Here is a 115,343-nt window from a genome sequence, read left to right as displayed (position 1 = left end):
CGACAAAACGCACGCCGAACGCTGCGCAGCGATCGACGCGCTTTTACAGGAACAGCCGCATTTTCAGACGTTAATGGAAACCCTTATTGCCCCGCTGGAAGCCGACCGCGCCGCACGCCTTGCCGCGCGTCAGGCCGAAGTGAATACCAGCCGGGTCGACTTCTTTACGCTCGTTCGCGGAGACAACGCATGACGCTTCAACCTGCTTTTACCCTGGCCGTCCAGGATGCCCAACAGAGTTTCCGTCGCCTGCTGAAAGCCATGAGCGAGCCGGGCGTCATTGTCTCGCTGCACCAGCTCTCCCAGGGCTGGCTGCCGCTGAACCTCGCCTCGACCAGCGTGCTGCTGACCCTGGCGGACAACGACACCCCGGTATGGCTGTCAGGCGCATTGCTGAACGATATCGCCAGCCAGAACCTGCGCTTTCACACCAACGCGCCGCTGGTCGAGCAGCCCCAGCAGGCGGTCTTCGCCGTGGTCGACGAGCAAATCAGCCACGAAGAGCTTAACGCCCTGAGCGAAGGCAGCGCCGTCGCACCGGAAACCAGCGCCACGCTGATTTTGCAGGTCTCCAGCCTGAGCGGTGGCCGCATGCTGCGCCTGACGGGTGCAGGGATTGCCGACGAGCGGATGGTCGCCCCCCAGCTGCCGGAGTGCATCATTCATGAGCTGACCGAGCGCCCGCATCCGTTCCCGCTCGGTATCGACCTGATCCTGACCTGCGGCGAGCGCCTGCTGGCGATCCCGAGAACCACTCACGTGGAGGTGTGCTGATGTACGTTGCCGTCAAAGGGGGCGAGAAGGCGATCGCCGCCGCCCATGCCTTGCAGGCGCACAGACGCCGGGGAGATGACGCCCTTCCCGAGCTGAGCGTCGCCCAGATTGAACAGCAGTTAAACCTGGCCGTCGACCGCGTGATGACCGAAGGCGGCATCGCGGACCGCGAACTGGCGGCGCTGGCGCTGAAACAGGCCAGCGGCGATAACGTGGAAGCCATCTTCCTGCTGCGCGCTTACCGCACTACGCTTGCGAAGCTGGCGGTTAGCGAGCCGGTGAATACGGCGGAAATGCGATTAGAGCGCCGTATTTCTGCGGTGTACAAAGATATTCCTGGCGGCCAGCTGCTTGGTCCGACCTACGACTACACCCATCGCCTGCTGGACTTCACTCTGCTGGCGAACGGTGAAACACCGCAGCTCAGCGTGTCTGACGCTGAACAAGACGCCTCCCCGCACGTCTTTAGCCTGCTGGCAAACCAGGGGCTGGCGAAGGCGGAAGAGGACACCGGCAGCACACCGGATGACATCACCCGCACGCCGCCGGTCTATCCCTGTTCGCGCTCGTCCCGCCTGCAACAGCTGATGCGCGGTGACGAAGGGTATCTGCTGGCGCTGGCCTACTCCACGCAGCGCGGCTACGGGCGCAACCACCCGTTCGCGGCAGAGATCCGCAGCGGTTATATCGACATTGAAATCGTGCCGGAAGAGCTGGGTTTTGCGGTGAACATCGGCGAACTGCTGATGACCGAGTGCGAAATGGTCAACGGTTTTGTCGCGCCAGAGAATGAAGATCCGCACTTTACCCGCGGCTACGGGCTGGTGTATGGCCTGAGCGAGCGCAAGGCGATGGCGATGGCGCTGGTTGACCGTGCGCTCCAGGCGCCGGACTACGGCGAGCATATTGCAGGCCCGGCACAGGACGAAGAGTTCGTGCTGGCCCACGCGGATAACGTCGAGGCCGCTGGCTTCGTCTCGCACCTCAAGCTGCCGCATTACGTCGATTTCCAGGCCGAACTGGAACTGCTGAAACGCCTGCAACGGGAGCGCGAACATGGCTAACTTAAGCGGCTACAACTTTGCCTATCTGGACGAGCAAACCAAACGCATGATCCGCCGTGCCATCTTAAAAGCGGTGGCTATTCCGGGCTATCAGGTCCCGTTCGGCGGCCGTGAAATGCCGATGCCCTACGGCTGGGGCACGGGCGGTATTCAGATCACCGCCAGCGTGATCGGCGAGGCTGACGTGCTGAAGGTCATTGACCAGGGTGCAGACGACACCACCAACGCCGTGTCGATCCGCAACTTCTTTAAGCGCGTAACGGGCGTCAACACCACCGAAAAAACCGAAGACGCGACGTTGATCCAGACCCGTCACCGCATTCCGGAAACCCCGCTGGCCGAAGATCAGATTTTGATTTTTCAGGTGCCGATTCCGGAGCCGCTGCGCTTTATCGAGCCGCGGGAAACCGAAACCCGCACCATGCACGCCCTGGAAGAGTACGGGATCATGCAGGTCAAACTGTATGAGGACATCGCCCGCTTCGGCCATATCGCCACCACCTACGCCTACCCGGTGAAGGTGAACGGCCGCTACGTGATGGACCCGTCGCCGATCCCGAAATTCGATAACCCGAAGATGGACATGATGCCCGCCCTGCAACTTTTTGGCGCCGGACGGGAAAAACGCATCTACGCCGTACCGCCGTACACCCGTGTGGAGAGCCTGGATTTTGACGATCACCCGTTTACGGTGCAGGAGTGGGACGAGCCGTGCGCCATCTGCGGTTCGAAGCATAGCTATCTGGATGAAGTGGTGCTGGACGACACGGGCAAACGGATGTTTGTCTGCTCCGACACCGATTACTGCCGCCAACAGAGCGAGGCGAACAGCCAATGAAACAGCTGCTTTCGGTTAATAACCTGACTCACCTTTATGCGCCGGGCAAAGGCTTTAGCGACGTGTCGTTTGAGCTGTGGCCGGGCGAAGTGCTGGGCATTGTCGGCGAGTCCGGCTCCGGTAAAACCACCCTGCTGAAGTCCATCTCCGCGCGCCTGACGCCGCAGAATGGCGACATTCTGTATGAGGGCGTGTCGCTGTATGGCATGAGCGAAGCCGATCGCCGCCGCCTGCTGCGCACCGAGTGGGGCGTGGTGCACCAGCACCCGATGGATGGCCTGCGCCGCCAGGTGTCGGCGGGGGGCAACATCGGCGAACGGCTGATGGCCACCGGCGCGCGCCACTACGGCAACATCCGCGCCACGGCGCAGCACTGGCTGGAAGAGGTTGAAATTCCCGCCTCGCGCATCGACGACCTGCCGACCACCTTCTCCGGCGGCATGCAGCAGCGTTTACAGATTGCCCGCAATCTCGTCACCCATCCGAAGCTGGTGTTTATGGATGAACCGACCGGCGGGCTGGACGTCTCTGTGCAGGCTCGCCTGCTCGACCTGCTGCGCGGCCTGGTGGTGGAGCTAAACCTGGCGGTGGTGATTGTCACCCACGATTTAGGCGTCGCGCGCCTGCTGGCGGACCGCTTGCTGGTGATGAAGCAGGGTCAGGTGGTGGAAAGTGGGTTAACCGACCGCGTGCTCGACGATCCCCATCATCCGTATACCCAGCTGCTGGTGTCGTCCGTATTGCAGAACTGAGGGCGCGGTTGCCGGGTGGCGCTGCGCTTACCCGGCCTACGAACACCGCACCTTGTAGGCCGGGTAAGGCGAAGCCGCCACCCGGCAAAACGAACACCGCACCCGTAGGCCGGGTAAGGCGAAGCCGCCACCCGGCAAAACGAACACCGCACCCGTAGGCCGGGTAAGGCGAAGCCGCCACCCGGCAAAACGAACACCGCACCCGTAGGCCGGGTAAGGCGAAGCCGCCACCCGGCAAAACGAACACCGCACCCGTAGGCCGGGTAAGGCGAAGCCGCCACCCGGCAAAACGAACACCGCACCCGTAGGCCGGGTAAGGCGAAGCCGCCACCCGGCAAAACGAATCGCGAGGCCAAAATGATCCACGTACAAAACGTAAGTAAAACCTTTGTGCTCCACCAGCAAAACGGCGTCCGCCTGCCGGTACTGCAAAATGCCTCGTTAGAGGTCAGCAACGGCGAATGCGTGGTGCTGCATGGCCATTCCGGCAGTGGAAAATCCACCCTGCTGCGCTCCCTGTATGCCAACTACCTGCCGGACGAAGGCCATATTCATATTCGCCATAACAATGAATGGGTCGATCTGGTTCAGGCTCCCGCGCGCAAAGTGCTGGAAGTGCGCCGCTCGACGATCGGCTGGGTCAGCCAGTTCCTGCGAGTGATCCCGCGGATCTCCGCCCTGGACGTGGTCATGCAACCCCTGCTGGATCTCGGCGTGCCGCGCGAAACCTGCGCCGCTAAAGCCGCCAGCCTGCTGACGCGCCTCAACGTACCGGAGCGTCTGTGGCACCTCGCCCCGTCGACCTTTTCCGGCGGCGAGCAGCAGCGCGTCAACATCGCCCGCGGCTTTATCGTCGATTACCCGATTTTACTCCTGGATGAACCCACCGCCTCGCTCGACAGTAAGAACAGCGCAGCGGTGATGGAACTGATCGAACAGGCCAAAGCGCGCGGCGCGGCGATCGTCGGGATCTTCCACGACGACGCCGTACGCCAACGCGTGGCGGACAGACTGCACCCGATGGGGACAAACGTATGATTATTAATAATGTCAGGCTGGTGCTGGAAAATGAGGTCGTGAACGGCTCGGTTGAGGTGCGGGACGGTGTCATCCGCGCCTTTGCCGAAACCCGGAGCCGCACTCCTGAAGCGATGGACGGCGAAGGCGGCTGGCTGCTGCCGGGGCTGATTGAGCTGCATACCGATAATCTCGATAAATTCTTCACCCCGCGCCCAAAGGTGGACTGGCCTGCTCATTCAGCGATGAGCAGCCACGACGCGCTGATGGTCGCCAGCGGCATCACCACGGTGCTGGACGCGGTGGCGATTGGCGACGTGCGCGACGGCGGCGATCGCCTGGAGAATCTGGAGAAGATGATCAACGCCGTGGAGGAGACGCAAAAGCGCGGCCTCAACCGCGCCGAGCACCGCCTGCACCTGCGTTGCGAGTTGCCGCACCACACCACCCTGCCGCTGTTTGAGAAGCTGGTGGGCCGCGAGCCGGTCTCGCTGGTTTCCCTGATGGATCACTCGCCGGGGCAGCGCCAGTTCGCCAACATTGAAAAGTATCGCGAATACTATCAGGGCAAATATTCGCTCAACGACGCGGAGATGGCGCGCTACGAAGAAGAGCAGCTCCAGCTTGCGGCCCAGTGGTCGCAGCCGAATCGCCTCTCCATTGCCGCCATGTGCCGGGACCGGAATATTGCCCTGGCCAGCCATGACGACGCCACGCACGATCACGTGCGCGAATCCCACCAGCTTGGCAGCGTGATAGCTGAATTTCCCACCACGTTTGAAGCGGCAGAGGCATCGCGTAAGCACGGCATGAACGTCCTGATGGGCGCGCCAAATATCGTGCGCGGCGGATCGCACTCCGGCAACGTGGCGGCAAGCAGGCTCGCCTCGCTCGGCCTGCTGGATATCCTCTCCTCTGACTATTACCCCGCCAGCCTGCTGGACGCGGCCTTCCGCGTCGCGGACGACGAGAACAACAGCTTCACGCTGCCACAGGCGATTCGCCTGGTGACGAAAAACCCGGCCAGCGCGCTTAATCTTCACGATCGCGGTGAAATTGCCGAGGGGAAACGGGCCGATCTGGTGCTCGCCCACCGTAAGGGCGAGCACATTCATATCGACCACGTCTGGCGTCAGGGAAAAAGGGTATTCTGATGGGAAGACTCATCTGGTTAATGGGCCCGTCCGGCTCCGGGAAGGACAGCCTGCTGTCGGCGTTACGGCAGCGGGAACATTCACAGCTGCTGGTGGCGCACCGCTATATCACGCGCGATGCCAACGCCGGAAGCGAGAACCATATCGCCCTGAGCGAGCAGGAGTTTTTTACCCGCGCCGGACAAAACCTGCTGGCGCTGAGCTGGCATGCCAACGGTTACTACTATGGCGTCGGTATTGAGATTGACCTCTGGCTGCATGCGGGGTTCGACGTGCTGGTTAACGGCTCGCGGGCGCATCTCCCGCAGGCTCGCGCCCGGTACGAAGCGGCGCTGCTCCCGGTCTGTTTGCAGGTTTCCCCGGACGTTCTCCGTAGCCGGCTGCAAAAGCGGGGGCGCGAAAACGCGCGCGAGATCGACCAGCGGCTGGAACGGGCGGCGCGCTACACCCCGTCGGGTTGCCATCTCCTCAATAACGACGGAAGTTTGCTACAGTCAGTCGAGACCTTGCTATCGCTTATTCGCCAGAAGGAGAAACAGCATGCCTGACTGCCAGCTTCGCCCCGCCACCGCCGACGATGCGCCGATCGTTTACGCGCTGATCTGCGAACTTAAGCAGGCCGAGTTCGATCATCAGGCGTTTCACGCCGGGTATCTGGCCAACTTGCAGGATCACAATATGCGTTACCAGCTGGCCGAGCTGGACGGGCAGATCATCGGTATGATCGGCCTGCATATGCAGTTTCACCTGCATCACGCCCGCTGGATCGGCGAGATCCAGGAGCTGGTGGTGATGCCGCAGGCGCGCGGATTAAAAGTGGGCAGCCAGCTGCTGGCCTGGGCAGAGGACGTCGCGCGACAGGCAGGCGCCGAGCTGACCGAGCTTTCCACCAGCGTGAAGCGCGTGGACGCGCACCGTTTTTATGTTCGTGAAGGATATACGCAAAGCCATTTCCGCTTCACCAAACCGCTGTAGAGGTGCGTTATGAGTCTGACGATCACGCTGACAGGAACCGGAGGGGCTCAGCTGGTGCCGGTGTTTGGCTGCGACTGCGCGGCGTGCCGACGGGCGCGTTTACAGGAAAATTATCGCCGTCGCCCCTGTAGCGCGGCGGTGAAATTCAACGATTCGGTCACCTTGCTGGACGCGGGTATTCCACACCTGATGGACGACTGGCCCGCGGGGAGTTTCAGGCAGATTTTGCTTACCCATTATCATATGGATCACGTTCAGGGGCTTTTTCCTCTGCGCTGGGGCGTGGGAGCGACCATTCCGGTTTACGGTCCGCCGGACGACGCAGGCTGTGACGACCTGTTCAAGCATCCGGGCCTTCTCGATTTCAGCCACACGGTGGAGCCGTTTGTGATGTTTGAACTTCAGGGCTTGCGGGTCACGCCGCTGCCGCTCAACCATTCAAAACTCACGTTTGGCTATCTGCTGGAGTCCGCCCACAGCCGCGTGGCGTGGCTTTCTGATACCGCCGGGCTACCGGATAAAACGGTGACGTTTCTGCTAAACAATCAGCCGCAGGCGATGATTATCGACTGTAGCCATGAACCGCGCCCGGAGACGCCGCGCAACCATTGTGATTTGAATACGGTGATTGCGCTGAATGAGGTGATTGGCTGTCCGCAGGTGATCCTGACGCATATCAGCCATCAGTTTGACGTGTGGATGATGGATAACCCGCTGCCGTCCGGCATTGAAGCGGGGTATGACGGGATGGTGCTGGTGTTGGATTAAATTTTGCCGGGTGGCGGCTGAGCCTTACCCGGCCTACGCGTTGCAATACCAGGGTTACCACCGATCGTAATCATCCTCTAACCGGCGCTCATCCTCTTCTAACCGACGCCGATCGTCATCCAGCTGCCGCTGACGCTCGTCTAAACGCTGGCGTCGATCTTCTAACTGTCGACGACGATCGTCGTACTGGCGGCTGTCGGTTTGACGGCTGCGATCGTAACGATCGTCGTCGTCATCATTATGGCTGCTGCCGGGGTTATAGGCGTCGTTGATCGCCTGCTGAATATTGCCAATGGCATCATCAATCACATCGGCATGCGCCAGTTGGCTGGTTAAAGTCAGCAGACCCAATAACAGAGCGGTAGAGTAACGTTTCATAAGGCCAGACTCGCAGGTGAACTGGCCTTAAAGTAATGACTGGCTGTTAGCGGGAGTAGCGGAGGAATCTCAAATTCTGTTCCAAACGCCTCATCAGGCTTCAGGCATTTCCATTGAGCGAATCACAAAAAAGTCCTGCGAGATACCCGTTCCTTTTTCAACGGTTTGCAGGTCGTGTACAAACCACGCATACATTTCTGGCGGAACCGTATCTATGGGAATCGGCTGGGGCTTACCGAGGTATGCTGCATGGGAATAGTCAAGAAATCGCTTCGCACGCCACAGCGCAGGCCCGTACACGTTCGGAACGATTTCCCTGCGTTTGTCCATGGGGTCCTGTTCCATACTGTTTCGCATTCTTATGGCCGCATCCTTCAAGTCATCAAGCCAGCCCCAGTTTTGTTGTAATACTGACAGTTCATTTGCGTACTGCCCGGCGGTCTCTTTCGCCTCCTGCGTGATGCCTGCAAACCCTGCCGATGCGCCAGCAGAGGCCAGCGTGTCCCCGCGCTGTTTTTCATATTTCATACATTCCGTGCGGTACTGATAGTACTGACGGCCCAGCCAGTCGATATAGCTGTCCAGATGACGGTTCTGGCATGCGGTGCTTAATGAGGAAAAGGGCAATGCACTCCGGTATGCTTCTGCCCATTGAAGGACGGACCGGTTTTTAACGTTATCCTGGATGATGAAATATTCAGCAACTACGGGGTTGCTTTCATTCAGCGTCTGAAAATCAGGGAAAGGCACGCCCGCCATGGTCGCCTCACGGTACATTCTGTGCAACGCCACGCGACAGAGTTCCGCACTGGGCTTTTGTTCGTCCGGTGTCAGGCCCCCGCCGATATCCTCCGCGCACCCGGGATAGAGTTCTTCCATATGCGCCGGGTTATTGCCGGTGCGGTACAGGCAGCGCCAGACGCGGGTCTCGTGGGCGGCAACCAGGTGCAGGCTTTTCTTCACTACCTTTGGCAAGGGGGTGTCCTGATCGATGGACTTGTCCCCCAGCAACACGCTAATCCCTTTTATCGGCCCGCCAAACGCAGAGATAAAGTAATCCACGCCGTTGTTGTTGCTGGCCGACGTGCGTCGCGAGCAGTCAAACAGGCCGGTAAAGACGATATCGACGGGTATGCCCTGGTAGGTGTATTTATCCCCCTCTTTCTTACAGATATCTTTCAGCAGACTGTCCAGGAATTTACGTGCCAGGGTAGCGCCGAGGTCAAAACCGAAAAGGGAGACAGAAATGAGTTTAATGGGCACCGGGCTTTTTTTAACGGCTTCCTTATATCCCTCTTCAAACGATATTTTGGTCGATGCAATACGGGTATCAGCACCCGTTACCAGCATATCTGCTATCGCAGGGTTATCACGAAGCCAGGGGGTTGCTTCGATACTGACTTTTTTAACCGCTTTCTTTGCCGTATCGGAAGCCAGTTTTTTCCATTCTGTAGGGTTAAGAAGTTTCTTTCCCTGATTTTTGAATATCTCGTACCAGTTGTTGCCTTTTATGGAATCCCAGGCCGCTTCTTTAGCCATTTCACCGGGCTGTTCTTTTAAATTATCTTTTATACTGCCCAGACCGCTGTCCATGATAGTGTGAAGTTTTTCAACGAGAGTTTCATTAAAAGGAGTACCCAGGCCAGAAATATAAAATTTTGAGTGGTACTCTTTGTTTGTTTTTTGTGCATCATCAGGAAATGCACGAAATAAACGCGCAATATTGCTGAGACGATGCTCCGGTGCATCCTGTTCAATATTCCGATGGATCCCATCAAAAAAGAACCCCACATGCCATATCCGCGAGCAATTACCTAAACCTGCATCTTCTGCCTGCTGGGCCCGATTTGCTGCGGCAATAAGACTTTCAATATCCATATATTATCTTCCTTTATTTAATTCTGTAGTTTGGTCTTTAATATCGTGAGAGTCAGGATGATTGAATCCGGTACTCCACCATAACCGGACATTATTTTCAGGCAGGAAATAGACATGAAGATAGTTTTCGCCCCACTGGCGCTGCGGCATGGGAAATATTTTTTTGTGGACTTCTGTTCGCACACCCGCTTTATATTGCGCAAGTGTGTAATCGACAGTCCAGATAATTTCTGCTTTATCTCCACTGATGCTTCCACAGCAGGTGGCTCCGCCTCCGCCATAAGCATATGCATTCGCACCCGCCACGCCATTTACACTAAATCCTCTTATTGGCCTGTCAATTTCACTGTGAATTATCAGCGTTACCGGCCCCGATGGTGGTCCCCAGACCGCAGCCCACACCGACCAGCCAAGATATATCACTACCGGCAGTAACAGTGCACCCCAGAGCCATTTTCCCCAGCGGGCATAACCCCGGTTAACCGCACCGTCTATTCTTTTATACGCACTGAAAAAACCCATGGTTTATTTTCATCCCTGATGTTGAATGTTATTTTTTAAGACTTGCTCCAGCGAGATTTTTCCCTGAGCCACATCTTCTAATGCAGATTGTATCGATCCAGACTCCACGAACTTTTTACCAGCAGTAAGATAAAAAAGGGCATACAGTTTTTGTTCTGTGCCCGCTTTCATTTTCGCTTCGCAGGCTTTGCTCAGTGCTTTTTTGACCATATCGCGTTGTGCGCAAGGAGAAAAATGCTTGCTGGAGGGCAACTTTTGCCATGCGGTTAACACACTAGTCACAACCGGTTCATCCGCGATATATAGCCATTCTTCTTTATTCAATCGTATGGTGCTGTCTCTCGCATTTATTACCCGTGAAGGGGGAATATCTACTGGATGCCATCCATTTTCTCCAGATGTCCACCACTGTGAAACCCCTCTGAATAACATACTGTACCATTCCCGATCGTTACAGCTCGTCAGCAGATTCATGGCATCAAGGGTATAAAAACGCACTAAAGTCGCTGATCCATCAGGCGAAATAATTGTGCATGCCGCGGAAAGCTGAACGGCTAAAGCGCATCCTGAACGTGAAGAGGCAATAACAGCCACTAAACCTGGCATAGAATAAATATAACGCTGTAGCGCCTCCTTATTTTCTAAAGCAAATAACCAGGGGCCATAGTTTCTGAATTCTGCAACTTGCGGATGGAGATAAAGTGAATACAGAGATGACGCATGTTCGTTATAAAAAGCCTGAAAAGCGTCCGATGTTTGCGCACCACCTTCCAGCAACAGAAAGAGATGGGTGTGAGTTGATTCAGGTAGCATATGCATCATTTTTGTGACATCCATTGACTACGCTCCCTGCACGATAGTGTCGTTGGCTTTAATGGCATTGAGGAGACACTCAATACATATCTTGCCATTAAGTGGTGGATACTGACCAGGGAGAAGCGGTATGGATAGCGGCATTGTGGCTGGGGCTGCCGCCATTGTTCGTTTAACCTTCCGTATATACATCGCCGTCGTGCCGTACTCAATTCTCCCCGCCTCCAGCCGCAGGTAGCTCCCGCCACCAATCAGGGTGATGCGCTTCTTGCCCGCAAACGTGATGTCACTCGCGGACGACAGGGTGAGCTTTTTCTCCGCGAACAGCTGCATTTTCCCGTTCTGCGCCTGCATCTCCACCGGGCCTTCACTGGCCTTCAGGCTCAGTTGTCCGGTTCTGGCAAACAGCCCGAGCTTTTCCCCCGCCAGCGCCGTCATGTTGCCCATGACGCCGGTACTGATATCGCCCCCGGCGTTGATGGAGACGTTTTTTGTGGCCGTCATCTGCATGTGCTCTCCGCTGGTCACGGCAACGCCTTCCGGGGCAGAGAACAGCAGGGTTTCATTAAGGGGCTTCAGGCGCTGCTCAAACATCTGTATCTGGCTGTCCACGTCAGCTTTCAGCGCCTGCGCCTGCTCTGCCGCGATTTCCAGCTGTTGCAGTTGCTGATTAAGCCGGTCGATTTCCTTCAGCGCGGCATCCCTGTCCAGCGCATCACCCTGCGCTTTCATCTGAGCATCCGCAGCAACAAACAGTCCTTTCCCTGCCCGCAGGGTTCCCCACTCATCGGTGCTCAGTTCTGTGCCCTGACCGCGGGTCTTTCCCTGAGCATCCACCAGGTGGCCAGTGTTAAGCTGCGTTTTGCCGTACTCCGTGGCAAGTTTGATATGCTCCTCGCCGCGCTTATCCTCCATCCGCAGCTTGTTGTTCGCGGGTGTGCGCAGCACGTTGCGGGTGTGGTTGTCGCGGGTGACGGGGTCCGGGTGCTCTGAGTCGTGCAGGGCATGGGAGATATACGGCAGGTCAATATCACCGTTGCTGTACGCTATCGCCACTTCCGTGCCGTCGGTGAGCGGGGTGTGCCAGCCGTACGTCTCTCCGGCATACGGCTTCGCCATCCGCAGCCACAGGTAGCCGTAGCCCGGCTCTGTCCCTTCCCGGTCAAAGTCCAGCTTCACCCGGTAGCGGCCCTGCGGGTCCAGGTGAGCGTAGATATCGTTCTTCTCCCGGCTCTCAATGCGGGCCGGAAGCGTGCCGTGAATTTCCGGGCGCGGGATTTCCGCCGGGCGGAAACAGTAGCGCTCAGTGTAGGGCATGCCCCATACCGACACGTGCAGGCGGGAATCCCGCGCTCCCCGGAAGGTCACCAGCGTGAGGATGACCCCCTCTTTCAGGGCCGTAATGACATCGCCCTGCGGCTCCAGCACCTGACCGGGCGCGAGGAGTGAGGCGTTGCTGAACAGGTGAATGCGGGCTGATTTATTGAGTTCCCGCTCGTGATGAAGCCGGGCATAAAATGCGCCGGATTCGGTTTCCGGCTCCGGGTCGCTGTCGTCGCCCGCTTCCCGGTACGGCGCTTTGTAACGGTAGTGCTCACCCGTCGTCACCGCATCACTGCGTACGCTGACCGTCGCATCCATCGGCGTGGTGGCGGTCCGGTAGTTGTAATCCCGTGTGGCGACGGTACCGGTAGCGATGTTGTGCCAGGTCCGCACATCCCACACCGATTCTGCCGCGCCGTCGAAAAGTCCCGACGGCTCGCGGTACGGCAGGCGCACGTCAAACCGGTAGTTAAGCTGGCTGTCGGCAAAAATGTACGTATCCAGACCGCGCACATCAACCATCTCCGTACGCCAGTAAATCCCCACCTCTGACAGAATGCGCTGGATAAACTGCAAATCCGTCTCCTGCCACTGGGTGATAAGTTCACGCGCCGGATAGCTGCGCTCCAGACGAAACTCAAAGTCCGGCCCTTCCAGCCCGTGCTGACGCAGAACCTGCTCCACCACCTCCGGTACGGCCTGGTGCTGGAAAATGCGGCACTGGCGGGTGCGGCTGAGCAGCGCCAGACGGGAGCTCAGCTCCACCCGGTAATGCGACTGGTCGGCAGTGGTGGAAAGCCACTCCAGACGGGTGATGATGCCGTGCACTGCCTTCCCGCTGCGCATGCGCAGGGTAGCGTACTTCATCAGTACCTCTTCGGGGGCGAGATTATTCTGCGGGGTGGTGAAGTCGATGGTCCAGCGGAAGGGCTCGCTGAGCGCCTCGCGGCCCTTAAAACGCAGCACGTCGGGCGTGACGCGGGAGTCCGCAATGTCCAGGGTGTAACGGGTCTGTCCGTCGAAGAGCGCCAGCCAGTTATCCATAACAAAGACCTTGTTTAAAATGAGGTTAAGCGAGGATGGTTACATGGCGAAACAGCACTGTAAATAGCTGAAACAGGTGTTAAATTCTGAAAAGAATGGGCAATCTCAAATTACCATCACCTTGCGCAGCGCCTGCGCCAGCTGTGCGCGGGTGAACGGTTTTCGCAGTAACTGAACGTCCGGCAGCTGCGGGTTATGCGCCGGGCGCAAATCCTGTCCGCTGATCAGCAGCACCGGCAACTGCGGATAGTGGCTGCGTACATGGCCGATCACCTCCGCGCCGCTCAGGCCGCCCGGCAACATCAGGTCGCTGATAAACATGCCGATATCCGGCGATGCGTCCAGCATGTTCAGCGCCTGCTCGCCGTTTTCGGCTTCAAGCGTCAGGTAGCCAAGCTGGTGCAGTTGCTCGCACAGGGTCTGCCGCACGCCCGCCTCATCTTCCAGGACCAGCACAAGCAGCTCACTCTCTGCCGGGGCCGTGGTCGCCAGCGCGGCATCATCGGAGAACGCGGGCAGCGTCGAACGCGGCAGCTGGAGCCGCACGGTGGTTCCCTGCCCCGGCGCGCTTTCGATCTCAACGCGCCCCCCGGACTGACGCACAAAGCCGTACACCATCGACAGCCCTAACCCGCTGCCGCTGCCGGTCTGTTTGGTGGTGAAGAACGGTTCAAAGACCTGCGATTTCACCTCCTGCGACATCCCGCAGCCGTGGTCAATCACCTCCAGCGCGACCATATCCTGCCTGCGCCCGTCGCTGCGGGTCACACGCTGGTTCCAGGTGCGGATTTTGATCACACCATTTTGCCCCTCCATTGCATCACGGGCGTTCATCACCAGGTTGATAATGGCGTTTTCCAGCTGGCTGACGTCAATCCATGCGGGCCAGGCCGGGGTTTGCGCTTCAATATCCAGCGTCAGCGTGGCGGGAAGCGAGTGCCGCATCAGCTCGCTCAGGTTCTCCAGCAGCGGCTTCATCTCTACCGCATGGGGTTGCAGGGATTGCTTGCGCGAGAAGGCCAGCAGACGCTGGGTGAGCATGGCCCCGCGTTCCGCGGCTTTGAGCGCACGAGTGATGCGCGGCGCGTCCGGTGACGCTGAATCGGTCAGCTCCAGACTGCCGATAATCACCGCCAGCAGGTTATTAAAATCATGCGCCAGCCCGCCCGTCAGTTGCCCGACCGCCTTCATTTTCTGGCTGTGCAGCAGCGCCTCCTCCAGCCCCTGACGTTCGATGCGGTCGACCTCCATCTGCGAGGTCTTCTCCTTCAGTAGCCGCGTGGTGTGCTCCAGCGAAGCGGTATTGCGGGCAAAAACGTTAAACGCGCGTGCCAGTTCCCCCAGCTCATCACGCCGCTGTAGCGCGGGCACCGACACATCCTGCTCGCCGTGAGCGAGGCGCGACATTGCCCTTGAGATAGCCGTCAGGTTGGATCCCAGATTGCGGTAAATATACCAGCAGGCGCAGCCGGTGATGATCAGCGCCAGCACCGCGAAGACGCTGATAAACACGCTGATGGAGCGCAGCTCCTGGTGGCTTTGGGCGGTACGCAGCCGGGAGGCCTGCGCCACCTGTTCAACGTACTGATTAATGTCGCGGTTTAATATCGCCACCAGCGCCTTGATGTGGAACATGTACCAGCTGATGGACAGATCGCTCTCTTCCAGCTGCTTCGACAGTGGCGCGAGCTTGCGCAGCTCATCATTAAAATCCGGGAGCACCAGGTTGACCACCGGTTGCAGGGCGCTCGCGGGTAACATCGCGGTTACTGCATCCAGCTGCTGCACCGTGGCGCGCGGTGAAGGGGTATCAATGGCGGCAACGATCAGCCTGTCCATCTCTGCAAGCTGCCGGGCGTCTGGCACATTGCTCGCGTAACGGCGGTTGATATCCTGCAAATGACGCAGGTAGCTTTGGCTTTGATACAGCGCGCTGAGCAGCGCGTTACGCTCCAGATGCCGTTTTTGCCCGCGCTCCAGCATTCCCGTCACGCTCTGCTGTAACTCATTGCTCCTGCGAATAATACGCGCCACCAGCGCGGGCTCCTGCTGCGCCAGCGGCGCATCGGCAAGCTGCTCCAGCGAGTGGCGCAGCGCCATCTGCGTCTGTTTCAGCCGTTCAGCTTCGCCTTTGTACTCCAGCGCACCGACTACCTGCGACAGCCGCACCGCCGCCGTCGCCACATTCGCGGTATCACGCGCGAGGTTCATGCTGCCAGTCATATCATCCAGCGTTTGCTGCTGCACCTGCTCCTGGATCTGGCTGGCATGACGAAAGCCGAGCACCGCCACGCCGCTTACCATCAGCGTTACCGCCACCACCAGCAGGTTAAATATCAGCAGGCGACCGCGGGCGCTGGTGAAGAACGGGGGGCGTGAAGACATGGGTTTGGGCTCCTCTGCGGTTTGGTGCCCTCACCCTGGCCCTCTCCCACAGGGAGAGGGAAAAGGAAAATGTGATGGCGATTAGCTATTCATAACTATGACAAATATGAACAGCTTCTGACATTTTGCATTTACGCACCTGTGATGAAGTGCAGATATCGACATTCACAGGAGATCCGCCATGAGCAGAACCCCGGTTTTAGAGATGCGCAATATTGCCAAGACGTTTGGCAATTTCCACGCGCTCAAGGGTGTGGATTTGACGGTTTTCCCCGGTGAGATCCACGCGCTGATGGGGGAAAACGGCGCCGGAAAAAGCACGCTGATGAAGATCCTCGCAGGCGCCTATACCGCCAGCAGCGGCGACATCCTCATCGACGGTCAGCCGTTTCACATCAAAGGGCCGAAGGATGCGCTGGCCGCAGGCATTACCCTGATTTATCAGGAGATGCAGCTTGCTCCTAACCTGACCGTGGCGGAAAACATTTTTCTCGGCAGCGAGCTGTCGCGCGGCGGGCTGGTCCAGCGCAAAGAGATGGCTGCCCAGGCGCAGGCGGTCATTGACCGTCTGGGCGCGCAGTTCAGCGCCACCGACCTGGTCATGAAGCTGACCATCGCCGAGCAGCAGCAGGTGGAGATCGCCCGCGCGCTGCACCGCAACAGCCGTATTCTGGTGATGGATGAACCCACCGCCGCCCTCTCCTCGCGCGAAACCCACCGTCTGTTCGAACTGATTTTGCGCCTGCGCGATGAAGGGATGGCGATTATCTACATCAGCCACCGCATGGCGGAAGTGTATGAGCTTTCCGATCGCGTCAGCGTCCTGCGCGACGGGCAGTACGTCGGCAGCCTGACGCGCGACAAGCTGAATGCCTCTGAGTTGGTGCGCATGATGGTGGGCCGCCCGCTCAGCGATCTGTTTAACAAAGAGCGCGATATTCCGCTCGGCAGCCCGCGTCTGAACGTACACCACCTGACAGATGGCAAAAAAGTGCTGCCGTGCAGTTTGCAGGTTCGCTCCGGTGAAATCGTCGGGCTGGCGGGGCTGGTCGGGGCCGGTCGCTCCGAGCTGGCGCAGCTGATCTTCGGCGTGCGCAAAGCCACCGGCGGCATGATCGAGGTCGACGGCGAACCGGTGGTGATCCACTCCCCGCGCGCGGCCATTGAAAACGGCATCGGTTTTCTTACCGAGAACCGCAAGGAGCAGGGGCTGTTTCTGGAGCTGGCGGCGCAGGAGAACATCACCATGGCGACGCTGGAGCGCGACGCCACCTTCGGCTGGCTGAACCGCAAAAAAGCGCAGTCTATTTCCGATGACGCCATCGCCCTGCTCAATATCCGCGTGCCGCATTCTCAGGTGCGCGCGGGCGGGCTCTCCGGCGGCAACCAGCAAAAGCTGCTGATCTCCCGCTGGGTGGCGATAGGCCCGCGCATTCTGATTCTGGACGAGCCCACGCGTGGGGTGGACGTCGGCGCGAAAAGCGAGATCTACCGCATCATGAACCAGATGGCGCGCAAAGGCGTGGCGATTCTGATGATCTCCAGCGAGCTGCCGGAAGTGGTGGGCATGAGCGACCGGGTGTACGTGATGCGGGAAGGCAGCATCGCGGGTGAACTCCACGGACGCGACATCTCTCAGGAAAACATCATGACGCTGGCAACCGGCGTGAACGACACACATCATCAGGCGGTGTAATTATGACAACTCCAACCCATCCGCAGCAGGTGGCGAAATCCGCCTCCGCCAAAAAAATGCTGATGAGCGATCTGATGCAAACGATCGGCATTTTGCCAATTTTAATCCTGATTGTGGCGGTATTTGGCTTTATCGCCCCGAACTTTTTCACCGAGAGCAACCTGCTGAATATTACCCGGCAGGCGTCGATCAACATCGTGCTGGCGGCGGGGATGACCTTCATCATCCTGACCGGCGGGATTGACCTCTCTGTGGGCTCGATTCTGGGTACTACGGCGGTAGCGGCGATGGTGGTCTCGCTTATCCCGGAATTTGCGATGCTCTCCATTCCGGCGGCGCTGATGCTCGGTATGGTGCTGGGGCTGTTCAACGGCGCGCTGGTGGCCTTCGCCGGGCTGCCGCCGTTTATCGTCACGCTCGGCACCTATACGGCACTGCGCGGCGCGGCGTATCTGCTGGCGGACGGCACGACGGTCATTAACTCCAACATTAACTTCGAGTGGATCGGCAACAACTACCTCGGCCCGATTCCGTGGCTGGTGGTGATCGCCCTGGCGGTGATTGTGGTGTGCTGGTTTATTCTGCGTCGCACAACCCTCGGCGTTCACATCTATGCGGTCGGCGGCAATATGCAGGCGGCACGCTTAACCGGCATCAAGGTCTGGCTGGTGCTGCTGTTTGTCTACGGCACGAGCGGCCTGCTCTCGGGATTAGGCGGCGTGATGAGCGCCTCGCGCCTCTACAGCGCCAACGGCAACCTCGGCACGGGGTACGAGCTGGATGCGATTGCGGCGGTGATCCTCGGCGGAACCAGCTTCGTCGGCGGGATCGGCACGATCACCGGCACGCTGGTCGGCGCATTGATCATCGCCACCCTCAACAACGGCATGACGCTGATGGGCGTCTCCTACTTCTGGCAGCTGGTGATCAAAGGGGCGGTGATCATCATAGCGGTGCTGATCGACAAATACCGTACCCGACACCATCAAAGTGCATAACAACAATACCCTACGTGAGGAATACAGCATGAGATTGAAGCCCTTAGTGACCGCGCTCTGTGCTGGCGCGCTGCTGGCCGCAACCCCGTTTGCGCAGGCAAAAGATCTGAAGTCCATCGGCGTGACGGTGGGCGACCTGGCTAACCCGTTCTTCGTGCAGATCACCAAAGGTGCCGAGCTGGAAGCGCGCAAGCTGGCGGGAGATAACGTCAAGGTGACGCTGGTCTCCAGCGGGTACGATCTGGGCCAGCAGGTGTCGCAGATCGATAACTTCATTGCGGCGAAAGTGGACATGATCATCCTCAACGCCGCGGATTCCAAAGGGATCGGCCCGGCGGTAAAACGCGCCAAAGAGGCAGGGATCGTGGTCGTGGCGGTTGACGTGGCGGCGGAAGGGGCTGATGCGACCATCACCTCCGATAACACCCAGGCGGGGGAGATGGCCTGTAAGTACATAACCGACCGCCTGAAAGGTAAAGGCAACGTGGTGATCATCAACGGGCCGCCGGTTTCTGCGGTACAAAACCGCGTGGAGGGCTGCCAGACCGAGTTCAGGCGCCACCCGGATATCAAAGTGCTTTCGGATAATCAGAACGCCAAAGGCAGCCGCGAAGGCGGACTGGAGGTCATGACCTCCCTGCTGGCGGCCAATCCGAAGATCGACGGCGTATTCGCAATTAACGATCCGACGGCGATCGGTGCCGATCTGGCGGCGAAACAGGCTCAACGTAATGAGTTCTTTATCGTTGGCGTGGATGGCAGCCCGGACGGTGAAGAAGCTCTGAAGCGCGAAAACTCCCTGTTTGTGGCGACGCCGGCGCAGGATCCGCAGGTGATGGCGGCGAAGGCGGTGGAGATCGGCTATGACATTCTTCAGGGCAAACCTGCGCCGAAAGAGCCTGTGCTGATCCCGGTGACGATGATCGATAAAAAGAACGTCGGCACGTATAAGGGGTGGACGGTTAAGTAACCCCGGTGCGGCCTGATGCCCTCACCCTAACCCTCTCCCCCTCTCCCTTGAGGGAGAGGGCCGGGGTGAGGGGGTGGCATAAAACGCAAGGAGTCCCCATGAAACGCTCCGACATCAATGAAATCCTCGGCCACACGCGGCAGTTCTTCTCCATGCACGACGTGCATCTCCCGCCGTTTGCCAGCTTTCCGCCAACAAAATGGCAGCAGCTTGACCAGGCCGCCTGGCAGGAGGTGTTCGACCTCAGGCTCGGCTGGGACGTGACGGCGTTTGGCGGCAACCACTTTGCCGCACAGGGGCTGACGCTGTTCACCCTGCGCAACGGCTCCCCCAACGGCGTGCCTTATGAGAAGTGCTATGCCGAAAAAATCATGCACGTGCGCGACGGCCAGGTGACGCCGATGCATTTCCACTGGCGCAAGCGGGAGGACATCATCAACCGCGGCGGCGGGAATCTGATTATTGAGTTATGGAATGCGGGCGCGCATGAGGAGACCGAAAACACCGACGTGATCGTCACGATAGACGGCTGTCGGCAGACGCACGCGCCCGGCAGCCAGCTGCGCCTCACGCCAGGGGAGAGCATCTGCCTGACGCCCGGCCTGTACCACAGTTTCTGGGGTGAACGCGGCTTTGGCGACGTGCTGGTGGGCGAAGTGTCGTCGGTCAATGACGATGAACACGACAACCACTTTTTACAGCCCATCGATCGCTACAACACCATCGAAGAAGACGAACCGGCGGTGCTGGTGCTGTGCAACGAGTACAACCTGTTTCGGATATAAGGAGTGAATGATGCCATTGATTTCTCTTGCCGACGGTCTGGCACACGCCAGAGAACACCGCTACGCCCTGGGCGCGTTCAACGTTCTCGACTCCCATTTTCTGCGCGCGCTGTTTGCCGCCGCGAAGCAGGAACGCTCGCCGTTTATCATCAACATCGCCGAAGTGCATTTTAAGTACGTGTCTCTGGAGTCGCTTGTTGAAGCGGTGAAGTTCGAAGCCGCCCGTCACGATATTCCCGTGGTGCTGAACCTCGACCACGGGCTGCATTTTGAGGCCGTCGTGCGCGCCCTGCGCTTAGGGTTCAGCTCGGTGATGTTCGACGGCTCGACGCTGAGCTATGAGGAAAATATCCGCCAGACCCGGGAAGTGGTGAAGATGTGCCACGCGGTGGGCGTCTCGGTGGAGGCGGAGCTGGGCGCAGTCGGCGGAGATGAAGGCGGCGCACTGTATGGGCATGCGGATGAAGCGTTCTTTACCGACCCACAGCTGGCGCGCGAGTTTGTCGATTTAACCGGTATCGACGCGCTGGCGGTCGCCATTGGCAACGCGCACGGCAAATACAAGGGCGAGCCGAAGCTTGATTTCCCCCGTCTGGACGCCATTCGCCAGCAGACGGGCCTGCCGCTGGTGTTACACGGCGGCTCTGGCATCAGCGATGCCGACTTCCGCCGCGCCATCGAGCTGGGCATTCATAAAATCAACTTCTATACCGGCATGTCGCAGGCCGCGCTCGCCGCCGTTGAGCAGCGCATGGCAAACCGCCAGCCGCTGTACGATGAGTTTGCCGAACTGCTGCTGGGCATTGAAGAGGCCATTACCGATACGGTCGCGGAGCAGATGCGCATCTTCGGCAGCGCGGGGCAGGCATAATGGAACGCAAAGGGATTATCGCCGCAGGCAACATGCTGGTGGATCACGTTCATCAGATCGTGCAGTGGCCGGAGCGCGGCTGGCTGGCGGAAATCACCCACAGTGAACGCTCAACCGGCGGTGCGCCGCTCAACGTTCTGCTGACGCTGGCGAAAATGCACGTCGGCCTGCCGTTACAGGCGGTGGGGCTGATTGGAGAAGACAGCGACGGAGACTATATTCTGGCGATGCTCGACCAGTATCACGTCAATCGCCAGCGCGTGCAGCGCACGACGTTCGCCCCAACGTCGATGTCGCAGGTGATGACCGACCCCAGCGGACAGCGCACCTTTTTCCACTCGCCGGGCGCCAACCGCCTGCTGGATCTTCCCGCCTTCGATCGTTTAGACGGATCGCTGAAGATCTTCCATCTCGGCTATCTGCTGCTGCTCGACAGCCTGGACATGCCGGACGAGGAGTTTGGCACCCGCAGCGCGCGGTTACTGGCACAGATGCGCGATCAGGGGTATGAAACCTCGCTCGATCTGGTCTCCCGCAAGGGCGATCCGCGCTATCAGCCGCTGGTGCTCCCTGCCCTGCGCCATCTTGATTATCTGGTGATTAACGAGCTGGAAGCTGGTGAGTTTAGCGGGCTTGAGATCCGCGACAGTCATGGTGCGCTGAACATGGTCCATATCGCCGACGCTGCCGCACAGTTGCTGGCGGCAGGCGTGCGGCAGCGGGTAGTGATCCACTGTCCGGAAGGGGCATGGGGTGAAGCGCCGGGTGAAAAAGGGCAATGGGTTCCTTCGTGGAAGCTGACGCAGGACGAGATTATCGGCAGCGTCGGTGCGGGCGACGCGTTTTGCGCAGGCTTTTTATACGGTTGCCATGAATCGCTGTCGCTTACCGAGAGTATTTATCTGGCGCACGCCTGCGCGCGGGCCAGCCTGCTGGCGGCCAATGCGATTGACGGCGCGAAAACGCTGGCCGAGCTTCAGGCGTTTATTCAGGAGAACGGTCAGGCGGCTTTCTCATGATGGGAAACGTCCGTGGCAAAAACATAGCCCAGACCGCGAATGGTTTTGATCAGCAAAGGCTGGTGCGGATTGACCTCAATTTTTCGCCGTAGCCGCATGATCAACACGTCGATAGTGCGGTCAAAGACCTCGGCGCTTTCGCTGTGGGTCAGCTCCAGCAGCTGTTCACGACTCAGTACCCGGCGGGCGTTTTGCGTTAATGCCAGCAGCAGGCCGTATTCGCCCTGGGTTAACGGCACGGTATTACGCTGCGGATCGCTCAGCTCGCAGCGGGTGGTGTCCAGCGTCCAGCCGTTAAAGGCAATACCTTCAACGCGCGGCGCGGCAGGCTCCGCGTCCAGCGCGCCGGTTCGACGCAGCACCGCCTTAACGCGGGCGACCACCACGCGCGGATTGAACGGTTTTCCGATGTAATCATCGGCGCCCATTTCGAGCCCGACGACCACATCTGATTCACTTCCCAGCCCCGTCAGCATCACCACCGGTAGCGATGGTCGCTGCTTTTGCAGTTGCAGCAAAACCTGTAATCCGTTGATATCCGGCAGCATCATGTCCAGCAGAACCAGCGCAATGCCGGGATCCTGCTGGACACGGTTCACCGCGTCCTGACCGGTGTGACACGTCAGCACGGTAAAGACGTGCTCGCTGAGCACATCCTGTAGCAGTTCGCAGACTGCGACATCATCATCAACCACCAGAATCGCCGGTTTCATCGCATGCTTCCGTCAGGGAATTATGTTAAGTCTGAACCATTCTGCCGCTGGCTCCAGCCGAATTGTTTTTTACGTGACGGAAATTCAATCCATGTCACATCCCCTGCCCTTTCGACACGTCAATTTTGACGATTGGCTGTTTTTCGTCAGGGTTTTGCCCCGCAAAGGGTCGTAAAGTCAGGAAATACCCATAATAAAAACATGGCATAGAAGCTGCATATTGGGCAGGTAAGAACTGTTTAACTGGAGCAAAGTGATGAAAAAAGTCGTCACGGTTTGCCCTTATTGTGCCTCAGGTTGCAAGATCCACCTGGTGGTCGATAACGGCAAAATCGTCCGGGCGGAAGCGGCGCAGGGTAAAACCAATCAGGGCACGCTGTGCCTGAAAGGGTACTACGGCTGGGATTTTATTAACGATACCCAAATCCTCACGCCGCGCCTGAAAACCCCTATGATCCGCCGCGAGCGCGGCGGCAAGCTGGAAGCCGTCTCCTGGAATGAAGCGCTGGATTACGTCGCCACGCGCCTCAGCGCCATCAAGGCCAAGTATGGCCCGGATGCGATTCAGACCACCGGCTCCTCACGCGGAACCGGGAATGAAACCAACTATGTGATGCAAAAATTCGCGCGCGCCGTTATTGGTACCAATAACGTCGACTGCTGCGCTCGCGTCTGACACGGCCCATCGGTTGCAGGTCTGCACCAGTCGGTCGGTAACGGCGCAATGAGTAATGCCATCAATGAGATAGATAACACCGATCTGGTGTTCATCTTCGGCTATAACCCGGCGGATTCTCACCCTATCGTCGCGAATCACGTTATTCGCGCCAAACAGAACGGGGCGAAAATCATCGTCTGCGATCCGCGTAAAATTGAAACCGCGCGCATTGCGGATATGCACATCGCACTGAAAAACGGCTCGAACATCGCGCTGTTGAATGCGATGGGGCATGTCATTATTGAGGAGAACCTCTACGACCAGGCGTTTGTCGCGAGCCGTACGGAAGGGTTTGAAGAGTATCGCAAGATTGTCGAAGGCTATACGCCGGAGTCAGTAGAGGCGATAACCGGCGTCAGCGCGCAGGAGATCCGCCAGGCGGCGCGGATGTACGCCGGAGCGAAAACCGCCGCCATTCTGTGGGGCATGGGCGTGACCCAGTTCTACCAGGGCGTGGAAACCGTGCGCTCGCTCACCAGCCTCGCCATGCTGACCGGCAATCTGGGTAAAGCGCATGTGGGCGTGAACCCGGTGCGTGGTCAGAATAACGTGCAGGGTGCGTGTGATATGGGCGCGCTGCCGGACACCTATCCGGGCTACCAGTACGTCAAATTCCCGGAAAACCGCGAGAAGTTTGCGAAGGCCTGGGGCGTGGAAAGTCTGCCGGCACACACCGGATACCGCATCAGCGAGCTGCCGCACCGCGCGGCGCACGGTGAAGTACGTGCGGCCTACATCATGGGTGAAGATCCGCTCCAGACCGACGCCGAACTGTCTGCGGTGCGCAAAGGCTTTGAGGATCTGGAGCTGGTGATTGTTCAGGATATCTTTATGACCAAAACCGCGGCGGCGGCGGATGTGATTCTGCCGTCGACCTCCTGGGGCGAGCATGAAGGTGTCTATACGGCGGCAGACCGCGGCTTCCAGCGCTTCTTCAAGGCCGTCGAGCCGAAGTGGGATCTGAAAACGGACTGGCAGATCATCAGCGAAATCGCCACCCGCATGGGCTACCCGATGCACTACAACAACACCCAGGAGATCTGGGACGAGTTGCGGCATCTGTGCCCGGACTTTTATGGGGCAACCTATGAAAAAATGGGTGAGCTGGGCTACATCCAGTGGCCGTGCCGGGATGAATCAGAATCCGATCAGGGGACGTCATACCTCTTTAAAGAGAAGTTCGACACCCCGAACGGGCTGGCGCAGTTCTTCACCTGCGACTGGGTCGCGCCGATCGATAAGCTCACCGACGAGTATCCGATGGTGCTCTCCACCGTGCGTGAAGTGGGCCACTACTCCTGCCGCTCCATGACCGGCAACTGCGCCGCGCTGGCGGCGCTGGCGGATGAACCGGGCTACGCGCAGATCAACACCGCCGATGCCGAACGGCTCGGTATTGAAGATGAAGCGCTGGTGTGGGTGAACTCGCGTAAGGGCCGCATCATTACCCGCGCGCAGGTCAGCGACCGTCCGAACAAAGGGGCAGTCTATATGACCTACCAGTGGTGGATTGGCGCCTGTAACGAGCTGGTGACGGAGAACTTAAGCCCGATAACCAAAACGCCGGAGTATAAATACTGCGCCGTAAACGTGGAGCCCATTGCGGATCAACACGCTGCGGAACAGTATGTGATCGACGAATATAACAAGCTGAAAGCCCGCCTGCGTGAAAGCGCAATGGGTTGATGCCGTTAATTAATCGATGAATAAAGGGAGTGAGATATTCACTTCCTTTTTATTTCCGCTTAACACATTAAAAATATCAATTGTTATACTGGAAAGCGGCTCGCAGAAATAATGTAATTCGTGCGAAAAAGAATTACATCTTTGCATTTTAATTCAGCGAGATAAGATATGCGGCGGGTGCTTAAGACTTTCTGTCTTGAGCATTGTTGAGGGACAGAAAGTAGGAAGCCCCGGGAAATTTTCATTTACCCGAGGCTACTCCCTCAACTACCAACAGGTTGAGAGTAGCCTCTTATTCTTTTTTACACAAGGAGTAAAAGGCATGACGCCATTAAAAACTACGTTAGGCATCGTCTTTATTATTTGCCTGACGATAGTGATCTTTACCTTTATTACTCGCGATAAGTTATGTGAGTTTTCAATAAAGAGTGAACATCAGGAGGTGGCGGCGAAATTAGCCTGTAACGCAGGCTAACCTCTTCGGGCGGAACGCGTGTTCCGCCCGGCTTGTGGGATGCTGAGGTCTTAACGCACCCGTTTTTTTCTTCTGTCACCGCGATTATACTGCGCGGCGTGTACCCAGATGATAAGAATCCATGAAAACCCTTTTTCTGATGTTGTTATTTTTAACCGCGTTTGCCCATGCCGATGAGATAGGCAGCCAGTATAAAAAGCAGGCTGAAGCGGGCGATGCGCGCGCGCAGTATTATCTTGCCGATACCTGGTTCAGTTCCGGCGACAGCGCGCAGGCGGCGCTGTGGGCGGAAAAAGCGGCAAAAGGCGGTGATGTCGACGCCATGGCGCTGCTGTCGCAAATCCACTTTTCGCAGGGCGACTATGCTCAGGCCAAAGCCCTGGCCCAGCAGGCAAACATTGCGGGCAGCAAACGCGGCGCGATCATGCTGGCGCGGGTGCTGGTGAACACGCAGGCGGGCAAAACCGACTACCCGCAGGCCATCGCACTGCTGCAATCGGCGACCGAAGACATCGATAGCGACTCGGCGGTAGACGCGCAACAGCTGCTGGGGCTGATCTATGCCAACGGCGTTGAAGTCCCTCAGGATGACGTGCAGGCCGCGTCGTGGTTCAAGCGGAGTTCGGCTCTGTCCCGGACGGGCTATGCGGAGTACTGGGCAGGAATGCTGTTCAGGCAGGGTGAGAAAGGCTTTATCACACCGAATAAGCAGAAAGCGCTTTACTGGTTAAACCTGAGCTGTACCGAAGGGTTTGATACCGGGTGTGAAGAGTTTGATGCGTTGAGCGGGGAGTAACGTGCCGGGTGGCGGCTTCGCCTTACCCGGCCTACAAAACCCGTAGGCCCGGTAAGCGCAGCGCCACCGGGCTTAGAATGTTACTGGTCAGCCGTTTTATCAAAACGACCCAGCACCTCGCGTTCATACGCCAGCGCTTTTTTACGGTCGAACTTGTGTTCCCACTTGGAGATTACCAGCACCGCCAGCGCATTACCCACCACGTTCAGCGCAGTACGCGCCATGTCTAGGATACGGTCCACACCGGCAATAAACGCCAGGCCTTCCAGCGGAATACCGACGCTGCCCAGCGTCGCCAGCAGCACCACGAAGGAGACGCCCGGCACGCCTGCGATGCCTTTTGAAGTCACCATCAGCGTCAGAACCAGCACGATCTCCTGCCACAGCGACAGGTCAATGCCGTACAGCTGCGCGATAAAGATTGCCGCAATACTCTGATACAGCGTCGAACCATCCAGGTTAAAGGAGTAACCCGTTGGCACCACGAAGCTGGTAATGGACGCCGGCGCACCGTAGGCCTCCATCTTCTCAATGATACGCGGCAGCACGCTCTCGGAGCTTGCCGTGGAGTAGGCCAGAATCAGCTCATCCTTCAGGATGCGGATCAGGATCCAGATGCTGAGCCCGCACAGGCGCGCCACAATGCCCAGCACTACCAGCGCGAAGAACAGAATCGCGAAGTGCACCAGAATCACCAGCTTCGCCAGCGGCCACAGGGAGGCAAAGCCGAAGTTCGCTACGGTCACCGCAATCAGCGCGAATACCCCGACCGGCGCATAACGCATCACCATGTGGGTGACTTTGAACATGGTTTCGGAGACAGATCGGAACACGGTGACCAGCGGTTCACGGTGCGTCGCGGGCAGGGAAGAAAGCCCCAGACCAAAGAGTACCGAGAAGAAGATGATCGGCAGCATCTCGCCCTTCGCCATGGACGCGATAATGTTGGTCGGCACCAGCGAGAGAATAGTCCCCATCAGTCCATGCGAATGGCTCTGCACATCGGCGGTTGTGCTTTGGTATTTCGAAATATCCACCGTCGCCAGCTGTGACATATCGATCCCGGCACCAGGCTGGAACACATTCGCCAGGGTGATGCCAAGAACGATGGCAACCGTGGTGATCACTTCGAAATAGAGAATAGTTTTAACGCCGATGCGGCCTAACTGTTTCGCATCACCGACACCCGCGATACCGACCACCAGCGTCGAGATCACAATCGGCACAACAATCATCTTGATCAGATGAATAAAGATATCGCCCGCAGGGGAGAGAAGGTTCGCAATCAGCCACTCGCGGCTGTCGCTATGATAATGGAGGTAACTGCCCAGCAAGATGCCCAGCACAAGGGCCAGCAGGATCTGCCAGGCCAGGCTGACTTTCAAATTTTTCATAGAAACTGACTTCCTCAATGAAATCTCCGTACCATCAAAACTGCATGAATATGGAGACATACTGAAAGGGTATGAATTGTGTTGCGTTGGTTTATGGGATTTTTTAACGCGCCGTATGAGTATCATTTGCACGGCATGCTGCGCAAGCCTTAAAGAACAAGGCATTTCACTGCAAAAAGTGTCATTGACGGCAATTTATAGCAATTCGCATAAATAACCATTTGTTATACAAAATATTTTCACTTCAAAAAAGTGAATAATTCTTCAGGTGAATTATTTCCCTTCAAAGTTTCATTCGCTCAATTTTCATACTCTTCAGACATTGCGTGATCTGTCGCCCAAATACTAAACAAAGCTTGTAAAGCCCCTACTATTAACGTTTTTGCGACATATTATTAACATCTTACAAGGAGAAAAAAAGCCATGAGCCAAATACACAAACACGACATTCCCGCAAACATTGCGGACCGTTGCCTGATAAGCCCGGAGCAATACCAGGAGAAATACCAGCAGTCCGTTTCCAGCCCTGACGCGTTCTGGGGTGAGCAGGGCCACATCCTCGACTGGATCAAACCTTATCAGAAGGTAAAGAACACCTCTTTCGCGCCGGGCAACGTCTCCATTAAATGGTATGAAGACGGCACGCTGAACCTGGCGGCGAACTGCCTGGACCGCCATCTTGCTGAACGCGGCAACGAAACGGCCATCATCTGGGAAGGCGACGATGCCTCTCAGAGTAAACATATCACCTATAACGAACTTCATCGCGACGTGTGCCGCTTTGCCAACGTGCTGCTGGCCCAGGGCATTAAAAAAGGCGATGTGGTGGCGATCTATATGCCAATGGTGCCGGAAGCCGCCGTGGCTATGCTGGCCTGCGCGCGCATCGGTGCGATCCACTCCGTTATCTTCGGCGGTTTCTCGCCGGAGGCGGTTGCCGGGCGTATTGTCGACTCGAATTCGAAGCTGGTGATCACCGCTGACGAGGGCGTGCGCGCCGGGCGCGGTATTCCGCTGAAGAAAAACGTTGATGAAGCGCTGAAAAACCCGAACGTGAAATCCATCAGTAACGTCATTGTCTTCAAACGCACGGGCGGCAAAATCGACTGGCACGAGGGGCGCGACCTGTGGTGGAGCGATCTGATTGAAAACGCGAGCGACCAGCATCAGCCTGAAGAGATGAACGCGGAAGATCCGCTGTTTATCCTTTATACCTCCGGCTCCACCGGTAAGCCGAAAGGCGTGCTGCATACCACCGGCGGCTATCTGGTTTACGCGGCCACCACCTTTAAATACGTTTTCGACTACCATCCGGGCGACATCTACTGGTGTACCGCCGACGTGGGCTGGGTGACCGGTCATAGCTACCTGCTGTACGGCCCGCTGGCCTGTGGCGCAACAACGCTGATGTTTGAAGGCGTACCGAACTGGCCGACCCCGGCGCGTATGTGCCAGGTGGTTGATAAGCATCAGGTCAACATTCTCTACACCGCGCCAACGGCGATCCGCGCGCTGATGGCAGAAGGAGATAAAGCCATCGAAGGGACCGACCGCTCTTCCCTGCGTATCCTCGGCTCCGTGGGCGAGCCGATCAACCCCGAAGCCTGGGAGTGGTACTGGAAGAAGATCGGCAACGAGAAGTGCCCGGTGATGGATACCTGGTGGCAGACCGAAACCGGCGGCTTCATGATCACCCCGATGCCGGGCGCCACGCAGCTGAAAGCCGGTTCGGCCACCCGTCCGTTCTTCGGCGTGCAGCCTGCGCTGGTGGATAACGAAGGCAATCCGCAGGAAGGCGCTACCGAAGGCAACCTGGTGATCGTCGATTCCTGGCCTGGCCAGGCGCGTACCCTGTTCGGCGACCATGAGCGCTTCGAGCAGACCTACTTCTCGACCTTCAAAAACATGTACTTCAGCGGCGACGGCGCGCGCCGGGATGAAGACGGTTATTACTGGATCACCGGACGCGTGGACGACGTGCTGAACGTCTCCGGCCACCGTCTGGGCACGGCGGAGATTGAGTCTGCGCTGGTGTCGCATCCGAAAATTGCCGAAGCGGCGGTTGTCGGCATTCCTCACAACATCAAAGGCCAGGCGATCTACGCCTACGTCACTCTGAACCACGGCGAAGAGCCGTCGCCAGAGCTGTATACCGAGGTGCGCAACTGGGTGCGTAAAGAGATCGGCCCGCTTGCCACGCCGGACGTGCTGCACTGGACCGACTCGCTGCCGAAAACCCGTTCCGGCAAGATTATGCGCCGTATCCTGCGCAAAATCGCGGCGGGCGACACCAGTAACCTCGGTGATACCTCAACGCTGGCCGATCCTGGCGTGGTGGACAAACTGCTCGAAGAGAAGCAGGCCATCACAATGCCTTCCTAGTGTTTTCTCCCTCTCCCCGTGGGAGAGGGCCGGGGTGAGGGCATCAGACCGCACCTTCCTCCCCTCACCCTAACCCTAACCCTCTCCCCACAGGGGAGAGGGGATAAAAACAAACCAACCTTACTTCTGGAGAACTCTGTGATGAATAACGATATTTGTCAGCAGATAGAGAATAGTGCGCACTACAGGGAGCTCGTCGAAAAACGGCAACGGTTTGCCTTCATCCTTTCCATCATCATGCTGATTATCTACGTCGGCTTTATTCTGCTGATCGCCTTTGCGCCGCACTGGCTGGGCACCCCGCTGCATGAGGGTACCAGCGTCACGCGCGGTATTCCGATTGGGATTGGCGTGATCATCATTTCGTTTGTGCTCACGGGTGTGTACGTCTGGCGTGCGAACGGTGAATTCGATCGTCTTAACAGAGAAGTTCTGCGCGAGGTAAAAGCATCATGAAGCGAGTCCTGACGGCGCTAGCCGCCACACTTCCCTTTGCTGCCCATGCGGCAGATGCCCTTACCGGCGAGATTCAGCGCCAGCCAACCAACTGGCAGGCGATTATCATGTTCCTGATTTTCGTGGTGCTGACGCTGTACATCACCTACTGGGCGTCGAAACGCGTACGCTCCCGTAACGATTACTACACCGCGGGCGGCAACATTACCGGCTTCCAGAACGGGCTGGCGATAGCGGGGGACTTTATGTCCGCCGCCTCGTTCCTCGGGATCTCCGCGCTGGTGTACACCTCCGGGTATGACGGCCTGATCTACTCCCTCGGGTTCCTGGTGGGCTGGCCAATCATTCTGTTCCTGATTGCCGAGCGCCTGCGCAACCTGGGACGCTATACCTTTGCTGACGTCGCCTCCTATCGCCTGAAGCAGGGGCCGATTCGCTCCCTCTCCGCCTGCGGTTCGCTGGTGGTGGTGGCGCTCTATCTGATCGCCCAGATGGTGGGCGCGGGCAAACTGATCGAGCTGCTGTTCGGCCTGAACTACCACGTCGCGGTGGTGCTGGTCGGCGTGCTGATGGTGATGTACGTCCTGTTCGGCGGCATGCTGGCCACCACCTGGGTACAGATCATCAAAGCGGTACTACTGCTGTTCGGCGCCAGCTTTATGGCCTTTATGGTGATGAAGCACGTCGGGTTCAGCTTCAATAATCTGTTTACCGAAGCGATGGCGGTCCACCCGAAAGGGGAAGCGATCATGAGCCCGGGCGGGCTGGTGAAAGATCCGATATCCGCGCTCTCGCTCGGTCTCGGCCTGATGTTCGGTACCGCTGGCCTGCCGCATATCCTGATGCGTTTCTTCACGGTGTCAGATGCGCGTGAAGCGCGTAAAAGCGTGTTCTACGCCACCGGGTTTATGGGCTACTTCTACATTCTGACCTTTATCATCGGCTTCGGCGCAATCATGCTGGTGGGGGCAAACCCGGCGTTTAAAGACGCGGCGGGCGCGCTTATCGGCGGTAACAACATGGCGGCGGTGCATCTGGCCGACGCGGTGGGCGGCAACCTGTTCCTCGGCTTTATCTCTGCCGTGGCCTTTGCCACCATCCTCGCGGTGGTTGCAGGGCTGACGCTGGCCGGCGCGTCGGCGGTTTCGCATGACCTCTACGCCAACGTCTTCCGCAAAGGCGCAAGCGAGCGCGATGAGCTGAAAGTCTCCAAAATCACCGTGCTGGTGCTGGGCGTTGTCGCCATCCTGCTGGGGATTTTGTTCGAGAAGCAGAACATCGCCTTTATGGTCGGGCTGGCCTTCTCGATTGCGGCAAGCTGTAACTTCCCGATCATTCTGCTCTCCATGTACTGGTCAAAACTGACCACCCGTGGGGCGATGATCGGCGGCTGGCTGGGCCTGCTGACGGCGGTGATTCTGATGATCCTCGGCCCGACCATCTGGGTGCAGATCCTCGGTCACGAAAGCGCTATCTTCCCGTATGAATACCCGGCGCTGTTCTCCATTGCCGTGGCGTTTATCGGGATCTGGATCTTCTCTGCCACCGATAATTCACCGGAGGGTAACCTGGAGCGTGAAAAATTCCGCGCCCAGTTTATCCGCTCGCAAACCGGCCTGGGCGTTGAGCAGGGCCGCGCGCACTAAGCCTTTTCTCCCCGGTCGCTCTGGCCGGGGAGCTTAAAACATCACCCACGCCACCAGCGGCGCAATCAGCACCATCGTGACGCCCGAAAGCATCATCACCAGGCTCGCGACCACGCCCTCCTGCTGTCCCAGCTCATACGAACGTGCCGTCCCCGCCCCGTGCGACGCCGCGCCAAACCCCGCGCCTTTCGCCATCCCTTCGCGAATGGAAAGCCGCAGAAACAGCACATCCCCCACTGCCATGCCGAAGACGCCCGTCACCACCACAAACAGCGCCACCAGATCCGGCTGGCCACCGAGCGGTTTGGCGGCTGCCAGCGCAAACGGCGTGGTCACCGAACGCACCGCCAGGCTGCGCTGGATTTCATCCGACAGGGTAAACAACCGCGCCAGCCAGACCGAACTGCACACCGCCACCACCGTCGCGGTGACGACACCCGCGCTGAGCGACATCCAGTGGCGTCTGATAATGGCGAGGTTGTCATAAACGGGTACGGCGAAGGCGATGGTCGCCGGGCCGAGCAGCCACAGCAGCCAGTGGGATTCGCCAATGTAGTTCTGCCAGGAGATATGGCCGAAGACCAGCATCAGCACCAGCAGGATCGGCGTAAAGACCAGCGGCATCAGCGGCAGCGCGCGAAAGCGGCGATACAGGCGCTTGTTGGCAAAGTAGATGATGACTGTCGCAATCAGGCACAGCACGCTTATCTGAAAGTTAGTCATGCTTCTGCCTGCTGATTTCAAAGCGATACACTTTATCCACCACCCAGGCGGTGGCGCCCAGCACCATCATCGTGCTCAGGGCGATAACCGCAAAGATGCGCCAGCCGTCGACCATCAGCAACTGGGCATAATTCACCACCGCCACCACAGCCGGCACAAAGAACAACAGCATCTCCGCCAGCAGCCAGCGTGCGCCGGCCCGCACCCAGCTAAGGGGCAACGCGCGACAGAGGATCAGCGTCAGCATCAGCACCATCCCCACCAGGTTGGCGGGTAAAGGCAGATGCAGCCAGTCGACAAGATATTCCGCGAAAACAAACAGTCCCGCGTAGAGCAGTACCTGAACCGGTACCTGGAGTCGTTGCACAACGGCAGGCGTAACACGGCTTAACGCCACGGCCATGGGGGTTTTCCTCAGAAATGAGACGAGGCGCCAGTATAGTGAGCGTACGGTATCGACTGAAATGAATTAAAATCATCGAAGGTATAGTTTCGAGGAATAATCATGGACATAAGAACGCTGCGCTATTTTGTCGAGGTGGTTCGCCAGCAAAGTTTTACCCGCGCAGCGGAGAAGTTATTCGTAACCCAGCCGACCATCAGCAAGATGCTGAAAAATCTCGAAGATGAGCTGAACTGTACCCTGCTGATCCGCGACGGGCGCAAGCTACTGCTGACCGATACCGGACGCGTGGTGTTCGAGCGCGGGCTGGCAATTCTGGCGGAGTTCCGCCAGCTGGAGGCCGAGCTTGGGGACATCAACCATCTGACAAAAGGGCTGCTGCGGCTCGGTATTCCGCCGATGGTCGGCATGATGATGGCCGGACCGATAAGCCTGTTTCGCCAGCGCTATACCGGCGTTGAGCTAAAAATTTCTGAATTTGGCGGCCTGACCGTGCAGCAGGCGGTGATGAACGGTGAACTGGACGTGGCCATGACGGCCCTTCCCGTGGAGGAGGAGAGCGGCCTGGCGACGCTGCCTCTGTTCAGCCACCCGCTGTGCGTGCTGGTGCCGCGCTCCGGCGACTGGCTGAAGATTGAGTCAGTAAAACCCGAGCTGCTCGGCGAACACCCGCTGCTGATTTACAACGAAGATTTCGCCTTAAGCCGCCAGCTGATGGCGCTGTTTAACCAGCACAACGTAAAGCCGCGCATTGCGGTGCGCAGCGGTCAGTGGGATTTTCTGGCGGCGATGGTACAGGCGGGCGTGGGGATTGCCATTCTGCCGCAGCCGATCTGCGAGCGGCTGGATAAAAATACGCTGCGCTGGATCCCGCTGGAGAGCGACCTGCACTGGCAGCTGGGGATGATCTGGCGTGAAGGGGTCTATCTGTCGCACAGCGCGCAGGCGTGGTTGCAATGCTGTGAGGGGTTTTGGGTACCCTCACCCTAACCCTCTCCCACAGGGAGAGGGTACCGATCGAGCACGTAGGCCCGGTAAGCGCAGCGCCACCGGGCAATTACAGCGCTACTGATTCTCTATCAACAACGCTTCCAGCAGATCCAGATCGTGCAGCAGCTTTTGCAGCGTCTCGTTGCTGATCTGCCGCGTCGCGCGCAGGTGATACAGCTCGGCACGCTCGGAGCGCAGCGCCGCCAGGCGGAAACGGCGTTCGAGGTTCTCTTCCTGCAACGAACTTTCCACGTCGTTACGTCCGTCAGCACGGCGACGCAAATTACCGATCACGCGTGAACTGACTTCCTTCAGCAGCTGGTTATCAATGTTCTCTTCGGCATCGGCGGCCAGACGCTCCTCCATCTTCTCGATGGCGACAATCGCCACTTCCGCCGTCGCCGCACGGGCAATCCGCTCTTCTTTGTGCTGTTGCGAGGAGTCACCCGCGTCAATATGTTGCAGCAGAATCGGCAGCATAATCACGCCGACAAACAGGGAGAAGAGGATCACGCCCGCCGCCAGGAACACCAGCTCGTAGCGCGCCGGGAAGACGTCACCCGTCGGCAGCAGCAGAGGAATGGAGAGCACACCAGCAAGGGTGATCGCCCCGCGCACGCCCGCGAAAGAGGCAATCAGCAGCTCGCGCGTGGTCCACGAGCCGAACTCCATCGGCTTTTTGGTCAGGAAGCGAACGCTGAATTTCTTCATCGTCCACAGCCAGCCGAAACGCACCAGCATCAGCGCAAGGTAGATGAGCACGATATCGGTAAACAGCATCCAGACTTCAACGTTTGGATCCGCTTCGGCCGCAATCAGCGAGGATTCCATAATGCCCGGCAGTTGCAGGCCCAACAGCAGGAACACCATGCCGTTAAACACAAACTCGAGCATAGCCCAGGTACTGTTCGCGCGCAGGCGCATCGCCAGCGGCGCGCGCCGCATAACGCCGGAGCGGGTGATGGTCATCCCCGCGGCTACCGCCGCCAGAATGCCCGACACGCCAATGTGTTCGGCAATCAGGTAAGAGGCGAACGGCAGCAGGAACAGCAGGACGATCTGCGTCGCCGGTTCATCACCACCCCAGCGGCTAAGGAAGCGCAGCGAGCGTCCGTACAGCCAGCTCACTACGAAGCCCGCGAGGATACCGCCAATCGCCACCTTGAAGAATTCCAGGGTCGCGCCGCCGACGGTAAAGACCATGGTGCCCATGGCAACCGCCACGGCAAACTTCAGGGCGACCAGGCCAGAGGCGTCATTCATCAGCGCCTCGCCCTGCAAAATGCCCATGATTTTCTTTGGAATGCGCCCTTCGCCCACAATGCCGGACAGCGCCACGGCGTCGGTAGGCGACAGCACGGCGGCCAGCGCAAAGGCGGGTATGAGCGGGATCCCCGGTACGGCCCAGTAGATCAGGAAACCAATCCCGACCACGGTGACCACCACCAGCGCCAGCGCCAGGCCGAAGATCTCTCGCCCGTGCTCCAGAAATTCGCGCGTCGGCGTTTTCCAGCCATCGGCAAACAGCAGCGGCGGGATAAACAGCACGAGGAACAGTTCCGGATCGAACTCCACGTGCAGACCGAACGTCGGCCACGCCAGCAGCGCACCGATAGCTATTTGCATTAAAGGCAGGGGGACCTGGAAGGGCAGTACGCGTGTAACCACCCCGGATAATGAGACCACAAGGGTCATGATGAGTATTGTGAAGAAAATTTCCATGCGTTCCCTGTTTGCTGTGTTTCTTATATGCCAAACCTGAGGCGTCGTGCCTCTTATTCTATCCTCTCCAGAGTAACGTAAAAGGCAACGGGATGAGTCCTGAAAATAAAAACGGGCGGCCTGAGCCACCCGTTTTCGCATAAAAAGTCAATTCAGATGGCCCAGCCGCCCGCGTAGAACGCCACCAGCGCAACGGCGATGACCACGGTACCGATGTTCAGCTTACGCCACTCACCGGAGACCAGACGCCCAATCACCAGCGAGGCGAAACCGATCATAATGCCGGTCACGATGTTACAGGTCAGCACGATGAATACCGCAGTGATCAGGCCGGACATGGCATCAACAAAATCCGCGAAGTCGATTTTCGCCACGTTGCTCAGCATCAGCAGGCCGACGTACATCAGCGCAGGTGCGGTCGCGTAAGCCGGCACCAGATAAGAGAGCGGAGAGAGGAACAGGATCAGCAGGAATAGCACGCCAACGGTGATGGCCGTCAGGCCGGTTTTACCGCCTGCCGCCGTACCCGCTGCGGACTCAATGTACACCGCCGCAGGCGCCGCACCCACCAGGCCAGAGAAAACGCTGCTCAGGGAGTCGGTGGTCAGCGCTTTGCCGCCGTCAATAATCTGTCCGTCTTTATCCAGCAGGTTAGCCTGACCGGCCACCGCGCGGATGGTGCCCGTGGCATCAAACACCGCGGTCATTACCAGCGCCAGCACGCTTGGCAGGATCACCGGGTTCAGCGCGCCAACAATATCCAGGCTGCCAATCAGGGAGTTGCCTTTGTCATCACTCAGCGACGGCATGGCGAAAATCCCGGAGAAATGAACGGTCGGGTCGAAGATCAGGCCGACGATGGACACGCCGATAATGGTCAGCAGAATGCCGCCCGGCATTTTCAGTTTTTCCAGGCCAATGATCACCGCCAGACCCACCAGCGACATGATCACCGGGAAGCTCGCGAAGTTACCCAGCGCAACCGGCAGGCCGTCCAGCGGGTTCTTGATGACCAGACCCACGCCGTTGGCAGCGATCAGCAGCAGGAACAGGCCAATACCGATGCCGGTGCCGTGCGCCACGCCCTGCGGCAGGTTGCGCAAAATCCAGCTACGAATGCCGGTTGCTGAAATTACGGTGAACAGCACGCCCATCAGGAACACGGCGCCGAGCGCTACCGGGACGCTGATATGCTGGCCCAGCACCAGGCTGAAGGCGGTAAACGCGGTCAGGGAGATGGCGCACCCGATCGCCAGCGGCAGGTTCGCCCACAGGCCCATCACAATCGAACCCACACCCGCAACCAGGCAGGTGGCAACGAAGACCGCCGCTGGCGGGAAGCCCGCTTTGCCGAGCATGCCCGGCACCACGATGACGGAGTACACCATCGCCAGAAACGTGGTCAGACCGGCAACAACTTCCTGGCGCACGGTGCTGCCGCGAGCAGAAATTTTAAACATGGCGTCAAGTGAACCGCCGGTACGCGCAGATGGCGTAGACATAGAAAACATCCCCTGAAAATTTTTATTGAAAGTCCGTAAGCGTGGTGGAGACTCCACTGCCAGCGAAACGTCAAATCCTTGTGCTGCGTTTGCGACGAAAGGGGCGTCACAAAAAAAGCAAACGTTTAGCTCCGCGCTTACAAAACGGGTGGTCAAATGTAGGCAAACGATTATCTAGCCTAATACCCGCCCTTTTCAACTGAACTTTCTCGTTTTTCGCTAAAATTGCCTCATGACGATGAAGAATTAAGCAGAGGATGCGCAAACGTTATCGTCCATGCGCAATTTCGTTACATTTCATCCCTCGCCGGGGATCGTCAGCGGGCCGCCTTTCGCAAGCGTTGTCTGCCAGCCCGGACGTGCCTCCACTCTCTGTTTCCACGCCGCTATGTGGTCGAGATTGTCGATGCCGCCTCTCGCCAGCAGGGCGAAGAGGGGAAAACTCATCTGGATATCAGCCATGGTCAGCGTGTCGCCGGCAAACCAGCTGTTTTCGGCAAGATGATCGTTAATAAAGCGCGCATGCGTTTCCAGCTGGCGGTTGAGATACGCTTTTTGCACCCCCTGCCCCAGCGCCTTACCCAGCGTGCGCAGGCCAAACGGGACGGGTGGTTTGCCGAGGCTGTTAAACACCAGCTTCATTAACAGTAGCGGCATCAAAGACCCTTCGGCGTAATGCAGCCAGAAGCGATACTGCACTTTATGGGCGGGATCTAACGGTTTGAATCGTGACGCCGAATCGTACGTTTCCTGAAGATATTCCAGAATCGCGCCTGATTCGGCCAGCACCAGTCCGTTATCTTCCAGTACCGGGGATTTCCCCAGCGGATGCACTTTTTTGAGCGAATCAGGTGCAAGCATGGATTTTTCGCGCTGGTAGCGCACAATCTCATACGTCAGACCCAGCTCTTCCAGCGCCCAGAGGACGCGATGTGAACGAGACTGATTAAGGTGGTGGACCGTTAGCATGATGTTCTCCGGTGATTCATACTTTTTAACTATAGAAAACTGAACAACTTCACGAAAAAAATTTGGCTAAAATCTCACCGTCTCCGGTGGCAAAAACGGCGGCCGGGCATAGAATTAAAGTGTCAGTACAAACCGGAACCTCCTCCACAAGCTCGACACGAGGGGTACTGATGTCGGGGGAAACCCTCCCGTGAGCCAGCGGGATAGAGAGAAAGACAAAGACCGGAAAAAACTAAAGCGCCCTTAGTGGCGCTTTAGTTCTTTATGCTTGTTGCCGGGTGGCGGCTGCGCCTTACCCGACCTGCAAAACCGAGAGCGTAGGCCGGGTAAGCGAAGCGCCATCCGGCAAACACCTCTCAATCCTCCTCCAGCAACCGCGCCCCCGTTCCCTGCTCGCCCAGCCTGTCACCCGGGTTACGCAGCGGACAATCGCTGCGTGATAAACACCCGCAACCAATGCAGCCGTCCAGCTCATCGCGCAGGGCCACCAGCGTGTGAATACGACGATCCAGCTCTTCTCGCCACTGGGACGACAGCTGCTTCCACTCCTTCGCGCTCAGCGAGTGCCCTTCCGGCAATACGCCGAACGCGTCACCGATGGTGGCCAGAGGAATGCCGATACGTTGCGCAATTTTGATGATCGCCACGTAGCGGAGCACATCGCGGGTGTAGCGCCGCTGGTTTCCGGCGTTACGGATACTTTTTATTAACCCTTTGCTTTCATAGAAGTGGAGTGCCGACACCGCCACACCGCTTCGCTTAGCCACTTCACCGGGGGTTAACAGCGCTTTGATGCGCGGTAATCTCTTTTCCATAAAACCTCTTTACCTCAAGTTAACTTGAGGAATTATACTCCCCCGCAGAGAAAACGACGAATCAACCAGGACAGATGTCTCCACAGAGGGGTAACCTTATGTCGCATCAGCAAATTATTCAGACACTTATTGAATGGATTGATGAACATATCGACCAGCCGTTGAACATTGATGTGGTCGCTAAGAAGTCGGGCTATTCGAAATGGTATTTACAGAGAATGTTCCGCACCGTAATGCATCAAACGCTGGGTGATTACATTCGCCAGCGCAGGCTCCTGCTGGCGGCGCAGGCGTTACGCTCAACGCAGCGGCCCATTTTTGATATCGCAATGGATCTGGGCTATGTGTCGCAGCAGACCTTTTCCCGCGTCTTCCGCCGCGAGTTTGACCGTACGCCGAGCGACTACCGTCATCAGCTCAATTAATGCGTGTTAACGCAAGGGTTGCTGCTGCCAGGCCATAAATGCCTGGGGCGGCATCGCTTTCGCGAAGTGCCATCCCTGACAATACTGCACGCCACGCTTCAGCAACCAGCTCACCTGCTCCCCCGTCTCGACCCCTTCCGCAATGGTTTTCAGCCGCAGGCTTTGCGCCATCTCAATGATGTGCTCGGCAATCAGGTGGCTGGTGCTGTTGGTGGTTAAGGTATCGATAAAGGATTTGTCGATTTTCAGGATATCGACGTTCAGCGAATAGAGGTTATGCAGGTTAGAGTAGCCGGTTCCGAAATCATCAATCGCCACTTCATACCCCGCCTGGCGAAACGCCTGAATGACCGGCGTGGTTTTCGGCACGTCAATAAACCCCCGCTCCGTCACCTCAATTTTGATTTGCTGCGCGCGAACCGAGTAAAAGCGGGCTTTGTCGGAGATCAGGGCGATAAGACGCGAAGAGTGAAAATCCGACGCCGACAGGTTAATCGAGACATACAGATCGGGATGAGCGGCAAGAAAATGGCCCAGATCGCTGAACACCTCCTCCACGACGTAATCCGTAATGCGCTCAATCATCCCCTCTTTTTCTGCCAGGGGAATAAATTCCGCCGGGCTCATAACCTGACCGTTGAATCCAGGCCAGCGCAACAACGCCTCTGCCCCCACGCACTGGTTATTTTTAATATCAATAATGGGCTGATAATGGACGCACAGCTGGCGTTTATTCAGCGCCCGGTGCAGAAGTCGGCCAGGCGAATTGAATTCACGGTGTGTACGCGACCACACCAGCAGAATAATAATGCTGCAAATTATCCCCAGCGGTAGCGTCAGGGTAGCCTGATGATAAAGCGTTTTATAAAAACGGGCGCTGGAGGTTGAAACGATGGCCGCAATCGGCCGCTGCCCGGATTTCACGATCGTATAAAAACGGTCACCTTTCTGAAAAGTCGTTTCCTGATGTCGAAGCATCGAATGCAATAAAGAAATATTGGCTTTCTGGCTTACAGAAAAGAATGCATTGCTGACGGTGTCATACACCCCCCACGACAGGGAACGATCGTCTGACATCACCTCACTGTACGAAAGCGGGTTGACCACTGCGACATAATTTCCGCGCTGCATATATATCATTTTATAACCATCAAAAAATGGCGTATCGCGAAAATAATAGATAGCAACGTCGGGTTTACGTGTGTAATTGGCAGCGGGAATGGTGTAAGGATGATCCGGCGTAAAAAGGGTCGAGCAGAGAAACGACTGGCCTTCAGCATAAATTAAATCGGCAACAAAAAGACGACCGCGGGAAACGTTCAACATATATTGACGATGCTCCGGCGTACACACTTTTCCCTGATATTTTTCCGCGTCTTCCCGGGCCAGATCAACCTGTTGAATAACCCGTTCAGTTTTGTTTAAAGCAAGTTCAGCAAACGTGCGCAGCTGGGCGCTGATTTCCGACACGGCTCTAAGCTGGGCAAACCATAGCGCAAGCATCACCGGCAGCATAACTACCATGATAATCCCGACCACTTTGAGCATGTTGCGCAGCGCGCTACGATTCATTTCCCGCTCTGTATCCCTGCATGTTGTACGCCTGTAGCAATGAAGACCGGCTGCTTTGATAAACAGGTGATTACGTTGCATGAATCATGGGAAGTTAGCAACTGACTTTTGGTATTAAAAATCCTAAAATTCGTGATGCCGATAATATTTTCCCGTAAGCCAAACTAAAAGTATTCATTTCGTTTCTGATAAGGAAAATAATTACCCGCGACAGGTGTGGAAAATTCGCTGGCTGAAATAGCCTGCTCTTTGTTCTTATGCAGATTTATAAATAATCAGACGCCAGGACCGTTTTTCCTCTTCCCGTACGCTTGGCGTCATATAATGCCTTATCGGCACGCATCAGTATGGCAGAAGTATCCCGTTGCCCCTGACAGACTTCAACCACCCCGGCGCTGAAAGAGAGTACCAGCGTTTTATCGCCCACACGCAGCGGTTTTGAGATCAGCGCGGCACGCAGCCGGGAAGAGAGCAACGTAGCGGCCATACCATCCGTGTGCGCCAGCAGAAGAACAAACTCTTCGCCCCCCACCCGTCCCAGCGCCGACCCGGCCGGGCTCACCTCGCGAATACGGTCGCAAAAGTGGATCAATGCCGCATCGCCAACCTGATGTCCCCACCGATCGTTGATCTGCTTGAAATAATCGAGATCGAACATCAGGAGACAGAAGTGGCTACTGACATCCTGCGGCGAACTGGCTGCCAGCGCTATTTTGAGACGCTGTAAGATTGTCGAGCGATTCAGACAGCCCGTCAGATCGTCCGTGGTGGCTTTGACGGTCAGCTGCTGTTCTGCTTTTTTACGTTCGGTGATATCCAGGCCAATGTTGAGAATGGAGTTATCCGGCAAAAGGATGTTTGACCAGAGAATGGTTAACTGCGTCCCGTCTTTACGCACCGGGTGCCATTCGTACATATCCTTAAGTGGTGCGAAACGAACCGACTCCTGCACGCGCTGTCGCTCCTCAGGATCCGGGTAAAACAGGGCCAGCGGATCGGGATGCTCGCCGATTTCAGTCATACTCCAGCCAAAGACTTTTTCGCATTCGGCATTCCACAATACACACCGGTTATGCCTGTCAAAGGCGTTCATTAATACCGGAGCACGCTCAAATAAGGTTTTATATTGCGTGACGACGCGCTGCATTTCCTGCGCCGTTTTTTCCCGCACGATGATGTCATCAAAATAATCTTTTAGCTTCTCAACCAATACCACCACGATATTTTTCAATATCGGCAACGAGGTCAGTTTTTCATTAAAAGCCAAAAAGAAATAACCACTGCACTGTCTGCCATGCGCTGAGAATTTACACAGCACGCCGCTTTGCAGCCGCGCATAGCCTGGGTGCTGAGGGGAAAATACCGCCCGGCCAATATGCTCTTTCCAGTAGATCACCCGCCAGGCGCGGTGATGCCGCTGCAACAGGGTGCTGGCAAGAAAATCCGCCACGTTAAAGGCGTGACACGTCACGTCGCCGGCACAAACCACGCGCGGCCCGTCTGCGGATTCGACACTGACCCATGAGAGATTTGCCCCCAGTGCGCTGTTGATAATTTCCAGCATTTCAACCGGCGAACACTGCGCGTTGAGTTGCGGCATCAGCTTCGCCAGGGCATGCAGCGCCTGCATGCTGTCGTTAATAATCTCGCGTCTTTTTTCTTTCATTATCTTTTCGCAGGTCATTAATCGAGAGAGCAACCGCAATAATTCATATCTGAATAAAAGAATAAGACCACGAAATCCAAGAGCATGCCGAGTGTAAAACAAAGAATACAAAATCCAAAAAAGTCAATTAATTCAATGCGATGAATTATTTTTGCGGGTACATTTATTGTTCCACACAAGCATAATCCATAGATATACTGCTGTAAACGCTATACAGCCGATGGCGTTTTGCAAAGGTTTTACTATCTGGATGAAATAAAAATAAAAATTCCGACCAGACGTCGTTCTGAGCGACGACGATATATTTTCCCCGGCAATAATCCCACTTTTACCTCACGCGGATACTGGCGAATAAAACAGCAAATGTGATATAGTTCACACATCTTATGTAACGAGAAACATTGTTTCATTCCAGTTCGTCTGTTTTGTCGAGGATGGGTTTTATGGCAACCATTACCACCAGCATGGTGCTCCTGCGCTGGCCGTTGTTGAGCGCGGTTTTGATGTTCCTGGCCAGCACGTTAAACATTCAGTTTCGAAAGTCCGACTACGCAGGTCTTGCTGTGATTAGCACCCTGTTAGGGTTGGGCGCCGCATGCTGGTTCGCGACAGGTTTGCTTGGCATTACGCTGGTAGACATTGCCGCCGTCTGGGAAAACATTAAAGTGGTGATGGTTGAAGCCATGAGCCACACTCCGCCAGACTGGCCGATGGTGATTACCTGATAGCTTGTTATAAAAAACCCAGACATTGTCTGGGTTTTTTGTTTTTCACGCGTCTGGATATCAGAACGGGATATCGTCGTCGAAATCCATTGGCGGTTCGTTAGACGGTGCCGGAGCAGACTGCTGCTGCGGACGGGACTGCGCGCCGCCGCTGAACTGGTTGCCGCCCTGAGGCTGCTGAGGCTGACCCCAACCACCCTGCTGCTGATTCTGACCGCCACCTGCCGGTGCGCCACCGCCCTGACGGCCACCCAGCATCTGCATGGTGCCGCCAACGTTCACCACCACTTCCGTGGTGTATTTTTCCTGACCGGATTGATCGGTCCATTTGCGGGTACGCAGCTGGCCTTCGATATAGACCTGAGAACCCTTACGCAGATACTCACCGGCCACTTCAGCCAGTTTGCCAAACAGCACAACGCGGTGCCATTCGGTCTGCTCTTTCATTTCACCGGTCGCTTTATCACGCCAGGATTCGGAAGTAGCCAGCGTAATGTTGGCAACTGCGCCACCACTCGGCATGTAGCGTACTTCCGGGTCCTGGCCCAGATTACCGACGAGAATCACCTTGTTTACGCCTCTGCTGGCCATGTTCGTGTCTCCTGAATACGTTTCTTAATAGTGTAAACGCGCGAGTGTACCATTTCCATGCGACACTTTGATAGTTGCGTAGCACGTTCCAGAGTTCTCTCGCGGACTCGACATTGTTACACAGTGAATCAGAAAATGCATTCCAATACTGTATATTCAAACAGGTCATTTTGTGTCATAATTAGCCGTTTCTGACAGCCGTTTGTCCTTCAAACAAATCAGGCAATCCGTGTTCCAACCGGGAAAGGTGAATGGATAAGATCGAAGTTCGGGGCGCCCGCACCCATAATCTCAAGAATATCAACCTCATAATCCCTCGCGACAAACTCATCGTCGTGACCGGGCTTTCGGGGTCTGGCAAATCCTCACTGGCTTTCGACACTTTGTATGCCGAAGGACAGCGTCGTTACGTTGAATCGCTCTCGGCGTACGCGCGTCAGTTCCTGTCGCTGATGGAAAAACCGGATGTCGACCACATTGAAGGGTTGTCCCCTGCTATCTCCATTGAGCAGAAATCCACATCGCATAACCCGCGCTCCACGGTCGGTACCATTACCGAAATCCATGACTACCTGCGTCTGCTGTATGCGCGCGTGGGCGAGCCGCGCTGCCCGGATCACGATGTCCCGCTGGCGGCACAAACCGTGAGCCAGATGGTGGATAACGTGCTGTCGCAGCCGGAAGGCAAACGCCTGATGCTGCTGGCGCCGATCATTAAAGAGCGTAAGGGCGAGCACACCAAAACGCTGGAGAACCTGGCAAGCCAGGGCTATATCCGCGCCCGTATCGACGGTGAAGTGTGTGACCTGTCCGATCCGCCAAAGCTGGAGCTGCAAAAGAAACACACCATCGAAGTGGTGATTGACCGCTTTAAGGTACGTGAAGATCTGGCGACGCGTCTGGCGGAATCCTTTGAAACGGCGCTGGAACTCTCTGGCGGCACGGCGGTGGTGTCAGACATGGACGATGCAAAAGCGGAAGAGCTGCTCTTCTCCGCCAACTTCGCCTGCCCGATTTGCGGCTACAGCATGCGCGAGCTGGAACCGCGCCTGTTCTCGTTCAACAACCCGGCGGGCGCGTGCCCAACCTGTGACGGCCTGGGCGTTCAGCAGTATTTCGACCCGGACCGCGTGATCCAGAACCCGGAACTGTCGCTGGCGGGTGGCGCTATTCGCGGCTGGGATAAGCGTAATTTTTACTACTTCCAGATGCTGAAATCGCTGGCTGAGCACTATAAGTTCGACGTTGAAGCCCCGTGGGCGAGCCTGAGCGCGAACGTACATAAAGTAATCCTGTTCGGTTCCGGCAAAGAGAACATTGAGTTCAAGTACATGAACGATCGCGGTGACACTTCCGTGCGTCGCCACCCGTTCGAAGGGGTGCTGCACAACATGGAGCGCCGCTACAAAGAGACCGAATCCAGCGCGGTGCGCGAGGAGCTGGCGAAGTTCATCAGCAACCGCTCCTGCGCCACCTGCGAGGGTACACGTCTGCGTCGCGAAGCGCGTCACGTGTTTGTCGAAAACACGGCGCTGCCGACCATCTCAGACATGAGCATCGGCCACGCGATGGACTTCTTCAACAACCTGAAGCTCTCCGGACAGCGCGCGAAAATCGCTGAAAAAGTGCTGAAAGAGATCGGCGATCGCCTCAAGTTCCTCGTGAACGTCGGTCTGAACTACCTGACGCTTTCCCGCTCGGCTGAAACGCTGTCCGGCGGTGAAGCCCAGCGTATCCGTCTGGCGAGCCAGATTGGCGCGGGCTTAGTCGGCGTGATGTACGTGCTGGATGAGCCGTCTATCGGCCTGCACCAGCGCGACAACGAACGCCTGCTCGGCACGCTGGTTCACCTGCGTAACCTCGGCAACACGGTAATCGTGGTCGAGCACGACGAAGATGCGATCCGCGCCGCGGACCACGTCATCGACATCGGCCCGGGCGCAGGCGTACACGGCGGCCAGGTGGTCGCGGAAGGGACGCTGAAAGACATCATGGCGGTGCCCGAGTCGCTGACCGGCCAGTACATGAGCGGCAAGCGCAAAATTGAAGTGCCGAAACAGCGCGTGGCGGCGAACCCGGAAAAAGTGCTGAAGCTGACCGGCGCGCGCGGCAACAACCTGAAGGACGTGACCCTGACGCTGCCTGTCGGGCTGTTTACCTGCATCACCGGCGTGTCCGGTTCCGGTAAATCGACGCTGATCAACGATACGCTGTTCCCGATTGCGCAGACGGCGCTGAACGGCGCGACGCTGGCCGAGCCTGCGCCGTACCGCGACATTCAGGGGCTGGAGCATTTCGACAAGGTTATCGACATCGATCAGAGCCCGATTGGCCGTACGCCGCGTTCCAACCCGGCGACCTATACCGGCGTCTTTACGCCCGTACGTGAACTCTTTGCCGGCGTGCCGGAAGCGCGTTCACGCGGCTATACGCCAGGCCGTTTCAGCTTTAACGTGCGCGGCGGCCGCTGTGAAGCGTGCCAGGGCGACGGCGTAATCAAGGTTGAGATGCACTTCCTGCCGGATATCTACGTGCCGTGCGACCAGTGTAAAGGTAAGCGTTATAACCGCGAAACGCTGGAGATTAAGTACAAAGGCAAGACCATCCACGAAGTGCTGGATATGACCATCGAAGAGGCGCGCGAGTTCTTTGACGCCGTCCCTGCGCTGGCGCGTAAGCTGCAAACCCTCATGGATGTGGGTCTGACCTATATTCGTCTGGGGCAGTCAGCGACAACGCTGTCCGGCGGTGAAGCGCAGCGCGTGAAGCTGGCGCGTGAGCTGTCCAAACGCGGTACCGGTCAGACGCTGTATATTCTGGATGAGCCGACCACCGGCCTGCACTTTGCGGATATCCAGCAGCTGCTGGACGTGCTGCACCAGCTGCGCGATCAGGGCAACACCATCGTGGTGATTGAGCACAACCTGGACGTGATTAAAACCGCTGACTGGATTGTCGATCTCGGCCCGGAAGGCGGCAGCGGCGGCGGTGAAATCCTCGTCTCCGGTACGCCAGAGACCGTTGCAGAGTGCGAAGCCTCGCACACCGCGCGCTTCCTCAAACCGTTGCTGTAATCGTCACACGGAGAGCTGCTGTCGGATCGTTTCCGGCAGCAGTTCAACCGCCTGTAGATACGACGCATCCACCAGGTAGTAAATTTGCGAATCTGGTAGCGAGCCGTCGAGAAACACCGTACTCCAGTGCGCTTTATTCAGATGCTTACTTGGCCTGACATCATCGTGCTGCTGGCGCAGTAAGTCGGCCAGTTCCGGACTGGTTTTCAGTGATGCCGCAGGCCGCGCATCCACCTCTTTCACCATCGCGAACAGCACATCCCCCACTTTGATCTGCGTGGCTTTCCAGTCGCTGTGAACGCTTTGTTCCGCACCCGGCTTGCTCATGCAGTACTGAAGTATCTCCGAAATTGTCATCTTTATTCCCCTTGTAGCGTTGCGATAATTTTACGCGAACCACCGTGAATGCGATGTTCTCCCAGCCAGATCCCCTGCCACGTTCCCAGCTGTAGCCGTCCGTTGTGGACCGGCAGCATCAGCGAGACGCCCAGCAAAGAGGATTTGATGTGCGAAGGCATATCGTCCGCCCCCTCATAGTCATGCTCATAAGGCGCGTTGTCCGGGACGCTCTTCAGAAAATGGTGCTCCATGTCGGACCGGACGGTGGGATCGCAATTTTCATTGAGCGTGAGAGAAGCAGACGTGTGCTGAAGCAGCAGATGCAGCAAACCCGTTTTGACGCGCGACAGGTCGCGGATTTGCCCGATGACTTCGTCCGTCACAAGGTGAAATCCGCGTGGTTTTGCGCTTAAGGTCAGGGTCTGTTGATACCACATGTGCTGCTCCATTATGAAAGGTGAATCTTTCTAAGTGTGCAGCAAGAAAGCGAAAGGTAAAACCCGCGCAGCGAGATTTGCTTAAAAAAGCATTCACCCCGCCGTTAATGCGTCAGTATTCAGAGTTAACGATCACCTCTTCACCAAATTTTCCGGCCATCGGCAGCGGTCGGTAGGTGGAGTTCGAGGCGCGTAACACCCTGATGCCTCTGGCTCCCACGTCTTGCGCCGCGGTGATGTCGTTATCTGAATCCCCGTAGAACACTTTGATATTTTTCTTTTCCAGCCACTGGGTTTTGGTGTTTTGCCCTTCCTGGTCCCCGGCAAAAATGACCGGGTTCATGCTGGCCGCCGGGATCAGGAAATCATCCTGTAGCGTTTTCGAGACGGTTTCGGTTTTGGTCTGGCTACGTCCGGTCACGAAGTAAATGCTGTCGCCGCGCTTTACGTGCATGGCGATCAGCGCGCGGGCAACCTCTTTCGGGATACTGAACTCATCCCAGCCGTTGTTCATCTTTTCCCAGAATTCCGGGTTTTTCAGATAGGCTTCGCTGTCCGGGGAGTACGTTTTTTTGCCGCGCCAGAAACCGGGGCTGGAGAAGAGAACGGTATCGTCAATATCGAAGCCCACGGCTATCGGCGGGCGACCCGTCAGGCTATTTTCGATTTGTGCCACTGAAACCCAGTGAATGGGGGCCTGTTCGGCAAGAATGGCGGCGGTAGTGCCGGTGTAAAGCGGCGTGGGTGCAGAAGCCCGTGCAACAACGGCGCTATTAAGCGAGAACAATAAGCAGGCGGCGCTGAGCGCCAGTGTGATCTTGCGCATATTTTCCCCTGAATATTCAGTTTGTTATCTTTTTATTTTGAGCGGATGGTCAAAAAACTATCCGACCATAACCCCAGCGGTAGGGGAAGGAAAGGAGTTTTTACTTATGGAGCTGAATAAAAAGAAGACGATCACAAAGCGCAGAAGAAACGTGTAGGTCCGGGAAGCGAAGCGCCACCGGGCAATGACTGGCACCGGCGCGAACAAAAAAGCCGGGTGGCGGCTACGCCTTACCCGGCCTACATACAGTATGCAAGTAAGTGAATGCTTACATTACGGATGCAAACGCCTGCGCCACGCGCTGGACGTTACTGGCATTCAGACCCGCCACGCACATACGGCCGCTGGCGATCAGGTAGACACCGAACTCTTCGCGCAGGCGATCGACCTGCGCTGCGCTCAGTCCGGTGTAGCTGAACATCCCGCGTTGCTTGAGAAGATAATCAAAGTTATGCCCAGGCACGGCCTCTTTCAGGACGTTAACCAGCTCCTGACGCATCGACAGGATGCGCTTACGCATCGCTTCCACTTCAGCAAGCCAGGACGCTTTCAGCGTTTCGTCACCGAGAACTGTCGCCACCACCTGCGCACCAAAGTTCGGCGGGCTGGAGTAGATCCGGCGGACCGTCGCTTTCAGCTGACCGAGTACGCGTCCCGCGGCTTCGGCGTCTTCACACACCACGGACAGGCCGCCAACGCGCTCGCCGTACAGGGAGAAGATTTTTGAGAACGAGTTGCTGACCAGAGCGGGAAGCCCCGCGCTGGCAATCGCGCGAATGGCGTAGGCGTCTTCCTCCATGCCCGCGCCAAAGCCCTGATAGGCGATGTCGAGGAACGGGATCAGGTTACGCGCCTTCAGTATCTCGATCACCGCATCCCACTGGGCATTGGTGAGGTCCGCACCGGTCGGATTATGGCAGCACGGATGCAGCAATACGATACTGCGCTCCGGCAGGGTGTTCAGTTTTTCCAGCAGCGCATCAACGCGCACGCCGTTGGTTTCGCTGTCGAACCACGGATAGGTCGCCACCTTAAAGCCCGCGCCCTCGAAGATCGCAACGTGGTTTTCCCACGTCGGGTCGCTGACCCACACGCCGGAATCCGGGAAGTACTTTTTCAGGAAATCTGCGCCTACCTTCAGCGCACCCGAGCCACCCAGCGTCTGGATAGTCGCCACGCGCTTTTGCGCGAGCACCGCGTGGTCCGCACCAAACAGCAGCGGCGCGATAGTGTTGCGGTAGGTGTTTAATCCTTCCATCGGCAGATAAAGCGAAGCACCGTGCGGGGTTGCGTTCAGACGCGCTTCAGCTTCGGCAACGGCTTTCAACTGAGGAATGATGCCGTCTTCGTTGTAGTAAAGACCAATGCTGAGGTTCACTTTGTCGCTGCGAGGATCTTCTTTGAAACGCTCCATCAAGGAGAGGATAGGGTCGCCGGCGTAGGCGTCTACTTTCTGAAACACGCGATGTTCTCCGGATTATTATGAGGCAGGGCATTCAACAATAAACCGGAAGCGGAAGAAGATCGAGGGGATGTTAACAGAAGCGGGATGCATCTCATCCCGCTCATGCTTAGTCGACGTATTTCATTGCGACCCTTGAGGTAAGGCGCGTGATAAGTTCGTAAGCACTCACTTTTGTTATTTCAGCAATACGCTCTACCGGCAGGCCTTCACCCCACATCACCGCATCGTCCCCCGCTTTATCCTGCGCGTCGGGCCCAAGATCAACACAAATCATGTCCATCGCCACGCGACCGACAATCTTGACTTCGCGTCCATTGACCAGCACCGGCGTCCCCGTTGGCGCGGCGCGGGGATAGCCGTCGCCGTAACCCATCGCCACCACGCCAAGACGCGTGTCGTGCTCGCTGGTCCAGGTGCCGCCGTAACCCACCGGCTCTCCCGCTTTGTGCTCACGCACGGCAATCAGCTTTGAAACCAGCGACATAACCGGCTTAAAGCCAAAGTCCGGCCCCCAGGGTTTGTTCTCCAGCGGCGAAACGCCATAAAGAATGATGCCTGGACGCGCCCAGTCGAAGTGCGACTGCGGCCATAGCAGGATCCCGCCGGACGCCGCAATGGAGCGCATCCCCGGTTTGCCTTCGCAGAAGGTGTTGAAGATATCAAGCTGCTGTTCCGTTGCGCCGCATTCAGGCTCATCGGCGCGGGCAAAGTGGCTGACGATATTCACTGGCTGACGCACATTTTTGCACTGACTCAGACGCTGATAAAACGCCTCCGCGCTTTCCGGCCGCACGCCCAGACGGTGCATGCCCGTGTCGAGCTTCATCCAGACGGTGACCGGCTCGCTCAGTTCAGCCGTTTCCAGCGCGGCCAGCTGTTCTTCGTTATGCACCGCCGTGTGCAGGTGCTGATCGGCAATGGTCGGCAGGTCCGAGGCTTCAAAAAAGCCTTCCAGGAGCAGTATCGGTTGCGTAATTCCACCTGCGCGCAGGTGGAGAGCTTCTTCGAGACGGGCGACGCCAAAAGCGTCGGCATCGGGGAGCGTTCGCGCGGTCTCAAGAAGACCGTGTCCGTAAGCGTTCGCTTTCACGACTGCAACGAGCTTACTGGCGGGCGCCAGTTCTCGCAGACGTTGCAGGTTGTGTCGCAGAGCGCGGCGGTTAATAACAACAGTTGCCGCTTGCATTTGAATTCCTTAGAAATTACTCATCATCATATTGAGGACCGGCATAGTTGTCGAAACGCGACCACTGGCCGTTAAAGGTCAGACGTACCGTACCGATGGGGCCGTTACGTTGCTTACCAATAATAATTTCGGCGATCCCTTTCAGATCGCTGTTCTCGTGATAAACCTCATCACGGTAGATGAACATGATTAAGTCGGCATCCTGCTCGATGGAGCCGGATTCACGCAGGTCGGAGTTGACCGGGCGCTTGTCTGCACGTTGTTCCAGAGAGCGGTTAAGCTGCGATAGCGCCACCACCGGCACGTGCAGCTCTTTGGCTAACGCCTTGAGCGAGCGGGAAATCTCGGCAATCTCCAGCGTACGATTGTCGGAAAGCGACGGAACGCGCATCAGCTGAAGGTAGTCGATCATGATGAGGCCGATACCACCGTGTTCACGGGCGATACGGCGCGCGCGGGAGCGCACTTCCGTCGGCGTCAGGCCGGAGGAGTCATCGATATAGATGTTCCGTTTTTCCAGCAAAATCCCCATGGTGCCGGAGATCCGCGCCCAGTCCTCATCGTCCAGCTGACCGGTACGGATGCGGGTCTGATCCACGCGCGACAGGGACGCCAGAGAACGCATCATGATCTGTTCAGAGGGCATCTCAAGACTGAAGATAAGCACCGGCTTATCCTGCAACATCGCCGCGTTTTCGACGAGGTTCATTGCAAATGTCGTTTTACCCATCGACGGACGCGCCGCGACGATAATCAAATCCGATGGCTGAAGACCTGCCGTTTTCTTGTTGAGATCGTCATAACCGGTGTTCACCCCCGTCACGCCATCGTGCGGCTGCTGGAAAAGCTGCTCAATACGCGCAACGGTGGCGTCGAGCACGTCGGCGATGTTTTTCGGGCCTTCGTCTTTGTTCGCCCGGCTTTCGGCGATTTTAAAGACGCGGGATTCCGCCAGGTCGAGCAGATCTTCGCTGGTGCGCCCCTGGGGATCGAAACCAGCCTCGGCGATCTCATTCGCCACCGAGATCATCTCGCGGACAACGGCACGTTCACGAACGATATCAGCGTAAGCGCTGATGTTCGCGGCACTTGGCGTGTTTTTTGACAGTTCTGCCAGATAGGCAAATCCGCCGACGCTGTCGAGCTGTCCCAGACGCTCCAGCGATTCTGCGAGCGTAATCAGGTCGATAGGGCTGCCCGACTCCTGCAAACGCGCCATTTCCGTAAAGATATGGCGGTGCGGGCGGGTATAGAAGTCTTCCGCGACAACACGCTCGGCGACGTCGTCCCAGCGTTCGTTATCCAGCATTAAACCGCCCAACACCGACTGTTCCGCTTCAATCGAGTGCGGCGGGACTTTTAACCCGGCGACCTGATAATCACGCTCACGAGGTTCAGTCTGTTTGTTGAAGGGTTTGTTTCCTGCCATAGTGAATGGAGTTACCGAGATAAAGAGTGGGTCGAAAGATTACCACATTCTGGAGGAAGCATGGCAACACGTATTGAATTTCACAAGCATGGTGGCCCTGACGTACTCAAAGCGGTGGAATTTACCCCCGCTGCGCCTGGCGAGAACGAAATCCAGGTGGAAAACAAAGCGATCGGCATTAACTACATCGATACCTATATTCGCGGCGGCCTCTATCCGCCTCCGTCGATGCCGAGCGGACTGGGCACCGAGGCGGCCGGTATCGTCAGCAAAGTGGGCAGCGCGGTTAAGCACATTAAGGAAGGCGATCGCGTGGTGTACGCGCAGTCGGCGCTGGGCGCTTACAGCTCCATCCATAACGTTCCGGCCGAGAAAGCGGCGCTTCTGCCAAATGCGATCGGCTTCGAGCAGGCTGCCGCCTCATTCCTGAAAGGGCTGACGGTTTATTATCTGCTGCGCAAAACCTACGAAATTAAGCCTGACGAGCAGTTCCTGTTTCACGCAGCCGCAGGTGGCGTGGGGCTGATTGCCTGCCAGTGGGCGAAAGCCCTGGGCGCGAAGCTGATCGGCACCACAGGCAGCGCGCAAAAAGCGCAGCGCGCGCTGGACGCGGGCGCATGGCAGGTGATCAACTACCGGGAAGAGAGCATCGTTGAGCGGCTGAAAGAGATCACTGGCGGCAAAAAGGTCCGCGTGGTGTATGACTCGGTGGGGAAAGACACCTGGGAATCTTCGCTGGACTGCCTGCAACGTCGCGGGCTGATGGTGAGCTTCGGTAACGCCTCCGGGGCAGTCACCGGCGTCAACCTGGGCATTCTGAATCAGAAAGGGTCGCTATATGTCACTCGCCCTTCCCTGCAAGGTTACATCACCAACCGGGAAGAACTTGAGGAAGCCAGCAACGAGCTGTTCTCGCTGATCGCCAGTGGGGTAATTAAAGTGGATGTGGCAGAGGCGCAGAAATATCCGCTGACCGATGCGCAGCGCGCGCATGAGGTGCTGGAGAGCCGGGCAACGCAGGGATCAAGTCTGTTAATTCCCTGAGCCATAAAAAGAAATTGGGCTTCCCGTGGGAAGCCCTTTCTTTTTTTAGTTCGGCTGTATGTAGGGTACAGCTCGATGAATTCTTTAGCGGCAGCCATAGTGACAGATTCGATAAGTAAATCCTATTCTGTTCTAAGGATTGCTGCCGGAAAAGTTGCAGGTATGTGACGTACACCTCAATACCTTAGTAACGGAAGCGGTTATTACGCTGATAAGTGGGCAGTTTTGGTGATTTAATCGCCCGTATCGCCCATACCACCGCAATCGCCAGAAGTAACCACGGCAAGAGTTTAATCGTCAGGGCAAATAAACCGCCAACAAACATCACCACCGTGGCCACGACGAGCGCGGCCAGGATACCGAGCAGCGATACGCCCGTGACCATCAGCATGATAAAGAAGCCAATCACAAAAAGTAGTTCCAGCATGGTGCTCTCCCACGAGTTCCCGAATGATGCTGCGATCGTTACAAGAAACATGCCAAAAATAAGTCGTTGTTCTGAAAGCAAAACGCCCCGCAATGTGTTGCAGGGCGTGGCGTATTTGACCATCTTTTAGCGAAATTTAACGTTTATCCGCAACCAGACGCAGCGCGTGTTCCAGGACCTCAATATCCGCACCGGCCTTATGCGCGTTTTCGCTGAGATAACGACGCCACTGCCGCGCACCAGGAATGCCCTGGAACAGGCCAAGCATATGGCGGGTAATGTGGCCCAGATACGTACCATGACTCAGCTCGCGCTCAATGTACGGATACATGGCGCGCACTACTGCCACGGGATCGGTGTCAGCACCGTCAACGCCAAAGATTTCCCGGTCAACCGTCGCCAGAATGCCCGGATTCTGATACGCCTCGCGTCCGACCATCACGCCATCCATATGTTCGAGATGCGCTTTGGCCTCGTCCAGCGACGTAATACCGCCGTTGATCGACATGGTCAGGTGCGGGAAGTCGCGTTTTAGCTGGTACACGCGCGGGTAGTCCAGCGGCGGGATCTCGCGGTTTTCTTTCGGGCTGAGGCCAGAGAGCCAGGCTTTACGGGCGTGGATGATAAACATCTCGCATTCACCCTTCCCTGATACGGTGTTGATGAAATCACACAGAAACTCGTAGCTGTCCTGGTCGTCTATGCCGATACGGGTTTTGACCGTAACCGGGATAGAGACGACGTCGCGCATCGCTTTGATACAGTCCGCCACCAGATGTGCATTACCCATCAGACACGCGCCGAACATACCGTTTTGCACACGGTCGGACGGGCAACCGACGTTGAGGTTAATCTCGTCATAGCCGCGTTCTTCAGCCAGCTTCGCGCACTGCGCCAGCGCAGCCGGATCGCTGCCACCCAGTTGCAGCGCAACCGGATGCTCCTCTTCGCTGTACGCCAGATAATCGCCCTTGCCGTGAATAATTGCGCCGGTAGTGACCATTTCGGTGTACAGCAGCGTATGGCGGGAGAGCTGACGCAGGAAATAGCGGCAGTGTCTGTCCGTCCAGTCGAGCATTGGCGCAATGGAGAAACGGTGTGCAGGGAAAGCGGTCTGGAATTCTGACGACATGGCGAAGTTTTAAGCATCTGGTGGAAAAGGGGCGCTACTATAGCACAAAGAAAAGCCGGAGGCGCAGCGCCTCCGGTGTACTTTAGAACGTCATGCTCAACTGTGCCCCTGCGCCCCAGGTCTCGTCTTCGCCATAAAGCCCCATCAGGTCAACGTGGACGGAGTTGAACGGCGCGAAACCGACACCGCCGGTAAAGACGTTGCTGTCGTTCCCTTTCATATCCGCACGATAACCGGCGCGTACTGCCAGCCAGCTCAGTGGCGTGACTTCGGCACCAACGCCAACGTACTGGGAGGTGTCTTCGCTTTTAAAGCCCTTGGTTTCGGTCAGATCGCCGTCTGCGGTCAACGTGACCAGATCGTTGTGCCAGGCGGCCCCGGCAGTGACCAGCGGACGGATCTGATAGGTGTCTTTATAACTCACCACCTCTCCCGTACGCCCGTTGCGGATGCGGATATCTTTGGTATCGATATCGCGCGACATCAGGTTTTGTCCGCTCACGCCGACCGTCCAGTTTTCACCGAAATCAGCAGCAATGCCGGCATCGACGTTGAAGCCAGTGTCGTCGGTACGGTAGCGGCTGTCGTTCCACTTATTACTGTCGTAATCGTAGATTGAGGTGGTGTAGTTATAGAGCCAGGTTTTTTGCAGCTTCGGCGTGACGCCAACGGAAACCGGAACGCCGCCAAGATCGAACTGACGGGCCACCGCAATACCGTAGTCGGATACAATCGCCGCCCGACCAGACGCCGTAGAGTTAAGGTTTTTGGTGATCTGATCGGTGCCGTTTAGCGCGGCATCCAGCGCCACACCGGCAGCCACCGCATCGCTTCGTTGTATACCGCGCAGATAATCAATGTCCTGCTGATCGATTGAAGAGCTGACCCGGCCATGGGCATAGCCTTTTGCCATAAAGGCCACGGAAAGAACATCGTTAGGGATACTGACGGCAATCCCTGCCCCAGCGGTGGCGTGTGCGGTCTTGCCTTTCAGGTAGTCCAGTTCATCAGCGAGATCTTTCGCTGCGCCCTGGAACTGATTGATCGAACCTAATGGATTGGTGATAACTTCAATGGGGGTCAGACTATCAACCACATCCTTGTAATGATTGATTTTGTCATTAATGGTATCAATCTCGTCCTGAAGATTGTCTTCATCGGTCACCTGTACGCCAACGGACGGCAAAATAACCGTCACATCATCCTCGGGCTTAGATTTTGCCAGTAACGCGGGGTTGATTAACGCCCCGCTGCCATAGCTCCCTGCCGCGACACCCGTTCCGCCCATTGCGTCGCTACGCGCTTCCGTCCAGGTATTGGCTGCTCCCGCCTGATTTGCCATAAAAAAGGAGACAGCGATGCTAACCATCGAAAATTTAAAATGTTTTTTCACAGTGTGCTCGTAAATAGTTTGTTATTAGTTAACCCTGTCTGTTATCACCCAAACAGGAACGAACTATTGCTGTGAATAAGTGCAAAAAGACCCGCTATTTCCTTAAGTTAAATTCCATCCCGGCCTGTTGTAATATGTGACGACCATCAATATTTATAGAAGAGGAAATTATTTTCGCCCAGGTTTTCCATCGTGCGGCCCAAAAAACTGAGGCGGATGGTCGACCCAGCGGTCTTCGCGCGTCGCGGCATACACCGGATTGAGCGGATAGTAGATGCGGTTATGTTTTTTATTGGCCTCACCCACCACCAGTAAGCGCACCTCTTCATCGGTATTGTTGATAAAGGTGTGACACACGCCCGTCCCGGCTGGAAATCCCACGCTGTCTCCGGGTTCGAGCTTCCATAAATAGCCATTGATCCAGGCCTCAGGGTAACCCTCCAGAACGTAAACAAACTCCTCTTCGTCGCTTTCCGCATGCGGATAAGACGTACGGCGTCCGGGTGGCAGCCGTTCATGGTGAATACCAATGCGGCCGAGACCCAGCCTGCGGGCCAGCGGCGCGCCAACAGAAAAACGTTCGTTGCTGTCAGGATACGTTGCGTCATCAGCGCCTTCCACGTCCCGCCAGTGCCGAATACAGTCAGGTCTTTTCATTTTGCGATCTCCTGATTTGCGATGCGTCAGGTATAGCACAGCCTGGCGGATCTCGGTGTTTTTAGCAGAACATGATAAAGTGAATGTTTTCACCCCTTACCATATCCGAGGTGCCCGATGGACAAGTCCACAAAAGAGCTGTTAGCGCAAGCTGAAAAGCTGTGCGCGCAACGCAATGTGCGCCTGACCCCGCAGCGCCTTGAGGTACTGCGTCTGATGAGCCTGCAACAGGGCGCCATCAGCGCCTACGATCTGCTCGATCTGCTGCGTGAAAGCGAGCCGCAGGCAAAACCGCCGACCGTTTATCGGGCGCTGGATTTTCTGCTGGAGCAAGGGTTTGTGCATAAAGTGGAATCAACAAACAGCTATGTGCTGTGCCATCTTTTTGACCAGCCAACTCACACGTCCGCCATGTTTATCTGCGATCGCTGTGGTGTGGTGAAGGAAGAGTGTGCGGAAGGTGTGGAAGATATTATGCATACGCTGGCAGCCAGAATGGGCTTTGCGCTGCGCCATAACGTGATTGAAGCCCACGGCTTATGTTCTGCCTGCGTGGAGGTGGAGTCATGCCGCCATCAGGATGCCTGTCAGCACGATCACTCTATCCTGGTGAAGAAAAAGCCGCGTTAAAGCCAAAGAAAAAGGCGGCTCAGGGCCGCCCTTGGGGATAGTGCCGGTTACCAGCGGTAGTCGTTACGGGTTTCCCAGTCTTTGACTTCATTTTCCGCCTGATCTTTTTCGTAACCGTAGCGCTCCTGGATTTTACCTACCAGCTGATCGCGCTTACCTTCAATGACGGTCATATCGTCATCTGTCAGCTTACCCCACTGTTCTTTCGCTTTACCTTTGAATTGCTTCCAGTTGCCGCCGATTTCGTCTTTATTCATAATCGTGTCCTCGTGTTAAGCGTCTATGAGTATCGTCCGCTTCGTTCTTTTCTGCTGGACGTGATTATTATTGTAGTTAAGGATTCGGCAGTTGTTTTTATATTCGGAATCTTTAACCGTTACGATATATCGTGCGGGGCTGGAAACCAGGTATTGTTTCGCCAGTGACGATGCCAGATAACGGCCAGCGAAAGGCCACGCAGTGAGAGAAACACCGCCAGCGCCAGCCACAGACCATGATTGCCGAGATACGGCAGGGTTAGCAGCGTCAGGCCGAACCCCGCCGCCGCGACGGCCATGCTGTTGCGCATCTCCACCCCTCGCGTCGCACCAATAAACATGCCGTCCAGCAAATAGCACCACACGCCCACCACCGGTAATACTACCTGCCAGAGGATGTAGCGATCGGCCAGCTCACGTAGCGCGGGCAACGAGGTGAGTAGCGCGACAATATGCCCACCAAAACAGGCGTACACCAGAGCAAAGACCAGCGCTACCAGGCCCGCCTGACGACAGGCAGCACGCCAGACTTCACGTAACTGGCCGCTTTCACGCGCGCCATAGGCCTGCCCTGAATGCGCCTCCACGGCGTAAGCAAAACCATCCAGCGCGTAAGCGGTAAAGGTCAGTAATGTCATAAGCACTGCGTTGACGGCAACGATCTCAGGCCCAAGACGCGCACCAAAAACGGTTAATGCACCAAAGCAGAGTTGCAGCAGAAGCGAACGGAGCATGATGTCGCGATTAAGCGCCAGCAGCTTACGAATGTTGCCGCGCCAGGCCGATTTCAGCAGAACCAGGGTGATACCGCGCATCGCCAGCACGCGCCAGACCATCCCCAAACCGATCAGCAGCGTACCGTACTCGGCAATCGCCGTGGCCAGCGCCGCGCCCCGGACGTTCATGTGCAGCCCCATCACCAGCCAGAGATCGAGCACAATGTTAAGCAGGTTGCCCACCACCAGTAGGATCACCGGCGCGCGGGCGTACTGCACGCCCAGCAGCCAGCCCAGCAGGACCAGGTTTGCCAGTGAAGCGGGCGCGCTGAGCCAGCGAATTTCGAGGAACCGCCGGGCCTGTTCCAGTACGGCATCGCTGCCACCTACAATATGGAGCGCAAGATCAATCAGCGGCGTACGCAACAGAACGATTAACGCGCCGGCACCGAATGCCAGAATGAGCGGCTGAACCAGCGCACGCGCCAGACGCAGAGGATCTTTTGCACCATACGCCTGGGCCGTCAGGCCTGTCGTACTCATGCGCAGAAAAAGCAGCAGCATAAAGAGGAAGCTGGTCGCCGTTGCGCCGATCGCGACGCCGCCAAGATAAATCGGCGAATCGAGATGCCCGATAACCGCCGTATCCACCAGCCCCAGCAGAGGAACGGTAATATTGGAAAAAATCATCGGTAGCGCAAGACGCCACAACGCCTTATCGGCAGAAGTTAGCAATGCCATGGAAATTACCGGAATCAGAAAACAGGCCAGGCTGTAGAGGAACTACAGCCTGTCAGGAAGAGATTACAGCCATTCACCGTTGCGGATAACGCCGACCGCCAGTCCTTCAATAGAGAAGCTCTGCTCGCGGAGATCCACCACAATCGGGGAGAATTCATTGTTTTCAGGCAGAAGCTGCACGGTATTGCCTTGTTTTTTCAGGCGCTTAACCGTCACTTCATCATCAATGCGCGCCACCACGACTTGCCCGTTACGCACATCCTGCGTTTTGTGTACCGCCAGCAGATCGCCATCCAGAATACCGATATCTTTCATGGACATTCCGCTAACGCGCAGCAGGAAATCGGCGCTCGGCTTGAACATGCCTGGGTCAACCTGATAGTGCCCTTCGATGTGCTGCTGCGCCAGCAGAGGTTCACCTGCGGCAACGCGGCCCACCAGTGGAATACCGCTCTCTTCTTCCACAAGCAGACGAATGCCGCGTGAGGCGCCGGAAACAATCTCAATCACGCCCTTACGCGCCAGCGCTTTAAGGTGCTCTTCGGCAGCATTAGGAGAACGGAAGCCCAGACGCTGCGCAATTTCTGCACGCGTGGGTGGCATACCCGTCTGGCCGATATGATCCCGAATGAGATCAAACACCTCTTGCTGCCTGGTCGTTAACGCTTTCATACCGCCCCCTGGGTGTATATACAGTTATGCTGTGAGTATATACAGTCAAAGGCGATTTTGGAACCAAAAACTGCACAAAAAACCAGGGACTTAATTATTCCTCGAGGCTCATCGGAAATGCGACCAAAGCAGCGTGACCCAGGTGATCGCCGCAGTGATAATCGCCAGCAGTACGGCAGCGGAACCCATGTCTTTCGCCCGGCCAGACAGTTCATGGAATTCCGACCCGATTCGGTCAACAACGGCCTCAATAGCGCTATTCAGAATTTCCACTATCATCACCAGAAGGACAGATCCGATGAGCAGTACGCGGGTGATAGCATCAACATCAAGGAAGCAGGCGATGACAACGGCAACGATTGCGGCAACCGCTTCCTGGCGGAAAGCGGCTTCATTAACCCATGCCGCGCGGAAACCTTTCCATGAATAACCGGCAGCTTTAATGATTCGAGTTAACCCAGTGATATTATTGGCCATTAAAAGAACCTTTTATGATAAATAGCGTCTGTAACTAAAGCCGCAGCGCGTTTTGCTGCAACCTGAAGTATGACGGGTAACAACAGAAATTTTGCGCGCTTTCTGTTATCCTTGCGCCGCAATTGCATTATTAACCAGAGGCTTTACATCGTTTATGTCCGGCTGGCCACGAATTTACTACAAATTACTTAATTTACCATTAAGCGTCCTGGTAAAAAGTAAGTCTATCCCAGCAGAACCTGCGCTGGAATTAGGGCTCGATACGTCGCGCCCTATTATGTACGTTTTGCCTTATAACTCGAAGGCAGACCTGCTGACGCTTCGCGCTCAATGTCTGGCGCACGATTTACCTGACCCGCTTGAACCGCTGGAAGTCGACGGTACGCTGCTGCCGCGCTACGTGTTCATCCATGGCGGGCCGCGCGTGTTCACCTATTACACGCCGAAAGAAGAGTCCATTAAGCTGTTCCATGATTACCTCGATCTGCACCGCAGCAACCCCGATCTGGACGTGCAGATGGTGCCGGTGTCGGTGATGTTTGGCCGTCGTCCGGGGCGCGAAAAAGGGGAAGAGAACCCGCCGCTGCGTATGCTCAACGGCATTCAGAAGTTCTTCGCCGTCTCCTGGCTAGGACGCGACAGCTTTGTCCGCTTCTCACCTTCCGTTTCACTGCGCCGCATGGCGGATGAACACGGCACTGACAAAATCATTGCGCAAAAGCTGGCGCGCGTTGCGCGTATGCACTTTGCACGTCAGCGTCTGGCGGCCGTTGGACCACGTCTCCCGGCACGTCAGGATCTGTTCAACAAGCTGCTGGCTTCCAAAGCGATTGCCCGTGCCGTAGAAGACGAAGCGCGCAGCAAGAAAATTTCGCACGAGAAAGCTCAGCAGAACGCGATAGCGCTGATGGAAGAGATCGCCGCGAATTTCTCCTACGAGATGATTCGCCTCTCTGACCGTATCCTTGGCTTCACGTGGAACCGCCTCTATCAGGGGATTAACGTCCACAACGCCGAGCGCGTACGTCAGTTAGCGCACGACGGCCACGAGATTGTCTATGTGCCCTGCCACCGCAGCCACATGGACTACCTGTTGCTCTCTTACGTGCTCTATCACCAGGGTCTGGTGCCGCCGCATATTGCTGCCGGTATCAACCTGAACTTCTGGCCAGCAGGCCCGATTTTCCGCCGTCTGGGTGCGTTCTTTATTCGTCGTACCTTCAAGGGTAACAAGCTTTACTCCACCGTCTTCAGGGAGTATCTGGGCGAGCTGTTCAGCCGCGGTTATTCCGTGGAGTACTTTGTTGAAGGCGGTCGCTCGCGTACCGGTCGTCTGCTCGATCCGAAGACCGGCACGCTGTCGATGACCATTCAGGCCATGCTGCGTGGCGGTACGCGTCCTATCACGCTGGTGCCTATTTACATCGGTTATGAACACGTGATGGAAGTGGGCACCTACGCGAAAGAGCTGCGCGGAGCGACCAAAGAGAAAGAGAGTCTGCCGCAGATGCTGCGTGGGCTGAGTAAACTGCGCAACCTCGGCCAGGGCTACGTGAACTTTGGTGAGCCCCTGCCGTTGATGACATATCTGAACCATCATGTTCCGGAGTGGCGCGAGTCTATCGATCCTATCGAAGCGGTACGTCCGGCCTGGCTGACGCCAACGGTCAACGGCATTGCATCCGAGCTGATGGTACGCATCAACAATGCTGGTGCGGCAAACGCCATGAACCTGTGTTGTACTGCGCTTCTGGCCTCCCGCCAGCGTTCACTGACCCGTGAGCAGCTGACCGAGCAGATTGATTGCTACCTGGATATCATGCGCAACGTGCCGTATTCCGTTGATTCGACCGTGCCGTCTGCCACCGCCAGCGAGCTGATCGATCACGCGTTGCAGATGAACAAGTTCGAAGTCGAGAAAGATACGATTGGTGACATCATCATTCTGCCGCGCGAGCAGGCCGTGCTGATGACCTACTACCGCAATAACATCACGCACATGCTGATGCTGCCGTCGCTGATGGCGGCCATTATTACCCAGCACCGCCGGATTTCGCGTCAGGAGCTGCTGCGCCATATTCAGGCCATCTACCCAATGCTGAAAGCGGAGCTGTTCCTGCGCTGGAGTAAGGATGAACTGGCGGCAGAGCTCGATAAAATGACGGCAGAGATGCATCGTCAGGGGCTGATTACCATCAGTGATGATGAACTGCATATCAATCCGTCACGTTCCCGTACCTTGCAGCTTCTGGCTTCCGGTGCGCGTGAGACGTTGCAGCGCTACGCCATTACCTTCTGGTTGCTGAGTGCAAATCCGTCCATCAACCGCGGTACGCTGGAAAAAGAGAGCCGGACGCTGGCCCAGCGCCTTTCCGTTCTGCATGGCATTAACGCCCCGGAATTCTTCGACAAAGCGGTATTCAGCTCCCTGGTGCTGACGCTGCGCGACGAAGGGTACATTAGCGATACGGGCGATGCCGAGCCGGAAGAGACGATGAAGGTTTACCAGATGCTGGCAGAGCTGATTACCGCGGATGTGCGTTTGACGATTGAGAGTTCGACGCAGGGCGAATGATGCTAAAGCCGGGTGGCGCTAACGCTTACCCGGCCTATATGTTCCGCTAAATCGTAGGCCGGGTAAGGCGAAGCCGCCACCCGGCTTTTTTATCACCAGTAACTCATCGCCAGGCCCAGAAACAGCACCAGCCCGACGTAGTTATTATTCAGAAACGCTTTAAAGCAGGCTTCACGCTCGCGCTTCGCGATCAGCTTCTGCTGATACGCAAACAGCAGCCCCGCCACCAGTACGGACCAGTAAAACTCCCAGTTCAGCCCGTTCAGGCGACCAATCGCCACCATCAGCGCCAGCACCGCCACCTGCAATATGCCGATGATAAGTTTGTCGTGACGACCAAACAGGATCGCCGTCGATTTGATGCCAATCTTGAGATCGTCATCGCGATCGACCATCGCGTATTGGGTATCGTACGCAACGGCCCAGAGAATATTCGCCAGGAACATCAGCCAGCAGCTGAGCGGAACGGACTCGCTGACCGCGGCAAACGCCATGGGAATCGACCAGCCAAATGCCGCACCCAATACCACCTGCGGCAGATGGGTGTATCGCTTCATGAACGGGTAAACCCAGGCCAGCGCCAGAGCAGCAACGGACAGCAGAATGGTCATGGTGTTAAGGGTTAACACCAGCATAAAAGAGAGAAGCACCAGCACCACAAACAGAATGCGCGCCTCTTTCCCGGTCACCTGACCGCTCGGCAGAGGACGATTCGCGGTGCGCTTAACATGTCCATCAAATTTCCGGTCAGCATAGTCGTTAACCACACAGCCCGCAGCGCGCATCAGCCAGACGCCCGCCACAAACACCGCCAGGATCCACAGCGGCGGCACGCCCGGCGTGGCAACCCACAGCGCCCATAAGGTCGGCCACAGCAGCAGCAGCGCGCCAATGGGTTTATCAGTACGCATCAGGCGGTGATAGGCCAGCAGCTTATTCTGCGTCAGACTCCACTCCATTTTTTCTCCCTCTTAGTACAACGGCGATGCAGGCAAAAAGAGTTCCGTCAGTATTAACGGCTTGCCACTCAAACGAAGGCGGGAACGGCGCCCCCACAAATCGGCATCGCAACCAATTTCAATAAAATCACGGGTCAGTTCAGACGAGGTGAACAGATAGCGCCCCAGGGGCGTTTTGCCGAGGCGTTGCAATGCCAGCTCCGGCCCGGAAAGTGTAGACTCAGGAACCACCGTCCGCCCGGCAAGCCACGGCTCGCCATCGGCACACAGTAAAATTTCACGCAGCCAGTAGCGTTCTTCCTGCGGCAGCAGCGGCAGCTCGCTGGCAATCTCCGCAGGCGAGACAAACCCTTCCTGAATCATCGTCACCGTGACCGTTTTACCCTGTTGCTCAAAACGTTTTGTCATGGAATCTTCCAGCAGCAGCCAGTCCAGTTGCTCCGGGTCAAGCGCGGGTATTTGGTCGAAATAGCGTAGCGCACGCAGCTGCGTTAGCGCGGGGTGTGACATGCCAGACTCTCCGATACATAACGTAAAGGCATTGTATCGCAGATTGGCAAAATGAGGACGGACAAACCAAATTTAGCGATCACTATCGCAACAATGGTGCAACTTAGCCAAAAAAAGTGCGCCCGTGAAGGCGCACTAAACGACTAACAAAATCAGCACTGTGGGGAGACGGTTACCCCTTGCCTTTTACACTGCTGATAAAGGTGGAACGGGCAGTGGTTGAACCTAAACGCTCAGCTTCATCAAGCAGTTTCAGCGCTTTATCGACATCGCCGTTTTTAACCGCCTGCTTGATGGCGTTGTTAAAGTAAGTTTCAGTATCGTTAAGCACGGGCTCGGCTTTTTTCGCCGGGGCCGGGGCTGCGGCCGGTGCTGCGGCTGGCGCGGCGTACACAGGCGCGGCAGTATTACCCACCGTTACCGGACCCGGGCCAGATGAGCCAAACAGCGGGCCTACGAGTACGCTGGAGGCGCTGTTGGTGGAGACTTTCAGCTTGATCAGACCATCGGTGGTATGACGGGCAAGCGGGTCCGGAATATCCGGGACAGAGTTCCCCGTGCCTTTCGCATAGGCTTTTGCCGGGTCAACAAGCTTCGTTGTCTGTTGCAGATCTTTTTCAGTCGTGAACACCAGGACATAAATCTTCTGCTGACCCAGGGCTGGCGTCAGGCGCATAACGCCTTCCAGCCGATCGGCACTCATGACGCCAGGCTCCTGATAGCTGAAATAGTCACTTGGGAAGAACGCGGATGGCGTCATGTTCTGATCGAGGATCAGCACGTTAGGCGCGAAGACGCTGGTCTGTTTATTGACTTCACTGGTCAACGTCAGGGTCAGCTCGCCGATATTCGCCGGCACGCTGAAAGCCGCGACCGGACCGCTGATACCCGGCACGTTCAGTGACTGGCCCCCCGCTGAAAGCTGGGTAGTTTGTGTTTTCGATTGATCAACTGGCGTCCACACCAGTTGCTGTAGTGCCGCAGCCGGAATAGCTGGCGCAGCGCTGGTATTTTGAGGAACAAAATTCACATCTGCAAAGGTGACCGCAGGCGCACAGGCCAACAGCCCCGCAGAGAGGCACAGCGCGACGAGACTTTTCTTCATTTTCATTGTTATTACCTCTGATAGCGTGAGCACTGCGGTGGCCAGGCAATAGCGCGCAGCACCCTAAGGAGAGAGGGGCTTGCGCCCCTCTTTTCAGGTCATTACGTCAGGCTTGACGAATTACCACCAGATTTCCATCTGGGCGCCGAAGGTCCACTCATCGTTGTCGCCACGGCTGAAGGTTTTCGCGGAGGTGTCGCTATACGCTACGCCAGAGGTGTAACCTGCACCTGAGTCGTTGTTTGCATAGCCCCATTTCTCATCCCACTTCGCGTAGGTTGCGAAGACACGGATAGCCGGACGGGACCAGATGCTGTCGCCTGCCTGCCATTGCTGTGCCAGGGTGATTTTGTACTGGCTGTTTTTGTCGTCAGTTTTCTGAGATTTGACGTTGTCGTAGCCCACTTCCAGCAAGGTGCTCATGATCGGCGTCCATTTGAACATTGGACGAACACCCACGGTCCACCACTCGGTACCGTTGTTGTTGTCACGATCGATGTTCTGGTACATACCGACGTACATCAGGTCCCAACGGTCTGCCAGGGTGATTGCACCGTGGTCCAGCACGCGCCACATAGAGCCGTCGTTATCGATGCTGCCGCCCTGTGGAATACCTTTACCGTTAGAGGTCATGGAATCCGTACCGTATTGCAGTACGAACTTGTTGAAGCCTTTCATCATGCTCTGGGTGTGTTCAGCGGTGAACAGCCAGCCATCTTTAGAGGCGCCAGGTTGCAGGTAGTAGTCGTCAGGAATGTTGGTATGACCGTAGTCAACGCCCAGCTCCAGCGTACCGCCCGGGTTGGTTTCCAGACCGGCTAAGCGAACGTCGAAGACATCGTTTGGTACAATATTGTCATAAACACGGTCGCCGTCCGCATCACGATCGGCGAAGGTTGCAGAACCGCCGGACTCAGAAGAACGGGTCGCTGCCAGAGAGAGTTTACCAAAGCCCAGATCGATGTTTTCAATACCGGCACCAGGACCAGAGATATCCCAGTAGTAGAAGTCGATCATGTGTACGTCATGACGCTGATAGAAGCGCTTACCGGCCCAGATGGTAGAGCCTGGCAGCCATTCAATCAGGTTTTTACCCTGCACGTTAGCTTCACGGAAGGCCGGGCTGGTGGATTCCCAGTCATTCTGTTGAGAAACGGAGTACGCTACGTTGGTGTCGAAATAGAAGCTCTTGTCGCCTTCTTTCCACACTTCCTGGCCCAGTTTCAGTTCGGCGTAGGTTTCACATTCGTTACCGAGACGGTATTTACTTTGTGCGCCTGTTGCCTGGAAACATTGTTGTTCACCGCCACTTCCGGTCCAGCCAATGCCGGAACGAGCATAACCTTTAAAGTCTACGGCGCCCGCCTGGGCAGACAGGATGCCTGCCGCAATGGCGACAGCCAGAGGGACTTTGCGCAGAGTAATCATTATTCTATCTCCTGAGATCATTGCTTTTCTTTGTAATTGGAATGCTTAAACGCCTGGCTCTTTGTGCAACCGACGACATGCAGTGCCATCCTCACGGAACAGATGGCAACGCTCTGGCGGCAAACCGATAGCGAATGTGGCACCCTCTTCTACCAACACCACGTCATTCTGGCGGTAGACCAGGTTCTGACGGATGGCGGGGATCTGGATATGAATCTGTGTTTCGTGACCAAGCTGTTCGACGACCTGAACTTCACCTTCCAGCGTCACATCAGCGATGTGGCTCGGCAGTAAATGCTCAGGGCGGATACCGAGGGACATATTGGCCCCCACCTGTACGTTGGCGCTGTCGACCGGCAGCCAGACTTGCTGACGGTTTGGCAGCTCCACCTGTACCTGTTCGATTGCCGTCGCGGTCACTTTTACGGGCAGGAAGTTCATCTTTGGCGAGCCAATGAAGCCCGCAACAAAGCGGTCTGCCGGGTAGTGATACAGCTCCAGCGGTTTGCCCACCTGCGCCACGCGACCGGCGTCCAGCACCACGATTTTGTCGGCCAGCGTCATCGCTTCGACCTGATCGTGGGTGACGTAAATCATCGTGCGTCCAAGGCGTTTGTGCAGACGGGAGATTTCGATACGCATCTGGACGCGCAGGGCGGCATCCAGGTTAGAAAGCGGTTCATCGAGCAGGAACACGCGCGGCTCGGCCACCAGCGTACGGCCAATGGCCACACGCTGACGCTGACCACCGGAGAGCGCCTTCGGTTTACGCTCCAGCAGATGTGCCAGCTGGAGCACTTCCGCCACCTGGGTGACGCGCTGGTTAATGGTCTCTTTTTTCGCGCCGGCCAGCTTCAGGCCAAAGGACATGTTCTCGGCAACGGAAAGATGCGGATAAAGGGCATAAGACTGGAACACCATGCCCACGCCGCGTTCAGCTGGCGGGATGTCGTTCATTCGGGTATCACCAATAAATAAATCGCCACTGGTGATGGTTTCAAGACCGGCAATCATACGCAGCAGAGTCGATTTACCACAGCCTGATGGACCCACGAACACCACAAACTCACCTTCGTGGATGTCCAGATTGATGTCTTTTGACACCACAACGTCGCCCCAGGCTTTCGTTACATTACGCAGCTGTACGCTCGCCATGCCCTTCTCCCTTCGTTACAACCTGTCACCGACAGAAACATTCAAGATAAGTTCACTATGCGTGTTCCATTACTTTCGTGAATCCTCCACCCCCCGGCTTTTTTATGGGGGAGGAGGCGGGAGGATGAGAGAGCAGGCTCTGCGACCGCAGCGGAGGGGCTGAGGCGAAAATCGTGAAGCGGCCTGCAAAATTCAGTGGGTTTTTATGTGCGCCAGCACTCATAACTTAAATTTATGTTACAGGGATCACACAAACAGGGGGTGGGGCGTAGGGACTGGGAGGATGGAAAGAGGATGTCAAATAAGGAGACTGAGTCACGTTGAACCACCTTATGTATCCACGAGCACATCACCAATAAAGGATGGCAGATATGAAGATCAAGACTGGCGCACGCGTTTTCGCATTGTCCGCCCTCGCAGCAATGATGATTTCCGCACCGGCTCTCGCCAAAATTGAAGAAGGTAAGCTGGTTATCTGGATTAACGGCGACAAGGGCTATAACGGTCTGGCCGAAGTGGGCAAAAAATTCGAGAAAGACACCGGTATCAAAGTCACCGTAGAACACCCGGACAAACTGGAAGAGAAGTTCCCGCAGGTTGCGGCAACTGGCGATGGTCCGGACATTATCTTCTGGGCGCATGACCGTTTCGGGGGCTACGCGCAGTCTGGCCTGCTGGCAGAAGTTACGCCAGACAAAGCCTTCCAGGACAAACTGTTCCCGTTCACCTGGGACGCCGTTCGCTATAACGGCAAGCTGATCGCTTACCCAATCGCGGTTGAAGCGCTGTCTCTGATTTACAACAAAGACCTGGTGCCAAACCCGCCGAAGACCTGGGAAGAGATCCCTGCTCTGGATAAAGAGCTGAAGGCGAAAGGTAAATCCGCCCTGATGTTCAACCTGCAAGAGCCGTACTTCACCTGGCCGCTGATTGCTGCCGACGGCGGTTACGCGTTCAAGTTTGAAAACGGCAAATATGACGTGAAAGACGTGGGCGTGGACAACGCAGGCGCGAAAGCGGGTCTGACCTTCCTGGTTGACCTCATCAAGAACAAACACATGAATGCGGATACCGACTACTCCATCGCGGAAGCGGCGTTCAACAAAGGCGAAACCGCGATGACCATCAATGGTCCGTGGGCCTGGACCAACATCGACAAGAGCAAAATCAACTACGGCGTGACCCTGCTGCCAACCTTCAACGGCAAGCCGTCTAAACCGTTCGTGGGCGTGCTAAGCGCAGGCATCAACGCCGCCAGCCCGAACAAAGAGCTGGCGAAAGAGTTCCTCGAAAACTACCTGCTGACCGATCAGGGTCTGGATGAAGTGAACAAGGACAAGCCGCTGGGCGCCGTTGCGCTGAAATCCTTCCAGGATCAGCTGGCGAAAGATCCGCGTATTGCGGCCACCATGGATAACGCCCAGAAAGGCGAAATCATGCCGAACATCCCACAGATGGCTGCGTTCTGGTACGCCACCCGTACCGCGGTCATCAACGCTGCAAGCGGTCGCCAGACTGTCGATGCCGCACTGAAAGATGCTCAGGGCCGTATTACTAAGTAAGTCTGAAAAACGGCGGGTGGCGCGTGCGCTTACCCGCCCTACGACTACGGCACGATCCGTAGGTCAGGTAAGCGCAGCGCCACCTGACGATAAGTTTCCACCGTTGTAGAGGAAGAACCCCATGGATGTCATTAAAAAGAAACACTGGTGGCAAAGCGACGCACTGAAGTGGTCAGTGATAGGTCTGCTGTGTCTGCTGGTGGGTTACCTTGTTGTTTTAATGTACGTGCAAGGGGAATACCTGTTTGCCATCATGACGCTGATTTTAAGCTCGGTTGGCCTGTATATTTTCGCCAACCGTAAAGCGTACGCCTGGCGCTATGTCTACCCGGGCGTTGCCGGGATGGGGCTGTTTGTCCTCTTTCCGCTGATCTGCACCATCGCGATTGCCTTTACCAACTACAGCAGCACCAACCAGCTCGCGCAGGAGCGTGCCACCCAGGTGCTTCTGGATCGTTCTTACCAGGCGGGTAAAACCTTTAACTTCGGCCTGTATCCCACGGGTGACGAGTGGAAGTTAGCGCTCACTGACGGTGAGAGCGGCAAAACCTATCTTTCCGACGCGTTCAAATTTGGCGGCGAGCAGAAGCTGGCCTTAAAAGAGGCTGCGGCCCTGCCGGAAGGTGAACGTGCGAACCTGCGTATCATTACCCAGAATCGTCAGGCGCTGACCCAGCTCACCGCCGTGCTGCCAGACGAAAGCAAAGTGACCATGAGCTCGCTGCGCCAGTTCTCCGGCACGCAGCCGCTTTATACTCTGGCGGATGACGGCACGCTGACCAACAACCAGAGCGGCGTGAAGTACCGTCCGAACAACGATATCGGTTTCTATCAGTCGGTGAATGCCGACGGCAGCTGGGGCGACGACAAACTCAGCCCGGGCTATACCGTCACCATCGGCTGGGACAACTTCACCCGCGTATTTACCGACGAAGGCATCCAGAAACCGTTCTTCGCCATCTTCGTCTGGACGGTGGTCTTCTCGGTGCTAACCGTGATCCTGACCGTGGCCGTAGGCATGGTGCTGGCCTGCCTCGTGCAGTGGGAGTCCCTGAAAGGCAAAGCGATTTACCGCGTGCTGCTGATTCTGCCCTACGCCGTGCCGTCGTTTATCTCGATTCTGATTTTCAAAGGGCTGTTTAACCAGAGCTTCGGTGAAATCAACATGATGCTGAGCGCGCTGTTCGGTATCAAACCGGCCTGGTTCAGCGACCCAACCACCGCTCGCTCGATGATTATCATCGTGAACACCTGGCTCGGTTATCCATACATGATGATCCTGTGCATGGGGCTGCTGAAGGCTATCCCGGACGACCTTTACGAAGCCTCGGCGATGGACGGCGCGGGTCCGTTCCAGAACTTCTTCAAAATTACCCTGCCGCTGCTCATTAAGCCGCTTACGCCGCTGATGATCGCCAGCTTCGCCTTTAACTTTAACAACTTCGTGCTGATTCAGCTGTTGACCAACGGTGGCCCGGACCGTCTCGGCACCACCACGCCGGCAGGCTATACCGACCTGCTCGTGAGCTACACCTACCGCATCGCCTTCGAGGGCGGCGGCGGTCAGGACTTCGGCCTGGCGGCGGCGATTGCCACCCTGATCTTCCTGCTGGTGGGCGCCCTGGCGATTGTGAACCTGAAAGCCACACGTATGAAATTTGACTAAGGAGGGCACTGATCATGGCAATGGTACAACCCAAATCTCAGAAACTGCGCCTCCTCGCGACGCACTTAGGCCTGCTGATTTTCATCGCAGCGATCATGTTCCCGCTGCTGATGGTTATCGCCATCTCCCTGCGCTCGGGGAACTTCGCCACCGGGAGCCTGATCCCGGACGAAATCTCCTGGGAGCACTGGAAGCTCGCGCTGGGCTTCAGCGTGGAACATGCGGATGGCCGCGTCACGCCGCCGCCGTTCCCGGTGCTGCTGTGGCTATGGAACTCGGTGAAGGTGGCGACCATCACTGCGATCGGCATCGTGACGCTCTCCACCACCTGCGCTTACGCCTTCGCCCGTATGCGTTTCCCGGGCAAAGCGACGCTGCTGAAAGGGATGCTGATTTTCCAGATGTTCCCGGCCGTGCTGTCGCTGGTGGCGTTGTATGCCCTGTTTGACCGTCTTGGGCAGTATGTGCCGTTCATCGGCCTGAACACTCACGGCGGCGTGATCTTCGCCTATCTTGGCGGCATCGCCCTTCATGTGTGGACCATCAAAGGCTATTTCGAAACCATCGACGGCTCGCTGGAAGAAGCGGCGGCGCTGGATGGGGCGACACCGTGGCAGGCGTTCCGTCTGGTGCTGCTGCCGCTGTCGGTGCCGATTCTGGCGGTGGTGTTTATCCTGTCGTTTATCGCCGCCATCACCGAAGTCCCGGTCGCCTCACTGCTACTGCGCGATGTGAACAGCTACACCCTTGCCGTCGGTATGCAGCAGTACCTCAACCCGCAAAACTACCTGTGGGGCGACTTTGCCGCGGCGGCCGTCCTCTCTGCCATCCCGATTACCGTGGTGTTCCTGCTGGCCCAGCGCTGGCTGGTCAACGGCCTGACGGCGGGCGGTGTGAAAGGTTAAGTTTCATTTGTTATGCCACTGCAACCCTCAACTTTAGACGTATTGTATTGAACCAACTTGTGACTGTTATTCGGCGGCCTCCGGGCCGCCATTTTTTTTATTCGCGTTTCAGCCGCTTCGAGTTGCACAGCCAGAGGGTGATCACCAGCAGCAGGATCGCCGCCGAGTAGATCAGCACGTCGAGCGGGGATTTATGATCGACGATGATCAGCCGCACAATGGCGGTGATGCCAATGTACACAAAATAGCGCAGCGGGAAGTGAAAGCCGGACTGAAAGTACTTCACAATCAGGGCGATAAATTCAAAGTAGAGAAAGTAGACCACCAGGCCTTCCACCAGCGCGTATTTGCTGGTTTGCTCAGGGGCGAACAGCACATCCGCCAGATGCACCGTCTCTTTACCCAGAAAAACGACCAGGATCAGGCCAAGGCTCAGCAGACCGAGGTTCAGCACGGTCTGGAGTATCGTTGAGATAAACTCAACGCGCGGACGAGTCAGGGATGTCATACAGCACCTCATTCTCCAGGGCGAGGTTCCTGTATAACGCAAAAATGTGACGGGGATCTATATTTTTTGTTTATGTTTTGTCCAGATGAACATTCTTGCCGGGCGGCACTGCGTTTGCCCGGCCTACAAAAACACTCTCGTAGACCCGGTAAGCGCAGCGCCACCGGGCAAATAAGCATCAGCGGAAGTTAATGTTCTTATCGCTGGTCATATCATACAGCTGGAATTTACGTCCAAGCTGCTGACCGCCGTCGCGCGTCAGCGGCGTCCAGCCCACTGCCGCACGGCTGCGGGTTGGGCCTGATGAGAACAGATCCAGCGGAATCGACACGTACACCCCTTTGGTGAAGTCCCCTTCCCCGTACTCGTCTGGCGAAACGTTGGTGATGGTGGCATAGCCGCCCACCACCACGCCGCTGTCGAAGTGTTTGGAGATATCCAGCGTGCCGCCCTTATCACCCGCCAGATACTGGCCGACGCTGGCTTTCACCAGCACGTCCTGCGCGAACGACGGCGTCCAGTAGGCGGTCAGGTGGCCGGTTTTGACGCTGTAGTCGGTGAACTTCATCATGTCCTGCGCGCTGCGCCAGTCACGCTGTTTCACGTAGTTAGCATCAATCCCAAACGCCCAGTTGCTGTCGACAGGACGATAAAGCACTTCTGCCCCGGCGCCGCCGAACATGGTTTCCAGATAGCCACCGTAAACCTGGCCGTAGAAGCCGTTGCCGAAGTACTGGAAGTAGTTGGCCTGGAGGTTATTCACGTAGATATCGTTCTGCACATATTCGCGAACGCGGGTACGCACGCGCGGCAGTTTTGAATCGTTCGGCGGGTTGGTGTAGTTAAATTTGTCGTAGTTGTTAGCAATGTTGCCGAACAGACTACCGGTGGTCAACAGGTGGTCGGTCACCCACAGATCCGCCGTCGCCATCGCCCCCAGCTGATACATGTAGAAGTTTTCCGGCCCACCCACGGACTGGTTCAGCACCGGATCGATATGGAAATCGAAGCGGGATTTATCGATATACCAGCCCTGCTCGGTGCTCTCTGGCACCACCGGCTCAACGCGTTTTTGTACCAGCTCGGTTTCATGTCCCAGCGGTTCGCCTTCAAGATGACGCTTAAGGCTGGCAACATCGGTTTCGGTTGTGACCTGCGGCAGGTTGAGGCGGTTCTCCGTCACGCGGATCGTGCGGATCCCCTCCGGCAGATCGTTCATGACGATCCGGTTGGCGCGCTCGATCCCTTCGCGGGAGTCTCGGTATTTTACCTGCTCGCCGGTGACGTACAGCGTATCGCCTTTGGTCTGGATCTTTGGATCCGCCAGGCCCGCGTTATATTTCAGCAGCGTCAGCTGATTCGCTACCACGGAGTGCTGAATGATCGCATCCTGCGGCTCCGGCTGATATTTTGGCCGCGGGTTGTCATTGTAGTGCGGCCGCATGTCGTTAAAGTTAGTGCGCAGGGTAAAGCCAAACATTAGGGTATTACCGCGCTCATAGCTGAGGTTAACGTCGGCCCAGTCGGTGACGCGGTAAATGGCGCCGACGTTAAACTTGCTCTTTTGCTCAATTTTCCCGGCGAAGTCCTGCGAGTAGTCGTTTCCTTCGTACTCCAGCTTCAGACGTAACGGCTGCCACGGTGTTTGATACTCCACGCCGCCAAACAGCGAGGCCGGGCCGTGGAACATCTGGTCCCCGTTGATGGAGCCCGCTTTCTGGTAGCTGTTATCGCGGTAGCAGTATTTATCGCTGTAGGTACAGAACGGATTTTTGACGTTGCCGCTGGTGCCGAGATAGCCCCATCCCAGACCGAGTGAGAAATCAAACGGTCCCCAGGCTTTGCTGGCCACGATGTATTCCGCGTCAAACAGGCCGGTCCCGCCGATATCCTTCGCACCAACGGAGACCTGCGGCATCCAGTAGCTCTCTTCCCACAGGCGCAGCTTCACGTCGAAAGCTTTGTCTTTATAAGTCTGGTCGCCGGAGAAGGCATCCACGCTGCTGTACTGTTTTGTACGCACGTCGGTGTAGCGCAGCGTGGTCTCCAGCCAGGGGAACAGCTGCACGGACGCAGAGTAGTAACGGTACTGATCGTTATCGCGATAGTTAAGGCTGATTTCCCCCTCGCGGGCCATACGCGCGGTTGGGGTTTGCAGTAAGCCCACGCCGCCAAAATCGGACTGCGACGGGCCGATGGGTGCCGGATACGTTTCTGCATGACAGGCGGAACTCACGCACAGTGCAAGCATGCTGTAGAGATAGGTTTTTTTCATTATTCCGGTATCCGCTGTATCAGGGAGCGAAGGATATCGGCATTAAGCCCGTCATACGCTTTCGTCCAGAAATGGTCGGCAAAACCGACAAAAATGATGCTGCCTGGCATAGGTTCGATATGGCGTTTATTCCAGTAAGCCACTGGCGCTTTCTGCGTATGCCCGTCCGGATAGACCACCCAGGCATAGCTGTTATCCGCTCCGCTGAGCAGACTTTGCTCGTCGAGATAGCTCGCCACGTCCCGGCCCGGCGTAAACGGCTTTTTGCCAGGGCTGCTGAGAAGCCCCATCATGGTGACGGTGGAAGGCTGAGCCGGAAGCCACAGGGTATAGTCCCCTTCCAGCGACGGATTGCCGTTTTCCGCAACGCGCACCTCATCCGGATCCAGATTCACCTTCTGGCGCCCCGTCACCTTAACCGCCTGAAGCTGCTGACGCAGGCTAGTAATGGCAGCGGCATCGTCGGTATCTTCCTGTTGTGCCAGCCCGCTTAGTCGGGCGAGCAGCGCCTGATGTTTTTGTTCCGCTACGATCGTCGCCTGACGCTCGCTGATCACCGCCCCGGTCCACCAGCTTTTCGCCAGCCTCGGCTGCCCCACCAGATCGAGCAGATGCCCGGCATTGGTTAAGGTTTTAGGTTTTTCGCTGTCCGGGGTGTAGACCTGTACCGTTCCCGCAGACCACGCCAGCGGCGAGGTCAGGCTGGCGAGAAGCGCAATGTGGATGAACATTTTCATGATTTCGCCGCCTTGATCAGGGTGGCCTTCACCGGGAAGAAACCGGCACCGAGATACTGTAAGGACTGGCGGATTTGCCCCTCTTCGTCCACCCAGAAGCGGTTATGCCAGGTGGCCTGATCGGTTGTCACTTCTTCATCCAGCACGCGCACCTGCGTTTCGTCGCTGCCCACTTTGACACTGTCCGTACCGTCCCAGCGGAAGGTGGAGCGGGCCGTGGCGTAGCGCACCTGTTTATGCTCGGTCCAGCCCATCGTGCGCGTCCAGCTTGCGCCATCGACGATCTGATTCGGCTTGATGAGCGGATCTTCAGCCAGGTTGTTCACCTCAAGCAGGTTGTCGCCGCCGAGCAACGTTTTCACGATGCGGGAATGCTGCGTCACGATGGTGGCCTGATCCTGCGTCACCCATTTCTGCTGCCCGTTTTCATCGAAAGCGAGCACCACAAACAGTTGCGGACCATCGTTTAGCTGCATGTACTGGCTGGCATACGGCATGTTCTGAAGTTCGTCATCGGTCAGATGCACGCCCGGCGTGCCGAACATGCTGTCCCACAGTGAGTGGCCCAGCCCTTTGGTGGTAGCTGAGCACGCCTGCAACAGCAGGCAAATCAGGATGATTGCAGGTCGCTTCACGACTCTTCTCCGAAGGGGCGAAATAACCACACCGAAGTGTGGTTATGATTAAAACACCCGTTATTACTGGGTGCTGGTCGTCGTAGTGGTCGTGGTTCCGGTATTGGAGCCATCACCGCCACCGGTTGCCGCCAGCGCGACACCCACGGCTGAACTTACGGCGCTGGTGCTGGCTGCGGTAGAACTCCCCGCAGACGCAGACGTCGCTGCCGACCCTGCTGCTTCCCCGACCTGGACCGGAGCTGCATAGACAGACGTCGCCGCAAGCGCAGATATGGCAAAAATGCCATACAGTACTTTCTTCATAACAATTTCCCTTCAATGAATGAATGGAGATTTGCCCGAAAAGAAATTCAGGCGGATTCGAGTATACACAACTAAAGCAGTGGGTTTACCGTGGGGGTAAATAGGGATGAGGTTTTCAGACTAATGGTTAAAAATGGAAGGAAAAAAGAATCAAGGAAATATATAATCACTATAAATCAACAATTTATAATATAAGAACATTAAAATATCACTCCGTATTTTCTTAAAATAAACCTCAGCAATTAACGGGGTTACCGTCTTTTTCGGATTAAACTCAGATTCAGAATTTGAGATAACTAACAGACATCAGGAATTATCCGATAAAAAAATGCCGGCATATCGCCGGCATTGTTCATGACATATTTATTACGCACGCCAGGCTTTATAACGGTTAATCAGACCATTGGTGGAGCTGTCGTGGCTGTCGATCGCTTTATCGTCACCCAGCTCTGGCAGAATGCGGTTTGCCAGCTGTTTGCCCAGCTCAACGCCCCACTGGTCAAAGGTGAAGATGTTCAGAATAGCGCCCTGAGTGAAGATTTTGTGCTCGTAGAGGGCAATCAGCGCACCCAGGCTGAACGGCGTGATTTCGCGCAGCAGAATGGAGTTAGTTGGACGGTTGCCTTCGAACACTTTAAACGGCACAACGTGCTCCAGCGTAGCCGGATCTTTACCCTGGTCACGGTATTCCTGCTCAACCACCTCGCGGGATTTACCGAACGCCAGCGCTTCGGTCTGGGCGAAGAAGTTAGACAGCAGCTTCGGATGGTGGTCGGACAGCGGGTTGTGCGTGATCGCCGGGGCGATGAAATCGCACGGTACCATTTTGGTGCCCTGGTGGATCAGCTGGTAGAACGCGTGCTGACCGTTGGTGCCCGGCTCGCCCCAGATGATTGGGCCAGTCTGGTAATCCACCGCGTTGCCGTTACGGTCAACGTACTTGCCGTTGGATTCCATGTTGCCCTGCTGGAAGTAGGCCGCAAAGCGGTGCATGTACTGGTCGTACGGCAGAATCGCTTCGGTTTCAGCGCCGAAGAAGTTGTTGTACCAGATCCCGATCAGCGCCAGCAGTACCGGCAGGTTTTTCTCAGGCGCGGTGGTGGAGAAGTGTTTGTCCATCGCGTGCGCGCCGGAGAGCAGTTCAACGAAGTTGTCGAAGCCCACGGACAGGATGATGGACAGACCGATCGCAGACCACAGTGAGTAGCGGCCGCCCACCCAGTCCCAGAACTCAAACATGTTCGCGGTATCAATACCGAACTCACCCACCGCTTTACCGTTGGTGGACAGCGCCGCAAAGTGTTTCGCCACGTGCTTTTCGTCGCCCGCGGTTTTCAGGAACCAGTCGCGCGCGCTGTGGGCGTTGGTCATGGTTTCCTGAGTGGTGAAGGTTTTAGAGGCCACCAGGAACAGCGTGGTTTCCGGGTTCACCTTTTTCAGCACTTCAGCGATGTGAGTCCCATCGACGTTGGACACGAAGTGCATGTTGAGGTGGTTTTTGTACGGGCGCAGCGCCTCGGTCACCATGAACGGGCCGAGGTCAGAGCCGCCGATACCGATGTTTACGACGTCGGTGATCGCTTTGCCGGTGTAGCCTTTCCAGCTACCTGAGATGATCGCTTCAGAGAAGGTTTTCATCTTTTCCAGCACCGCGTTCACTTCCGGCATCACATCTTTGCCGTCTACGATAATTGGCGTATTGCTACGGTTACGCAGGGCCACGTGCAGGACGGCACGGTCTTCGGTGCGGTTGATTTTCTCACCGGAGAACATGGATTTGATGGCATATGCCAGCTCAGTCTCTTTCGCCAGATCTTGCAGCTTCGCCAGCGTCTCTTCGGTGATACGGTTCTTGGAGAAATCCACCAGCATCAGGTCATCGAAGGTGGCGGAAAACTTGCTGAAACGATCGGCATCTTTCGCGAACAGATCCGCGATAGTGACGTCTTTCATTTCATCAAAATGTTTCTGTAGTGCCTGCCATGCAGCGGTCTGCGTTGGGTTGATGTTTTTCATAGCAATACTCTTCTGATTTGAGAATTGTGACTGCGGTCGATTGTAGCGCCTGCAAATAAAAATTGTGATGGTTTTTATGCCATTGCCCTGGTCTGCATCAAACGCAGGTGAAAAGACCCGAAAAGTATAGCTGCTGTCGCGCCCTTCCGGCGTGGCGAAATGTTGGTCAAAAAGGGGGAAAAAGGAGCATAAAATATGGGCTTGTTATAAGTCCTGTTTCTGAGGGGTACCCCCCCATGAAAAATCCGCATAATCCCAGCATTGACAGGACCTCCCCCGCATTTTATTTATAGGGCCGTATTTTGCGCCTGCACCTGTTCTCGCTTCATTCTTGTGCCAAGGTCGCTCTATTCATTCCCTGACACGAGGTTGTTATGACGAGTTTTGTGGTCGCCAAGTTTGGCGGCACCAGTGTGGCAGACTACGATGCCATGAACCGCAGCGCCGATGTGGTGCTGGCCGATCCGAATACCCGCCTGGTGGTGCTTTCCGCCTCAGCCGGCGTGACGAACCTGCTGGTTTCCCTGTCTGAAGGACTGGAAGCGACCGAGCGTTTCGTGAAGCTGGATGCACTGCGCAAAATTCAGTTCGACATTCTCGAGCGTCTGCAAAACCCGAACGTCATTCGTGAGGAAGTGGAACGCCTGCTGGAAAATATCACCACCCTGGCAGAAGCCGCGTCGCTGGCCACCTCCAGCGCACTGACCGATGAACTGGTCAGCCACGGCGAACTGATGTCCACCCTGCTGTTCGTTGAGATCATGCGCGAGCGCAATATTCAGGCGCAGTGGTTCGACGTGCGTAAAGTGATGCGCACCAGCGACCGCTTTGGCCGCGCCGAGCCGGACGTGGAAGCCCTGGCTGAGCTGACTAACCAGCAGCTTGCCCCGCGCCTGGATGAAGGCATAGTGATCACCCAGGGCTTTATCGGCAGCGAAGCCAAAGGGCGCACAACCACGCTGGGCCGTGGCGGTAGCGACTACACCGCCGCCCTGCTGGGTGAAGCCCTGCACGCCACCCGTGTGGATATCTGGACGGACGTGCCGGGTATCTACACCACCGACCCGCGCGTGGTCTCTGCGGCAAAACGTATTGACGTGATCGCCTTTGAAGAAGCGGCTGAAATGGCGACTTTCGGCGCGAAAGTGCTGCACCCGGCCACCCTGCTGCCCGCCGTGCGCAGCGACATTCCGGTCTTCGTTGGCTCCAGTAAAGATCCAAAGGCGGGCGGGACGCTGGTCTGCAAGAAAACCGAGAACCCACCGCTGTTCCGCGCGCTGGCCCTGCGTCGTAAGCAGACGCTGGTTACCCTGCACAGCCATAATATGCTGCACTCCCGTGGATTTCTGGCGGAAGTGTTTGGCATCCTGGCGCGCCACAATATCTCCGTGGACCTGATCACCACGTCAGAAGTCAGCATCGCGCTGACGCTCGACACCACCGGCTCCACCTCTACCGGCGACACCCTGCTGACGCAGTCGCTGCTGATTGAGCTTTCCGAGTTGTGCCGCGTGGAGGTGGAAGAAGATCTGGCGCTGGTGGCCATCATCGGTAATAAGCTGTCGCGCGCGTGCGGCGTGGGCAAAGAGGTGTTCGGCGTGCTCGACCCGTTCAATATCCGCATGATTTGCTACGGCGCGTCCAGCTACAACCTCTGCTTCCTGGTCCCTGCCGATCAGGCCGAGCAGGTCGTGCAGAAACTTCATCAGAATTTGTTTGAATAAAATTCGTTAGCACGATAAACAATATCAATAAGCCGGGCACAGACCCGGCTTTTTTATAACAAAACAACACGACAATACTGCAAGGAATTCACTATGCTCTCCGCTATCACCCGGCTGTTCCCGTTATGGGCGCTGCTGCTCTCTGTACTCGCGTATTACACTCCTGCCACGTTCACGGGCATTGGTCCGTGGGTCACCACGCTGCTGATGCTGATTATGTTCGGCATGGGCGTGCATCTGAAAATTGACGATTTCAAACGCGTGCTGTCTCGCCCGGCACCGGTTGCCGCAGGGATTTTCCTGCACTACCTGGTGATGCCGCTCGCGGCCTGGCTGCTGGCGATGGCCTTTAAGATGCCGCCCGACCTTTCCGCCGGGATGGTGCTGGTGGGAAGCGTAGCCAGCGGTACGGCATCTAACGTCATGATCTATCTGGCGAAAGGCGACGTGGCGCTCTCCGTCACCATCTCGTCCGTTTCCACGCTGGTGGGCGTGATTGCCACGCCGCTGTTAACCCGCCTGTATGTGGACGCGCATATCCAGGTGGACGTGATGGGCATGCTGCTCAGCATCCTGCAAATCGTGGTGATCCCGATTGCGCTGGGGCTGGTGATCCACCATCTCTTCCCGCGGGTAGTGAAAGCGGTTGAGCCGTATCTGCCCGCGTTTTCGATGGTCTGCATACTGGCCATTATCAGCGCCGTGGTAGCCGGTTCCGCATCGCACATTGCTTCGGTGGGCTTTGTGGTGATCGTCGCGGTTGTGCTGCATAACACTATTGGTCTGCTGGGCGGTTACTGGGGCGGAAAGCTGTTTGGCTTTGACGAATCCACCTGCCGCACGCTGGCGATCGAAGTGGGGATGCAGAACTCCGGCCTGGCGGCGGCGCTGGGTAAAATTTACTTCTCACCGCTGGCAGCGCTGCCGGGGGCGCTGTTCTCTGTCTGGCACAACCTGTCCGGTTCGCTGTTAGCAGGATACTGGTCCGGTAAGCCGATTGATGACCAACCGAAAAAAGATGCGGTGAAACAGGGTTAATTGACCCGGCTTGCTTTACACTGAAGCCTCCCCATCAGGAGGCTTCAGCAATGGCTACACCACGTTTGACCCAGAAAGACATGACCGAAGCCGAGCAGCGCGAACTGAAAACGCTTCTCGACCGCGCCCGCATCGCGCATGGCCGCACGCTGACGAACGCCGAAACCAATCAGGTTAAAAAAGAGTACATCGATAAACTGATGGCGCAACGTGATGCCGCGGCGAAAAAAGCCCGCAAGCTGAAAAAAGAGCAGGCGTATAAACCCGATGCAGAGGCGACTTTTTCCTGGTCCGCCAGCACATCAACCCGTGGAAGGCGCTAATCAGCGCCCTTTCTTTTTGCGCCCCGGCTGGGTAAAGCGTTTTCCGTTGCCCGGCTTGCCCCGCCCTTTCTCTTCCGCCTGCGGTGCCTTCACCACCGGACGCTTAATCGCCTGCGTTTTCGGTTTGACTTTAGCTTTCGGCTTCGCTTCGGACGAGGAGTTCTCGATAAGTTTGAACAGCTCGATCAGCTCGTCATCCGTTAAGTCACGCCACTCGCCCAGCGGGATCCCGGACAGGCTGACGTTCATGATGCGCGTGCGTTCCAGCTTCGTCACTTCATAACCGAAGTACTCGCACATGCGGCGGATCTGGCGATTCAGGCCCTGCACCAGCGTGATACGAAATGCAAACGGCGCCTCTTTTCTGACTTTACACTTCTTCGTCACGGTGCCCAGAATCGGCACGCCTGCGCCCATTCCCCGGATGAACTCGTCCGTGACCGGCTTGTTCACCGTAACAATGTACTCTTTCTCGTGGTCGTTACCGGCACGCAGAATTTTGTTCACCAGATCACCGTGGTTGGTAAGGAAAATCAGCCCCTGAGAGTCCTTATCCAGGCGACCAATCGGGAAGATACGGCTGCTGTGGTTCACGAAATCAACAATGTTGTCCCGCTCGCCATCTTCCGTAGTGCTGACAATCCCAACCGGCTTGTTCAACGCGATAAACACCAGGTCTTCGGCATCACGCGGTTCGATGACCTGACCATTCACTTTCACCACATCGCCAGGCACCACCTGGTCACCGATGGTGGCGCGCTTGCCGTTAAGAAACACGTTACCTTGTTCAATGTAACGGTCAGCCTCGCGACGTGAGCAGATCCCGCTCTCGCTAATGTATTTGTTTAATCGGGTTGATTGAGTTGGCAGCATAGTTTCTCCTGTGAAGGGCGAAATATACCTTACCTTGCGCCTGACAAAAAAGTCCTAGTAACCGCTGATCAGAAAATCGAGTGCATCCCGCAATGAAGCACTGCTGTTAGTAAGATCGGCAACGCGTTCACCTAACTCTTTTGAAGAGATGCCTGACAGCATATGCATCATGACAACGCAGGACTTACCCGCGATTTCAACGACAGGGCACACTTTCGCAGGCGGACGAATGCCGCCCAACTGGCTTAATTCAACGGCGGGAGCAACCAGTACATGTTTCATCACATTAGCAACAGGGTGCTGCATATTAATAAGCCATGGATATGCTTTTTTCCCATTACCTTCATTCGCATAAGCAAAATATTGCTCCATCAGAATGACCTCTGAAAGTCACTAAAGGAGCCGTTTTCATCAACCCACTGGTTAATGGCCTCTATAGACGCTTTATTTTCTGCTAACCACTCTGCGCGCTGATGCGCACGAAACTGCTCCTGTAGAGCGGCCGTGAGTACAGCAGAGAGATTGAGCTTAAGACGTCGCGCTTCTTCAAGAATTTCTGGTGCTAACGAAACATTGACTGATTTTTTAATGCCATTAGTAGTGCGCATGATAACCCCCATTGGAATGCGCATGAATTGGCGAAGTGTAGCGTAATAAACGAGCATTTTCTATTCCCTTAAAAATGTAAGGCCTTAAGAATGAATTGCTCTTTAGAAGGTGTCACGCCTCACAAAAGGGTTTTGCGAGGCGCTTTCAGAGATTAATACTCATCCCGCTCATCGTCTTCATCCGGCTGCTCCATCACGCTATAGGCCACCGCACAGAACAACGAGTTGAGACGCTTCATATCCCCCAGCAGCCCCAGGTGGAGTGAGCTGGTCTCGATACTCTGCACGTTCTGCTGGTGCAGACGCTCAACGTGGGCGTGTGAGTAGCGGCGATTAAGGATGCGGAAACGATGCTTATTGCGGCGCAGGCGGCGCGCGCTCGGCACGTCGCTGGAGAAGAAGACCGACATCGCCAGCTTCAGGTTGCTGACCAGCTGTTCGTGCAGCGCTTCCAGTTCTTTCAGCCCTTCAACAGAAAACGCCCGACGTGCGGCCAGGGATTTGTCCGCGATTTCACTGCCCATACGCTCGACAATATCCGAAGCCTGCTCCAGGTTAAGCGACATCTCGATGATTTCCGCCCAGCGGCGGGACTCCTCTTCCGCCAGCTCGTCCTGGGGGATCCGCGCCAGATAGAGCTTGATGGCGGTATAGAGCACGTTGATATCGTCCGCCAGCCTGCGCAGCTCTTTTTCTTCGCGCGGCTCGCCGTGCATCACCTTTTGCAGCCCTTCCAGCATGGTTTCCATCGCGTCGCCCATGCGCAGCGTTTCGCGGGCGGCATTGGCGATTGCCAGCGCAGGAGTATCCAGCACCGAGGTGTCCAGATGCTTCGGTTTAAGGCGCGCGTCCAGCTCCGGTTCATCACGAATAAGCCGCTCGCAGAAGCGGGCCATCGGCGCGGCAAACGGCACCATCGCCAGACAGCGCACCAGGTTGTAGAAGACGTGGAAGTAGATCACCAGCTCCGCTTTCGGCAGAGAGAGATTATCCATCAGGTTCGCCAGCGGGTGCACAAACGGCAGAATGATCAGGCTACCCACCAGCTTAAACAGTAAACTCCCCAGCGCCACCCGGCGGGCGGCAGCGTTGGCGGCGCTGTTGTTGAGCATCGCCAGCAGGCCAGAGCCGAGGTTGGCACCGATCACCAGGCACAGCGCCACCGGGAAGGAAATTACCCCTGCGGCGGTTAAGGTCGCCGTCAGCAGGACCGCTGCCAGGCTGGAGTAGCTGACGATGGCAAATACCGCGCCGATCAGCGCATCCAGCATAATGTCGCCGGTTAACGAGGCGAAGATAACCTGCACACCGTTGGCCTGGGTGATCGGCGTGACAGCCTGCACAATCAGCTCCAGTGCCAGCAGGATCAGCCCGAGGCCAATACCGACGCGGCCAAGCTGCCCGGCACGGCTTTGCTTACGGCCGAGGAAGAAAATGACGCCGATAAAAATCAGCAGTGGCGACAGCCAGGAGAGATCGAACGTCAGGATACGCGCCATCAGCGCGGTACCGACGTCGGCGCCAAGGACAATCACCAGCGCCGGGGCGAGCGCCACCAGATCCTGCGCCACGAACGAGGTGACGAGCATGGTGGTGGCGTTGCTGCTTTGCACCAGCGCCGTGACGCCAATACCCGCGCAGAAGGCGAGTGGCTTCTTCTCAACGCTGCCGCTGAGAACGGTACGTAAACGTGCGCCAAACACGCGCATCACGCCGGTACGAACGATATGGGTGCCCCATACCAGCAGTGCGACTGCGGAGAGCAGGTGTAACAACGTCAACACGGTAGGTATTCCTCCTTATCGTTATTCGTTTTCCTGAGGTTCAGTATAAGGGTTTAAACGTAAGAAAGAGACAAGGCACCATAGCGGTGCCCTGTTTGTTGTAAGGAAAAGTGACGTTAGTCTGCGTCGTAGCCCAAATTCGGCGCCAGCCAGCGTTCCACCTCTGACACGCTCATGCCTTTACGCAGGGCGTAATCCTCAATCTGATCGCGCTGAAGCTGTGCCACGGCGAAGTACTTGCTGTCCGGGTGGCTGAAATACCAGCCGGAAACGGACGCGCCCGGCCACATGGCGAACGACTCGGTGAGCTTCATGCCAGTATGCGCTTCGACGTCCAGCAACTTCCAGATAGTGCCCTTTTCTGTGTGTTCCGGGCAGGCCGGATACCCCGGCGCCGGACGAATGCCCTGGTAGTTTTCGCGGATCAGCTCCTCGTTGCTGAGGTTCTCATTCGCCGCGTAGCCCCAGTAAACCTTACGTACGCGTTCATGCAGATATTCAGCGAAGGCTTCCGCCAGACGGTCGGCGATCGCTTTCACCATGATTTTGTTGTAATCATCGTGCTGCGCGTCGTACGCATCCGCCAGCGCGTCTTCTTCCAGACCGCCGGTTACGGCGAACGCGCCGATATAGTCGGCTTTACCGGAGAGTTTCGGTGCGACGAAATCCGCCAGGCAGTAGTTGGCAAAGCCCACTTTCTCGGTTTGCTGGCGCAGGTGGTGGCTCACGGCCAGCACGTGGGTGCGGGTTTCATCGCGGTAGATTTCCACATCGTCGCCCACGCGGTTCGCCGGGAACAGCCCCACCACGCCGCGCGGGTTGAGGGCTTTCTCTGCGCTCAGCCTGTCGAGCATGTCGTTAGCATCTTTAAACAGGCGCTTCGCCTCTTCGCCCACCACCTCATCTTCAAGAATGCGCGGATATTTGCCCGCCAGCGACCAGGTCATGAAGAACGGCGTCCAGTCGATGTAGTTACGCAGCGTTTCGATGCTGGCCGTCACGTCCTGCACGCCCAGACGGTGTGCGACCGGCGGCGTATAGCTGGACCAGTCGAACGCCAGATCGTTATCGCGCGCCGCCTGAAGCGAAACCGGCGGCGTGCGCGGTTTCTTACGTCCATGCTGAATGCGGACGGTTTCATACTCTTTGCGGGTGCGGGCGACAAAGTCATCGCGCTGGGTGTCGGACAGCAGCGCGGAGACCACGCCCACGGTGCGCGAGGCGTTTTGAACATACACCGTCGGCCCACTGTAGTTCTGCTCGATTTTCACCGCCGTGTGGGCTTTCGAGGTGGTTGCCCCGCCAATCAGCAGCGGAATGGTAAAGCCCTGGCGCTCCATCTCTTTTGCCACGTTGACCATTTCGTCAAGCGAAGGCGTAATCAGCCCGGAAAGACCAATCAGATCCGCATTCACTTCGCGCGCGGTCCTGAGGATTTTATCCGCCGGGACCATCACGCCAAGATCGATAATTTCGTAGTTATTACACTGCAACACCACGCCAACGATGTTTTTGCCGATGTCGTGTACGTCGCCCTTCACGGTGGCGATGACCATTTTACCGTTACTGGAGCCCTTCTCTTTGCTGGCTTCGATAAAGGGTTCCAGATACGCCACCGCCTGCTTCATGACGCGGGCGGATTTCACCACCTGCGGCAGGAACATTTTGCCCTCGCCGAACAGATCGCCGACCACGTTCATACCGTCCATCAGCGGCCCTTCGATCACTTCAATCGGACGGGCGGCCTGCTGACGCGCTTCCTCGGTATCCTGCTCGATAAACTCGGTAATGCCTTTTACCAGCGAGTATTCCAGACGCTTATTCACATCCCAGGAGCGCCATTCGGCCTGTTGAACGTTGGCTGATTCGTCAGATTTACTGCCGCGGTATTTTTCCGCCAGATCCAGCATGCGTTCGGTGGCGTCGTCACGACGATTGAGGATCACGTCTTCTACGGCGTCGCGCAGCTCGGCTGGCAGATCGTCGTAAATTGCCAGCTGGCCGGCGTTGACGATCCCCATGTCCATCCCGTTGCGGATGGCGTAGTAGAGGAATACGGCGTGGATCGCCTCACGCACCGGGTCGTTGCCGCGGAACGAGAACGACACGTTTGACACGCCGCCGGAGATCAGCGCATGCGGTAGCTCGCGTTTAATGTCTTCACACGCGCCGATAAAGTCCTGGGCGTAGTTGTTGTGCTCTTCGATGCCGGTCGCGACGGCGAAGATGTTCGGGTCGAAGATGATGTCTTCCGGCGGGAAGCCCACCTCTTCGGTCAAAATTTTGTACGCGCGGCGGCAAATATCAATCTTGCGCTCGCGGGTATCGGCCTGGCCCACTTCATCGAAGGCCATCACCACCACGGCGGCTCCGTAGCGACGGACCAGCTTCGCGTGGTGGATAAAGGTATCGACGCCCTCTTTCATCGAGATGGAGTTAACGATGCCTTTGCCCTGAATGCACTTCAGCCCTTTTTCGATGACCTCCCACTTGGAGGAGTCAATCATGATCGGCACGCGGGCGATATCCGGCTCACCGGCAATCAGGTTGAGGAAACGCACCATTGCCGCTTCGGCATCAAGCATCCCCTCGTCCATGTTGATATCGATAATCTGCGCGCCGCTTTCCACCTGCTGGCGAGCAACGTCCAGCGCTTCGCTGTACTTCTCTTCTTTGATCAGGCGCTTGAACTTCGCAGAACCGGTAACGTTAGTACGTTCACCCACGTTCACAAACAGGCTGTCGTCGCCGATGGTCAACGGCTCCAGGCCGGACAGACGACAGGCTACCGGAAGCTCGGGTAGCTTGCGCGGTGGAAGCCCGGCGACGGCGCGGCTCATGGCGGCGATATGCTCCGGCGTGGTGCCGCAGCAGCCGCCGACGATGTTGAGGAAACCAGATTCGGCCCATTCGCGGATTTGCGCCGCCATGGTGTCGGCATCCAGATCGTACTCACCAAACGCGTTCGGCAGACCGGCGTTCGGGTGGGCGGTGACGTAGCACTCTGCGATGCGCGAAAGCTCCTGCACGTACTGGCGCAGCTCGTCCGGCCCCAGCGCGCAGTTCAGGCCGAAGGAGAGCGCTTCGGCGTGGCGCAGGGAGTTATAAAACGCTTCGGTTGTCTGGCCGGACAGTGTACGGCCAGAAGCGTCAGTGATGGTGCCGGAAATCATGATCGGCAGGTCAACGCCCAGCGCCTCGAACTCCTCTTTCACCGCGTAGATCGCGGCTTTGGCGTTGAGGGTGTCGAATACGGTTTCAATCAGGATCAGATCGGAACCGCCTTCCACCAGCGCTTTAGTGGACTCACGATACGCGGCCACCAGCTGGTCAAAGGTGATGTTCCGAAACGCCGGGTCGTTGACGTCCGGAGAAATCGACGCGGTGCGGTTGGTTGGGCCCAGCACCCCGGCTACGTAGCGCGGCTTGTCCGGCGTACGGGCCGTCCATTCGTCGGCGCAGGCGCGCGCCAGCTTCGCCGCTTCAAAGTTGATCTCCGCCGACAGGGATTCCATCTGGTAATCCGCCATGGCGATGGTTGTCGAGTTGAAGGTGTTGGTTTCAACAATATCCGCACCCGCTTCGAAGTAAGCGTTGTGGATATCCCTGATAACAGACGGTTTGCTTAACACCAGCAGGTCATTGTTCCCTTTCAGGTCACAAGGCCAGTCGGCAAAGCGCTCGCCGCGGAAATCGTCTTCACTCAGACGATAGCCCTGGATCATGGTGCCCATGCCGCCGTCCAGCACCAGAATTCGTTCATTTAACTGCGCACGCAGTTGCTCTACTTTGCTGCTCACACTTGCTCCCGACAACGCTCAACAAGGCCAAAAGGCTGCGTTCCATACTGGCATAATCTCGCAGGGTCGAAAAGTCACACAGCGGTAACATGAGACATGTTCACTATCACTCCTCCGATCAGTCAGGAAAGCGGTTGCAAAACCACCAAATAAAACGAAAATGATTTCCACGATACAGAAAAAGGAGTTCGTCATGGTTACGACCGTTCCCGCTAAACGCGGCAGAAAACCTGCTGCAACCACCGCTGCACAACCTGGCGGACAGGTTCAATCCCTGACGCGCGGCCTGAAGCTGCTGGAATGGATAGCCGAATCGCATGGTAGCGTGGCCCTGACGGAGCTGGCGCAGCAGGCTGGCCTGCCGAACTCCACCACGCACCGTCTGCTGACCACCATGCAGCAGCTGGGCTTCGTGCGTCAGGTGGGCGAGCTGGGGCACTGGGCGGTGGGGGCGCATGCGTTTATTGTCGGCAGCAGCTTCCTGCAAAGCCGCAACCTGCTGGCGATTGTCCACCCGATTCTGCGCAAGCTGATGGAGGAGTCCGGCGAGACGGTAAACCTGGCCGTGCTGGATCAGAGCGATCACCAGGCGATTATCATCGACCAGGTGCAGTGTACGCAGCTGATGCGCATGTCCGCGCCGATTGGCGGCAAGTTGCCGATGCACGCCTCTGGCGCAGGGAAAGCGTTTCTCTCGCAGCTGAGCGAAGAGCAGGTAACGGGGCTGCTGCACCGTAAAGGACTGCACGCCTATACCCACGCCACGCTGGTGTCGCCGGTGCATCTGAAAGAAGATCTGGCTCTGACCCGCAAGCGCGGCTATTCGTTTGATGACGAAGAACATGCCCTCGGGCTGCGCTGCCTCGCGTCCTGCATTTTTGACGAGCACCGCGAGCCGTTTGCCGCCATCTCCATCTCCGGGCCGATTTCACGTATGACCGACGACCGCGTCACCGAGCTGGGCGCGATGGTGATTAAGGCCGCGAAAGAGGTGACGCTGGCATATGGTGGGATTCGTTAAACGTGCATTGCCGCCTGATGCCCTCACCCCGGCCCTCTCCCACAGGGAGAGGGAGAAAAGCGGATGCAAAACCGCTGCTTGCGGCGGTAAGCATAGACATCTTCCACGTGCCCATTTTTGATCCGCGTTTGCAGCCCGCGCCAGTAGCTGGCGCGGAACAGATCGGCATGCATCTCTTCGAATAGCGGCCCGATGCGCGGGTCGGCACAAAGCCAGTGGCGAAACTCCTCCGGAAACACATCGCCCGGCGATACGCTGTACCACGGCTCGCTGGACAGTTCATCTTCCGGGTAGCGCGGCGGCGGGATATCGCGGAAGTTCACCTCGGTCATGTAGCAAATTTCATCGTAATCGTAGAACACCACCCGCCCGTGACGGGTGACGCCGAAGTTTTTAAACAGCATGTCGCCGGGGAAAATATTGGCGGCGGCGAGCTGGCGAATCGCATTGCCGTACTCTTCAATGGCGTCTCGTAAAGCCTGACCTTCGGACTGCTCCAGCCAGATATTTAGCGGCACCATCCGGCGTTCGATATAGAGATGGCTAATCGCAATCTTATCGCCAAGATCGGTAATTTTCGTCGGCGCTTCCTGCATTAGCAGCGACATCAGCGACGGATCGATCTGCTGCTTATCCAGCACAAAGTTTTCAAACTCCTGGGTATCCGCCATTCGCCCGACGCGATCGTGCTCTTTAACCAGCTGATAGCAGGCGCGGACGTGAGCGGCGGTCATCTCTTTCTGCGGGGCAAATTTATCCTTAATCACCTTAAACACGCGGTCGAAGCCCGGCAGTGTGAAAACCAGCATCACCATGCCGCGGATCCCCGGCGCTTCGATAAACTGCTCATCAGCCGTGGTGACATAACGCAGGTATTCCCGATAACTTTCCGTTTTGGCATGCTTCTGACAGCCAATCGCCATATACAACTCGGCGGTGGTTTTGCCCGGCAGGATCTCGCGCAGCCACTCCACCAGGGCGGCAGGCAGTGGGGCATAGACCATGAAATAGGAACGGGCGAAGCCAAATACGATGCTGGCCTCGGCGCCGGTGGTCAGGCAGGTATCGACAAACAGTTCCCCGTCGTCGGTACGGTGAATCGGCAGCAGAAACGGCACGATGGCTGTCGGCGTAACCAGTTTGCCCACCAGCCAGGCGGCCTTATTCCGGTAGAAAAGCTCGTTGGCAACCTGCAAATGGCTGCGGCTGAGCACCGCCTCGCCGAAGGTTTCACTGAGATACGCGTGGATATAGCCGATATCCCGGGGTTTATTCTCCCACGGCAGGCGCAGCGGCAAATCCATTAAGACGCGGTGCAGGAGCTTTTCCCAGCCGCGATCGGGAAAGAAATCTTTCGCCAGCGGACGCGGAATGGTACGGAAGCGGCGCTCCGGCTGGGAGCTGAAGATAAATAACCGCTCAGGAGATAATGAGCGGTGGTCAAATAACCGGCAATAGACGGAGTTGAAAAAGCTCTCCGCAATCTCGAAGCGCGGGTAGTCGGGTAACAGATGGGTGTAATGCTCTTTCACGCGCAGTAAAAATTCCGCATCCGGGCTTTTACCGTCGGTGATACAGCGCAGTTGCTCCACCACCAGACCTACGTGGTGATCATAAAGATGGATACGCTGCTTCATGGCCTGCTGAACCGCATGCCAGTCGGCGTGCTCAAAACGCTGTTGCGCGCCGGAGGTGACTTCCAGAAAGCGGCCATACTGGGCATCGAAGCCCTGCAAAATAGTTTGGGCAATCAGTAATTCCAGACCACGCGACATATATTCCCCCTCACCCCAACCCTCTCCCCGAGGGGGGAGAGGGGGAAAAGATTAGAACTGTGCTTCTTCCGTCGAGCCCGTTAATGCCGTGACGGAGGAGGCCCCGCCCTGAATAATCGTGGTCACATTATCGAAGTAGCCGGTTCCCACTTCCTGCTGGTGCGAAACGAAGGTATATCCTTCTTTGCCCGCCGCAAATTCTGGCTGCTGTACCTTCTCAACATAGTGTTTCATGCCTTCGCCCTGCGCGTAGGCGTGCGCCAGGTCGAACATGTTGAACCACATGCTGTGGATACCCGCCAGAGTGATGAACTGGTACTTGTAGCCCATATATGACAATTGCTGCTGGAAGCTGGCGATGGTCGTATCGTCCAGATTCTTTTGCCAGTTGAAGGACGGCGAACAGTTATAGGCCAGCAGCTTGCCCGGATACTTCGCATGAATCGCATCGGCAAAGCGCTTCGCCAGCGCCAGATCCGGCGTGGAGGTTTCACACCAGACCAGGTCGGCGTAAGGGGCATACGCCAGGCCGCGGCTGATCGCCTGTTCAATACCGGCATTTGTGCGATAGAACCCTTCGCTGGTACGTTCGCCGGTAATGAATTCGCTGTCATACGGGTCGCAGTCAGAGGTGATCAGGTCCGCCGCGTCCGCATCGGTACGGGCAATCACCAGCGTCGGCACGCCGAGCACGTCAGCAGCCAGACGCGCGGCAACCAGCTTCTGGATCGCTTCCTGGGTTGGCACCAGCACTTTCCCGCCCATATGCCCGCACTTCTTCACCGACGCCAGCTGATCTTCAAAGTGAACGGCCGCTGCACCGGCCTCAATCATGGATTTCATCAGCTCAAAGGCGTTCAGCACGCCGCCGAAACCGGCTTCCGCATCGGCGACGATCGGCAGGAAATAGTCGATAAAACGCGGATCGTGGGGTTCGATACCCGCGGCCCACTGGATCTGATCCGCACGGCGGAAGGTATTGTTGATCCGATCCACCACTGACGGCACCGAGTTCGCCGGATAAAGAGATTGATCCGGATACATGCTGGCGGCCAGGTTAGCATCCGCCGCGACCTGCCAGCCGGAAAGATAGATAGCCTCAATGCCGGCCTTCGCCTGCTGCAATGCCTGACCGCCGGTCAGCGCGCCGAGGCTGTTGATATAGCCTTTTTTAGACCCCCCATGCAGCAGATCCCACATTTTCGCCGCGCCGTTCTGCGCCAGCGTACATTCCGGGTTAACCGAGCCGCGTAACTTCACCACTTCCTCTGCGCTGTACGGACGGCGAATGCCTTCCCAGCGCGGTTGGGTCCACTCTTTTTGTAACTCTTCGATCTGTTGGGTACGGGTTTTCATGTGCAGATGCTCCATATTGTTATGTGGTGAATTACGCCAGGAAGCGGTAGCCCGGCAGGGTCAGGAAGTCGATTAAGTCATCAGAGGTGGTGATTTGCTCCATCAGACGTGCGGCATCGTCAAAACGCCCACTGCTGAAGCGGTGCTCGCCCAGTTCGTCCTGGATGACCCGCATCTCTTCGGCCAGCATCTGACGGAACAGGGCTTTGGTTACCGGTTTGCCGTTGCTGAGCGTTTTTTGATGACGGATCCACTGCCAGATGGAGGTACGTGAAATTTCCGCCGTGGCGGCATCTTCCATAAGGCCGTAGATCGGCACGCAGCCGTTGCCTGAGATCCATGCCTCGATGTACTGCACGGCGACGCGAATGTTGGCGCGCATCCCCTCTTCCGTGCGTTCGCCCGCACACGGCGCCAGCAACTGTTCTTCTGCGATTGGCGCATCGTCTTCACGGGTGACAAACAGCTGGTTTTTGTTGTCGCCGAGTACGTGGTTAAAGACTTCCATCGCCGTATCGGCCAGACCAGGATGGGCAATCCACGTCCCGTCGTGGCCATTACGGGCTTCCAGCTCTTTATCGGCTTTCACCTTGTTGAGCACCTGATTGTTACGCTCTGCATCTTTGCTCGGGATAAACGCCGCCATACCGCCCATCGCAAAGGCGCCGCGTTTGTGGCAGGTCTTAATCAGCAGGCGCGAGTAGGCGCTGAGGAACGGTTTATCCATGGTGACAACCTGACGATCCGGCAATACCCGGTCGGCATGGTTTTTCAGGGTTTTGATGTAGCTGAAGATGTAATCCCAACGGCCGCAGTTCAGGCCCACAATATGGTCACGCAGCGCATGGAGGATCTCATGCATCTGGAATACGGCAGGCAGGGTTTCAATCAGCAGCGTGGCCTTAATGGTGCCGCGCGGCAGGCCAAAGCGGTCTTCTGCGTAGCTGAAAACTTCACTCCACCACGCCGCTTCCTGCCAGGACTGGGTTTTCGGCAGATAGAAATAGGGGCCGCTGCCTTTCGCCAGCAGGTTTTTATAGTTGTGAAAGAAGTACAGCGCAAAGTCGAACAGGCTGCCCGGAATCGCTTCTCCGCGCCAGGTGACGTGTTTTTCTGGCAAATGCAGACCGCGTACGCGGCAGATCAGCACCGCCGGATTCGGTTTGAGCTGGTAAATTTTACCGGCTTCGTTGGTATAGCTGATGGTGCCGTTGACGGCGTCGCGCAGGTTGATCTGCCCGTCGATAACTTTCTGCCAGTCCGGCGCGAGGGAATCTTCGAAGTCCGCCATAAATACTTTGACGTTGGCATTCATGGCGTTGATCACCATTTTGCGCTCTACCGGACCGGTGATCTCTACGCGACGATCCTGTAAATCTTCAGGGATTCCGCGAATTTTCCATTCACCATGACGAATGGAAGCGGTTTCCGAAATAAACCCTGGCAACTTGCCGTTATCGATCTCCTGCTGTTGATGAATGCGCGCCGCCAGCAGTTTATTACGCTGTGGCGTAAAGCGAGTCACCAGTTCAGTCAGAAACTCTACCGCTTCTGCCGTCAAAACTTGCTGTTCTTGTTCACCATTCGGCTGGGTAAAGGTCAGTTCATCGACCGTTGTTGCCTGTTGAGTCATCGTTCTGCTCCTCATCAAAGATCCAAAATCACGCCCCCGACGCGAGCGAAAGATCGTTGTGTAGTTTTCGCTCAGCAGAATTAAGACTATCTATAATTTTTCCAAAATCAAAAACAATTTCCATTTTAATTTATATATAATCACAACCGATTGATTAATATGACATTAAAGTTTTTCACGGGGTTGAGTTGGATTTCGGAAATAAAAAAGGCACCCGAAGGTGCCTGATCTGAATAGCTGAAACGCTTTAGGATCGTTTAATGCAGACGATTACTCCAGCGTCGGATTCATGTGGCGCAGATCGTACGGCGTAATCTGGTAGACGTAATAGTTGAGCCAGTTGGTGAACAGCAAATTTCCGTGACTACGCCAGGTTGCCCGAGGCGTGTTTTGCGGATCGTTTTTCGGGAAATAGTTGTACGGGACATCCGGATTCAGACCCGCTTCAACGTCACGAAAATACTCTGACGCGAGGGTATGCGGATCGTACTCAGGATGGCCGGTAACGAACGCGATGCGTTTGTCTTTACTGGCGAACAGGTAGGCATCGCCGTCTTCAGTTTCGGCCAGGATCTCCAGGTCGGTGTAATCGCGGATCAGCTGTGCCGGAAAATCGGCGTAGCGAGAATGCGGGGCCAGGAAAGTGTCATCGAAACCACGCGTCAGCAGCGCATGCGGGTGAAGAATGTGGTGTTCGTATACGCCAGAAAGTTTGTCGCTGCGGGTTTGCTTGGGAATGCCATAGAGGATATTCAGTGCGGCCTGTACCGCCCAACAGACAAACAAGGTGGACGTGACGTGATCTTTTGCCCACTCCAGCACCTGCCTGATCTGTGGCCAGTAGGCAACGTCATTAAATTCCACCAGGCCCAGCGGTGCGCCGGTGACGATCAGTCCATCGAAATTCTCATCGCGAATATCTTCAAAATTACAGTAGAAGTTATTCAGATGCTCAGCAGGCGTGTTGCGTGACTCACGCGCGTCAATGCGCAGCAGCTGGATATCAACCTGAAGCGGAGAGTTGGAGAGCAAGCGCAGGAACTGGTTCTCCGTTTCGATCTTCTTTGGCATCAGATTAAGGATCAGCACCTTCAGCGGGCGAATTTCCTGACCAGAAGCACGCGAAGTTGTCATTACGAAGACATTCTCTTCACGCAAGAAATTGACGGCTGGTAGCTCGTCCTGCACCCGAATCGGCATAACCTTAAATCCTCACAGCATACGTATAAACGTTTAGACATCCAGACAGCTAACGATACCCAGAAACGGGGTTAATGTCGAGTCTGCAAGCGAAAGGTGAGAAAGTTTCAAGGAGGGAAAGCATGTAGGGCGGGTAAGGCTGGGCCACCACCCGACTTTTCAGAACGTACAAAGCAAAAAACCCCGCACCTTACGGTACGGGGTTCTTCTTAATTGATGCCTGGCAGTTCCCTACTCTCACATGGGGAGACCCCACACTACCATCGGCGCTACGGCGTTTCACTTCTGAGTTCGGCATGGGGTCAGGTGGGACCACCGCGCTAAAGCCGCCAGGCAAATTCTGTTAATCTGTATCAAAGCTGAAATTTGATTGTCTGTCTCTTCGCCAAAACACCTTCGGCGTTGTAAGGTTAAGCCTCACGGTTCATTAGTATCGGTTAGCTCAACGCATCGCTGCGCTTACACACCCGACCTATCAACGTCATCGTCTTTAACGTTCCTTCAGGAGACTTAAAGTCTCAGGGAGAACTCATCTCGGGGCAAGTTTCGTGCTTAGATGCTTTCAGCACTTATCTCTTCCGCATTTAGCTACCGGGCAGTGCCATTGGCATGACAACCCGAACACCAGTGATGCGTCCACTCCGGTCCTCTCGTACTAGGAGCAGCCCCCCTCAATTCTCCAGCGCCCACGGCAGATAGGGACCGAACTGTCTCACGACGTTCTAAACCCAGCTCGCGTACCACTTTAAATGGCGAACAGCCATACCCTTGGGACCTACTTCAGCCCCAGGATGTGATGAGCCGACATCGAGGTGCCAAACACCGCCGTCGATATGAACTCTTGGGCGGTATCAGCCTGTTATCCCCGGAGTACCTTTTATCCGTTGAGCGATGGCCCTTCCATTCAGAACCACCGGATCACTATGACCTGCTTTCGCACCTGCTCGCGCCGTCACGCTCGCAGTCAAGCTGGCTTATGCCATTGCACTAACCTCCTGATGTCCGACCAGGATTAGCCAACCTTCGTGCTCCTCCGTTACTCTTTGGGAGGAGACCGCCCCAGTCAAACTACCCACCAGACACTGTCCGCAACCCGGATTACGGGTCTACGTTAGAACACCAGCCATTAAAGGGTGGTATTTCAAGGTTGGCTCCACGCAGACTGGCGTCCACGCTTCAAAGCCTCCCACCTATCCTACACATCAAGGACCAGTGTTCAGTGTCAAGCTATAGTAAAGGTTCACGGGGTCTTTCCGTCTTGCCGCGGGTACACTGCATCTTCACAGCGAGTTCAATTTCACTGAGTCTCGGGTGGAGACAGCCTGGCCATCATTACGCCATTCGTGCAGGTCGGAACTTACCCGACAAGGAATTTCGCTACCTTAGGACCGTTATAGTTACGGCCGCCGTTTACCGGGGCTTCGATCAAGAGCTTCGCGTTGCCGCTAACCCCATCAATTAACCTTCCGGCACCGGGCAGGCGTCACACCGTATACGTCCACTTTCGTGTTTGCACAGTGCTGTGTTTTTAATAAACAGTTGCAGCCAGCTGGTATCTTCGACTGATTTCAGCTCCGCCCGCAGGGGCTTCACCTACACATCAGCGTGCCTTCTCCCGAAGTTACGGCACCATTTTGCCTAGTTCCTTCACCCGAGTTCTCTCAAGCGCCTTGGTATTCTCTACCTGACCACCTGTGTCGGTTTGGGGTACGATTTCGTGTTACCTGATGCTTAGAGGCTTTTCCTGGAAGCAGGGCATTTATCACTTCAGCACCGTAGTGCCTCGTCATCACACCTCAGCGTTAACAAGGTACCGGATTTACCTGGAACCTCCGCCTACATGCTTAAACCGGGACAACCGTCGCCCGGCTGACATAGCCTTCTCCGTCCCCCCTTCGCAGTAACACCAAGTACAGGAATATTAACCTGTTTCCCATCGACTACGCCTTTCGGCCTCGCCTTAGGGGTCGACTCACCCTGCCCCGATTAACGTTGGACAGGAACCCTTGGTCTTCCGGCGAGCGGGCTTTTCACCCGCTTTATCGTTACTTATGTCAGCATTCGCACTTCTGATACCTCCAGCATGCCTCACAGCACACCTTCAACGGCTTACAGAACGCTCCCCTACCCAACAACACATAGTGTCGCTGCCGCAGCTTCGGTGCATGGTTTAGCCCCGTTACATCTTCCGCGCAGGCCGACTCGACCAGTGAGCTATTACGCTTTCTTTAAATGATGGCTGCTTCTAAGCCAACATCCTGGCTGTCTGTGCCTTCCCACATCGTTTCCCACTTAACCATGACTTTGGGACCTTAGCTGGCGGTCTGGGTTGTTTCCCTCTTCACGACGGACGTTAGCACCCGCCGTGTGTCTCCCGTGATAACATTCTTCGGTATTCGTAGTTTGCATCGGGTTGGTAAGCCGGGATGGCCCCCTAGCCGAAACAGTGCTCTACCCCCGAAGATGAGTTCACGAGGCGCTACCTAAATAGCTTTCGGGGAGAACCAGCTATCTCCCGGTTTGATTGGCCTTTCACCCCCAGCCACAGGTCATCCGCTAATTTTTCAACATTAGTCGGTTCGGTCCTCCAGTTAGTGTTACCCAACCTTCAACCTGCCCATGGCTAGATCACCGGGTTTCGGGTCTATACCCTGCAACTTAACGCCCAGTTAAGACTCGGTTTCCCTTCGGCTCCCCTATACGGTTAACCTTGCTACAGAATATAAGTCGCTGACCCATTATACAAAAGGTACGCAGTCACCCCATAAAGAGGCTCCCACTGCTTGTACGTACACGGTTTCAGGTTCTTTTTCACTCCCCTCGCCGGGGTTCTTTTCGCCTTTCCCTCACGGTACTGGTTCACTATCGGTCAGTCAGGAGTATTTAGCCTTGGAGGATGGTCCCCCCATATTCAGACAGGATACCACGTGTCCCGCCCTACTCTTCGAGTTCACAGCATGTGCATTTTCGTGTACGGGACTATCACCCTGTACCGTCGGACTTTCCAGACCGTTCCACTAACACACAAGCTGATTCAGACTCCGGGCTGCTCCCCGTTCGCTCGCCGCTACTGGGGGAATCTCGGTTGATTTCTTTTCCTCGGGGTACTTAGATGTTTCAGTTCCCCCGGTTCGCCTCGTTAACCTATGTATTCAGTTAACGATAGTGCAACGGATTGCACTGGGTTTCCCCATTCGGACATCGCCGGGTCAAGGGTTCATATCACCTCGCCGGCGCTTTTCGCAGATTAGCACGTCCTTCATCGCCTCTGACTGCCAGGGCATCCACCGTGTACGCTTAGTCGCTTAACCTCACAACCCGAAGATGTTTCTTTCGATTCATCATCGACTTGCGAAAATTTGAGAGACTCGAACACACATGAGCTGTGTGTCGTTTCAATTTTCAGCTTGATCCAGATTTTTAAAGAGCAAAACTTCTTAATGCACTCAAAAGTACATTCAGAAGTTCATCATTCATCAGACAATCTGTGTGAGCACTGCAAAGGCAGGTTCTTTAAGGTAAGGAGGTGATCCAACCGCAGGTTCCCCTACGGTTACCTTGTTACGACTTCACCCCAGTCATGAATCACAAAGTGGTAAGCGCCCTCCCGAAGGTTAAGCTACCTACTTCTTTTGCAACCCACTCCCATGGTGTGACGGGCGGTGTGTACAAGGCCCGGGAACGTATTCACCGTGGCATTCTGATCCACGATTACTAGCGATTCCGACTTCATGGAGTCGAGTTGCAGACTCCAATCCGGACTACGACGCACTTTATGAGGTCCGCTTGCTCTCGCGAGGTCGCTTCTCTTTGTATGCGCCATTGTAGCACGTGTGTAGCCCTACTCGTAAGGGCCATGATGACTTGACGTCATCCCCACCTTCCTCCAGTTTATCACTGGCAGTCTCCTTTGAGTTCCCGGCCTAACCGCTGGCAACAAAGGATAAGGGTTGCGCTCGTTGCGGGACTTAACCCAACATTTCACAACACGAGCTGACGACAGCCATGCAGCACCTGTCTCAGAGTTCCCGAAGGCACCAATCCATCTCTGGAAAGTTCTCTGGATGTCAAGAGTAGGTAAGGTTCTTCGCGTTGCATCGAATTAAACCACATGCTCCACCGCTTGTGCGGGCCCCCGTCAATTCATTTGAGTTTTAACCTTGCGGCCGTACTCCCCAGGCGGTCGACTTAACGCGTTAGCTCCGGAAGCCACGCCTCAAGGGCACAACCTCCAAGTCGACATCGTTTACGGCGTGGACTACCAGGGTATCTAATCCTGTTTGCTCCCCACGCTTTCGCACCTGAGCGTCAGTCTTTGTCCAGGGGGCCGCCTTCGCCACCGGTATTCCTCCAGATCTCTACGCATTTCACCGCTACACCTGGAATTCTACCCCCCTCTACAAGACTCTAGCCTGCCAGTTTCGAATGCAGTTCCCAGGTTGAGCCCGGGGATTTCACATCCGACTTGACAGACCGCCTGCGTGCGCTTTACGCCCAGTAATTCCGATTAACGCTTGCACCCTCCGTATTACCGCGGCTGCTGGCACGGAGTTAGCCGGTGCTTCTTCTGCGGGTAACGTCAATCGACAAGGTTATTAACCTTATCGCCTTCCTCCCCGCTGAAAGTACTTTACAACCCGAAGGCCTTCTTCATACACGCGGCATGGCTGCATCAGGCTTGCGCCCATTGTGCAATATTCCCCACTGCTGCCTCCCGTAGGAGTCTGGACCGTGTCTCAGTTCCAGTGTGGCTGGTCATCCTCTCAGACCAGCTAGGGATCGTCGCCTAGGTGAGCCGTTACCCCACCTACTAGCTAATCCCATCTGGGCACATCCGATGGCAAGAGGCCCGAAGGTCCCCCTCTTTGGTCTTGCGACGTTATGCGGTATTAGCTACCGTTTCCAGTAGTTATCCCCCTCCATCAGGCAGTTTCCCAGACATTACTCACCCGTCCGCCACTCGTCAGCGAAGCAGCAAGCTGCTTCCTGTTACCGTTCGACTTGCATGTGTTAGGCCTGCCGCCAGCGTTCAATCTGAGCCATGATCAAACTCTTCAATTTAAAAGTTTGATGCTCAATGAATTAAACTTCGTAATGAATTACGTGTTCACTCGTTGAGACTTGGTATTCATTTAGTGTCCGAAGACATTAAGAATCCATGTCACTTTGAGTGCCCACACAGATTGTCTGATAAATTGTTAAAGAGCAGTGCAACGCGGCTTTCGCTCACCGTTGCGAGGTGGCGTATATTACGCTTTCCTCTTTCAGAGTCAACCCGTTATTTCAGGATTTTTTCTCTTCAGCCGACTCGGTTGTTTGTGAAGTGATTCACATGTTCCGTGTCGATGGAGGCGCATTATAGGGAGTTCTCCGCAGGCCGCAACCGCTAAATGACAGAAGAATGACTGACTGCTGCATTCCACAGCAAAACCCCGCCTTATACCTTTTTACGCACAGACTTATCCACAATGATACGAAAAAGTAAAAATGTGCGAGCGTTGCGCAAACGTTTTCGTTAAAATGCTCGCGCTTCACAAGGATGCCTCGTCAGGTGTGTTAGATGAGTTTTTCACAGGAAAATTCATCTAACGCTCTCTGTAATCGTGAAATCCAGGGGATTTACCATGCAACAACGTCGTCCAGTCCGCCGCGCTCTGCTCAGTGTTTCTGATAAAGCCGGTATCGTCGAATTCGCTCAGGCACTTTCTGCACGTGGCGTAGAGCTGCTTTCTACAGGCGGTACCGCTCGCCTGTTAGCAGATAAAGGTCTGCCGGTAACCGAAGTGTCCGATTACACCGGTTTCCCGGAAATGATGGATGGACGCGTCAAAACCCTGCACCCGAAAGTGCACGGCGGTATTCTGGGCCGTCGCGGTCAGGACGACGGCATTATGGAGCAGCACAATATTGCCCCCATCGACATGGTGGTTGTTAACCTCTACCCGTTCGCCCAGACCGTTGCCCGCGAAGGCTGTTCTCTGGAAGACGCTGTTGAGAATATCGACATCGGCGGCCCGACCATGGTGCGCTCCGCAGCCAAGAACCATAAAGATGTGGCCATCGTGGTAAAGAGTAGTGACTACAACGCCATTATTAATGAGATGGATGCCAACGAAGGGTCCCTGACGCTTGAAACGCGTTTCGATCTCGCCATCAAAGCCTTCGAGCATACCGCCGCCTACGACAGCATGATCGCCAACTACTTCGGTAGCCTGGTACCTGCCTACCACGGTGAAAGCAAAGATCCATCTGGCCGCTTCCCGCGCACGCTGAACCTGAACTTCATTAAGAAGCAGGATATGCGTTACGGCGAGAACAGCCACCAGCAGGCTGCCTTCTATATAGAAGAAGAGGTAAAAGAAGCCTCTGTAGCGACTGCCCAGCAGGTACAGGGCAAAGCCCTCTCCTATAACAACATTGCCGATACCGACGCCGCGCTGGAATGCGTGAAAGAGTTCAGCGAGCCAGCCTGCGTTATCGTCAAGCACGCCAACCCATGCGGCGTTGCGGTAAGTGCGTCTATTCTGGAAGCTTACGATCGCGCCTACAAAACCGACCCGACCTCCGCGTTCGGCGGCATTATCGCCTTCAACCGCGAGCTGGATGCGGAAACCGCGCAGGCCATCATCTCCCGTCAGTTTGTCGAAGTGATCATCGCGCCATCAGCATCCGAAGAGGCGCTGAAAATCACCGCGGCGAAACAGAACGTGCGCGTACTGGTTTGCGGCCAGTGGGCAGAACGCGTCCCGGGCCTGGACTTCAAGCGCGTGAACGGCGGGCTGCTGGTTCAGGACCGCGATCTGGGTATGGTGGGCGAAGCCGATCTGCGTGTCGTCACCAAACGTCAGCCAACCGAGCAGGAACTGCGTGACGCGCTGTTCTGCTGGAAAGTGGCGAAGTTTGTGAAATCCAACGCCATCGTCTACGCCAAAGAGAACATGACCATCGGAATAGGCGCAGGCCAGATGAGCCGCGTTTACTCTGCGAAAATCGCGGGTATTAAAGCAGGTGACGAAGGTCTGGAAGTCAAAGGTTCCGCCATGGCCTCTGACGCCTTCTTCCCGTTCCGCGACGGTATCGACGCGGCCGCTGCTGTGGGCATCACCTGTGTGATCCAGCCTGGCGGTTCAATCCGTGATGACGAAGTGATTGCCGCTGCCGACGAGCATGGCATCGCAATGATCTTCACCGACATGCGCCACTTCCGCCATTAATCCCCGGAGCAGAAAATGAAAGTATTAGTGATTGGTAACGGCGGGCGCGAGCACGCCCTGGCGTGGAAAGCAGCGCAGTCTCCGCAGGTTGAAACCGTCTTTGTGGCACCGGGTAACGCCGGGACCGCGCTGGAGCCCGCACTACAGAACGTCGCCATCGGCGTAACCGACATCCCGGCGCTGCTGAGCTTTGCCCAAAACGAGAATATCGATCTGACGATTGTTGGCCCGGAAGCACCGCTGGTGATCGGCGTTGTAGATGCCTTCCGCGCCGCGGGCCTGAAAATTTTCGGCCCAACGGAAGGGGCTGCGCAGCTGGAAGGCTCAAAAGCCTTCACCAAAGATTTTCTCGCGCGTCATAACATCCCGACGGCGGAATATCAGAACTTCACCGAGGTAGAGCCTGCTCTGGCTTACCTGCGTGAAAAAGGCGCGCCGATTGTGATCAAAGCCGACGGCCTGGCTGCCGGGAAAGGCGTTATCGTGGCGATGACCCTCGAAGAAGCGGAAGCCGCCGTGCAGGATATGCTGGGGGGTAACGCCTTTGGCGACGCGGGCCACCGCATCGTAATTGAAGAGTTCCTCGACGGCGAAGAAGCGAGCTTTATCGTGATGGTTGACGGCGAGCACGTTCTGCCGATGGCGACCAGCCAGGATCACAAGCGCGTAGGCAATGCCGACACGGGGCCAAACACCGGCGGGATGGGAGCTTACTCCCCTGCTCCGGTGGTCACTGACGAAGTACACCAGCGCACCATGGACCGCATCATCTGGCCAACCGTGAAGGGGATGGCTGCGGAAGGCAATACCTACACCGGTTTCCTTTACGCAGGCCTGATGATCGACAAGCAGGGTAACCCGAAGGTGATTGAATTCAACTGCCGCTTCGGCGATCCGGAAACCCAGCCGATCATGCTGCGCATGAAGTCCGATCTGGTTGATCTGTGTCTGGCGGCGTGCGAAGGCAAGCTGGACGAGAAAACTTCCGAGTGGGACGAGCGTGCCTCTTTAGGTGTGGTGATTGCTGCGGGTGGCTATCCGGGTAGCTACAACACCGGAGATGAGATCCACGGCCTGCCGCTGGAAGAGATTGACGGTGCGAAGGTGTTCCACGCCGGTACAAAGCTCTCTGACGACGACCGCGTGCTCACCAACGGCGGTCGCGTGCTGTGTGCGACCGCGCTGGGCCAGACCGTGGCAGAGGCGCAGAAGCGCGCCTATGCGCTGATGGCGGATATTCACTGGAATGGCAGCTTCAGCCGCCAGGATATCGGCTATCGTGCCATTGCGCGGGAGCAGGGAGAGTAATTTCACACCCTCACCCTAACCCTCTCCCACAGGGAGAGGGGATTTACGTCAGAAACTCTTCTCTGTCGGCTGCCAGGTGCAGAAATCTTCATTCGCCACCAGCAACAGCTGAGAGCCTTCCGGCGCTTCCAGCCATGCCACACTCACCTCCACAGATGAATGCCGCTGACGACGCTGAATGTGTTCGGTTGCCCAGGATTCAAGCTCAGGCTTCACCGTCTGCCCTTCGCAGGTGGTCACCGTGCCGTCGGCATGCCAGCGCCCCTGGCGCAGCACCACGCGGCCCTGACGCAGCGCATCGCTGGTCTGGCGGAGTTGTTCAGCACGGTAGCGGTAGAGGGCGACCTGATCGCTGGAAAGCTGCTGTTTCAGTCCACTGACCTCATGCTGCATAAAGCTCAGCTCGCCGTGGTCGTCGAAACGCACCTTCACGTGTTCGGGAGTCTTACTGTAGATATTCAGTTCAATGAGCGACAGCGCATCGCCCTGCCAGCGGTATTCTGCGGTCGAGGTGTTGCCGTTATGCCACGGGCTGAATGCGGTGAGCATATGGACTTCATCGCTGGAATCTTTGCGCCAGATCCTGACCGCACCCTGGTTGTCAGCATAGCCGCTGGCGGTAAACGGGGGGAGTGAGGAATCATGGCTACAGGCAGACAGCAACAGTACGCCTGCCAGCGCGAGTGTTCCACGCCAGAATGACAAAAGGGGCGTTGCCGCCCCTTCGTTAAAACTGTTCACTGCCACGCGTCTTACTTAACTGCGTCTTTCAGTGCTTTACCAGAAACAAATGCCGGCACGTTAGCTGCGGCGATTTTGATTTCTTTACCAGTCTGCGGGTTGCGGCCAGTACGCTCAGCGCGGTGGTTCACTTTGAAGGTACCGAAACCAACCAGTTGTACAGCATCGCCTTCTTTCAGAGACTCAGTAATAGCAGCCAGGGTAGATTCCAGAGCAGCTTTAGCCTGCACTTTAGACAGATCAGCCTTGTCCGCAATTACATCAATCAGTTGAGTCTTGTTCATAAGTTATCCTTTCAATGTGTTTATCGCTTGCTAAGCATCGAGTGCGACGAAAATGCCAAAAAAGCACTCTCCTGCATACACGCACCGATAGCCACTTTTTTTCGCCCCCCAAATGTAGACCAGACGGGGGGCGAAAGGGAAGAGTCGAGGAGTGACAAAACAGGCGTTAAATCACGTTTTGTTGTCTCATTGGTTAAAAATTATACCAATATTGCTCTCACCGGCCTCGCGAAGGTCCGCGCGAAGCCCTTTGATCAGCTCAATATCACGTTCTTCACACTCCGCCAGCAGACGGAAAATTTCCCACTGAATATCCCATTCCTGTTCAACCGCCGGGTTAGCACGCAGCTCCTCGTCGGTCATTTCACGGCCTTCCTGGGTCATTTCCAGCATCGCAACGGTGGTAATGGATGCCTTACTGACTTCAATGGCGTGTTCCAGGGTTTCACCGCTCAGACGGGAGTGGATCAGCTCGCTCAACGCCACACAGGCATCAATGGCCGGGTAGACGCCATACAGGTCGAAATCATCCGCAGCCGGAATAGCCTCTTCCAGCTTTTCGAGCTGAGAGTCAAAATTTACCTTCGCATCTTTGACCGTCAGCGTCTCCCAGATTAAATCCAGGATACGACGATAAATCTGGCCTTCGCCAAACGCCGTCTGCTTGCAGAACGCGGCATAGTTGGGATACATGCGCTCGCACAGGCAAGCCATAAACGTCACGTGCTGCCAGCTTTCCAGCTTCTCAAGGCGCAGATGAATCGGGTTTTGTAACATGATGATGTCTCGAATCGAAAATTAGCCGCAGTTTACCTGAATCACGGCTGAATTTCCTGCCAACGAATGAATGCCGGACGTGAAGAGGCCACGGCGTCAGCCCAGCGGGTTGGCTCCGGTAAACGGTAGCCCTTCATACAGCGTTGCACCCACGCCAGGGCGCTATCCATGCTGACCCGATGCCCGGTGGCGATAAACAACGGGTTGCAGCGCGCTTTACTGCGCCAGACCCACGCCAGCTGCTCGCCTTTATGGATAAGCGGCGCCAGTGCGCCCGGTTCGGCAGAGAGCGGCTCAAACGCGCCGCACAGGCGTTTTTTCGCTACGCCGATGGTCGGCACGTCCACCAGCAGACCAAAGTGGCTGGCGACGCCTAAGCGACGCGGATGGGAGATACCATGCCCATCAACAAACAGTAGATCGGGTTTTTGCGAGAGTTGCTCCCACGCGGCCAGCAGCGCGGGATATTCGCGGAAGGAGAGAAAGCCGGGGATATAGGGCATGGTGGTGGCGATACGCGCCACTTTGTACTCCACCAGCTCCAGCGAAGGGTATTTCAGCACCACCATCGCCGCTCGCGTCACTTCACCGCCCTGCTCAAATCCGACGTCCGCCCCGCCAATGTACCGCGGAGGGTCCGTATCCAGACGATCCTCGCGGATCACTGATGAAGCCAGTTCGATTTGCTGAGCGCGTAGCGACGCGAGATCCATAACCACTCCTTACTTATGATACTGGGCAGAAAGCCTATGCACCGCCTCCACAAATACGCCAGCGTGTTCTGGCGGTACATCCTGATGAATACCGTGACCGAGGTTGAAGACGTGGCCTTCGCCCTGGCCGAAACCAGACAGTATAGTCGACACTTCTTCTTCGATACGGGCAGGCTGCGCATAGAGCATGGACGGATCCATGTTGCCCTGGAGCGCCACTTTGTCCCCCACGCGACGGCGCGCATCGGCAATATCGGTGGTCCAGTCGAGGCCCAGCGCGTCGCAGCCGGTGGCCGCCATCGCTTCCAGCCACTGACCGCCGCCTTTGGTAAACAGCGTCACCGGCACGCGACGGCCTTCGTTTTCACGCAGCAGGCCATCGACAATTTTGTGCATGTAGTACAGGGAGAACTGCTGATAATCACGTCCGGTCAGCACGCCGCCCCAGGTGTCGAAAATCATCACCGACTGCGCGCCGGCTTTAATCTGCGCGTTGAGATAGAGCGTGACGCTCTTCGCCAGCTTGTCGAGCAGGGCATGCAGGGCCAGCGGCTCGGCGTACATCATCTTTTTGATGACGGTAAAGGCTTTGCTGCTGCCGCCTTCCACCATGTAGGTGGCCAGCGTCCACGGACTACCGGAGAAGCCAATCAGCGGCACGTCGCCTTTCAGTTCGCGGCGAATGGTGCGCACGGCGTTCATCACATAGCCCAGCTCGCCTTCCGGATCGGGGATCGGCAGCTTATCAACGTCGGCTTTGCTTTTGATCGGAGAGGTAAAACGCGGGCCTTCTCCGGTTTCGAAATAGAGCCCAAGGCCCATCGCATCCGGAATGGTGAGAATGTCCGAAAAAAGAATGGCGGCATCGAGCGGGAAGCGGCGCAGCGGCTGGAGCGTCACTTCACAGGCCAGCTCGGCGTTTTTGCACAGCGACATAAAATCGCCTGCCTGCGCGCGCGTGGCTTTGTACTCTGGCAGATAGCGTCCCGCCTGGCGCATCATCCACACCGGGGTGACATCAACGGGCTGGCGCAGCAGCGCACGCAGATAACGATCGTTCTTCAGTTCGGTCATTTTGCAGTTCCTTATTGCGTCAGTCCGTCAGTGTAACACTACTCATACTCGGCCCGACACATTGCCACGGTATCTTCTATCAGGCGACGCGCCACCGTTCCCGGTGGGGGCAGCAGCGGTAAATCGTCGTAGCGATACCAGTTCGCCTCCAGCAGCTCTTTCTGATCGATAACAATCTCGCCGCTGTCGTATTCCGCCATAAACGCGGTCATCAGGGACATCGGGAACGGCCACGGCTGCGACGTCACATAGCGCAGGTTTTTCACCTTAATGCCGCTCTCCTCCATCACCTCGCGCGCCACCGCCTGTTCCAGCGTTTCGCCGACTTCCACGAACCCGGCGAGGACGGTGTGAATGCCGTTGCGATGGCGGGTATGCTGCGCCAGCAGGATGGAATCATCACGGCGGATGGCGACAATGATGCACGGTGCGATTTGCGGGTAGTAGCGTTCACGGCAGTGGCCGCAGAGCATTGCCCACTCGGTTTTGCTCGGGTGCATGGTGTGGCCGCAGTAGCCGCAGTATTTGTGCGAGCGGTAAAACTCCGCCAGCTGCACGCCGCGCCCCGCCAGCTGGAACAGGCCGACATCCCGATCCAACACCTGACGAACGGATCCCATATCCTGACGACGAGCCTGTTGGATCAACCATACCGGATCGCCCTGCCACTCGCCGATCCGCAGCGCCGGTTGGCCGACGAGATCGAAGATGTCTGCCGCACCGTAGGGTATCTCCCCACCGGGCAGCCATAATTTTTGTTCGTGACTGACGATCCACCAACCCAGATCTGATTTTTCAATAATACGATCCATATCTATTGCACTACCTTCGCTTCACTGACATGTTGTTAGCATTATGGTTACATTTTGGATAAGCAGATCCCATTCTAAACCTTATGGAGTCGACCATGTTAAACCAGCTGGAAAGCCTGACTGAGCGCGTTGGAGGAAGTAACACCCTGGTGGATCGCTGGCTACATGTGCGCAAGCATCTACTCGTGGCGTATTACAATCTGGTTGGTCTTAAGCCTGGCAAAGAATCCTTTATGCGGCTGAATGAAAAAGCGCTGGACGACTTCTGTCAGAGCCTGGTCGACTACCTTTCCGACGGCCATTTCAACCTTTATGAACGCATTATCCGCGAAATGGAAGGGACAACGCCGTATTTAGCGGCCAGCAAACTCTGTCCGCTGCTGGAAGCCAACACCCAGCAGATCATGGACTACTACGATTCCACGCTAGAGAACGCTATCGATCACGATAACTATCTTGAGTTTCAGCAGGCGCTTTCCGACCTTGGCGAAGCGCTGGAAGAGCGATTCACGCTGGAAGACAAGCTCATCGCCCTCGTGCTGGACAACAACCTGAATATCAGCACCAGCGATAACGTTGCGCGCCCTGCTTGAGTTCTTAATCGTTAACGAGTAATTTACAACCATTCGCCCCTCTCACGAGGGGGATTTTTCTTGTCGGAGTGCCCAGTGTGAAAGCACGGGCTGAGACCGTTAATTCGGGATCCGCGGAACCTGATCAGGTTAATACCTGCGAAGGGAACAAGAGTCACACTGCTGTTGTATCGCCCCTGAGGCGATCTTCTCTTGCTTCATCCGTCGTCTGACAAGCCATGTCCTTCACATCTGGAATGAGCTATGTCTACAACAAAACTGACCCGCCGCGAACAGCGCGAACACGCACAACGCTTCATCGACACCCTAGAAGGCACCGCTTTCCCGAACTCAACGCGCATCTACATCACCGGTTCACAGGCTGATATCCGCGTGCCGATGCGCGAAATCCAGCTCAGCCCGACGCTTATCGGCGGCAGCAAAGAAAACCCGCAGTTTGAAGACAACGAAGCCGTGCCGGTGTATGACACCTCCGGCCCGTACGGCGACCCTTCTGTTGCTATCAACGTACAGCAGGGTCTGGCAAAACTGCGCCAGCCGTGGATTGACGCCCGTAACGACTGCGAAGAACTGAGCGTGCGCAGCTCGGCGTATACCAACGCGCGCCTGGCCGACGACGGTCTGGACGAGCTGCGCTTTACCGGCCTGCTGACGCCGAAACGCGCTAAAGCGGGCAAATGCGTCACCCAGCTGCACTACGCGCGCCAGGGTATCGTCACGCCGGAGATGGAGTTCATCGCCATCCGCGAAAACATGGGCCGCGAGCGCATCCGCAGCGAAGTGCTGCGCCACCAGCATCCTGGTGAAGGGTTTGGCGCTCGCCTGCCGGAAAACATCACGCCGGAATTTGTGCGTGACGAAGTGGCCGCCGGGCGCGCCATTATCCCCGCCAACATCAACCACCCGGAATCCGAGCCGATGATTATCGGCCGCAACTTCCTGGTGAAGGTCAACGCCAACATCGGCAACTCAGCGGTGACGTCATCCATCGAAGAAGAGGTGGAAAAGCTGGTCTGGTCGACGCGCTGGGGCGCGGACACGGTGATGGACCTTTCCACGGGCCGCTATATTCACGAAACCCGCGAGTGGATCCTGCGTAACAGCCCGGTGCCGATTGGCACCGTCCCGATTTATCAGGCGCTGGAGAAGGTCAACGGCATCGCCGAAAACCTCACCTGGGAAGCGTTCCGCGACACGCTGCTGGAGCAGGCCGAGCAGGGCGTGGACTACTTCACCATCCACGCGGGCGTGCTGCTGCGCTACGTGCCGATGACGGCGAAACGTCTGACCGGTATCGTCTCACGCGGCGGTTCGATTATGGCGAAATGGTGCCTTTCCCATCATCAGGAAAACTTCCTCTACGAACACTTCCGCGAAATCTGCGAAATTTGCGCCGCGTACGACGTCTCCCTGTCGCTGGGCGACGGCCTGCGTCCTGGCTCCATCCGCGATGCTAACGACGAGGCGCAGTTTGCCGAGCTGCACACGCTGGGCGAGCTGACCAAAATCGCCTGGGAGTACGACGTGCAGGTGATGATTGAAGGCCCGGGCCATGTGCCGATGCAGATGATCCGTCGCAACATGACCGAGGAGCTGGAGCACTGCCACGAAGCGCCGTTCTACACCCTGGGGCCGTTGACCACCGATATTGCGCCGGGCTACGACCACTTCACGTCAGGCATTGGCGCGGCGATGATCGGCTGGTTCGGATGCGCCATGCTCTGCTACGTGACGCCGAAAGAGCACCTCGGGCTGCCAAACAAAGAGGACGTGAAGCAGGGGCTGATCACCTACAAGATTGCCGCCCACGCGGCGGATCTGGCGAAAGGCCATCCGGGCGCGCAAATTCGCGACAACGCCATGTCCAAAGCGCGCTTTGAATTCCGCTGGGAAGACCAGTTTAACCTGGCCCTCGATCCGTTCACCGCCCGCGCCTATCACGACGAAACCCTGCCGCAGGAATCGGGCAAAGTTGCGCACTTCTGCTCCATGTGCGGACCTAAATTCTGCTCGATGAAGATCAGCCAGGAAGTACGCGATTACGCCGCCGCGCAGACCATTGAAGTCGGCATGGCGGACATGTCGGAAACCTTCCGCGCGAAAGGCGGCGAAATCTACCTCAAAAAGGAGGAGGCATAATGTACAAGCCTGATTTCCCCCCTGTCCCCTTCCGCTTAGGGCTTTACCCGGTGGTGGACAGCGTGGCGTGGATCGCTCGCCTGCTGGAGGCAGGCGTTCGCACGATCCAGCTACGCATCAAGGATAAACGCGATGAAGAGGTGGAGGCCGACGTGATCGCCGCTATCGCGCTGGGACGTCGCTACCACGCCCGCCTGTTTATCAACGACTACTGGCGGCTGGCGGTTAAACACCAGGCGTACGGCGTGCATCTGGGACAGGAAGATCTGGAAACGACCGATCTCAACGCGATCCGTGACGCCGGTCTGCGGCTGGGCGTCTCCACCCACGACGATATGGAGATCGACGTGGCGCTGGCGGCCCGCCCCTCTTACATCGCGCTCGGGCACGTTTTCCCAACGCAAACCAAACAGATGCCGTCCGCTCCACAGGGTTTGACGCAGCTGGCGGCCCACGTTAAGCGCCTTGCCGATTACCCCACCGTCGCCATCGGCGGGATCAGTCTTGAACGTGCGCCCGCGGTGCTGGAGACCGGCGTCGGCAGTATCGCCGTCGTCAGCGCTATCACCCAGGCGGCAGACTGGCAGGCCGCCACCGCGCAGCTTTTACAACTGGCAGGAGCAGGTGATGAAAGATCGTGATTTTATGCGTTACAGCCGCCAGATCCTGCTGGAGGATATCGCCATCGAGGGGCAGCAAAAGCTGCTCGCCAGCCGGGTACTGATTGTCGGTCTGGGCGGATTAGGCACCCCCGCCGCGCTGTATCTGGCCGGCGCGGGCGTGGGCACGCTGGTGCTGGCCGATGACGACGAGGTACATCTCAGCAATCTGCAACGGCAAATTCTCTTTACGACAGAAGATATCAACCAGCCTAAAGCGCACGTTACGCGCCAGCGGCTGAACCAGCTTAACCCCGATATCGAACTGGTCGCACTCCAGACGCGGCTGAGCGGGGAAGATCTGCAACGCGAAGTGGCCCTTGCCGACGTGGTGCTGGACTGTACGGACAATATGGCGACACGTCAGGCCATCAACGCGGCCTGTGTTGCGCAGAACACGCCGCTGATCACCGCCAGCGCGGTCGGTTTCGGTGGGCAAATAATGGTGCTTACGCCGCCGTGGGCACAGGGCTGCTACCGCTGCCTGTGGCCGGACGAGGCTGAACCGGAGCGTAACTGCCGCACGGCAGGCATTCTGGGCCCGGTGGTGGGCGTGATGGGTACTCTTCAGGCGCTGGAGGCCATCAAGTTGCTCAGCGGCATGGAGACAGAACGCAACACGCTGCGGCTGTTCGACGCCCGCTCCAGCGGCTGGCGTCATCTGGCGTTAAACCGTGCCAGCCACTGCCCGGTATGCGGAGGCCGCAATGCGCATTCTGTTTAACGATGAGCCGATGACGTGCGACGACGATCTCACCGTTGCCGCCCTGCTCGACATGCTGCGCCAGCTGAAGCCGGGAACGGCGCTGGCGCTCAATCAACAGATCCTGCCGCGCGAGCGGTGGGAACATCAGCAGGTCAATGAGGGCGACCAGATCCTGCTGTTTCAGGTTATCGCAGGGGGCTGAGATGTTACGTATTGCCGACAAAGTCTTTGATTCACATCTGTTTACCGGAACCGGAAAATTCGCCTCCCCGCAACTGATGGTGGATGCCATTCGTGAAAGCGGCAGCCAGCTGGTGACGCTGGCGATGAAGCGCGTGGATTTGCGTCAGCACAACGATGCCATACTTGCGCCGTTACTGGAGGCAGGCGTGACGCTCTTACCGAATACCTCCGGTGCGAAAACGGCCGAGGAAGCAATTTTCGCTGCGCAACTGGCGCGGGAAGCGCTCGGCACCCGCTGGCTGAAGCTGGAAATTCACCCGGACGCCCGCTGGCTGTTGCCCGATCCGATCGAAACCCTGAAAGCGGCAGAGAAGCTGGTGCAGCAGGGATTCACCGTTCTGCCCTACTGTGGTGCCGACCCCGTGCTCTGTAAGCGTCTGGAAGAGGTCGGCTGCGCGGCCGTAATGCCGCTGGGCGCCCCCATTGGCTCCAACCAGGGGCTGGAGACCCGCGCGATGCTGGAAATCATTATTGAGCAGGCGACCGTGCCCGTGGTGGTGGATGCGGGCATCGGCGTACCCAGTCACGCCGCGCAGGCGCTGGAGATAGGGGCCGATGCGGTGCTGGTCAATACCGCGATTGCGGTGGCCGACGACCCGGTGATGATGGCGCGTGCGTTCCGCCTTGCCGTGGAGTCCGGTCTGCTGGCTCGGCAGTCCGGCCCCGGCTCGCGCAGTGTTCAGGCGCAGGCCACCAGCCCGCTGACCGATTTTCTGGAGGCGCTCTGATGGCTACCTTTACCGATCGCTGGCGTCAGCTTAACTGGGACGATATTGCCTTACGCATCAACAGTAAAACCTCTGCGGACGTAGAGCGGGCATTAACAGCCAAACATTTGACGCGCGAGGATTTGATGGCCCTGCTTTCTCCGGCAGCCAGCGCGTACCTTGAACCGATGGCCCAGCGCGCGCAACGCCTCACCCGCCAGCGTTTTGGCAACACGGTGAGCTTTTACGTGCCGCTCTATCTTTCTAACCTGTGCGCCAACGATTGCACCTACTGTGGTTTCTCCATGAGCAACCGTATTAAGCGTAAAACGCTGGATGAGCATGAGATCGCCCGCGAGTGTGCGGCTATTCGTGAGATGGGTTTTGAACATCTCCTGCTGGTGACGGGTGAACATCAGGGCAAAGTGGGGATGGACTATTTTCGCCAGCATCTTCCGGCCATCCGCCGCGAATTTGCCTCGTTGCAAATGGAAGTGCAGCCTCTGTCGCAGGAGGAATATGCAGAGCTGAAAACCCTCGGGCTGGACGGCGTAATGGTTTATCAGGAAACCTACCATGAGGCGACCTATGCCCGGCATCA

The 115,343-nt window shown here is 56.6% G+C and carries 102 protein-coding genes, 3 rRNA genes and 1 riboswitch (2 of these 106 only partly in view); of the genes, 45 read left to right on the top strand and 60 right to left on the bottom strand.

The genetic code is table 11. The features are described from left to right. The 10 genes from phnG to phnP all read left to right on the top strand — a co-directional run. A protein-coding gene (gene phnG, locus L379_RS20845) for a phosphonate C-P lyase system protein PhnG (RefSeq protein WP_017694700.1) crosses the window boundary here: on the top strand, positions 1-193 show its final stretch. 260 nt of this gene lie to the left of the window's left edge; 193 of the gene's 453 nt are visible here — the last part of the coding sequence; the start codon falls outside the window, past its left edge; its stop codon occupies positions 191-193. Then, entirely contained in the window at positions 190-774 is a 585-nt protein-coding gene (gene phnH, locus L379_RS20850; RefSeq protein WP_032652244.1) for a phosphonate C-P lyase system protein PhnH, read from the top strand. The genes phnG and phnH overlap by 4 nt, the downstream gene beginning before the upstream one ends. Further along, positions 774-1,838, top strand: coding sequence for a carbon-phosphorus lyase complex subunit (locus L379_RS20855; protein ID WP_032652242.1), 1,065 nt, complete (start codon positions 774-776; stop codon positions 1,836-1,838). Before phnH ends, L379_RS20855 begins: the two co-directional genes overlap by 1 nt. Continuing rightward, positions 1,831-2,676, top strand: a complete 846-nt coding sequence (phnJ, locus tag L379_RS20860) for an alpha-D-ribose 1-methylphosphonate 5-phosphate C-P-lyase PhnJ (protein ID WP_032652240.1) — start codon at positions 1,831-1,833, stop codon at positions 2,674-2,676. Before L379_RS20855 ends, phnJ begins: the two co-directional genes overlap by 8 nt. Beyond that, a complete protein-coding gene (gene phnK, locus L379_RS20865; protein ID WP_032652238.1) occupies positions 2,673-3,428 on the top strand; it encodes a phosphonate C-P lyase system protein PhnK in 756 nt (251 codons plus the stop codon). The genes phnJ and phnK overlap by 4 nt, the downstream gene beginning before the upstream one ends. 357 nt (positions 3,429-3,785) lie before the next feature. Beyond that, positions 3,786-4,466: a phosphonate C-P lyase system protein PhnL gene (gene phnL, locus L379_RS20870; protein WP_017382651.1), complete on the top strand. Its 681-nt coding sequence runs from the start codon at positions 3,786-3,788 to the stop codon at positions 4,464-4,466. After that, positions 4,463-5,599 (top strand): alpha-D-ribose 1-methylphosphonate 5-triphosphate diphosphatase, encoded by a 1,137-nt coding sequence (phnM, locus tag L379_RS20875; protein WP_015570219.1) that lies wholly within the window; start codon positions 4,463-4,465, stop codon positions 5,597-5,599. Before phnL ends, phnM begins: the two co-directional genes overlap by 4 nt. After that, on the top strand, positions 5,596-6,147 hold the full coding sequence (phnN, locus tag L379_RS20880) for a ribose 1,5-bisphosphokinase (protein WP_032104477.1): 552 nt from the start codon (positions 5,596-5,598) through the stop codon (positions 6,145-6,147). The genes phnM and phnN overlap by 4 nt, the downstream gene beginning before the upstream one ends. Then, entirely contained in the window at positions 6,140-6,574 is a 435-nt protein-coding gene (phnO, locus tag L379_RS20885) for an aminoalkylphosphonate N-acetyltransferase (protein WP_015570217.1), read from the top strand. Before phnN ends, phnO begins: the two co-directional genes overlap by 8 nt. A gap of 9 nt (positions 6,575-6,583) precedes the next feature. Then, positions 6,584-7,342, top strand: a complete 759-nt coding sequence (gene phnP, locus L379_RS20890) for a phosphonate metabolism protein PhnP (protein WP_017382648.1) — start codon at positions 6,584-6,586, stop codon at positions 7,340-7,342. Between the two features lie 54 nt (positions 7,343-7,396). Here phnP and yjdP read toward each other — a convergent pair whose 3' ends face one another. The 6 genes from yjdP to L379_RS20915 all read right to left on the bottom strand — a co-directional run bounded on the left by yjdP (position 7,397) and on the right by L379_RS20915 (position 15,685). Next, positions 7,397-7,720, bottom strand: a complete 324-nt coding sequence (yjdP, locus tag L379_RS20895) for a DDRRRQL repeat protein YjdP (RefSeq protein ID WP_032652236.1) — start codon at positions 7,718-7,720, stop codon at positions 7,397-7,399. Between the two features lie 93 nt (positions 7,721-7,813). Further along, on the bottom strand, positions 7,814-9,598 hold the full coding sequence (locus L379_RS20900; RefSeq protein WP_032652234.1) for a DUF2235 domain-containing protein: 1,785 nt from the start codon (positions 9,596-9,598) through the stop codon (positions 7,814-7,816). A gap of 3 nt (positions 9,599-9,601) precedes the next feature. Next, a complete protein-coding gene (locus L379_RS24755; RefSeq protein WP_071992869.1) occupies positions 9,602-10,120 on the bottom strand; it encodes a DUF3304 domain-containing protein in 519 nt (172 codons plus the stop codon). A gap of 9 nt (positions 10,121-10,129) precedes the next feature. Beyond that, on the bottom strand, positions 10,130-10,957 hold the full coding sequence (locus L379_RS20905; RefSeq protein ID WP_032652230.1) for a DUF4123 domain-containing protein: 828 nt from the start codon (positions 10,955-10,957) through the stop codon (positions 10,130-10,132). A gap of 3 nt (positions 10,958-10,960) precedes the next feature. Next, the gene (locus tag L379_RS20910) at positions 10,961-13,300 is read right to left on the bottom strand and encodes a type VI secretion system Vgr family protein (protein ID WP_081045824.1); all 2,340 of its coding nucleotides are present in this window, start codon (positions 13,298-13,300) and stop codon (positions 10,961-10,963) included. Between the two features lie 105 nt (positions 13,301-13,405). Then, positions 13,406-15,685 carry a hybrid sensor histidine kinase/response regulator gene (locus L379_RS20915; protein ID WP_032652227.1) on the bottom strand — a complete coding sequence of 760 codons (2,280 nt, stop codon included), beginning with the start codon at positions 15,683-15,685 and terminating at the stop codon, positions 13,406-13,408. A 181-nt stretch (positions 15,686-15,866) separates the two neighbouring features. Between L379_RS20915 and L379_RS20920 the strand changes: the two genes are divergently transcribed. From L379_RS20920 to L379_RS20945, 6 genes are all read left to right on the top strand, one after another. Further along, positions 15,867-17,381 carry a sugar ABC transporter ATP-binding protein gene (locus L379_RS20920; protein WP_017382641.1) on the top strand — a complete coding sequence of 505 codons (1,515 nt, stop codon included), beginning with the start codon at positions 15,867-15,869 and terminating at the stop codon, positions 17,379-17,381. 2 nt (positions 17,382-17,383) lie between these two features. Beyond that, entirely contained in the window at positions 17,384-18,379 is a 996-nt protein-coding gene (locus L379_RS20925; protein WP_032652224.1) for an ABC transporter permease subunit, read from the top strand. Positions 18,380-18,407: 28 nt separating this feature from the next. Then, positions 18,408-19,349: an ABC transporter substrate-binding protein gene (locus L379_RS20930; protein WP_003860240.1), complete on the top strand. Its 942-nt coding sequence runs from the start codon at positions 18,408-18,410 to the stop codon at positions 19,347-19,349. A 98-nt stretch (positions 19,350-19,447) separates the two neighbouring features. Next, positions 19,448-20,134 carry a D-lyxose/D-mannose isomerase gene (locus L379_RS20935; protein ID WP_017382640.1) on the top strand — a complete coding sequence of 229 codons (687 nt, stop codon included), beginning with the start codon at positions 19,448-19,450 and terminating at the stop codon, positions 20,132-20,134. Positions 20,135-20,144: 10 nt separating this feature from the next. Further along, positions 20,145-21,005, top strand: coding sequence for a ketose 1,6-bisphosphate aldolase (locus L379_RS20940; protein WP_023295772.1), 861 nt, complete (start codon positions 20,145-20,147; stop codon positions 21,003-21,005). Next, positions 21,005-22,024, top strand: a complete 1,020-nt coding sequence (locus L379_RS20945; protein ID WP_032104459.1) for a carbohydrate kinase family protein — start codon at positions 21,005-21,007, stop codon at positions 22,022-22,024. Before L379_RS20940 ends, L379_RS20945 begins: the two co-directional genes overlap by 1 nt. Here L379_RS20945 and L379_RS20950 read toward each other — a convergent pair. Beyond that, a complete protein-coding gene (locus tag L379_RS20950) occupies positions 22,006-22,737 on the bottom strand; it encodes a response regulator (protein ID WP_032104458.1) in 732 nt (243 codons plus the stop codon). The two genes, L379_RS20945 and L379_RS20950, sit on opposite strands and share 19 nt — an antisense overlap. Positions 22,738-22,993: 256 nt before the next feature. Between L379_RS20950 and fdhF the strand changes: the two genes are divergently transcribed. From fdhF to L379_RS20970, 3 genes are all read left to right on the top strand, one after another. Beyond that, on the top strand, positions 22,994-25,141 hold the full coding sequence (gene fdhF / locus L379_RS20960) for a formate dehydrogenase subunit alpha (RefSeq protein WP_080024796.1): 2,148 nt from the start codon (positions 22,994-22,996) through the stop codon (positions 25,139-25,141). 322 nt (positions 25,142-25,463) lie between these two features. Then, entirely contained in the window at positions 25,464-25,616 is a 153-nt protein-coding gene (locus L379_RS20965) for a Hok/Gef family protein (protein WP_023295770.1), read from the top strand. Positions 25,617-25,737: 121 nt separating this feature from the next. After that, positions 25,738-26,412: a tetratricopeptide repeat protein gene (locus L379_RS20970; protein WP_015570200.1), complete on the top strand. Its 675-nt coding sequence runs from the start codon at positions 25,738-25,740 to the stop codon at positions 26,410-26,412. A gap of 80 nt (positions 26,413-26,492) precedes the next feature. On the opposite strand, the gene gltP is transcribed toward L379_RS20970, so the two are convergent. Next, positions 26,493-27,806: a glutamate/aspartate:proton symporter GltP gene (gene gltP / locus L379_RS20975; protein ID WP_015570199.1), complete on the bottom strand. Its 1,314-nt coding sequence runs from the start codon at positions 27,804-27,806 to the stop codon at positions 26,493-26,495. Between the two features lie 423 nt (positions 27,807-28,229). On the opposite strand from gltP, the gene acs reads away from it, so the two are divergent. From acs to actP, 3 genes are all read left to right on the top strand, one after another. Next, on the top strand, positions 28,230-30,188 hold the full coding sequence (acs, locus tag L379_RS20980) for an acetate--CoA ligase (RefSeq protein WP_032652222.1): 1,959 nt from the start codon (positions 28,230-28,232) through the stop codon (positions 30,186-30,188). Positions 30,189-30,329: 141 nt separating this feature from the next. Beyond that, positions 30,330-30,644 (top strand): DUF485 domain-containing protein, encoded by a 315-nt coding sequence (locus L379_RS20985; protein WP_017382635.1) that lies wholly within the window; start codon positions 30,330-30,332, stop codon positions 30,642-30,644. Further along, positions 30,641-32,290, top strand: coding sequence for a cation/acetate symporter ActP (gene actP / locus L379_RS20990; protein ID WP_032652220.1), 1,650 nt, complete (start codon positions 30,641-30,643; stop codon positions 32,288-32,290). Before L379_RS20985 ends, actP begins: the two co-directional genes overlap by 4 nt. Positions 32,291-32,323: 33 nt before the next feature. On the opposite strand, the gene L379_RS20995 is transcribed toward actP, so the two are convergent. Both L379_RS20995 and L379_RS21000 read right to left on the bottom strand, forming a co-directional pair. Then, positions 32,324-33,013 (bottom strand): LrgB family protein, encoded by a 690-nt coding sequence (locus L379_RS20995; RefSeq protein ID WP_032652218.1) that lies wholly within the window; start codon positions 33,011-33,013, stop codon positions 32,324-32,326. Continuing rightward, positions 33,006-33,416 (bottom strand): CidA/LrgA family protein, encoded by a 411-nt coding sequence (locus tag L379_RS21000; RefSeq protein ID WP_023302931.1) that lies wholly within the window; start codon positions 33,414-33,416, stop codon positions 33,006-33,008. Before L379_RS21000 ends, L379_RS20995 begins: the two co-directional genes overlap by 8 nt. A 102-nt stretch (positions 33,417-33,518) precedes the next feature. Between L379_RS21000 and L379_RS21005 the strand changes: the two genes are divergently transcribed. Beyond that, a complete protein-coding gene (locus L379_RS21005; RefSeq protein WP_032652215.1) occupies positions 33,519-34,406 on the top strand; it encodes a LysR family transcriptional regulator in 888 nt (295 codons plus the stop codon). Positions 34,407-34,481: 75 nt separating this feature from the next. Here L379_RS21005 and L379_RS21010 read toward each other — a convergent pair whose 3' ends face one another. The 4 genes from L379_RS21010 to soxR form a co-directional block, all read right to left on the bottom strand. After that, positions 34,482-36,128, bottom strand: a complete 1,647-nt coding sequence (locus L379_RS21010; protein WP_003860270.1) for a Na+/H+ antiporter — start codon at positions 36,126-36,128, stop codon at positions 34,482-34,484. A gap of 152 nt (positions 36,129-36,280) precedes the next feature. Continuing rightward, the gene (gene ghxP, locus L379_RS21015) at positions 36,281-37,630 is read right to left on the bottom strand and encodes a guanine/hypoxanthine transporter GhxP (protein ID WP_032652213.1); all 1,350 of its coding nucleotides are present in this window, start codon (positions 37,628-37,630) and stop codon (positions 36,281-36,283) included. Between the two features lie 297 nt (positions 37,631-37,927). Then, the gene (locus L379_RS21020; RefSeq protein ID WP_017694715.1) at positions 37,928-38,599 is read right to left on the bottom strand and encodes a glutathione S-transferase family protein; all 672 of its coding nucleotides are present in this window, start codon (positions 38,597-38,599) and stop codon (positions 37,928-37,930) included. Positions 38,600-38,955: 356 nt separating this feature from the next. Then, positions 38,956-39,414 carry a redox-sensitive transcriptional activator SoxR gene (gene soxR / locus L379_RS21025; protein WP_003860275.1) on the bottom strand — a complete coding sequence of 153 codons (459 nt, stop codon included), beginning with the start codon at positions 39,412-39,414 and terminating at the stop codon, positions 38,956-38,958. A 98-nt stretch (positions 39,415-39,512) separates the two neighbouring features. Here soxR and soxS point away from each other — a divergent pair, with 98 nt between their 5' ends. Further along, a complete protein-coding gene (gene soxS, locus L379_RS21030; RefSeq protein ID WP_003860277.1) occupies positions 39,513-39,839 on the top strand; it encodes a superoxide response transcriptional regulator SoxS in 327 nt (108 codons plus the stop codon). 6 nt (positions 39,840-39,845) lie between these two features. On the opposite strand, the gene L379_RS21035 is transcribed toward soxS, so the two are convergent. After that, positions 39,846-41,411: an EAL domain-containing protein gene (locus L379_RS21035; protein ID WP_015570189.1), complete on the bottom strand. Its 1,566-nt coding sequence runs from the start codon at positions 41,409-41,411 to the stop codon at positions 39,846-39,848. Between the two features lie 265 nt (positions 41,412-41,676). Beyond that, on the bottom strand, positions 41,677-43,077 hold the full coding sequence (locus tag L379_RS21040) for a sensor domain-containing diguanylate cyclase (protein WP_032103688.1): 1,401 nt from the start codon (positions 43,075-43,077) through the stop codon (positions 41,677-41,679). Between the two features lie 443 nt (positions 43,078-43,520). On the opposite strand from L379_RS21040, the gene L379_RS21045 reads away from it, so the two are divergent. Continuing rightward, positions 43,521-43,802 carry a YjcB family protein gene (locus L379_RS21045; protein WP_003860282.1) on the top strand — a complete coding sequence of 94 codons (282 nt, stop codon included), beginning with the start codon at positions 43,521-43,523 and terminating at the stop codon, positions 43,800-43,802. A 60-nt stretch (positions 43,803-43,862) separates the two neighbouring features. Here the strand turns inward: L379_RS21045 and ssb1 are convergent, their stop codons facing one another. Beyond that, positions 43,863-44,393 carry a single-stranded DNA-binding protein SSB1 gene (ssb1, locus tag L379_RS21050; RefSeq protein WP_006810470.1) on the bottom strand — a complete coding sequence of 177 codons (531 nt, stop codon included), beginning with the start codon at positions 44,391-44,393 and terminating at the stop codon, positions 43,863-43,865. Positions 44,394-44,644: 251 nt separating this feature from the next. Between ssb1 and uvrA the strand changes: the two genes are divergently transcribed. After that, positions 44,645-47,467, top strand: a complete 2,823-nt coding sequence (gene uvrA, locus L379_RS21055) for an excinuclease ABC subunit UvrA (protein WP_003860287.1) — start codon at positions 44,645-44,647, stop codon at positions 47,465-47,467. Between the two features lie 3 nt (positions 47,468-47,470). Here the strand turns inward: uvrA and L379_RS21060 are convergent, their stop codons facing one another. From L379_RS21060 to dnaB, 6 genes are all read right to left on the bottom strand, one after another. Continuing rightward, entirely contained in the window at positions 47,471-47,824 is a 354-nt protein-coding gene (locus L379_RS21060) for an MmcQ/YjbR family DNA-binding protein (protein ID WP_017382628.1), read from the bottom strand. A gap of 2 nt (positions 47,825-47,826) precedes the next feature. Beyond that, positions 47,827-48,243 (bottom strand): secondary thiamine-phosphate synthase enzyme YjbQ, encoded by a 417-nt coding sequence (locus L379_RS21065; RefSeq protein ID WP_017382627.1) that lies wholly within the window; start codon positions 48,241-48,243, stop codon positions 47,827-47,829. 112 nt (positions 48,244-48,355) lie between these two features. Further along, entirely contained in the window at positions 48,356-49,069 is a 714-nt protein-coding gene (gene aphA / locus L379_RS21070) for an acid phosphatase AphA (protein WP_017382626.1), read from the bottom strand. A 268-nt stretch (positions 49,070-49,337) separates the two neighbouring features. Then, positions 49,338-50,531: an aromatic amino acid transaminase gene (tyrB, locus tag L379_RS21075; protein WP_017382625.1), complete on the bottom strand. Its 1,194-nt coding sequence runs from the start codon at positions 50,529-50,531 to the stop codon at positions 49,338-49,340. 109 nt (positions 50,532-50,640) lie between these two features. Next, positions 50,641-51,720 (bottom strand): alanine racemase, encoded by a 1,080-nt coding sequence (alr, locus tag L379_RS21080; RefSeq protein WP_032652211.1) that lies wholly within the window; start codon positions 51,718-51,720, stop codon positions 50,641-50,643. A 16-nt stretch (positions 51,721-51,736) separates the two neighbouring features. Then, positions 51,737-53,149 (bottom strand): replicative DNA helicase, encoded by a 1,413-nt coding sequence (gene dnaB / locus L379_RS21085; protein WP_003860298.1) that lies wholly within the window; start codon positions 53,147-53,149, stop codon positions 51,737-51,739. A 60-nt stretch (positions 53,150-53,209) separates the two neighbouring features. Here dnaB and L379_RS21090 point away from each other — a divergent pair, with 60 nt between their 5' ends. Then, positions 53,210-54,193 (top strand): quinone oxidoreductase, encoded by a 984-nt coding sequence (locus tag L379_RS21090; protein ID WP_003860300.1) that lies wholly within the window; start codon positions 53,210-53,212, stop codon positions 54,191-54,193. A 184-nt stretch (positions 54,194-54,377) separates the two neighbouring features. Here L379_RS21090 and pspG read toward each other — a convergent pair whose 3' ends face one another. From pspG to L379_RS21110, 4 genes are all read right to left on the bottom strand, one after another. Next, positions 54,378-54,620 (bottom strand): envelope stress response protein PspG, encoded by a 243-nt coding sequence (gene pspG / locus L379_RS21095; RefSeq protein ID WP_017382623.1) that lies wholly within the window; start codon positions 54,618-54,620, stop codon positions 54,378-54,380. A 136-nt stretch (positions 54,621-54,756) separates the two neighbouring features. Next, entirely contained in the window at positions 54,757-55,752 is a 996-nt protein-coding gene (dusA, locus tag L379_RS21100; protein ID WP_015570180.1) for a tRNA dihydrouridine(20/20a) synthase DusA, read from the bottom strand. Positions 55,753-55,834: 82 nt separating this feature from the next. Next, the gene (gene traF, locus L379_RS21105) at positions 55,835-57,121 is read right to left on the bottom strand and encodes a conjugal transfer protein TraF (protein ID WP_176601513.1); all 1,287 of its coding nucleotides are present in this window, start codon (positions 57,119-57,121) and stop codon (positions 55,835-55,837) included. Positions 57,122-57,313: 192 nt separating this feature from the next. Beyond that, positions 57,314-57,802, bottom strand: coding sequence for a cupin domain-containing protein (locus L379_RS21110; protein ID WP_017382621.1), 489 nt, complete (start codon positions 57,800-57,802; stop codon positions 57,314-57,316). A 117-nt stretch (positions 57,803-57,919) separates the two neighbouring features. Here L379_RS21110 and zur point away from each other — a divergent pair, with 117 nt between their 5' ends. After that, complete coding sequence (zur, locus tag L379_RS21115; RefSeq protein WP_006810484.1) at positions 57,920-58,432, top strand: zinc uptake transcriptional repressor Zur; 513 nt, start codon at positions 57,920-57,922, stop codon at positions 58,430-58,432. Between the two features lie 47 nt (positions 58,433-58,479). Here zur and L379_RS21120 read toward each other — a convergent pair whose 3' ends face one another. The 4 genes from L379_RS21120 to L379_RS0123785 form a co-directional block, all read right to left on the bottom strand. Next, positions 58,480-58,689, bottom strand: a complete 210-nt coding sequence (locus L379_RS21120) for a CsbD family protein (RefSeq protein ID WP_003860314.1) — start codon at positions 58,687-58,689, stop codon at positions 58,480-58,482. A 119-nt stretch (positions 58,690-58,808) separates the two neighbouring features. Next, entirely contained in the window at positions 58,809-60,146 is a 1,338-nt protein-coding gene (gene dinF / locus L379_RS21125; RefSeq protein ID WP_032652210.1) for an MATE family efflux transporter DinF, read from the bottom strand. A gap of 63 nt (positions 60,147-60,209) precedes the next feature. Further along, complete coding sequence (gene lexA / locus L379_RS21130; RefSeq protein ID WP_003860318.1) at positions 60,210-60,818, bottom strand: transcriptional repressor LexA; 609 nt, start codon at positions 60,816-60,818, stop codon at positions 60,210-60,212. 108 nt (positions 60,819-60,926) lie between these two features. Next, positions 60,927-61,295 (bottom strand): diacylglycerol kinase, encoded by a 369-nt coding sequence (locus L379_RS0123785; RefSeq protein WP_032652208.1) that lies wholly within the window; start codon positions 61,293-61,295, stop codon positions 60,927-60,929. Positions 61,296-61,449: 154 nt separating this feature from the next. Between L379_RS0123785 and plsB the strand changes: the two genes are divergently transcribed. Beyond that, entirely contained in the window at positions 61,450-63,870 is a 2,421-nt protein-coding gene (gene plsB / locus L379_RS21135) for a glycerol-3-phosphate 1-O-acyltransferase PlsB (RefSeq protein WP_003860322.1), read from the top strand. Positions 63,871-63,962: 92 nt separating this feature from the next. Here plsB and ubiA read toward each other — a convergent pair whose 3' ends face one another. The 5 genes from ubiA to malK all read right to left on the bottom strand — a co-directional run bounded on the left by ubiA (position 63,963) and on the right by malK (position 69,027). Next, a complete protein-coding gene (gene ubiA / locus L379_RS21140) occupies positions 63,963-64,829 on the bottom strand; it encodes a 4-hydroxybenzoate octaprenyltransferase (protein ID WP_015570176.1) in 867 nt (288 codons plus the stop codon). A gap of 12 nt (positions 64,830-64,841) precedes the next feature. Next, positions 64,842-65,339 (bottom strand): chorismate lyase, encoded by a 498-nt coding sequence (gene ubiC, locus L379_RS21145; RefSeq protein ID WP_015570175.1) that lies wholly within the window; start codon positions 65,337-65,339, stop codon positions 64,842-64,844. Between the two features lie 172 nt (positions 65,340-65,511). Further along, positions 65,512-66,450, bottom strand: coding sequence for a maltose operon protein MalM (gene malM, locus L379_RS21150; protein WP_015570172.1), 939 nt, complete (start codon positions 66,448-66,450; stop codon positions 65,512-65,514). 114 nt (positions 66,451-66,564) lie between these two features. Beyond that, the gene (locus L379_RS21155) at positions 66,565-67,875 is read right to left on the bottom strand and encodes a maltoporin (RefSeq protein ID WP_032655505.1); all 1,311 of its coding nucleotides are present in this window, start codon (positions 67,873-67,875) and stop codon (positions 66,565-66,567) included. Positions 67,876-67,917: 42 nt separating this feature from the next. Beyond that, complete coding sequence (gene malK, locus L379_RS21160; RefSeq protein WP_003860329.1) at positions 67,918-69,027, bottom strand: maltose/maltodextrin ABC transporter ATP-binding protein MalK; 1,110 nt, start codon at positions 69,025-69,027, stop codon at positions 67,918-67,920. Between the two features lie 371 nt (positions 69,028-69,398). Between malK and malE the strand changes: the two genes are divergently transcribed. From malE to malG, 3 genes are all read left to right on the top strand, one after another. Then, positions 69,399-70,589, top strand: a complete 1,191-nt coding sequence (gene malE / locus L379_RS21165) for a maltose/maltodextrin ABC transporter substrate-binding protein MalE (protein WP_017382618.1) — start codon at positions 69,399-69,401, stop codon at positions 70,587-70,589. Positions 70,590-70,710: 121 nt separating this feature from the next. Then, positions 70,711-72,255 carry a maltose ABC transporter permease MalF gene (malF, locus tag L379_RS21170; protein ID WP_017694723.1) on the top strand — a complete coding sequence of 515 codons (1,545 nt, stop codon included), beginning with the start codon at positions 70,711-70,713 and terminating at the stop codon, positions 72,253-72,255. 14 nt (positions 72,256-72,269) lie between these two features. Further along, on the top strand, positions 72,270-73,160 hold the full coding sequence (gene malG, locus L379_RS21175) for a maltose ABC transporter permease MalG (RefSeq protein ID WP_003860332.1): 891 nt from the start codon (positions 72,270-72,272) through the stop codon (positions 73,158-73,160). A 97-nt stretch (positions 73,161-73,257) separates the two neighbouring features. Here the strand turns inward: malG and psiE are convergent, their stop codons facing one another. The 6 genes from psiE to pgi form a co-directional block, all read right to left on the bottom strand. Then, the gene (psiE, locus tag L379_RS21180; protein ID WP_000202963.1) at positions 73,258-73,668 is read right to left on the bottom strand and encodes a phosphate-starvation-inducible protein PsiE; all 411 of its coding nucleotides are present in this window, start codon (positions 73,666-73,668) and stop codon (positions 73,258-73,260) included. A gap of 178 nt (positions 73,669-73,846) precedes the next feature. Next, the gene (locus L379_RS21185; RefSeq protein WP_032652206.1) at positions 73,847-75,943 is read right to left on the bottom strand and encodes a YjbH domain-containing protein; all 2,097 of its coding nucleotides are present in this window, start codon (positions 75,941-75,943) and stop codon (positions 73,847-73,849) included. Next, positions 75,943-76,680 carry a capsule biosynthesis GfcC family protein gene (locus tag L379_RS21190; RefSeq protein ID WP_032652204.1) on the bottom strand — a complete coding sequence of 246 codons (738 nt, stop codon included), beginning with the start codon at positions 76,678-76,680 and terminating at the stop codon, positions 75,943-75,945. Before L379_RS21190 ends, L379_RS21185 begins: the two co-directional genes overlap by 1 nt. Next, a complete protein-coding gene (locus L379_RS21195; RefSeq protein ID WP_017382614.1) occupies positions 76,677-77,315 on the bottom strand; it encodes a YjbF family lipoprotein in 639 nt (212 codons plus the stop codon). Before L379_RS21195 ends, L379_RS21190 begins: the two co-directional genes overlap by 4 nt. Positions 77,316-77,378: 63 nt before the next feature. Then, positions 77,379-77,621: an exopolysaccharide production protein YjbE gene (gene yjbE / locus L379_RS21200; protein WP_003860341.1), complete on the bottom strand. Its 243-nt coding sequence runs from the start codon at positions 77,619-77,621 to the stop codon at positions 77,379-77,381. Positions 77,622-77,987: 366 nt separating this feature from the next. Then, the gene (gene pgi, locus L379_RS21205; RefSeq protein WP_032652202.1) at positions 77,988-79,637 is read right to left on the bottom strand and encodes a glucose-6-phosphate isomerase; all 1,650 of its coding nucleotides are present in this window, start codon (positions 79,635-79,637) and stop codon (positions 77,988-77,990) included. 374 nt (positions 79,638-80,011) lie between these two features. Between pgi and lysC the strand changes: the two genes are divergently transcribed. From lysC to L379_RS21220, 3 genes are all read left to right on the top strand, one after another. Continuing rightward, the gene (gene lysC, locus L379_RS21210; protein ID WP_006810501.1) at positions 80,012-81,361 is read left to right on the top strand and encodes a lysine-sensitive aspartokinase 3; all 1,350 of its coding nucleotides are present in this window, start codon (positions 80,012-80,014) and stop codon (positions 81,359-81,361) included. Between the two features lie 93 nt (positions 81,362-81,454). Beyond that, on the top strand, positions 81,455-82,399 hold the full coding sequence (panS, locus tag L379_RS21215) for a ketopantoate/pantoate/pantothenate transporter PanS (protein WP_015570166.1): 945 nt from the start codon (positions 81,455-81,457) through the stop codon (positions 82,397-82,399). A 50-nt stretch (positions 82,400-82,449) separates the two neighbouring features. Beyond that, positions 82,450-82,722 carry a YjbD family protein gene (locus tag L379_RS21220; RefSeq protein WP_017382612.1) on the top strand — a complete coding sequence of 91 codons (273 nt, stop codon included), beginning with the start codon at positions 82,450-82,452 and terminating at the stop codon, positions 82,720-82,722. Here the strand turns inward: L379_RS21220 and rluF are convergent, their stop codons facing one another. The 5 genes from rluF to metH form a co-directional block, all read right to left on the bottom strand. Beyond that, positions 82,723-83,595 carry a 23S rRNA pseudouridine(2604) synthase RluF gene (gene rluF, locus L379_RS21225; protein WP_032652200.1) on the bottom strand — a complete coding sequence of 291 codons (873 nt, stop codon included), beginning with the start codon at positions 83,593-83,595 and terminating at the stop codon, positions 82,723-82,725. It lies immediately after the preceding gene. A 54-nt stretch (positions 83,596-83,649) separates the two neighbouring features. Next, positions 83,650-83,967: a CcdB family protein gene (locus L379_RS21230; protein WP_017382610.1), complete on the bottom strand. Its 318-nt coding sequence runs from the start codon at positions 83,965-83,967 to the stop codon at positions 83,650-83,652. Continuing rightward, positions 83,967-84,260 (bottom strand): type II toxin-antitoxin system CcdA family antitoxin, encoded by a 294-nt coding sequence (locus L379_RS21235; RefSeq protein ID WP_017382609.1) that lies wholly within the window; start codon positions 84,258-84,260, stop codon positions 83,967-83,969. Before L379_RS21235 ends, L379_RS21230 begins: the two co-directional genes overlap by 1 nt. A gap of 95 nt (positions 84,261-84,355) precedes the next feature. Then, a complete protein-coding gene (locus L379_RS21240; protein WP_003860350.1) occupies positions 84,356-85,987 on the bottom strand; it encodes a Na/Pi cotransporter family protein in 1,632 nt (543 codons plus the stop codon). A 116-nt stretch (positions 85,988-86,103) separates the two neighbouring features. After that, entirely contained in the window at positions 86,104-89,787 is a 3,684-nt protein-coding gene (metH, locus tag L379_RS21245) for a methionine synthase (RefSeq protein ID WP_032652198.1), read from the bottom strand. A 193-nt stretch (positions 89,788-89,980) separates the two neighbouring features. On the opposite strand from metH, the gene iclR reads away from it, so the two are divergent. After that, positions 89,981-90,808 (top strand): glyoxylate bypass operon transcriptional repressor IclR, encoded by an 828-nt coding sequence (iclR, locus tag L379_RS21250; RefSeq protein WP_003860353.1) that lies wholly within the window; start codon positions 89,981-89,983, stop codon positions 90,806-90,808. Between the two features lie 23 nt (positions 90,809-90,831). Here the strand turns inward: iclR and aceK are convergent, their stop codons facing one another. The 7 genes from aceK to L379_RS21285 form a co-directional block, all read right to left on the bottom strand. After that, complete coding sequence (aceK, locus tag L379_RS21255; RefSeq protein WP_032652196.1) at positions 90,832-92,583, bottom strand: bifunctional isocitrate dehydrogenase kinase/phosphatase; 1,752 nt, start codon at positions 92,581-92,583, stop codon at positions 90,832-90,834. 51 nt (positions 92,584-92,634) lie between these two features. Continuing rightward, entirely contained in the window at positions 92,635-93,939 is a 1,305-nt protein-coding gene (gene aceA / locus L379_RS21260) for an isocitrate lyase (protein ID WP_032652193.1), read from the bottom strand. A 31-nt stretch (positions 93,940-93,970) separates the two neighbouring features. Next, entirely contained in the window at positions 93,971-95,572 is a 1,602-nt protein-coding gene (gene aceB, locus L379_RS21265; RefSeq protein WP_032652191.1) for a malate synthase A, read from the bottom strand. Between the two features lie 270 nt (positions 95,573-95,842). Beyond that, positions 95,843-96,772, bottom strand: a complete 930-nt coding sequence (gene metA, locus L379_RS21270) for a homoserine O-acetyltransferase MetA (RefSeq protein WP_017382604.1) — start codon at positions 96,770-96,772, stop codon at positions 95,843-95,845. Positions 96,773-96,990: 218 nt separating this feature from the next. Then, positions 96,991-97,106, bottom strand: a 5S ribosomal RNA gene (gene rrf, locus L379_RS21275). Positions 97,107-97,178: 72 nt separating this feature from the next. Then, positions 97,179-100,083, bottom strand: a 23S ribosomal RNA gene (locus tag L379_RS21280). 208 nt (positions 100,084-100,291) lie between these two features. Continuing rightward, a 16S ribosomal RNA gene (locus L379_RS21285) occupies positions 100,292-101,833 on the bottom strand. Together the 16S, 23S and 5S rRNA genes form the textbook arrangement of a ribosomal RNA operon. Before the next feature lie 563 nt (positions 101,834-102,396). Here L379_RS21285 and purH point away from each other — a divergent pair. Next, positions 102,397-103,986, top strand: a complete 1,590-nt coding sequence (gene purH / locus L379_RS21290; RefSeq protein WP_023295751.1) for a bifunctional phosphoribosylaminoimidazolecarboxamide formyltransferase/IMP cyclohydrolase — start codon at positions 102,397-102,399, stop codon at positions 103,984-103,986. A gap of 15 nt (positions 103,987-104,001) precedes the next feature. Next, positions 104,002-105,294: a phosphoribosylamine--glycine ligase gene (gene purD / locus L379_RS21295; protein ID WP_032652189.1), complete on the top strand. Its 1,293-nt coding sequence runs from the start codon at positions 104,002-104,004 to the stop codon at positions 105,292-105,294. A gap of 48 nt (positions 105,295-105,342) precedes the next feature. On the opposite strand, the gene L379_RS21300 is transcribed toward purD, so the two are convergent. The 6 genes from L379_RS21300 to nudC form a co-directional block, all read right to left on the bottom strand. Beyond that, positions 105,343-106,035 (bottom strand): DUF1481 domain-containing protein, encoded by a 693-nt coding sequence (locus tag L379_RS21300; RefSeq protein WP_017384076.1) that lies wholly within the window; start codon positions 106,033-106,035, stop codon positions 105,343-105,345. An 11-nt stretch (positions 106,036-106,046) separates the two neighbouring features. Beyond that, complete coding sequence (gene hupA / locus L379_RS21305; protein ID WP_002445246.1) at positions 106,047-106,319, bottom strand: nucleoid-associated protein HU-alpha; 273 nt, start codon at positions 106,317-106,319, stop codon at positions 106,047-106,049. Positions 106,320-106,505: 186 nt separating this feature from the next. Then, positions 106,506-107,096, bottom strand: a complete 591-nt coding sequence (locus L379_RS21310; protein ID WP_003862310.1) for a YjaG family protein — start codon at positions 107,094-107,096, stop codon at positions 106,506-106,508. Between the two features lie 41 nt (positions 107,097-107,137). Then, positions 107,138-107,809 carry a deoxyribonuclease V gene (nfi, locus tag L379_RS21315; protein ID WP_003862312.1) on the bottom strand — a complete coding sequence of 224 codons (672 nt, stop codon included), beginning with the start codon at positions 107,807-107,809 and terminating at the stop codon, positions 107,138-107,140. Between the two features lie 9 nt (positions 107,810-107,818). Continuing rightward, a complete protein-coding gene (hemE, locus tag L379_RS21320) occupies positions 107,819-108,883 on the bottom strand; it encodes a uroporphyrinogen decarboxylase (protein ID WP_022650209.1) in 1,065 nt (354 codons plus the stop codon). Positions 108,884-108,921: 38 nt separating this feature from the next. Next, on the bottom strand, positions 108,922-109,695 hold the full coding sequence (gene nudC, locus L379_RS21325; protein WP_015569966.1) for an NAD(+) diphosphatase: 774 nt from the start codon (positions 109,693-109,695) through the stop codon (positions 108,922-108,924). 95 nt (positions 109,696-109,790) lie between these two features. Here nudC and L379_RS21330 point away from each other — a divergent pair, with 95 nt between their 5' ends. The 7 genes from L379_RS21330 to thiH all read left to right on the top strand — a co-directional run. Continuing rightward, positions 109,791-110,288 carry an Rsd/AlgQ family anti-sigma factor gene (locus tag L379_RS21330; RefSeq protein WP_017384077.1) on the top strand — a complete coding sequence of 166 codons (498 nt, stop codon included), beginning with the start codon at positions 109,791-109,793 and terminating at the stop codon, positions 110,286-110,288. A gap of 54 nt (positions 110,289-110,342) precedes the next feature. After that, a riboswitch (TPP riboswitch) is annotated at positions 110,343-110,452 on the top strand. A 79-nt stretch (positions 110,453-110,531) separates the two neighbouring features. Next, a complete protein-coding gene (gene thiC, locus L379_RS21335; protein ID WP_015569968.1) occupies positions 110,532-112,427 on the top strand; it encodes a phosphomethylpyrimidine synthase ThiC in 1,896 nt (631 codons plus the stop codon). Next, positions 112,427-113,068, top strand: coding sequence for a thiamine phosphate synthase (gene thiE, locus L379_RS21340; RefSeq protein ID WP_032652186.1), 642 nt, complete (start codon positions 112,427-112,429; stop codon positions 113,066-113,068). The genes thiC and thiE overlap by 1 nt, the downstream gene beginning before the upstream one ends. Further along, positions 113,055-113,810, top strand: a complete 756-nt coding sequence (gene thiF / locus L379_RS21345; RefSeq protein ID WP_023302918.1) for a thiazole biosynthesis adenylyltransferase ThiF — start codon at positions 113,055-113,057, stop codon at positions 113,808-113,810. Before thiE ends, thiF begins: the two co-directional genes overlap by 14 nt. Beyond that, positions 113,794-113,994, top strand: a complete 201-nt coding sequence (gene thiS / locus L379_RS21350; protein WP_015569971.1) for a sulfur carrier protein ThiS — start codon at positions 113,794-113,796, stop codon at positions 113,992-113,994. Before thiF ends, thiS begins: the two co-directional genes overlap by 17 nt. Position 113,995: 1 nt before the next feature. Continuing rightward, a complete protein-coding gene (gene thiG, locus L379_RS21355) occupies positions 113,996-114,763 on the top strand; it encodes a thiazole synthase (protein WP_015569972.1) in 768 nt (255 codons plus the stop codon). Next, on the top strand, positions 114,763-115,343 hold the 5' portion of the coding sequence (gene thiH / locus L379_RS21360; protein ID WP_015569973.1) for a 2-iminoacetate synthase ThiH. The gene runs 547 nt beyond the window's last position; the window shows 581 of its 1,128 coding nt (coding positions 1-581); its start codon is at positions 114,763-114,765; its stop codon lies off the right edge, out of view. The genes thiG and thiH overlap by 1 nt, the downstream gene beginning before the upstream one ends.

Origin of the sequence: Enterobacter sp. MGH 33, assembly GCF_000534535.1 — a bacterium.
Lineage (GTDB): Bacteria > Pseudomonadota > Gammaproteobacteria > Enterobacterales > Enterobacteriaceae > Enterobacter > Enterobacter hormaechei_C.
This window is presented reverse-complemented; position numbering and strand designations above follow the sequence as displayed.

Coding starts and splice junctions, on each gene's coding strand:
- L379_RS20855 (WP_032652242.1), top strand. CDS start 774: ATGTACGTTGCCGTCAAAGGGGGCGAGAAGGCGATCGCCGCCGCCCAT.
- L379_RS20985 (WP_017382635.1), top strand. CDS start 30,330: ATGAATAACGATATTTGTCAGCAGATAGAGAATAGTGCGCACTACAGG.
- traF (WP_176601513.1), bottom strand. CDS start 57,121: ATGGTTAGCATCGCTGTCTCCTTTTTTATGGCAAATCAGGCGGGAGCA.
- phnJ (WP_032652240.1), top strand. CDS start 1,831: ATGGCTAACTTAAGCGGCTACAACTTTGCCTATCTGGACGAGCAAACC.
- rluF (WP_032652200.1), bottom strand. CDS start 83,595: ATGCTGCCAACTCAATCAACCCGATTAAACAAATACATTAGCGAGAGC.
- hemE (WP_022650209.1), bottom strand. CDS start 108,883: ATGACCGAACTGAAGAACGATCGTTATCTGCGTGCGCTGCTGCGCCAG.
- L379_RS21035 (WP_015570189.1), bottom strand. CDS start 41,411: ATGAATCGTAGCGCGCTGCGCAACATGCTCAAAGTGGTCGGGATTATC.
- L379_RS21230 (WP_017382610.1), bottom strand. CDS start 83,967: ATGGAGCAATATTTTGCTTATGCGAATGAAGGTAATGGGAAAAAAGCA.
- L379_RS20965 (WP_023295770.1), top strand. CDS start 25,464: ATGACGCCATTAAAAACTACGTTAGGCATCGTCTTTATTATTTGCCTG.
- phnP (WP_017382648.1), top strand. CDS start 6,584: ATGAGTCTGACGATCACGCTGACAGGAACCGGAGGGGCTCAGCTGGTG.
- L379_RS21040 (WP_032103688.1), bottom strand. CDS start 43,077: ATGAAAGAAAAAAGACGCGAGATTATTAACGACAGCATGCAGGCGCTG.
- malM (WP_015570172.1), bottom strand. CDS start 66,450: ATGAAAATGAAGAAAAGTCTCGTCGCGCTGTGCCTCTCTGCGGGGCTG.
- dusA (WP_015570180.1), bottom strand. CDS start 55,752: ATGTCGTCAGAATTCCAGACCGCTTTCCCTGCACACCGTTTCTCCATT.
- L379_RS21310 (WP_003862310.1), bottom strand. CDS start 107,096: ATGTTACAAAACCCGATTCATCTGCGCCTTGAGAAGCTGGAAAGCTGG.
- gltP (WP_015570199.1), bottom strand. CDS start 27,806: ATGAAAAATTTGAAAGTCAGCCTGGCCTGGCAGATCCTGCTGGCCCTT.
- aceK (WP_032652196.1), bottom strand. CDS start 92,583: ATGTCGCGTGGTCTGGAATTACTGATTGCCCAAACTATTTTGCAGGGC.
- yjbE (WP_003860341.1), bottom strand. CDS start 77,621: ATGAAGAAAGTACTGTATGGCATTTTTGCCATATCTGCGCTTGCGGCG.
- L379_RS21190 (WP_032652204.1), bottom strand. CDS start 76,680: ATGAAAATGTTCATCCACATTGCGCTTCTCGCCAGCCTGACCTCGCCG.
- aphA (WP_017382626.1), bottom strand. CDS start 49,069: ATGCGCAAGATCACACTGGCGCTCAGCGCCGCCTGCTTATTGTTCTCG.
- L379_RS20945 (WP_032104459.1), top strand. CDS start 21,005: ATGGAACGCAAAGGGATTATCGCCGCAGGCAACATGCTGGTGGATCAC.
- panS (WP_015570166.1), top strand. CDS start 81,455: ATGCTCTCCGCTATCACCCGGCTGTTCCCGTTATGGGCGCTGCTGCTC.
- L379_RS21220 (WP_017382612.1), top strand. CDS start 82,450: ATGGCTACACCACGTTTGACCCAGAAAGACATGACCGAAGCCGAGCAG.
- L379_RS21020 (WP_017694715.1), bottom strand. CDS start 38,599: ATGCTAACGGTCCACCACCTTAATCAGTCTCGTTCACATCGCGTCCTC.
- L379_RS20995 (WP_032652218.1), bottom strand. CDS start 33,013: ATGACTAACTTTCAGATAAGCGTGCTGTGCCTGATTGCGACAGTCATC.
- L379_RS20970 (WP_015570200.1), top strand. CDS start 25,738: ATGAAAACCCTTTTTCTGATGTTGTTATTTTTAACCGCGTTTGCCCAT.
- thiC (WP_015569968.1), top strand. CDS start 110,532: ATGTCTACAACAAAACTGACCCGCCGCGAACAGCGCGAACACGCACAA.
- psiE (WP_000202963.1), bottom strand. CDS start 73,668: ATGACATCCCTGACTCGTCCGCGCGTTGAGTTTATCTCAACGATACTC.
- phnH (WP_032652244.1), top strand. CDS start 190: ATGACGCTTCAACCTGCTTTTACCCTGGCCGTCCAGGATGCCCAACAG.
- L379_RS21090 (WP_003860300.1), top strand. CDS start 53,210: ATGGCAACACGTATTGAATTTCACAAGCATGGTGGCCCTGACGTACTC.
- ubiC (WP_015570175.1), bottom strand. CDS start 65,339: ATGTCACACCCCGCGCTAACGCAGCTGCGTGCGCTACGCTATTTCGAC.
- malE (WP_017382618.1), top strand. CDS start 69,399: ATGAAGATCAAGACTGGCGCACGCGTTTTCGCATTGTCCGCCCTCGCA.
- soxR (WP_003860275.1), bottom strand. CDS start 39,414: ATGGAAAAGAGATTACCGCGCATCAAAGCGCTGTTAACCCCCGGTGAA.
- malK (WP_003860329.1), bottom strand. CDS start 69,027: ATGGCGAGCGTACAGCTGCGTAATGTAACGAAAGCCTGGGGCGACGTT.
- malF (WP_017694723.1), top strand. CDS start 70,711: ATGGATGTCATTAAAAAGAAACACTGGTGGCAAAGCGACGCACTGAAG.
- phnM (WP_015570219.1), top strand. CDS start 4,463: ATGATTATTAATAATGTCAGGCTGGTGCTGGAAAATGAGGTCGTGAAC.
- phnL (WP_017382651.1), top strand. CDS start 3,786: ATGATCCACGTACAAAACGTAAGTAAAACCTTTGTGCTCCACCAGCAA.
- L379_RS21010 (WP_003860270.1), bottom strand. CDS start 36,128: ATGGAAATTTTCTTCACAATACTCATCATGACCCTTGTGGTCTCATTA.
- L379_RS20940 (WP_023295772.1), top strand. CDS start 20,145: ATGCCATTGATTTCTCTTGCCGACGGTCTGGCACACGCCAGAGAACAC.
- L379_RS21060 (WP_017382628.1), bottom strand. CDS start 47,824: ATGACAATTTCGGAGATACTTCAGTACTGCATGAGCAAGCCGGGTGCG.
- L379_RS20930 (WP_003860240.1), top strand. CDS start 18,408: ATGAGATTGAAGCCCTTAGTGACCGCGCTCTGTGCTGGCGCGCTGCTG.
- aceB (WP_032652191.1), bottom strand. CDS start 95,572: ATGACTCAACAGGCAACAACGGTCGATGAACTGACCTTTACCCAGCCG.
- dnaB (WP_003860298.1), bottom strand. CDS start 53,149: ATGGCAGGAAACAAACCCTTCAACAAACAGACTGAACCTCGTGAGCGT.
- aceA (WP_032652193.1), bottom strand. CDS start 93,939: ATGAAAACCCGTACCCAACAGATCGAAGAGTTACAAAAAGAGTGGACC.
- soxS (WP_003860277.1), top strand. CDS start 39,513: ATGTCGCATCAGCAAATTATTCAGACACTTATTGAATGGATTGATGAA.
- ubiA (WP_015570176.1), bottom strand. CDS start 64,829: ATGGAGTGGAGTCTGACGCAGAATAAGCTGCTGGCCTATCACCGCCTG.
- dinF (WP_032652210.1), bottom strand. CDS start 60,146: ATGGCATTGCTAACTTCTGCCGATAAGGCGTTGTGGCGTCTTGCGCTA.
- pspG (WP_017382623.1), bottom strand. CDS start 54,620: ATGCTGGAACTACTTTTTGTGATTGGCTTCTTTATCATGCTGATGGTC.
- actP (WP_032652220.1), top strand. CDS start 30,641: ATGAAGCGAGTCCTGACGGCGCTAGCCGCCACACTTCCCTTTGCTGCC.
- L379_RS0123785 (WP_032652208.1), bottom strand. CDS start 61,295: ATGGCCAATAATATCACTGGGTTAACTCGAATCATTAAAGCTGCCGGT.
- nfi (WP_003862312.1), bottom strand. CDS start 107,809: ATGGATCTCGCGTCGCTACGCGCTCAGCAAATCGAACTGGCTTCATCA.
- acs (WP_032652222.1), top strand. CDS start 28,230: ATGAGCCAAATACACAAACACGACATTCCCGCAAACATTGCGGACCGT.
- pgi (WP_032652202.1), bottom strand. CDS start 79,637: ATGAAAAACATCAACCCAACGCAGACCGCTGCATGGCAGGCACTACAG.
- L379_RS21120 (WP_003860314.1), bottom strand. CDS start 58,689: ATGAATAAAGACGAAATCGGCGGCAACTGGAAGCAATTCAAAGGTAAA.
- metA (WP_017382604.1), bottom strand. CDS start 96,772: ATGCCGATTCGGGTGCAGGACGAGCTACCAGCCGTCAATTTCTTGCGT.
- phnO (WP_015570217.1), top strand. CDS start 6,140: ATGCCTGACTGCCAGCTTCGCCCCGCCACCGCCGACGATGCGCCGATC.
- L379_RS21235 (WP_017382609.1), bottom strand. CDS start 84,260: ATGCTCGTTTATTACGCTACACTTCGCCAATTCATGCGCATTCCAATG.
- L379_RS20905 (WP_032652230.1), bottom strand. CDS start 10,957: ATGGATGTCACAAAAATGATGCATATGCTACCTGAATCAACTCACACC.
- thiS (WP_015569971.1), top strand. CDS start 113,794: ATGCGCATTCTGTTTAACGATGAGCCGATGACGTGCGACGACGATCTC.
- nudC (WP_015569966.1), bottom strand. CDS start 109,695: ATGGATCGTATTATTGAAAAATCAGATCTGGGTTGGTGGATCGTCAGT.
- L379_RS21005 (WP_032652215.1), top strand. CDS start 33,519: ATGGACATAAGAACGCTGCGCTATTTTGTCGAGGTGGTTCGCCAGCAA.
- L379_RS21045 (WP_003860282.1), top strand. CDS start 43,521: ATGGCAACCATTACCACCAGCATGGTGCTCCTGCGCTGGCCGTTGTTG.
- uvrA (WP_003860287.1), top strand. CDS start 44,645: ATGGATAAGATCGAAGTTCGGGGCGCCCGCACCCATAATCTCAAGAAT.
- ghxP (WP_032652213.1), bottom strand. CDS start 37,630: ATGTCTACGCCATCTGCGCGTACCGGCGGTTCACTTGACGCCATGTTT.
- thiF (WP_023302918.1), top strand. CDS start 113,055: ATGAAAGATCGTGATTTTATGCGTTACAGCCGCCAGATCCTGCTGGAG.
- phnK (WP_032652238.1), top strand. CDS start 2,673: ATGAAACAGCTGCTTTCGGTTAATAACCTGACTCACCTTTATGCGCCG.
- lysC (WP_006810501.1), top strand. CDS start 80,012: ATGACGAGTTTTGTGGTCGCCAAGTTTGGCGGCACCAGTGTGGCAGAC.
- thiG (WP_015569972.1), top strand. CDS start 113,996: ATGTTACGTATTGCCGACAAAGTCTTTGATTCACATCTGTTTACCGGA.
- L379_RS20935 (WP_017382640.1), top strand. CDS start 19,448: ATGAAACGCTCCGACATCAATGAAATCCTCGGCCACACGCGGCAGTTC.
- L379_RS20925 (WP_032652224.1), top strand. CDS start 17,384: ATGACAACTCCAACCCATCCGCAGCAGGTGGCGAAATCCGCCTCCGCC.
- zur (WP_006810484.1), top strand. CDS start 57,920: ATGGACAAGTCCACAAAAGAGCTGTTAGCGCAAGCTGAAAAGCTGTGC.
- thiE (WP_032652186.1), top strand. CDS start 112,427: ATGTACAAGCCTGATTTCCCCCCTGTCCCCTTCCGCTTAGGGCTTTAC.
- yjdP (WP_032652236.1), bottom strand. CDS start 7,720: ATGAAACGTTACTCTACCGCTCTGTTATTGGGTCTGCTGACTTTAACC.
- L379_RS21000 (WP_023302931.1), bottom strand. CDS start 33,416: ATGGCCGTGGCGTTAAGCCGTGTTACGCCTGCCGTTGTGCAACGACTC.
- L379_RS24755 (WP_071992869.1), bottom strand. CDS start 10,120: ATGGGTTTTTTCAGTGCGTATAAAAGAATAGACGGTGCGGTTAACCGG.
- iclR (WP_003860353.1), top strand. CDS start 89,981: ATGGTTACGACCGTTCCCGCTAAACGCGGCAGAAAACCTGCTGCAACC.
- malG (WP_003860332.1), top strand. CDS start 72,270: ATGGCAATGGTACAACCCAAATCTCAGAAACTGCGCCTCCTCGCGACG.
- ssb1 (WP_006810470.1), bottom strand. CDS start 44,393: ATGGCCAGCAGAGGCGTAAACAAGGTGATTCTCGTCGGTAATCTGGGC.
- hupA (WP_002445246.1), bottom strand. CDS start 106,319: ATGAACAAGACTCAACTGATTGATGTAATTGCGGACAAGGCTGATCTG.
- plsB (WP_003860322.1), top strand. CDS start 61,450: ATGTCCGGCTGGCCACGAATTTACTACAAATTACTTAATTTACCATTA.
- L379_RS20920 (WP_017382641.1), top strand. CDS start 15,867: ATGAGCAGAACCCCGGTTTTAGAGATGCGCAATATTGCCAAGACGTTT.
- L379_RS21065 (WP_017382627.1), bottom strand. CDS start 48,243: ATGTGGTATCAACAGACCCTGACCTTAAGCGCAAAACCACGCGGATTT.
- L379_RS21330 (WP_017384077.1), top strand. CDS start 109,791: ATGTTAAACCAGCTGGAAAGCCTGACTGAGCGCGTTGGAGGAAGTAAC.
- L379_RS20950 (WP_032104458.1), bottom strand. CDS start 22,737: ATGAAACCGGCGATTCTGGTGGTTGATGATGATGTCGCAGTCTGCGAA.
- L379_RS20915 (WP_032652227.1), bottom strand. CDS start 15,685: ATGTCTTCACGCCCCCCGTTCTTCACCAGCGCCCGCGGTCGCCTGCTG.
- lexA (WP_003860318.1), bottom strand. CDS start 60,818: ATGAAAGCGTTAACGACCAGGCAGCAAGAGGTGTTTGATCTCATTCGG.
- L379_RS21110 (WP_017382621.1), bottom strand. CDS start 57,802: ATGAAAAGACCTGACTGTATTCGGCACTGGCGGGACGTGGAAGGCGCT.
- purD (WP_032652189.1), top strand. CDS start 104,002: ATGAAAGTATTAGTGATTGGTAACGGCGGGCGCGAGCACGCCCTGGCG.
- L379_RS20910 (WP_081045824.1), bottom strand. CDS start 13,300: ATGGATAACTGGCTGGCGCTCTTCGACGGACAGACCCGTTACACCCTG.
- alr (WP_032652211.1), bottom strand. CDS start 51,720: ATGCAAGCGGCAACTGTTGTTATTAACCGCCGCGCTCTGCGACACAAC.
- L379_RS21185 (WP_032652206.1), bottom strand. CDS start 75,943: ATGAAAAAAACCTATCTCTACAGCATGCTTGCACTGTGCGTGAGTTCC.
- L379_RS20900 (WP_032652234.1), bottom strand. CDS start 9,598: ATGGATATTGAAAGTCTTATTGCCGCAGCAAATCGGGCCCAGCAGGCA.
- purH (WP_023295751.1), top strand. CDS start 102,397: ATGCAACAACGTCGTCCAGTCCGCCGCGCTCTGCTCAGTGTTTCTGAT.